The organism is Bradyrhizobium sp. 41S5 (assembly GCF_011516665.3).
Lineage (GTDB): Bacteria > Pseudomonadota > Alphaproteobacteria > Rhizobiales > Xanthobacteraceae > Bradyrhizobium > Bradyrhizobium quebecense.
Map to the genome: position 1 here is coordinate 7,420,794 of NZ_CP083721.1, position 115,343 is coordinate 7,536,136.

Here is a 115,343-nt window from a genome sequence, read left to right on the forward strand (position 1 = left end):
ATGAAATTCTAGGTTTTTTTTCAGGCGGAAGGCCTTCGGGAATGCTCATCCGATCCACAACGGTCTACATTTTGAGGAGAGTTCTCCATGTCGGAGTTTTTGTCTATCTGGGATCGGTAAGCGCGCTCGGCGCATCCCTCTCACTGCCGTCGGCTCCTTACAGCTACACGGTTCTGGATCAGGACCTTTCCGCCGCGCTGCAGGAGTTCGGCAACAATCACAATATCAGGGTCAATGTCAGCGCCGAGGTAAAGGGCCGGATTCGTGGGCGAATGCCGGACCAGCCACCGCGAGAGTTCCTCGAGCGCTTGACCAATCTGTACAATCTTCAATGGTATTACGACGGTCTCGTGCTTTACATATCCGCGGCTCAAGAGGCGCAAAGCCGTCTCATTGTGTTGAACCCGATCAGCTTCGATGCGTTCAGGACCGCGCTCGATGTGCTCAACATCTCCGATGAGCGCTATATCGTGAAGCCGGCTCCAGGAGATGGCCTCGTCCTGGCTTCGGGCCCGCCGCGCTTCATCGCGCTCGTGGACCAAACGCTCAAGGGCCTTGTGGCGGAGGCGCAGGCGCGGCGGAATCCAACCGCTGCCGAAAAGCCGCCACTGGGGTCGGTTTTGATGTTGTTTCGTGGCTCCTCGAGCACGGTCATTCGCGACGGACGACCTGAAAGCCACTATTCCTCAGAAGCGCAGCATCAGGACGGCATCGCGCGCGAAGCTGCAGGCCAGAAGTGACTTAACAATACGAGAGAGCTCGAGCCGAGGATCCGAACTGCATTCGCTTAAATCCATCTGATCGTCAGCTTTTCGAAAGCCGCCTTACCCAGGATGAGCCTGTCTGGATGGCGGCGCCTCGCATCGACCGCGCCAGACGTGTGCATCCAGGAGAGCTTGAAGATCAACGCGAACCTCCGAAACAGCTGCTTCGGTCTCGCAGGACAGGAGCCTTCGCATTGCTCGAGCTGCTCCATCATGCGGGAGTGACAGATGGATTTCAACGAATTCGGACCATCGAACACGAGCCCGGACACCAATTCACCGCTACCGCCCACGGACGCTACCGGCTTTGAGCAGCAGCTCAACGGCGCTCAGGGTGGTGCTGCGCCAAATCGTACCGCCTCGCCCGCGCTGCCGGGGGAGCCCTATTCGCCATATCTGGACGCAGGCCGTCACTATTCGCCGTACTTGGATGCTCGGCACCCTTATTCGCCGTACCCGGATATAGCGCACCCCTATTCGCCAGGCTTGCGTTGGGAGGATGATTCGCATGCGCCGGCTGCGCTCGGTGCAGATCCAGCACAGAACCGTCCCCGCATCACCTCTCGCAGCAGACGATCGAGGCTCATCCTGATTTCGACCAAGATTTGCTATGGCAGGATATGGATAAAAATCCCTCGCACGCCGGCCATCCTCCGCCGGCCCCTCTCACGCCCGGCCTTCGCACGCCGGACCATCTCAGGCTGGGCCTTCCGAAGTTGTACCGCCAGAACTTTCCGAGTTCCGTATGCGGGACGGACGTCTCGCCAGTCTGCAAATTGCAACGATTGTGATCGCCTTTTCGAAGTCTGCCGCACCGAAGCAACTCAGCACAAGATCAGACTTCACTTTCGTACATCAGCCCCGTGGGCGGGTGTTCCCCCATTATGATTTTCGAGCGGCGTGGATGATGCCGCTTGAGGTCCGCTGTGCCGCCGGAAGCCGCAGCAGAGGACTTCCGCGAACCTCCAAGATGTATGAACGGACGCATGCTGTTCCGGCTGCCTACATACGGCCGAAAGCCGCCCACACCCCGGCCTCGCCGTCCCAGCTGCCTCGGCTCGCCGCCTTGGAGTACTCCGTGGCGCGCTGCTCGAAGAAATTGGCGTGCTCGACGCCATTGAGAATCTCGACGAGCCAAGGCAGCGGATGCGGCTTGAGCTGCGTGAACCCATCCTCCTCGGCCTTGAAGAAGCCGAAAACCGGGGCAATCCGGAGTTGGGTCAGTCGCCAGTCGGCGACATAACGGACGTAGGCGTTGATCTGCTCAGGACGCATGCCCTCGATCTTGCCCAGGCCAAAGGCGAGATCGACGAAGTTCTCCTCCAGCTTTACCATCGTTCTGGCGACATCGACGATGTCGTCACGGACCGAGCGCGTCACGGCGCCGGTCTCGCGGTGCCATTCGTGAAACAGCTTGATGACGCCCTCGCAGTGGAGACTCTCGTCGCGCACCGACCAGCTTACGATCTGTCCCATGCCGTTCATCTTGTTGTGGCGCGGAAAATTGAGCAGCATAGCGAAGCTCGCGAACAACGCCATGCCTTCGGTAAAGGCGCCGAACATAGCCAGGGTGCGCGCGACATCGGCCACGGTGTCAATGCCGAACTCGTGCATGTAGTCCGCCTTGGCGCGCATTTGCGCATAGCTGCGAAATGCCTCGAACTCGGTCTTGGGCATGCCGAGCGTCTTGAGCAGCAGCGCATAGGCGTCGATGTGGACCGTCTCCATGTTCGTGAAGGCCGCCATCATCATCTGGACGGTGAGCGGCTGGAAAATCGGGATGTATCGCTTGAGATAATTGTCACCGACCTCGATGTCGGACTGAGTAAAGAAGCGAAAGATCTGGGTGAGCAGCGCGCGCTCGCTGGCGGTGACGCGGTCCGACGCCCAGTCCTTGAGGTCGTTGCCGAGCGGCACCTCCTCGGCCATCCAATGCGTCTGCTGCTGACGCTTCCAGAACTCGTAGGCCCAAGCGTAGCGATCAACGTCATAGCTGCCCATCGAGTCAAGGAGACCAACGCGTCCCTTGCCGATCAGCGTGCGCGGATCGACAGACGAGAGATCGATCATTGACATGCGAGGCACTCCTCATAATCGGTGCGCTGCGCAGGCGGCTGCCGCGGCGCGGCCTCGTCATCGTCGACGATCTTGCCGGCGAACGCCGCGCGCGAGATCGATTTTGAACGGCAGTAATAAAGGCTCTTCACCCCACGCTTCCACGCCGTCCAGTGCAGCATGTGGAGATCCCACTTATCGACCTCGGCCGGCAGATAGAGGTTGATTGACTGACTCTGGCAGATGAATGCGGCCCGGTCGCCTGCAAGCTCGACGATCCAGCGCTGGTCGACCTCGAAGGCGGTGCGAAACACCGCTTTCTCGTGTTCCGACAGAATGTCGAGATGGGCGACCGAACCCTCCTGCGCAATGATCGACTGCCAGGTCACCGGGGTGTCGGCGCCCTTGGCGATCAGTACCCTGGTCAGATGAGGATTACGTACCGAGATGGCACCAGACAACGTCTTGTGGGTGTAGATGTTGGCCGGGATCGGCTCGATGCATGCGCTGGTGCCGCCGCAGATGATGCTGATCGAAGCAGTCGGCGCGATCGCGATCTTCTGGCTGAAGCGCTCCATCACGCCACGTTCCAGGGCGTCCGGGCACGGGCCACGCTCGCGAGCAAGGGCGACGGATGCCGCGTCGGCATCACCCCGGATCTTCCGAAACATCTTTAGATTGAATGATTTCGCCAAGCCACTCTCCATTGGAATGCCATTCGCCTGGAGGAACGAGTGGAAGCCCATGACGCCAAGTCCGACGGAGCGCTCGCGCAGGGCGGCGTAGCGGGCCCGCTTCATACCCTCCGGCGCCGTCGTGATGAAGTGGGTGAGCACGTTGTCGAGGAAGCGCATGACGTCCTCGATGAAGCCGGGTTCCTCATTCCATTGGTCCCAAGTCTCGAGGTTGAGCGATGACAGACAGCACACCGCGGTGCGCTCCTCGCCGCGATGGTCGATGCCGGTCGGGAGCGTAATCTCGCTGCACAGGTTGGAGGTCGAGACCTTGAGACCGAGCTCGCGCTGGTGCTTGGGAAGCGCGCGATTCACAGTGTCGATGAACAAGAGATAAGGCTCGCCTGTCTGCAACCGGTTCTCAAGAATGCGTTGCCATAGCTGTCGCGCGTCGATCTCGCGGACGACCTCGTTCGTCTTCGGGCTGCGCAGAGCGAACGCGGTGCCGGCGCCCACGGCACGCATGAACTCGTCGGTGAGGTTGATGCCGTGATGCAGGTTGAGGCTCTTGCGGTTGAAGTCGCCGGACGCCTTGCGGATCTCGAGAAACTCCTCGATCTCGGGATGCTGGATATCGAGATAGACCGCCGCCGAGCCGCGCCGCAACGAGCCCTGGCTGATCGCCAGCGTCAGGCCGTCCATGACGTGGATGAACGGGATGACGCCTGAGCTGACGCCGCCCTTCACCTTCTCTCCGATCGAGCGAACATTGCCCCAGTACGTGCCGATACCGCCCCCGTTGGAGGCAAGCCACACGTTTTCGTCCCAGGTGCCAACGATGCCTTCGAGCGAGTCGGACACCGAGTTAAGGAAGCACGAGATTGGCAGGCCGCGCGTGGTGCCGCCATTGGACAGCACCGGCGTGGCTGGCATGAACCACAGCCGAGACATCGCGTCATAGAGACGTTGGGCGTGCGCAACATCGTCCGCGAAGGCACAGGACACCCGCGCGAACATGTCCTGGACGCTTTCGCCGACGAGCAGATAACGATCGGTCAGCGTTAGCTTGCCGAACGCGGTCAGCAGGCCGTCGCGCGATCGATCGAGCGTGAGATCGGACGGCTTTGGCAATGGCGCGAGAGGCCGCGGCAGCGGAGGCGATGACGGCGGCGGCACAACACACCGCTGAGGCGCGGCAGACTTTGGCCGCGCCGGCCACGGCCGCACACTCGGCCACTCAATTAGATGACCATGCTGATTGAAATCGTAAGACGACGACATCGGCAACCCCGCGATGTTAGGGGGGGAAGCCACGCGCACGACTTGCGAGGAGACGGGTCAAACGTCCCAGGCTGCAAGCGACGCACGGGGCACCCCGCCCGAGGACGTTCTATTCTGTCGCGGCAGGTCTCCTGGCTCGCGGGTCGCTGCGGCTGTCGGCCTTCCCGGTGCTGTCGCGGCCAGTGACCATTATGACAACCGCTCGCCGCTTACAGTTGCGGGGGCAGCCCCGGAATAGCCGTTACCGGCGCACCGGGTTCTCTCTTAGCTTCCACCCTACTAGATGCAGAATGGAAGACCGTGGCAGATCTACATACAGACGCCGCGCGTCGAGATTCGTCAAGGCTTGTGGCAGGGGAGTCGAGACGCAGGACGCCACGTCCGCTCCGGGTCTGGGCCCGCAACGCTGTGTTCGAGCAAATGCCCCCCTGCTTCGGCCCATTCCGTGAAAAGAGTGGCAGCATTTTGATTTCGATGCTCCGTCGCGATGACGGGTGCCTATGCGAGTCCGCGTTGGATAGGAATCCGTTCGGCGAAGGTTCCGGGCGATGCTGGCGAGGGATAATCTCATGACGCGCAACGTTTGGCTTGCAATTCAAAGCGGTCGAGAATGCGATGCGCCAGCAAGGTGTTGCTCTTCTTGTGGAACTGGCGTGAGGTGCGTCCCTGCCATGATCGTGCGATCTCGGTGGCTTGCCGCGCGCGCCAGATCGAGCGCGATAGCTCCACAAATGCTTATGGTACCACTGAGCCTTCAACGCGCAACAGTCGCCGTCGCGCTTGCTGACGTGGCCAAGTGTTTTGGCGCCATGATTTACCAGAGCTCCGATCGCAGTAATGACCGTGCCGGCATACGGTTGTCCTCACTTGCGTGGTCATGGATGAAGCCGCCAAGGAGGCTCGATCTTAGTCAGCTTTTCGCAAGCTGTCCCTGCTAGCATGAAGCGGATAGGTCATCTCGCGGCGACGCCGCTATCCGGGTGTTACGACATGAACGCAGCCGATATTAATGCAACAGCGCCGCAGGTTGGCGCCCCCTCCGACACCGCCGAGAGCGGCGGCGATGACACGCGTGCAGCGCTACTGCGCCGAGCATTCGAAAAGGCTCTCGTTTCCGTCGCCACGCAAGTCATAAGCGATTCCCAGTCGGATATGGATGAGGCCATGAGCGAGCTTGATGATGGGTGAGCCGATGCTCGGCGCCACATAGAGATACAGCCCGCTGAGCTGCTGCCGGTTTGATGGACACCGAGATTAGGTGTTTCATGAAGCCGGAGGTGGCGATGAAAAGACGGAAGTTCAGCCGCGAGTTCAAGGTCGAGGCGGTCAAGCTGGTGCGGGACCGTGGGGTGTCGGTGGCGCAAGCCGGCCGTGACCTGGATGTTCATGAGAATGTTCTCCGCAAATGGGTGAAGGAGTTGGGCTCCGACCCGGCGCAAGCCTTTCCCGGCTACGGGCAGATGAAGCCGGAGCAGCAGGAGATCGAGCGGCTGCGCCGTGAGGTCGCCAAGCTGAAGGCCGAGTGGGATATCCTAAAAAAGGCCGCAGCCTACTTCGCGAAGGAAGCGACATGAAGTTCGCCTTCGTCGCGAAGCACCGGACGATCTGGCCGGTGGCATGGCTATGCGATGCGCTGGGAGTGTCGCGGTCGGGCTTCCATGCCTGGCTGAATCGCTCTCCCAGCACCAGATCCCGCAGCGACGAGGAGCTCGGCGGCAAGGTCAAGGCCAGCTTCGCCGCCAGCGACCGCACCTATGACGCACGCCGGGTGTGGCGTGACCTGCTCGCCGACGGGGCGGATTGGGGCCTGCACCGGATTGAGCGGCTGATGCGCCTGCAAGGCTTGCGGGCGCGGCCGCGACGTCGGCGCTTGCCGAAGGACAGCGGCGATCGACAGCTCGAGACCGTACCGGCGAACCTCCTTGACCGGCAGTTCGCCGCCGAGCGGCCGAACCAGAAGTGGATCGCCGACTTCACCTATCTCTGGACGGCCGAAGGCTGGCTCTATGTCGCAGCGGTGATCGACCTGTTCTCACGCCGCGTGGTGGGCTGGTCGATGAGTGCCGCCATGACGGCACAGCTCGTGACGGACGCATTGTTGATGGCCGTCTGGCGGCGCGGCAAGCCGGATGCACTGTTGCATCACTCCGACCAGGGCAGCCAGTACACCAGCGAGCAGTTCCAGCGCCTGATGGCCGACCACGGCATCGTTTGCAGCATGAGCTGGAGAGCTTCTTCTCCTCGCTCAAGACCGAGCGTACGGCCAACAAGATTTATCGAACCAGAGATGAGGCACGCGCCGATGTGTTCGACTACATCGAACGATTTTACAACACGACCCGCAGGCACTCGACCATCGGCGATCTCAGCCCGCTTAAGTTCGAGCGCAAGGTGGGATTAGCTTAACCGGGTGTCCATCAAACCGGCAGCAGATCACGCGTAGTGATCGAATCGAAGACGTACCAAGTGAAACTTGGCACGTGCCACCAGTTAGATGCGCATTCAATGATCTCAGATCCGAGCTGCGAGCGGGTCCCGCGAATCCGAATGCACCGGGATCTTTTTGGCGGCGGGCTGCTGCGATTTCCTTTTAACGTCCCTAGCAGCTTACTTTGACGGGAATGGCGATGCTCAAAGCCCATAGCGCCTCCGGCTTCCTGAGAAGCTGATGGATGTTCGGGGGGCGCAAGGGTTCACGCCCGGCTTCGGAGGCTAAAGACAGGCAGAGCTCAACGCGAGGCAGGGCTTGTGCTTTTGAGCCGACGGTAGATCGCGCCGTCGAGGCAGCCCTCAATCCAATTTGCGATCTTGACGGGATTTTCACTGCGACGCTTGCGTCGGCATGACTTTGACATGCAGACAAACCTGAGAGCACCGTTCCTGTGCAGCGCCTCCATCGCCGACAACGGGCGGGAACGCGCCACAGCAATTCTGGCCGCGTAGCCGGGCCTGGAGGCCCTCCGCCCGTTTGTCGGGGCGAAGGCTGCGATTGCCGAGACAATCTGACTGTTACCGTCGATCCTGAATCGATAGATCGCCAAGCTGCCCTTCTCGCGGCCGTTTGGCGAAAATGAAAGGCGGGCGCTAGCGCCCGCTTCCACGAGTTTCCGACACGCCCCGGGATCGGGCCTCATGCCGGCTGTGCATGGCGATGGAAAATGCGCTGGAACATGCTCTCGCGCATCATCGTCTTGAAATCCGGTGGCGCATCCGGGTTCTCATTGTGGTTGATCACCGCCTGCGTCACCTTGCGTCCGGAGTTGTCAACCCACCCCTGAGTTGTCTCATGGATTGTCTGAGCGCCATCGGACGTCAGCTGATCAAGCGTCCGCCCAGCATTAGACTGCGTGACCTTCAGATTGTTCTTCCCATCCTTGTCGTCACCGAGCCCCTCCACAACCATGGCATTGTCGCCGTTGGTGATGGTGAGCTTCGAGGAGATGGTTTTTCCTTTGCCATAATCGACCGTGTCCACCGTGATCTTCGTGCCGTCGTCGAGCTGGAAGGTCATACCTTTCTTGAAGTCGAAATCGTCCTTGCCGTCGCCATTAGCATCGACGTGAGGATCGCCGTGGATCCTCGAGACATGGCCGGTCTGGTTGTTTCTAACGGTCCAGGTGCCGTCCTTCTCATCGGCTGTGATCGTATACTTATCACCAAGGTTGATCGTCGCCTTGCCGTCCTTGACCTCGTGCGACCACACTGGCGCTGGCTGAGATGACGGCGCTGGCGCCTGAGCGACGGCAAGCGGAACCATCGCAAGAGGTGGCGGTGGAGGAGGAACGAAGAACACGGGTGTTGCAGTGGCAGGCGCTGCGCTTGCAGACTGGTAGCTGCCCGGCGCGCGACCCTGTTCGCCGGCATCGATACTCGCCTGATTCACCACGCCGCCGGCGCCATCGACCCAGCCTTGGCCGCTCTCATGGATCGCCTGGGCACCATCGGGTGTCAGCTCATCAAGAGTCATGCCGGCATTGGACTGGGTCACCCTCAGATTGTTTTTGCCATCCTTGTCGTCGCCGAGCCCCTCCACAACCATCGCGTTGTGACCATTCGTAATGGTCAACTTTGAGGAGATGGTCTCACCATTACCGTAGTCGACATTATTGACGGTAATCTTGGTCCCATCGTCGAGCTGGAAGGTCATATCTTTCTTGAAGTCGAAGTCATCCTTGCCATCCCCGTCCGCGTCAACATGGGGATCTCCATGGATCTTCGTGACATGGCCTGTCTGGTTGTTGCGAACGGTCCAGGTGCCATCCTTCTCATCGGCCGTGATCGTATATTTGTCGCCGAGGTTGATCGTGGCCTTACCATCCTTGACCTCATGCGTCCATACCGGATCGACGGAAGGCTCTAAACCCGAACTTTGCTGGCTCAACAGCATGGAAGGAGGAGGCGGCGGCGCCATCATGTACATGGGAGCAGCCACAACTGGAGTGACGACCACCGGAGCGACAACGACGGCAGCACCTGCCGGCAGGTACTGGTAGGCACCTGTTGGGGCATACTGCCCCAACAGCGCGCCGAAAGCGGGGCTGGCAACCACCCCGTCAGACCCCACTCCATTCACCGTCGAATCGAGTGCGCCGACCACGGGGAGACCGGCCACGGGAAGATACGCCATTTAGTTCACTCCTGTTGCATCGAAGAAAGCGGTAAAATTGCGAGCGTTGCGCTCAATCAACTAGGAACCATTTTAGAACGCACTCCTGCCCGATGGGGAGCGAATGGATGCTTCTCGCTGCCGGCGCCGGCAACCCTGATGAGCCCCCCCCCTCCTCTCGTCGGTTTGGCACGAGCATGTCGCACGCATCCAAGTTCCAAGACTGTACCAGCAGTACCTGTCGAAAAGCTGACGACAACAAACCATCGACTGAACATCACAGCCCTCGTCAGCAGACACGGGCTGGGGATCGCATGATTGCTCGCAGCCGCCTTCCACGACAGACCACCTTTAGGGAATATCCACGCTCGCCGATCACCGGTAACATGCAGTCTCGCACCCGACGATCGACTGTCCGATGTCAGCTACACTGAGTAGGCCCTGCTCCTTGCGAGGCCTCAATAAGCGACGAGGTCTCACCGCGAAGCCGCCAGTCGCCCCGTCGGACCAGGACCCCCCCCCCCCCCCCCCCCCCCCCGTTGGGCGCTATCGATGCAATCTCTAAGTGCCGGCGATCACACCACCAGTCTCCGCAGCAGCTCTCACCGACAAACGCAACAACCCGGCCGTAGGCCCAGCGACCGGGCCTGATCGCCGGACCACGCACACCCGTCAGAGCTTCGCTGCAAGCTTCACCAGACCAACGAATTGCGCCTGACGCGCAGGGACGTTCGCCGCGCCGATATCGGCTCGGCGTCAGGCTGATCATACGCGCGGCCAGGGAGGCAAATGAAGCTTGCAAGCTGTCAGCAGGTGATGAGCTTCTGCAAAGTGCCGCCCCAATGTTCTGGAACGCGAGACTCGTCAGCTTCTCGAAAGGTAGCGCTCCTAGCATGAGGCCGCTGAACTGTAGGCGAGGAGTCGCCTATTGAGCGTAACAAGACGAGCATAGGAGAAGTCGATGATTGGAGAAATGATCGGAAGCGCTGCCGGCGGACGGTTGGGCGGACCTGCCGGAGCTGCGATTGGTTCCGCCGTGGGCGGGGCCCTTGATCACGCCTTTGGAAAGGTGATCCACAAGCTGGGGTCCGAAGATAGTCACCCCGACAAAGCTGCCGACAACAAGAACGCTGAAACGAGCAACGTACAGCCCAAGACCGATGGTCTCGGCAAGAACGCAGAGCTGGGCCTGAGCAGTCTGGGGGGCGAGCACGTCTTTCTTTCTATTCCTGCCATCGTATCGTCGGCCCGCCCGACGTAGCAGGCCACAACTACGACACACGACAAAGAAAGGTGAATAGACATGGCGGTTAATAGTGTTGGCGGTAACGGTGCCGCTCCTGCTACTCAGCAGACCCAGGATGCCGGTTTCCAGAACCAGATGGCTGAGTTCGAGCGTGTTAGCCAAAAAGTTCAGGCCCAGGCCGTGGCGATGCGCAGAATTACGACCGAGCTCTCTTCCGAGAAGAAGGTCGCCGACGAACGCGTCCAGTAAATCTGCAAGGCGGTTGGCTCACCGAGTCGCTACCGTGTCCGCGCAGTGAATGACGAACTCTGCAAGAGCCGTACGGCGAACTGCCGTACGGCTTGTCTCGTTATTCAGGAGATGATCCGTGAGCGAATCGATTTCTCTCGAGTTTGAGGTCTTATCGGGACTCTATGCCGGGCTTAGGGGCAAAACCGCTATTGGGGCCAGCCTCATCGGCAGCGGCCTCGATGCCGATCTGATCTTCTTTGAACAAGGGCTCGAACCGCGCCACCTTCGCATCACCCCGCATACCAATTCGATCGAGATCGAGGCCCTTGCAGCCAATATCAGACTGGACGGCCGCGAGAATATGCCCCCAGGCGAGCGCGTTAGTGTTCCTCTTCCTGCCGTCGTTCATGTCGGCGCCATGTCCATTCGCTGGTCGACGCAAGATTTGCCGCAAGGTGGCTCAAGCAGCCGCTCTTTTATCTGGATCGTAGTGCTCAGCCTCGTCTTGCTCAGCTCCATGGCGATCGGCGCCGTCTCGCCCATATTCGCCCCTGACGATAACGCAGTGCCGCCGAGCACAGACGCATCGCCTGTGGCCGACATTGCCGCCAAACCAGCCATCAATCGTCTGGATGCGAAGGCCGCTGATGCAACTGCCGAATTGCTGCGGCAGGAGGTTGAACGAGGAGGCCTTCTTAATATCAAGGTCGGTTCGGGGCACGGCGTCGTGACCGCGGAAGGAACCGTGACCCCAGCCCTTGGCGCAAAATGGCAGGAAATCCAGCAATGGTTTGATCATCAAACCAACGGAACTCCTGCCCTTGTGAACGCGGTCACCGTCAAGGACGAAAAGGCGCCGCCCTCAATCTCGGTCCAAGCGGTTTGGCGCGGAAGCGAACGTTATCTTCTTATCGGCGGCCAGAAGTATTTCGTGGGAGCGCTGCTGAGCAATGGATGGACCGTCGATCGAATCGAGGATGGACGAGTGCTGCTCAGTCGGAACGGCCGCTTCGCTGCACTTCCCTATTAATGTTTTCGCCCTGCAGGAAGAAAGGAGAAGCCTATGGCCCGACTGCCCCAGCACCCTGTAGGGTCCGGCCCCTTGTCGCAGGGGTATGACGCGGGGGAGCATGCATCGGTCAACGGCCCGCCCCCCCCGAAAGCCGACCACATCGAAGTCGAGGGCGCTCATGCAGATGGCGCCACGAAACAGGCGTCGTGGCGAGACGCATCCGCTCAGGATCTGACAATTGATCCTGCGAGCGAAGCCGCGCTCGAGGTCGGCCCGATCGATGCAATCTCGCGCGTCACTCTCTTCGAGAGGGCTGCTGGCGCAAATGAAATCGACCCCCGCGCTGTACTTGCGTCACTTTATGGCCACAATCTGTCACAAGGCCTGCTCTCCTTCGTCATTCCACGCCTGCGTCATCCGGACGTGCTGCGCGCAGACAGGCATGGTGCTCTTCTGGAGCGCTTAACGCAAACGCTGGAATCAACGCCAGACGACAAGACGGCCGGCGAATGCTTGGCGATCCTGCAGCAAGAACTGCGGCGGTTCCTTCTGCTCCGGCAAAATCAGAACAGCTTGATCAAGGGCTAGCCATGATCGAATCGGATCGAGTGCAGGATGCGCGCACCTCGGCCCCGGACGTTTCCAAGTCCGGCGATATCCTGCTGATCTCCGGGCCGGAGCGTGACCTGCTCTGCGCCCTCTCCTATGTCCACCTCGCGTGCGGGCAGAGCGCACAAAGTCTGGCCCTGCTACGAATCGCAGCCCGCGAACATTCCCAGGATGTCGATCTGCTCCGAATTCTGGCCTACACCCTCATCTCGGAGGGCCTTGGTGACGAAGCACTTGAGGTGCTCGATCAGCTGGACGCCGTTGATGCTCACCCGTCTTCACGCGTGCCTTTGACGCTCCTGCGCAGTCAAGCGCTGCGGGAGGCAGGCCGCATGACCGAGGCCCGCGATGTCTTCCGACGCTATGTGTCATTGCGCGGCAGCACCGCTCTCATCAAACAGAAATAGGGACCTTCATGGCCAACGCCTTGCGTAAATTCATCCTGCGCGCGCCGGCTCATCCGGATTTTATGGTCGCGTTGATGCTGCTCCTGGCGATCGGCATGATGATCATGCCGATCCCGATCATCGTGATTGACATGCTGATCGGCTTCAATCTTGGCTTTGCCATATTGCTGCTGATGGTTGCCCTCTATCTCAGCACAGCGCTTGATTTTTCCTCGTTGCCGGGCGTCATCCTTATCTCGACGGTATTTCGTCTCTCGCTGACCATCGCAACCACGCGGCTTATTCTTGCGGAGGGTGACGCAGGCAGCATTATCCACACCTTTGGCGACTTCGTAATATCAGGGAATATCGCTGTCGGAGTCGTCATATTCCTGATCGTGACCATGGTGCAGTTCATGGTTCTTGCGAAAGGCGCCGAGCGCGTCGCAGAGGTTTCTGCGCGCTTCACGCTCGACGCGCTGCCGGGCAAACAGATGGCGATAGACGCGGAGCTGCGCAATAACCATATCGATCAACACGAAGCGCGTCGCCGGCGCGCGGCACTGGAGCAAGAGAGCCAACTTCATGGCGCCATGGATGGTGCCATGAAGTTTGTCAAGGGCGACGCGATCGCTGGCCTGATCGTCATCTGCATCAACATGCTGGGTGGGATCAGTATCGGCCTGCTGTCCAAGGGTATGTCGCTCGATGAGGCGCTGCACCAATATACGCTGCTGACAATAGGGGATGCGCTCATCTCGCAGATCCCGGCGCTGCTGCTGTCGATCACGGCCGCAACCATCGTCACGCGTGTGAACGGGCCTTCCAAGCTCAGACTTGGTGCCGATATTGTCAACCAACTCACGGCAAGCACACAAGCCCTTCGCTTAGCCGCTTGCGTCTTGCTCTTGATGGGACTCGTTCCCGGCTTCCCTTTGCCGCCGTTCGTCATTCTAGCTGGGCTCTTCGCTGCAGCGAGCTATGTCAGGGTTGGGGCGAAAAGCGACAAGACGGCAGGTAAGACAAGTGCAGATGCCGCCGCTTCCGCTCGGGCTCTAGCACAGACCCAGGAACAAGCTGTTCATGCGGAGGCACTTCCGATCGCGCTATTCCTCGCGCCGGACCTGACGTATTTAATCGACAAGAACGAGCTGGAACAGTGCATCGCGCGCGTTTCGACGCTGGTATCGGCGGATCTTGGCATAACGGTCCCGCGTATCCCGGCTCAGGTCGATCAGCATCTGTCCAAGTCGCAGTTCAGGGTAGATGTCGACAGCGTGCCGGTGGAACGGGATGTAATCGATCCGACGCAACTCGCGCTCAACGACGATGTGGCGAACATCGAATTGAGCGGCATCCCCTTTCGACAAGAGCCGGAGACGAATCGGGTCTGGATCGAAGAAGGTCATGCGGCCGCCCTCAAAGCCGCGGGAATCGGATATCATCGTCCGAGCGAAATTCTTGCCTTGCGTCTCCACTTCACATTGACACGCTATGCACAGCGCTTGGTAGGCATTCAAGAAACCCGCCAATTGCTTGGCCGAATGGAGCAGGAATACGCTGATCTGGTCAAGGAAGTGCTGCGTACGACCACCGTTCCTCGGATCGCCGAGGTCCTGCGCCGCCTACTCGATGAGGGCATTCCAATTCGCAACACCCGCCTACTGCTGGAAGCCCTGGCAGAATGGAGTGAACGCGAGCAAAATGCGGTCCTGCTCACCGAATATGTTCGTGCCACCTTGAAACGGCAGATCTGTTTTCGCTATGCCAATGCCCATCGGGTTGTGGCCGCCTTTATCATCGAGCGCGAGACCGAGGATATTGTCCGCGGCGCGGTGCGCGAAACCGCTGTCGGTCCATACCTCGTTTTGGACGATTGGCAGAGCGAGAAGCTGCTTGCACAATTCCGTCAGATCCATTCGACCATCGCTCGAAGTCAGAGCCAACCCATTATTCTCGGTTCGATGGATATCCGTCGTTTTGTACGAGGCTTTCTCACCCGCAACGGAATCGATTTGCCCGTTCTGTCCTATCAGGACCTCGCTTCAGATTTCACCGTCCAGCCGATTGGGTCCGTCAAGCTTCCGGCTGCCAAGGATAAGGCCGCTTCCTCGGAGCGTGGCGGGCTTCTTACCGCGCCGACTTAACAGAACGCAGCCGCTTATCCCGAGATGGCCCATGACTCCATATGCGATCAGCGTCGGGCGGCGCTTGTGCTCCTTTGGTCCGGGCTCGTGCCCAGCTCTTCTCGCCATATTGCTGCTATCAGCTTGTGCCGGCTCGGAGCGGTCGGCGCTCTCCCCGCAGCAGACATCCACATCAGATCCAGCAGGCGCCGTGGAGATTGATCCTGCCATGCGTGAGCGCATTGTTCGCGCCATCGATCGGAATGCTGACGAGCAGACTTTACGCGACACGTTGAGGCAACAACCGGACAACGTCGATGCGGCGATTCCTCTTGCTCGGGCCCTGCTGGGACGCAGATCCCCAGATGATGCGCTTGAGGTGCTCGACGCGCTCTTACTGGTCGTACCTGGCGACCTGCGCGCGCTGAATGCCAAGGGTGTTGTGCTCGACCACGAGGGCCGCCATCGCGAGGCACAAGCGCTATACCGCCAAGCTCTTGAAACAGCTCCCGCAAATGCGATGTTGCGTAACAACCTCAAAATCTCGCTCGCACTTGAAAGCAAGACGGAGAGCGGGAACACAGACCCACGGCCGCTAACGGACGGCCGGCAGGCGTTGGCCCGCTCGAGATGAGTTGGCGAACAGCAGCGAAGCGCCGATGCTGCCTGGTCGCCATAAAACTCCTCTAACTAGCTCGTTCTCGAAGGTGGACTTTGAGATCTCAACCACCGGGGCTCGGAACCGAGAAAGTACGGGACGATATCGGGCATATCGCTACGCATCCGCAGCGGTACTCAGATCCAATCTCCCAAAAAGCCCAACGCACGGCGGATATCGCGTTTCGCTTCGGCAGGAAAGCCGGATCGGAACAGGCGCGATATTTCAGCTATCAGCTGGGCAACAAAAGCGTTGGACTTCTTCGAACCGAGCCCGGAGGCCTCATGAGCGAGCTCTTCAAAGGCGACAACGCGTGGTACTCTTTGATCACTGACACCAAGCATCCCGCGCGGGAATGGACCCGGTGGCGGCATGGAGTTCAAACCACACCAGGAACGGCATGCCATTTGACGCCGCGGCCTGACGCTTCACTGAAGGCACCTCCACACTGCTCAAGTTGCGAAGATCCGCAGCCTGACGTTGCACCCCGCCAGAACAAGGAGGCGACGCCCGCATTCTGCGTGTAGTAAGTAGGCTTTGCGGGTTTTCGGACTATAGACCATGCGTACGCCGGGACGCTCGCACCGCCCACGACAGGAGCACTCGGATGATCATGCCGGTTCGCCGAAACTGGAATCCAGACGAATTGTTCCATGGTCTACAATGCTCACCGCCGAACCATCGGTTGTACGCGCACGTTGGAACAAATTGTGGCCTGATCTGTACACAGAATATGACGCCACGCATCAGAGGCAAGAATTACAGGTCCGAAATCTGGACATTAGATGACGCTGAGGCGTTTTTTCAAGTTGGGCGCCGACGAAGAACGTCACACCGATGGGTTCATCCGCATCATTGAACTTGTCGCTAACGGATCCGAAAACGCGCTACGCGCGCTATCGAGACACTCGATCGCATGATTTTGATCCGATCGGTGCACACCTGAATGACGAATTCTCCTTGATGGTTATGATCGCATTTGATGAGATGTGCACTTGCCCCGCCTATGCTGCCGAAAAGTCGTTCTATGATGGACTTGGAAACGACACGTTCCATTATTGGCTCAGAGAAAGTGATTGCCGACGAGGCGGTTCACTCAATGAACGCCGTTGACGTTATTCGCGCTCATACAGCGACCGCATTGGCGAAGTCGCCGCAATTCTCGACAACCTCATCAGGCGCGTTACCGACAATCTGAATCATTCTAGAACCTTCGTCCTGGATTATTTCGGCGGAGTGTACGATAGAGCGATGTTTGCCAGCTCCCGTCTCGCTGTGATGAGCAACGTTGCCAAGCCAATCGCGGTGTAGAGAGAGGTGGATGGAGCCATCGGCCACGACCCATGGCACCGCGCAGCAATCGAGCAGCCGTGCACGACGGCCTGAGCCGGACAGCTTTATTGGACGGCGCAGCCTCATAGGCTCTTTGCACAGATCCGCATCCAAATCAATCTCACAGCGAGCCTGAAAAGCTAAACCGTCGCTCTCATTGCCCTGCGATCCGCCGTGCGCCGCAAGTCGCCATGCTTGCTCAGTTGCTGCCGAGTTCACGTCCATTTCACCTGCAATGTCGTGTTCGTGACGTTCTCACGGTTGAGCGCGCTGCCAAGAAGGCAAACTCCGCGTTTTGTTTTGCAGTCACTTGACCACGCAGTGCGCCCATCGAGAGCCGTCGAGCAATCGGTCCAGCTTTGCTCGGCTGCTTGCGAACGGTGTGCGGCTCCCGCTTTGTCGGCTTCCTTGGCGCGACGGAACTTGGCCCCGATGTAACGAAAGGCGATCGCCATTGAGTATGGAGCTCCGTGGCGACCGAGGTGCGAGGCGCCGCTCCTGGTGCCCTCCACTCGATGGCGCGCACCGCCTGAGCGGCTCTGCACACCATACAATCCAAAGTCAGCTTGATGCTGAGCTCCATGAAGCCTCTCACTGACAAATATTCATCTGGGTCGAGCTGCGCACATCGTGCCGGCGACGCCAGCTCTGCTAACGAACGGCAACTGGGCCGAGAAGCCCACAGGGGAATGGGCCGAGCCCCCAAGCAGCGGCTTGCGGACCAGCCCGGCTGAGGTGGCTCGGCCGATGCCCTCCTGTCCAGGCCCGCGAAGAAAGGCTGGCACCGACCGGATAACATCCGCCGAAACAGTCATCGCTGAAGCTGCGGCAGGCGGCGGCGCCGGCCTGTTCAGCGGATGCGTCTGACCTAGCCCTACTCTGCATCGCGACATGTTCCTGTCAACTTGGTGGATGAGGAAAAACCACAAGGCGCGTCTTAGGGAAGTCCTGCGAATTGCGGAACGGCACACCTTGCAACGACTGCCAATCTGCCGAGCTGCAGACAGAGGACGACTTTCATCAAAGTTTTCTGGGCAGCGTTCGGTCCTGCTCCGCAGCCTCGACGCAAGCCCACCTCATAGCACCGCCTCGATCAGTTCGATCAACGCTTGAATCTGACGCCACGTGCGATTCCCGTCATTTCATGCTGATCGAGAATCGGCAGCATCAAGTAGCTAATGGTAATCGCGATGATCACCACCCGCGCACAGTTGTTTCCTCGAGAACTTCCCTTCAGCTACTCGCAAACCTCTCGTGGAGTACGATCACGAGTGATTAGTTGCTGTTCTCGACCTACATTCTCACTGCAATCAAGTGGCCTCTGCCGCTCGCTGTTGCAGAATATTCATCAGTTGCGCGGCTCCCGCATCAAAGATGCCATTGCCCCTTCTTTCTGCCATGTTCGCGTCCAAAGCAGAGGCTCGCCGAGCGCGTACTTCGCGCGCGGCAACAGCGAGTGTCTCAGGAGATTTTCATGGTGAAGCCAGTTGTGATCGTGGTGGGTGCGGACAAGGGAGGAGTCGGAAAGACGACCGTATCACGAACGCTTCTGGACTACTTCAGCGTCAATAAGGTGCAAACACGCGCATTCGACACGGAGTCGCCGCGGGGAACGCTGAAGCGCTTCTATCCCGAGATCACCGAGATCGTCGATATGACGACCACCGCGGACCAGATGAAGATTTTCGATACCCTAAATGCAGGGCTATCCGTCACCGTCATCGATGCTCGCGCCGGCTTATTGTCCTCAGCACTGGCCTCCTTGCGCGACATCGGCTTTTTGGATTCGGCGCGGTCCGGCCAGATCACCTTTGCCGTATTCCATATCTTGGGATCATCCATCGCTTCTCTGGACGAGATCGCTGAGACCGCGACCTTCATGAGCGGCGCAAAGTACTATCTGGTCAAGAACTTCATCAACGACACTCAGTTCTTTCAGTGGGACCAATCGACCTACAACTCCTATTTTCACCGCATCAAGCATGCGACCGAGTTGACCATACCGAAACTCAACGAGATGGCCTATGAGCAGGTCGAAGTCGCTTCCGTCCCATTCGTGGACTTCGTCGCAAACAAGGGGCGGAACGATGAGCCAGCGAACAACTCCTTCGTGCTGCGCGGTTATGTCCGGCACTGGCTGGCAAATGTCTGGAGGGAATTTGACCGTATCAACTTGACGGAGCTGGCCGGCGCCAGGTCAGCCACCCAGGCTGGCGAGAAGTAATTCGATTCTCGGCGCGCTCCGGGTTGAGCCACGTACCAAACAACATTGATCTGCTGGCTATGTTAGCGACCCCACTCTACATCATCTGCTCTCCTAGCCCGCAGGTCGGCAAAACCCTCATCGCTCGCCTCGTAAGCGAGTTCTTGCTGCTGAAACATGGCACCGCGTTGTCGTTTGATGTCAATCTGAAGGAGCCGTCATTGCTCGATTACCTTCCCAACATCACGGAGACCGCAGATGTGATTGATACTTACGGCAAGATGCAGCTGATGGACCCACTGATCATCCACGATCGGGTAGCCAAGGTGATCGACCTCGGCTTTCATGCCTTCGACGAGTTCTTCAAGATGTGCGAGGAGATTGGCTTCATCAAAGAGACGGCGCGCTGCTATGTCGCCCCTATCATCTTGTTCGTCGCTGGCACTGACCGCATCTCCATGCGAAGTTATGAAATGCTGCGGCAAAGGATTCCGACGCCGGCGCTAGTCACTGTGCACAATGAATTTGTGCTCCGCGGAGAATTACCTGGAGCGATGGATGGCGAGCGGGTACTTCGGATTGCCGCGCTGCCGCCGTTTCTCAAGAGATATATCGACCGACTTAGCTTCTCATTCACCGGGTATCTGCGCAACGAGAAGGACTGGTCTACCGAACTACATCAGTGGATCCGCGGAAATTACACTATGTTTCGCGATCTGGAATCCAGTATGATCCTGCGGGGCCCCTATCGATCTCGGGCGACGAACATCGCGAGCCTAAGGAGCACAAGGGCCACGTGAGGTTCTGTCTCGCCGTCCATTTCGATTAGAGATGAACGTATGCAACTACCAGATTCATTGCCGGGATCGCCGAGTCGAGAGCACTCCGTTTTATCGTGATCGGCAGCGCTTACGCCGAACGGCCGATCCGGACACGCCGGCTCTCGGAAAGATCAGTGACCAGCTGACGTTGCGAGGAGCCAGACGTATCGACGGCTCTTCCATCAAGTGGTGCTTCACAGCTAGGCCGGACTTGATCCGGGCCGGCTCGTCTTCATCGATGAGACTTGGATCAAGACCAACATGGCCCCTTTGCGGGGCTAGGGCCCCAAGGGCGCACGCCTGCGCGGCTTCGCCCCGCACGGTCACTGGCGTACCCTCACATTCCTCGGCGCGCTCCGCCATGACCAACTCACGGCACCCTGCGTCTTCGACGGCCCGGTCAACGGCGAATGCTTCTGCGCCTATGTGAAGCACCTTCTCCTGCCAACCCTGCGCGAAGGCGACATCGTCATTCTCGACAAGCTCGGAAGCCACAAGTCGAAAGCTGTCAGGCAGATGATCCAGGCTGCTGGCGCCAGGCCCTGGTACCTGCCGCGATACTCGCCCGACCTCAACCCGATCGAACAGGCCTTCTCCAAGATCAAACACTGGATGCGGCAGGCTCAGAGGCGCACCGTCGAAGACACTTGGCGCCAAATCGGTCACCTCGTTCAGGACATCCAGCCTCGCGAATGCGCGAACTGCTTCGCAAACGCCGGTTATGCTTCAGTCAAAATGTGAAACGCTCTAGCGACAGGAACCGCATGCCGAAGCGACCTGCCGCAGCTCTTGAAAAACCCAAAGCTCATCCGCTGTAACGTTGCTGACCCCTACCACGAGGCGGCACCTGCCCTCGACGTAATCAACAAAAGCTATCCTATGTCTTCTTGGATGATGAACTGCCGTCTCGCTTGGCATCAGCCGCGAGGATCGATCTTCCAACATCGCTCATGGCGTCACAGATAGAGGCCGCCAAACGCCCATGACCCGAGTCATGATCGCACGCGTGTTCAGGTCAACAATTGAGCATCTGCAGCGATGCGATAGGTGCTTCTTAAGGTCCAGTCACTGCAGTCGATCCGCACCGCGACCGATGAACTCAAGCACCGACTGCGCGTTGCTGATCTCGCGTGAGACGCGCTTCAATATCCGGATTGCCGCCTCTTCGGTCGCGATCAGTCCCGCACTCTCGCAGGCGATCCCGAAATGATGCATGACCTGTTCGATGGAGGGTACGATACGGTTCTGCAACAAGCTGGTCGTCAATGATGAGAGCATGTGGTCGACGACATCCTTTTCAGCCTCGATCAACAATTGCGTCCCTTCTGATTGTTTACTCACTTCTGTGTGATGTGACGCTCCCGATCACATCATTAGGAGCTCGCCGCGTCGATTCGTTGTGTCGCGGAGTCGCTGCATGATACGCATTGAACAGCGCAACCGGGAGATTTCTTTGCTCGGTTACCTCGGCTGCTGGGACTACTTCTCCTCAGTACGGAGCTGCGCTGCTCCAGTTTGCGTAAGTTTCAGCTGCCTGATGATCTCCGCTATCGCCTCGTGGCGGGCAGCGTCTTGCGGCCATTTACTGAAGCCATCCAGCAGATTCTCCGAATCCGGCTTGGTAAAGTCAAAGAGCCGGATACCGCGGCCAAGGACCTCATTGATGACTGCGATCGTGGCTTGGCGAGCGGCGCTCTCTCGCGGCCATCTGTTGAAACCGATCACTATCCCCCTGAGGTCCTGGGCAGAGAAATCTGAGAGCCCGGTCCCGCGCTCGGTGCGGCGAAGCACCTCGCCCGCGAGCATAACGGTCACTTGAGCGCACGGCAGCTCCTCCGGCCAATTGCTGAAGCCGTTCACTAGATTCGCCAGCCCCTGCTGCGAAAAATCGTCTAACTGGCTAGCACGGCGCAAGACCTCACGAGCGAGTGCGACCGCGGCGCGGCGAACGGCCAGCTCCTCCGGCCACTTGCTAAAACCGTTCACCAGGTTTGCCAACCCCTGCTGCGTAAGATCGCGGAGTTGCGCAGCACGGCGAAGAACCTCCCCAGCGATCGCGACTGTAGCCTTACGACAGACCGCATCTTCCGGCCATTTGCAAAATCCGTTCACCAGGTTCGCCAGCCCTTGTTGGGTATAATGAGGAAGCTGGGTGGCACGGCGCAGGAGTTCACTTGCGATCGCGACTGTCGCCTGACCAGAGACCGCGTCATCTGGCCATTTACTGAAGCCATTCACCAAATTCGCCAGATCCTGCTCGCTAAACTCACGAAACCGGGCGGCACGTCCGAGGACTTCACCCGCGATCGCGACTGTAACTTGACCGTAGGGCCGCTCATCTGGCCACTTGCTGAAACCGTTCACCAGGATGGCCAATCCCTGCTGCGCAAAAGCGCGGAGCCGACCGGGACGGCGCACGATTTCAAGTGCCAGCGCGGCCGCAGCTTGGCGCGAGGTCACTTCTTCCGGCCATTTGCTGAAACCGTTGACCAGACTCACCAACCCTTGCTGTGTAAAGCCAGAGAGCTGGTGGTGGCGGTTCGCACGGCGAATAACCTCACCCGCGATTGCGACGGCGGCCTGGCGACAGTCGGCCTCTTCTGGCCATTTGCTGAAACCGTTTATCAGCGCTGCCAGGCTCAGATTGTTCAGCTCTTGAAGCGACCTGCTTTCCTCGCGACAAAGCCTAGCTATTCGGATCGCTCCATAGTGACATTCCGAGCTTCTGGAGTGCCGGCCGAATGACGCTGCAAAGATAGATAGCGCCCTGATTCCGATTTTCGCCATCAGAGCATGGTCAATCTGCGACACACGAGAAGCGATCTTTTCGCAAGCGTCCCGCCCCGGCTGACCTCCGGCTTTTCGACTCACCGCGTTGCACGTCGTGGCATAGCCCCACGATCTTTCGGCACGGATGCTGTCCTCGAAGCTTGGCAGGAATCTAGATTGAAACTCAACGGCCGCTTTCTGCAGAAACACCAGTTGGTCTTCCTTGCGGAGCTGCTTGTCGCGCGCGACCACTACGGTTGAGAATTCAACGATGTCACGAGCACGATCAATTTCGCTTAGCGCCGTCGTCAGGTTAGCTTCAGCGGACATACGACCTCCGAGCTTTCACCACGGCGCACCGTGCGGCCACGCGCTCAATGTGACCGATCATCGCCTCTGGCTGGCAATGCCACCTATGCAATTGGAGCATCTCCTTGCAAGCTCCCGGCTCTTCACTCAGCTCGCTGTCGCTGCGACGAGACACACGGTTGCAGCTGTTGTCACTCCTGTCCGTAGCATTCTATCGTCTCACGCAATATCGCGACTTCGTTCTTTCCACCCCGATCGACAATAACAGAACGGCGTCGTCCCGCCGAGGATGCAGCCGATTTTCCTGCCCGTCGCCCAAGCGAGAACATCGGCAAATAGTGAGCCATCCTGCCCGATCATTATCGCCAATAAATCGTAGACGCCTGCCAAGCGCGCCTTTGTCTTTACGCCTCTGCGAGGTTACAACCTGACGCAACGCTAGATTCAAGCTGCTAAATCGGCATTGCGACGCGGACGGCGTCAGCCGCCGATCTTCTCTCGTTCAACACTATTTTAAATGCCATTTTACGATCTGCTCGCAGCTCGAGCTCGGCGCGTGCCGCTTACTCGATCGAGTTGCGGGTGCTCATCTTATTCCCTTTGCGAGAAAACATCACCCCTATGCGAATCCCATGATGGGGTAAGCGCCGCCCCTCACTGTTAAATCTTCTATGGACACAGATGGAACGCAGAAATAATGCAACCTACACGATTCAACGCCGGAAAACGCAGCAATCTGCTGCAAATTCTAGTCCCACGCACGTCGTAAGATGATATGCGATTGATAAGAACCTTGCATACGTTGAATCGCTCACCACATTTTGCCGGGGAATGGCAGTAAGCCGCAAGTTCTCAGACGCAATCAATCGGCGTGAATGTGGGGCCATGGAGCGGCTGCGCACTGCAGACGGTGCACTTAATACTCCAATGCCAGGTGAACATCCGTGATGATTTCGATTGACGATCGATTAAGTGAGCTCAGGTGGATACGGAACGAGATCTGGCGCTGTCGTAGGTTGCTCGAAACGGAGCTGCCCGGTGCGGAGCGCGAAGTCGTTGAGAAGCGTCTGCTTGAACAACTTTCTGACTTTAAGCGGCTCTTGCAGGTCGCAATTCCCTTGACTTTATGCTCTGAAGTTAATTCGACCGAAATCGCCTCCACTGAAGCGCCCATCGAGAGCGCCGCAATGGCATCGACCGACCGCTTCGGAATGTCGATTGGTAGCTGATATGAACGGCTGCTCGTGCTCGAGAAGCCCCTTCAAAGCTGACGGGAAGGGCGAGCGCGGAGCGCTCTGAGTTGAAGACCGCCATGGGTTGAACCGCGCGACCCTAACCCAAACATGCAATCCGATAGATCCCCCGGACCAGTTGGTGCGAACCGATGGCTTATTTACTGCGGCCTCGCACGCCGCCGAATTGACTGCAGCGCTGATAACGAGCGCAACAGCACCGCAATTACCATCTTTAGATCACATTAAAACCTCGCACATGCTTGCGCTTTGATTGCCTAGCGACGCCTATGGCGTCGTAGCGCGCACGTACCCGCTGGAAGATCAGATGCAACCAGCTAGGCGACGCTTTTAGCCCGATTGACTTTCGAGAACCTGCGTGGCGAAAGCTCCGGCGCCCTATCAATTCTGGCACGTCACTGTGGTTGATATTGCAAAATTGCCGCGCCGGCGGCATCATTCCCGATGCGGGACGATCAGCTGGCTGTTGACGCCTGGTTTCGATCTTCCGCTTCTCTTCGCCGCGGTGGGCATCACTCGGCGACATTCGATACGCAAGCTTTTGAAATTGTCCTTCAGACAAAACATGGCCGCGTCTATATCTCCACGTCCTGTGAAGTGATCACAGAAGCGCATCACATCTGGTCTGCAAGACGTCAAGACCTCCTCTGACCTCAGATCCCGAGCGCGGGCGTTCCCTGTACACCACGTGGCCGCAATCGCAATCGCTGCAAGGCCGGCTAGATAGCGAAGCGCCCGGTAAGCCCAACTCGTTAGTGGCTCCCGATTCAACAAGAACTCCCTAAGCTGCATATCCTTCACTATCGTTCTTTGCGCCACGCGCAACATATGGAAAAGGCCACTGCAACGGTAGCAGCGCTCCTGCTATTGTGGACCCGGCTTGCAACACTTGCGAGTCATTGTTGCACCACGCGCAATAGAATTGTTGCGGGCCACAGAACAATAGAGATTGGCTGCATTTGCAGATCCCGCAGCCCATTCTGGATCTTGAGACATTCGCGATGTTATGTTCCTTACTAATGTTCCGTTCTGCAAAGGCGTCCGATCCTCCTTAGCAAGGCCCACACCTACAACCTGACGCTGCGGTCGATTCAAGCACTTTGATCGTCGAAGCCACTGTCACAACGTTCTTGGCTGGAATATTTATAGCTTGACGTGAGCGAGTAATGCGCACTCCACGCGGCAGCGCGCACGAAAACGCCATTTGATGTCGGCCGATGATCGCGGCCCACCGTTGATAGCGCAGCGTATTATTGAAGGCGTCGCAAGGGCACAGCGGATCCATCGAATCGATCGCCCGATTGCGTCAAAGCTGCTCGTTTTGTTCGGCGTCTGACCAATGTCTTGAAACCTGCACGGTCGAAGAAGGCCGGACCGACAGCGCACGACCTGAGCACACAGGCTCGAAGCGTAGACCAGAACTCCTTTGGTCGGGGCTAGTGGTTGTTGGTCTGTGACGGGCGCCCGATTCAGCAGATTCGAGCGGCCTTCTGCTATTGCTAGTCTGCAATTGCTTGGACCGATCAGCAGCTTAGACCTTAAGCTCCCCTGGCACGGCGGTTGCTACTCCGACGACGGCGGATGAGTCCTGGTATGCAGTCTAGCCGCAACACGAGCCGGGCGAGACGGGCAGGCACGCATGCCCCACCCCGATGTTCGAAATACCGGCAAAGGCGACGAGAGTGAGGCTTAGTATGAGGAAATCAGCGGTACGCGAGCTTTACATGGTGGGCACGCTATATGTCTTGGCCGCGGGGGTCCTGGCTTCGTCGGCGGCAGGCGCCGATAATGATTTGATGAGCGCCGCGAGGCGGATTTTCAGGCCGATCCCCTCAATCGTTCCCGCGGTCAAGGACAACCCCATCACCCACGAAAAGGTCACACTCGGCAAGACTCTGTTCTTCGATCCGAGGTTATCTGCGAGCGAGGTCATTAGCTGCAATACATGTCATAACCTTGGAACCGGCGGAGTGGATGCTGGCCCGACATCGGTTGGGCATCGCTGGCAGCTGGGATCACGTCGCGCACCAACAGTCTACAACGCCGTCTTCAATGTGGCGCAGTTCTGGGATGGTCGAGCGGCAGACCTCAAAGCGCAGGCCGAAGGTCCCGTCCAGGCTAGCGTCGAAATGAATGCGACGCCCGTTCACGTGGTCGACACATTGAATTCAATGGCCGAGTATATCGTTATGTTCAGTAAGGCGTTCCCCAGCGATGCAACGCCGGTTACCTTTGAAAATTTCGCCAAGGCCATCGAGGCTTTCGAGGCCACCTTGATCACGCCCGCCGCCCCTTTTGATCAGTACCTCGAGGGTGATGCGTATGCCCTTAGCGATCGGCAGAAAGCGGGATTAAAGTTGTTTATCGAAAAGGGATGCTCGTCTTGCCACAATGGTATCAACGTCGGTGGGCAGGATTACTTCGCTTTCGGTGCGGTGGAGCGGCCCGCCGCAAGCCTACTGCCGAGAAACGACAAGGGCCGCTTCGCCGTCACCAAGATGCCCAGCGACGAGTATGTTTTCCGCTCTGCGCCGTTGCGCAACGTCGCATTGCGGCCCCCCTACTTTCATTCCGGCCAGGTTTGGAGCCTCAAAGAAGCGGTTGGCGTAATGAGTGAGAGTCAACTCGGCGCGAAGCTTAGCGATACAGAAAAAGATGACATCGTGGCATTTCTGAATTCACTCACCGGGCAGCTGCCTAAGATCGATTATCCGATATTGCCCACGCGTACCGACACAACGCCTAAGCCCTCCGTGCACAAATAGAGCCATCACCGCAGCAGAACCAGGCGCTTGTCGCGCAGGAATGCGGTTCGCTGCGGCGAAGTGAAAAGGCACGGTCTCAAGCTGGAGCTCGCTCACACTCTGGACAGCAAAAAGCAATCCGGCTCCGAGTTCCTGCGGGTGCCATCGGCTTTGCCATAGAAGCAAACATTGCCCGAGCGTGCCGTGAGCTCTTATATCTCTCCTTCCATCAGCCCCCCTCGCCTGACCTGGCAAGCGCGAGTGACCAGATCGTCAAAGCGCTTCAGGCGATCGTTCCTACGATGGGTGAAACGTCATCGATCGCTGATCGTGACCGAACTTGCAGTTTGATACAAGGCCGACAAGACGGATTTTGCTCCGATTATGGTGCACACGATCCGGGTCGCGAACAGCTCGCCCGTCAGTTCCTTTCGACTGTTATTTGTCGCGAGGACCAAGCACGATGTCGCGCAGCTTCGCGATGCTCGCCGTCGCGCGAGCGGCCTTCGTGCTCCTGATTGGGGAGCGCAACTGATGCGGCCCTCGTCAATCCGTCCTCGATCGTCGGTGTCAGAAAGGTGCCGCGCGCCGATCCGGATTGAAGCAGGTATTGCCGGGTATAGCGCTGTTAGACGGACTCGCGATAGGTCTTCAGCCATCATGGCCTGACTTGCTCTTCGGCCGCTCGATTGAGCTGGCGTTCCAGTTCGGCGGTGCTTGCTCGAGAATGTTGCGGACGAAGAAAAGCAAGAGCTTGAGCTGCGCATAACGGCCGGGAACTCCATGATCTGCACCGGGCACATAAAGCATGTCGAAGTATTTTCCCGCCTTAATGAGCCGATCTGCAAGCTGGAAGGTGGCGGACGGATCAACATTGCGGTCCATTTCGCCGACAATGAGCAGCAGCTTGCCCTCTAACCTGTGGGCATTATCGATGGCGGAGGACTGCGAATATTCGATCCCGACCGGCCAGCCCATCCACTGTTCGTTCCACCAGATCTTGTCCAGCCGGTTGTCGCAGCAGCCACTGTTTGCGACCGCGACCTTGTAGAAATCGGGAGGGAAAAGCAACGCGCTAGCCGCGTTCTGCCCGCCAGCGGCCCCGCCAAAAATGCCGACGCTGGCGACATCGTACCAAGAATACTTCGCGCTCGCCGCCTTGTACCATAGGATCCGGTCGTGAAGGCCCGCGTCTTTCAGATTTTTCCAAGCAACATCATGGGACGCGCGCGAGCGATGATTCGTACCCATGCCATCGATCTGAACAACGATAAAGCCGAGCTGCGTGAGCGGCTCAAACGATGCCGAGAAGGATTTGGGAACAAAGGAACCTGTCGGACCTGCATAGATATGCTCCACCACGCGGTATCTTTTGTTTCGATCGAAATCAACGGGCAGATGAATGACGCCCCATATGTCCGTCTCGCCGTCGCGCCCCTTGGCGTTGAAACTGACGGGTGGCTGCCAGCCAGCGGCGATGAGCTCGGCAATCTCGGCGCTCTCAACCTGCATCAATTCGGTATTATCATTGCGCGGTACAGCACCATGCGGGGCGGAACATCAATGCGAGACCAAAGGTCGACATAGTAGCGACCGTTAGGCGAGAATTCGATGTGATGATTTGCCGGCTCAGGTGTGAGGCCGTGAGTCCCTTCCCATCAAACTCAATGCGATAGGCATGGACGAAATAGGGATCGCCGCCGGGGTGCATTCCGCTCGCGCTAAACTAGATCTGATGCTTGATCGGATCAATATGATACACCGCGCGGACCACCCAATCACCTCTGGTGATCTGGTTTTGGAGCTCGCCTGTCCTGCCATTGAATAAATCGAGATGCTCGTTACCATCGCGCTCCGAGGCCCAGATGATCTCCTTCCCATCATCGATGTCGTAGCGGAACGTTTTTCCAGTATTCACCTGGTCCATCACCAATGGCTGGAAGTCGACGAATGTCTTGCTCACCTCATCAATCAGCGAGCGCACTTGACCTGTGGCGGCGTCGACCTCTATCAGACGATAGAGCTGGTGCCCACGCTGATTAAACTCGAAGGTGAATCCCCGACCGTCTTTCCACCACTGGACCGCCGAAAGACTGTACGGATTTTGGAATGCGGCGTTATCGATTGCAATCGCGCGTCGGCTCGCGACGTCAAACAGCACGGGCTGGAGTAGTGTGATGGCATCGCCCGGCTTAGGATACGTCATCGTGGAATGCTTGGGTTCGAGCTGGTCCGCCGGCGAGGGTTCGAGGTAATGGACCTCCCGCTGGAGACCCGGACGGACTCGGTAGGCAGCCAGGTGCGTTGAGGCCGGAGACCAGCTTAGCGTGAAGAGAGCATAATAGTCGGCTTGGGACCCGTCCCAGGTCAACTGGATGTCCTGCAAGCCATCCTGGCTGCGCAGGTAGAGGTTATAGTTGCGAATGTAGGCCAGCCATTTTCCGTCAGGCGAGGCGCTTGTCCCGTCGGGATCGTTCTCTGCCAGTGGCGTGTCGTCATAGGGCTCCGCTGGCTGTCGCCCGGTTGCATTGCAGCACCTGTGCAGGCATCGCTGACAAGATCGCAGCTCCAACGCATATGCTCGATATTGAAGGTAATCTTGGCACCCTTGTCGGCCAGCTCGAAATGGTCGAAAGGAAGATTCTCTGGCCTATAGTGCTTGTGGCTCGCCCTGTTCAGTGCCGTCGCGAGGCGCTTGATCAAACGCCGGCTGCCTTACCCCAATGCCGGCATCAACGAGAGTGAACTGCTGCTTGCCTCGCGTTGTCCGGCGGTAGACGAGCGCGTCGCCCTCGCCGAACCAGAACGGCACGTCAGGCACATTGACAGTAAGACGAGCATAGCGGTCCTCCGTTCTGAGCGCCCGCTTGTAATCGGATTGTGCAAGCGGCGCATTCACGATGTCCTCTGGCAGGAGCTCTGCGCTGCCTTGCATTCTTGCTGGGAACAGCGCCACCGTCACGGCAAGAACTTTGTACATTCTTATTCACCGCTCCTAATTGTAGGCTGAAGTCAATCTGAGTGACTTCCCGATTGATATGCCATTTCCGGTGGACACAGCTGTCCTTTGTCGTGCCCTTGATTCTTTAGTGACGCCTGCACTAGCCTTTGGTAAGAACAGAACCGTTCGGCGTTCTGATGGACATTGGCGGCTCGCCAGAGCTGCAAGCGCCTCAAACAATCCACCACATCGCATATCGCCGCACGAACCGAGCTATCGCTGAAAGTTGGCGACGGCGGGAATCGGGAAGGCGGCATATCGTGGGGGTGCTTGACGCCTCCACTTCTCCACCGAAGGAGCGATATGCCGTGTCCAAAGATAACATCATCAAGTTGATTCAGCCAGGAAACGTCGACGATCAACTCACCGAAATCTTGCGCAATGGGGCGCGTGCTCTGTTGGCCCAGGCGGTCGAGGCCGAGGTCGCGGACTTTCTCGGCAAGCATGCCGATTTGAGGACTGCGGACGGCCACCAGCGCTCGTGCGCCACGGTCACCTGCCGGAACGCGAGGTGATGACCGGTATCGGTCCGGTCGGCGTCCGCCAGCCGCGTGTACGCGATCGCGAGGCGGAGGCTACCGATCCCGACCGCATCCGGTTCTCTCCGTCGATCCTGCCGCCCTACATGCGCCGCTCGAAATCGATCGAGACGCTGCTGCCGATCCTTTACCTGAAGGGTATCTCCACCGGCGACTTCTCCGAGGCTCTGGCGGCGCTGCTCGGCAAGGATGCTGCCGGGTTGTCGGCATCCGCCATCGGCCGTCTGAAGGACGGTTGGCTTGACGAACACACCGCGTGGCAGAGGCGCGATCTGTCGGCGAAGCGCTACGTCTACATCTGGGCCGATGGCATCCATCTCCAAGCACGCCTCGAAGACGAAAAGCAGTGCATCCTGGTGCTGATCGGCGCGACGCCGGAAGGCCGCAAGGAACTGGTCGGCTTCACCGATGGCGCCCGCGAGAGCGCGCAGGACTGGCGCGATCTGCTGCTCGACCTGAAGCGGCGCGGGCTCGGCGTGCCGCCGCGGCTCACCATCGCCGACGGCGCGCTCGGGTTCTGGAAGGCCGCCGGCGAGGTCTGGCCGAAAACGCACGAGCAGCGCTGCTGGGTACACAAGACCGCCAACGTGATCGCCAAGTTGCCGAAGAGCCAGCAGCCTAAAGCCAAACGCGCGTTGCAGGAGAGCTGGATGGCCGAAACCAAGGCCGCCGCCGAGCTGGCGTTCGACGCCTTCATCGAGAGCTATACGCCCAAATACGAGAAGGCGGCCGACTGCCTGAGCAAGGATCGGGACACGCTACTGGCGTTCTACGACTTCCCGGCCGAACACTGGAAACACCTGCGGACCACCAATCCCATTGAAAGCACCTTCGCTACCGTGCGCCACCGCACGATCCGATCGAAGGGCTGCCTGTCCAACAGAACGGCGCTCGCGATGGTCTTCAAACTGCTTGAGGCCGCGCAGAAAAGCCGGCGTCGTCTCGATGGCCGCAACCAGTTGCCAAAACTCGTTCTCGGTGTGACATTCAACGACGGGATCGAGCTCATCGCCAAACCGACTGACCGTCAGCCCATAACCGCCGCCGCCTGACCGGCCGCGCCGTCACCAAAATTTGGCGATAGCTCCAACACGCGATCCGCCTGTGATTGCTGCAGCACCGACGTTACGGTGTTCCCTCCACACCACTTATCGCGTGCAGACTCTATGCCAACGAGTAGTGTACCTCCGCGTTCTTTTGACTACGATATCGTCACCCGACAAGATCGGTCATTGTTGAAACAAGGCGCCAGTCTGAGGAGCACAAAACGCATGCAGTGTCGGCCAGCTGTAGCGACCAATGTCCGGAATGTCATTGCGAATGGGAGGTATTTGTCGCGCCCGTTGCCAAATCACTCAAACAAGTCGCCTTCGGATTTCGGGAAGCGCGGACTACGCTGACAGTAGGATCCGATAGATCAACCCGATGAGAACTTACCCGATCAGCTGTGGAGGCAACCGGGGATATCCATCATCATAGATCGTTAACCGGATCGGGCGACAAATTGGATAATCTAAGCTTTTGCATCAAGAGCGATCGTCACGACCGTGCGGTCACCAGCCCACTTCTCGACGCAAGCCCGCAGCATCTTCAGCTTTTGATTTCGTCTACCCTGCATGGCCGGTTGGCGACGCGAACGTCTGAAACCCAACGATACAATGCGGCCATTCCACACACTGTGCTCCGACCTATGCGAGTTCACGATGAGCCGAGCAGGCCGCGCACCCTATTTTTGAACGGCACGCGGATTGCTGGGCAAGGAGCAAGGGGCTGCCGCGTCGAAAGCTCCTCGCGGCGAACCACCCTCGGAGTTCCAATGAGGCTTATCCGATTGATCCTGGTCGATCTGAGTTTGATGCTGCTTGCTCCGCAAAAAGCGGAAGCCATCAATATCGGCGCCGGCGCACATTTTAATTTCGGCTATCAACACTGTGGCGCCATTGGATTGCCAGCCGCGAGGCCGTATTGAACTGGCGCGATAGCCCACGCCTCCACAGCGAAACGACGGAAGCCATGCCATTTCAACGATTGGATAATCTCCGTCCGGCCAACCCGGCTACGAATTGCGCGACACTGGAACCCCACCTTACCTGTGTCATCGGCAAACGCGCGCGGGAGCGTTCGATTGCCGCGATGTTCGATGGCGCGGAGACGCATAAGATGCCGGCTGTCGTAACACCGTCAATCTGCAATCCAGCGACCACCTAGTGGCCTCCCCTGGGGCGGAGACCGCGCGCTGGAACCAAACAGACTGGATTGTCGGCGGCATGGTGATCATCTCCCTTGCGGCCATTCCGCCCGCGACCGTGATTGATCGCTACAGCAGAGGTGCAGGCAAGTGAGATACGCAAAACCTGGCCATATCGAAGTCGCCTTCAACGGCTCTCTCGCAGCAGTCCCCCTAGATGCACAATTCAGCGTACCAGCTAAAGGTGTCACGGCCGTTTTCGGTCCCCCTGGGTGCGGCAAGACCACGCTCGCGCGCTGCATCGCCGGCTTTCAGCGTCTACCGAGCGGATTCTGCGCGATCGATGGCGAGATTTGGCAGGACGAGACCACGTTTCGGCCGCCCCATCTGCGTCCCGTCACGTATGTATTCCACCGAACGGTCCTTTTTTCCCATTTATCCGTCAAGCGTACCCTTTTGTATAACGCGAAACAATCCAAGCCAGCACTGATCGACTTTGATGGTGTTGTCGAATTGCTCGACTTGGCGTCACTGCTTGACAGTTCGCCATCACACCTTTCGGGCGCCGAGCGACAGCGGCTTGCCCTTGGCAGCGCGCTGTTGGCCCAACCCCGGCTACTTTTGCTGGATGACCCGCTCATTTTGCTCGACCGCCCCGCCAAGCGCGAGATTATGCCATTTCTCGAGCGCATACGTGAACAGCTCACGTTGCCGATGATCTATATCAGCCATGACATGGCTGACATCGAGCGCTTTGCTGATCATCTCGTCATGATGAAAAATGGCATTGTGACTGCGGTCGGTCCCCTGCATGCCATACAGAGCAATCCAGCGCTTGCCGTGCGCGGCGAAGCGGCGGTCTGCATCGACACCGTAGTCGGCGGCTATGACGGGCGCTACGGGCTGATCATCCTCCGCCTCCAAGGTGCGCGTCTGTTGATACCTGGACCGCCCTTGAGACCAGGCGCGCAGCTCCGGCTGCGCATCGCAGCCAGCGACGTCAGCATCGCGCGCGAGGCCCCGCGCGCAAGTTCCATGCTCAATATCTTTCCGGCACGCATCAAGGCCTCTCTGCCGTTCGACGAAGCTGAGGTCACGTTGGTTCTGGCTCTCGAAACTGGCCGTTCGGGCGCGCCACTTTTGGCCCGCATCACACGCCGCTCCTTTGATGAACTAGGCCTTAGCAATGGAACGGGCGTATTCGCCGAGGTCGCGCGAGCCTTGCCGGCCGTGCTCCCCGAGCGGTTGCTCATAACGCCTTCCACACCGGCAGGAGAAGCTCGACACGTAAGTGTCGACGCGAGAAACAAACAGAAATCGGACCACGGCCATGATCGGCAACCTTGAAGAAATCGATCCGAATGCTGTGGCTGCGATTTTCTACCGGCCGAAAGACGACGTCGATAGGTTGCTCGCCGATTTCGTTCAGGATCTTGCGCGGCAAGCCGTACGCGTCGACGGCATCGTCCAGCGTCGCTTCTGGGCAACAAAGGGTACGCACCTATGCTTGCAGTGGACGTTGCGACGGGGCAAGAGATCTCGATTTATCAGTCACTCGGCAGCGGAGCTACGTCCGGTAATCTCAATACGACTGGACTTGCCGAAGCCGCAGCTGTCGCTTCCCGGGCGCTTTGCGACAAGGTCGATCTCCTTGTGATCAGCACATTTTGCCAGACAAGAAGCCGTTGGCCACGGCCAGCGCGCCAAATTCACAGAGGCCATCACCCGCGGTGTGCCACTCTTGACGGCCGTTCCAAGAGCATGTCTTGCTGATTGGCAAACTTTCACTGGGGACATTGGTAGGTTGCTACTAGTGTCGAGGAATGGTGGCGCGATATCTCCATCCCGCCAGCGCGCCGCCCGGGCGTTAGTCGCGGCTGCGGCCATTTGGGCGCTATGATACCGGACAGCTTGATGACGTATGTGTGTAGTTCGGATATGTTGACCCCGAAATTACCCGTCGGGCTACTTCGCCGACAACGAAAGCAAGCTTAGCTCCGGCGTCCGCCCAACATTGTGAGCCACCGTGATGCTCTGTGAACGTGCTGATTGCGGACCCTGATCGGCAAGAAGCCGCACTTCGACAAGCTGCGCGCGTGCTTTACCCGGTCGACGCTAGCATCACCCCCTCAGTCGGTTTTGCAGTGCCTGTCGATCGAAGACGGATCGTCGATTCAGGTCCGATTGCCGTCTTTGCCGCAGTCCTCGAACCCGGACCGTGCACTGGCTGCGGATCTTCGGAACCGCGGCAACCCAATCGCCACATAGCATGGCCCTAACCGATACTCCAACGCGAACATCGCGCATCCGCAAAGCATGATTGAAAGCGAGTGTGAGATTCAATCGAAACATGGATCAAATGCACGCAGCCACGTCACTAGTTGGCGTCGTCTCAGCAATCGGGTCTTGAGAACGGATGGCATATAGCTTGCTTCACCGGTGAGGCACGATTACCATAAAACAAACTCGTGAGGACAGCATGCTTGGAATTGGAAACCAGTTGCCGCCGTTCGAAGTCACAGGCGTGAAGCCCGGCTTTCAAGCGCAAGAAGAAGAAGGACAGAGTGCGTTCGAGACGCTGACAGAAACAAGCTTTCCAGAAAAGTGGAAGATCATCTTCTTTTATCCCAAGGACTTTACGTTCGTCTGCCCAACCGAAATCGCCGAGTTTGGCCGGCTGTCCAAGGAATTCGCCGACCGCGATGCGATCGTACTGGGCGGTTCAACCGACAACGAGTTCTGCAAGCTCGCCTGGCGACGCTCACATGTCGACCTTCACAACCTACCGATCTGGCAGTTTGCCGACACAAAGGGGGCCCTGGTCGATGGCCTTGGCGTGCGTTCACCCGAGGGTGTCGCCTATCGCTACACCTTTATCGTTGACCCCGACAACACAATCCAACACGTCTATGCGACTAATCTCAATGTCGGGCGCAGCCCCAAGGACACACTCCGCGTTCTGGACGCGCTGCAAACCGACGAGCTCTGTCCCTGCAACCGCGAAGTCGGCGGCAAAACCCTGAAGGTTGCATGAGGCCCCGTGTCGTCGATCGAGCAATTGCACGAGAAGATTCCCGATTGTGCCAAGGACGTCAGGCTCAATCTGACGTCCTTGGTGGCCGATGAGACGCTCTCGCCGCAGCGACAATATGGCTTGATCCTCGCGACCGCGATTGCCACCCGCAATGCGGCCCTTATTTGCCGCGATGGAATCGGCTGCGGCCGCCGTGATGACGCCTGAGGCAATCGCCGCCGTGAAATCCGCCGCTTCTGTGATGGCAATGAACAACGTTTACTACCGCTTCGTTCACCTTGTCTCCAACACCATGCAACCACGGCTGCGCATGAACGTGATCGGCAATCCCGGAGCGGACAAGTCCGACTTCGAGCTCTGGTCGTTGGCGGTCTCAGCTATAAACGGCTGCGGTGCCTGTATTGACGCCCACGAGAAGACGCTGCGGGCCGCTGGCGTAAGTTCCGAAGCCATCCAGACCGCCGTGCGCTTTGCCGCGATCGTGCAGTCAGTGGCAGTTGCTATCGAGGCCGCAGGGTCTACTCCCCCTTAGGCGACCGGCTGATTCCTCCTTTTCCACCGGTTTGACACCGTTGTGGCGCAGTTCAGTGGCGCCACAACCATTCCTACGCGCATCCCGAGTGATCGTGATATCCTGATGCAATGTCTGTCTTGTGGGTGTCCTCTCGAGGTGCGCGCCTCGGTTCGAACTTGAACCCGTGCAGAGAGGCGGAATGCGCAACTGTGACGGCGAGATCCTCCTTTACATGGCGATCATACTGCTATGCTCGTTCACTTTCAGCCAAACTTGAACAACACCCCATATCCGCCGCGCGGATGGCTCCATTGGATGTCGCCGGTGGGCTCGGCGATCACGCGGCAGGTGCCGCACTCGATGCAACCGTCGACGGTTACCTCAACCTGTCCATTGTCGTTGAGTTCGTAGCATCGTGCGGGGCAGACTTTCAAGAGCGCAAGCAGTTCCGCCGACGGCGTTGTGTGCGCGCGTACCTTGACGTGGGGCTGACCGATGTCGACAAGATATCGGTTGTAATACAGCTTGTCTTCGACGCGCACCGAGGGCTCGACATTCATGCTTTGACCTTCCATTGCTGAACCTCACATTATTGGCGGTCAGCGCCAGGCCCGGGCAAAGCGAGACGCATCGCCGATCAGGCCCCTCCATGACCGCGCCTTGACAAAGGATTTCAGGGTCGCCTTCTCCTTCTCAAGCTTCGGCGTCCCATCGACGCGCACAAAGTTCTGCATCGCCTTGGAGATGAGCTGCGGATAGGTAAGAAAGAAGTTTTGCGAATGGGTGTGCATCAGCATGGGCAAGTCCTTGTACTTCTTGAGATCCTTGATCACGAAGGAATCGGCTAGCATCTTCCTGTAGAGCGACAGATTTTTCGCCGTCATGGGCTCGCGGCGCGACTTCATCTCGGCGATTGCTTCCGCCGCGATGCGGCCTGAGGTCATCGCAAGATTGGAACCCTCACGATGGATGGCGTTGTTGAGCTGCGCCGCGTCCCCCACCACTACCCACCCATCACCGTAGAGCTGCGGGATTGCCTTGTAGCCGCCTTCGGGAATGAGATGCGCCGCATACTCCTTGATTTCAGAACCTGCGATCAGCGGTGCCACGGACGGATGCTGCTTGAAATGATCGAGCATGCCGTAGGGTGTCTGGCCGGTGCGCTGGAAATCGGCGACGAGACAGCCGATGCCGACCGAAATGCATTCCTTGTTGGCATAGACGAAACCCATTCCAGTCATGCCGCGAGAAATGGTTCCGGCCGCCTCGATCACGACGCCCTCATCGCCCTTAAGATTGAAACGCGCCTCGATGGTTTCGCGAGGCAAAAAGTGCATTTCCTTCACCGCGAGCGCGACGTTATCGGGTGTCGGCCGCGCGCGCAGGCCAGCGCGCGTCCCGAGCAGTCCATTGACACCTTCGGCCAGCACGACAACGTCGGCATGTATTTCGCCGCCGCCGCGATCTGTACGAACTCCCACAACCCTCTCACGGTCGTCTCGCACGAGCTCGGTGACTGTCGTCTCGCACAACACGGTCGCCCCGGCCTCCCGCACCTTCGACGAGAACCACTTGTCAAACGGCGCGCGTATGATCGTGTAGCGGTTCGGCCGCTCCTCGTTGAAGTCATCCGAGCGGTAGTGCATGCCGACGTGGGAGCGATCGTCCAGTAGCCAGAACCGCTGTTCGACCAGATGACGTTCGAGCGGCGCTTCCTCGCGAAAGTCGGGGATCAGCCTCTCCATCATATCCGCATAGAGGATCGCGCCCTGCACATTCTTCGATCCGGGGTACTCGCCCCGCTCGAGCTGCAGCACCTGCAGGCCGCACTTGGCCATGGTCAAGGCCGCTGCATTGCCTGCCATACCCGCTCCGACCACGATCGCGTCGAACCTCTCCTCAATCATCATCGTCTCCTTTAGACTGCGATCCGAGCACGGGAATTCGGCAAAAGCCGCGCCCGAAACGCAGCTGTCAGCGCCGGTAGCAGATGCAGCGCGTCACTGACGATCGCGACATGGGCGAAGTCGAAGATCGGCGCGTTCTTGTCGGTATTGATGGCGACGATCAGATCCGCCCCCTCCACACCGACCCTGTGCTGGATCGCGCCGGAAATTCCGGCAGCAATATAGAGCTTTGGCCGGATGGTCTTGCCGGTTTGGCCGATCTGCCGGTCAGACGTAACCCATCCTTTTTGCACCAGAGGACGCGAGCAGCCATACTCGGCGCCAAGCAGAGTTGCGAGCTCGCGCACCAGCCGAAAATTGTCAGGCGCCCCCAGCCCCAAGCCGCCGGCAACCACGACATCGGCGTAGGCCAAATTGGACGTTTCCGAATCGCGATCGGGGATGAAGGAGAGCACTTTCGTGACGATATCGTCTTCAACGAGGCCAAGTGGGTGGATAATGATACGAGCGGCATCGCGTACCACACGCTCTGGCATCGGCATGACGCGTGGGCGAACGGTTGCCATCTGCGGACGATAATTCAAGGTATAGATCGTGCAGAGCAGCGAGCCGCCAAAGGTCGGACGCGTTGCTGCAAGCGAACCATCGGTGTCGACGTCGAGCGCGGTACAGTCGGCAGTGAGCCCTGTCGACAAGGTCGTCGCCACGGAACCTGCAAGATCGCGACCGAGTGTCGTCGCACCCAATAGCAGAATCTCCGGCTTGTAGGTGTTGACGAGTTCGGTTAGCGCTTTGGTATAGGACTCGTTGCGATAATCTGACAGGACATTGTCACTCACGAGATAAGCCAGATCTGCGCCATAGCAAAAGGATTCAAGCGCGGCGTTACGCGTGGGCTGTCCCTCCGGGCCGATAACGACCGCAGCTAGATTCACCTTCAGCCTGTCGGCGAGCCTGCGCCCCGCACCCATCAGCTCCCAGGAAACCGGGTGCACTTGGCCGCGCTCCTGCTCGACGAAGACCCAGACATGCCTATATGCTTTAAAGTGCTCGGGCAGTTCCTTTTTCGCTGCCGCTCGGCCGCCAGCCGCCAGCGTGCTCGTTTTTATGACATTGCTCATGCTCTAGATCCTCTCAAAATAACGCGCGCACGCACCACGGGATTGCTTTCTACTTCGCTCAACGGAAGATCACTTTTGGTCAGTGCCTGACCGGCCGCTCGCCCGTCTCGTCCGTTCGGCGCGCCCCACCACGCGGTGAGACGCGCCGCCGCGGTAGACGTAGCGGACGGGCCAGACTTCGTAGAGATGCTCGACCTTGGTTCCTTGCGCGCTCCCTTCGACGAGCGCCACCGCGGCGGCCAGGCCGCCGCGGTCAATCTGACCGGCGGCTGCCAGCCTTGGGTCAGTCAGTCCGGTGATCGCGCAATACCGGCGTCTCGCTTTCGGCCCCGCGCTCCGCGTTGACTGTGACGGCCAGAGGGATCTGGCCACCGCTCCTGACACGCAATCCCAGCCCTGCCTCCGGCGCCGACGACTCATAAGAGCCGACGTTGGCCCCGTTTCTTGACGCATCTTGCCATCGGCCATGGAGCGGATGGGGATCTGCGCATGACCGGAGGCCTGCGCGATGCGGACGACCATGTGCATACCCGCTCCGGGCGTAGCGTGGACGGGTGACTTACCCATTGACCACCATCTCGCGGTCCATGCCGGCTTCGGTCGCGTCAAAGGCTATTTCGAACGGCATTGGCGTGAGCCATAAGATCATGCCGCAGCGCTCGGCGGACAGTAGAAGCGATGTCATAGGTCCTCCTTCAAATCTCATCTCGGACGGCCACCATCTGTCGGCATCGAAGACGGGATCGGCAGGACAACAGCAAGTGTCGTACCAGTCGAAAGAACCATGGAATTTCGCGCGAAAGCAACGTCTTGGAAGACACTTAAAATGGCCCCTGACACCACGGGCACGAGCAGCAGCTCAGACATGGGTCGGGAATACGACAGCGCGGCTCGCGTCAGGCTGCAGAGGGGTTGATTTGAATGAAGACGAAGGCTGTACAAGACACCGTCACCCGGCCAGGTGGGACAAACCACGCCGCAGTGGAGCACGAAATCACTTCAGCGCGCTCAACGGGACAAACGCCACCGACTTGTTAGGGTCTGCGACGGCTTCCTTTAAGACCTTGAACACTCGCTGCTCGATCGGTGACGATGCCACGAAATCGGCATAGGCTTGCTCCAGCATCGCTTTGCACCGAGCTCTGATCTCCGGCTCTGCGGCACCGGCGAACTGCTCCTTGACAAAATATTGTCCCATGCGCTTTAGGATATGAAGGCGCGCAACATTGACGATTTTCGGCTCGTAATCGACGCCTAGCAGCGAAAAGAACTCTTCCGCCGACGAGGCCTTGCTGAGCCGATCCAGGATCCCGGCTGGCGAGCATGAGTTGCTCATTGCAAAAATCTCCCTTGGGTTAGTTCGTCGACGTTCGACGAGTTGTGGCAGCACCCACGATCCTGCTGCAGGCCTTAGCTCGCGCGGCTGCTCTCCACGGCCAAAGCCTGGCCCTGGAAAGCTGCGTCCACAATACCGCGGCCCACGGGCTCGCCGGTGACGACTCAGCACCGATGAAAAGACGCCTCACCTTGCTTGTTGCCATGCCCAATTCGAACTCGACTGCAGAGCGCCGGGATACACGACCTGTCGCGGAGCGCTTGGGCGCGGCATCGCCTTGGATACATGATGGGCTCGCGTTGTAGTGGCGCTAGCCAGCCCCCCCCCTCTCCGAACCGCCAAATCCGGACGAGGCGCTCGAAGATTCCTGTGGCAACTCAGATGGGCCAGTCGCCGCGGACAACCGGGCGAGCCGCCTGCAACAGAAAGTCGCGCCGGCGCTCGGCCAACCGGCTCTCGCCGCTTTCCTCGCCGAAGCAGAGGCTAAAGTCGTTACATTGCGTACAGACGGGCGTCGTGCACATTACGAGGCCTTCATCCTCGCACAGCGTGCGGTAGAAAAAGCGCTTCCAGCGCATATTGTTGATATTGCGCGCGGCGAGCGGCGCGAAGTGGCGGCTGAGCAGCCGAGAGAGTTCGGCACGATTGCGTAATCCCAAGCCTTCCCACAGGTGGTCCGGCTCAATGGCGCGGCGCGCGATCATCGCGGCCAGCCAGCGACCGATATGTCCTTCCGTCGAGCGCTGCTTGAGCAAAAGATCGCGCACCATTGCGATCTCGTCGCTCTCATCGCACTCGACCGACAGGAGCCGCTCCACGAGCTTGACCCCTACCGAGGGAAAGTACCGCTCCAGCAAGGCCGCTAGCTCGTGGCCGGACAGGCCCGCCTTCTCGGGAAGAGGGCCACCATCCATCGAGGCAACCGCCAGAATAGACGCCAGGACATGGCAATCGAAATTACTGTCAGTGGCAATGTCGGCATCTTCAGGAGGCACACCGGTGAGCAGACGGTAGGTTGCAATTGCTCTGTGCATCCGGCTGCTCGCATCAACGGCACAAGCAGCCACAAAAGGAAGAAAGTGCGCTTCGGACATGAATCGATGGATTCCACGATCTGGTTTGCCCTGCCCCATCCTCATCTTGGTCACGGTCGTTCGTCAGAATGCCGGTCTCCCGGATGGGTCGGTGAGGAGACCGGCATCCGTCGCGCGCCTTCACAAGGCCGCGACTCGCAACCTTTACGAGGCCGCGAGCTCGGCGGCGGTCTTGCCGACGATGGATTCGTCGACAGGCTTCATAATACCATGCTCCATCAGCATGTCCTCGAGCTCGTCCATGGAGATCGGGGTCGGAATGATGCCCTTGCCGCCATTGTTGTGAACCTTTTTCGCGAGATTGCGATAATGATCGGCCTGCTGCGACTCGGGCGCATACTCCAGCACCGTCATGCGGCGTAACTCGGCATGCTGCACCACATTGTCGCGCGGCACGAAGTAGATCAGCTGAGTGCCTAGCTTCTTGGCCAGAGCCTCCGCCAGTGCCAGCTCCTTATCGGTTTGCCGCTCGTTGCAGATCAGGCCGCCCAGCCGCACGCCGCCGGAATTGGCGTATTTCAGGATGCCCTTGGAGATGTTGTTTGCGGCATACATCGCCATCATTTCCCCGGACATGACGATGTAGATCTCCTGGGCCTTGTTCTCGCGGATTGGCATCGCAAAGCCTCCGCAAACGACGTCCCCGAGCACGTCGTAAGAGACGTAGTCAATGTTCTCATAGGCGCCGTTTTCCTCCAGGAAGTTGATCGAGGTGATGACGCCGCGGCCGGCGCAGCCGACCCCTGGCTCAGGACCGCCGGACTCCACGCAGCGGATGTCCTTGTAGCCGACCTTCATCACATCCTCGAGCTCGAGGTCCTCCACGCTGCCGGCGCTCGCTGCAAGGCTCAAAATCGTGTCCTGCGCCTTGGCATGCAGGATCAGGCGGGTCGAATCCGCCTTCGGGTCGCACCCTACGATCAAGATTTTCTGACCCATCTCGGCCAGCGCCGCCAGCGTGTTCTGTGAAGTGGTCGACTTGCCGATACCACCCTTTCCGTAGAACGCGATTTGTCTCAGTGAAGACATGTTGCTCTCCATCAACCGATTTGCCAAAGTTCCGCGCTTCGTACGCGCCAGCTTGTTCTCGTTCAGAAACGGGGCACACGGGTTCAAGGGAAGGAGCGCATCGCTCGTCTTAAGCGTCGGCGTGCACTCAGCCCTCACTCAGTGTTGCTACCGCTCATTAGCAACCACCATGCCAACGCCTGTCCGCGCACATTAAGCTTCTGATTACGTTTTGAAAAACGCCAGCGAGCCGATGCGTGATCCTGGCTGTTTTGGACCTGACAGGATCTGCGCAGCTGTCAGGAAGCCAACAAGTGGCCAGAACCAATCAATCGGAAAAGCCGGCCTGGCGCGCTTGTCCGATGCATCATGTGTGGAACGGATCTTGCTACTCTTCTTGCAAGCCCCTTGTCGGCGATCGGAGGAGAGTGAGGATACAGGTTGGCGGCGAAACCTTGCAGGTAGTGTTTCGCCGGTGGTGTTCGATCTGCCGCGCGACCTGTAATTCAATGCAGCATGAACCAGATCGGGGCGCACGAGCTTACCGCCCAAGACGCCTTTTAAGCGTCACCCATGGGTTGACGCCAAATGCACTCCTGCTCGGTGCCTTCTTTCCGAGACCGAAAGGAGCTCATCGATGAGTTAGCGGCTCAATTTCAGAATGTCCGGATCTTGGTCGTTTGCAAACGCTCGAGGAGGCCAAGTCGGTCGGCGGCATGAGCCGCGGCAGGTGGTAAAGCCGCTGACCTTGGAGATGGTTCTCAAAAAAGGTCGAATGCACTCTGGAACGCGGCGGTCGCCGGCCCGATCGTTCAGCGCAGCGTACCTACATAAGGAGCAGGCCATGGCGACAATTATCTTTTATCAAAAACCCGGCTGCGACACCAATGCGTGTCAGATGCAGGCGCTGAAGGCCGCTGGCCATGACGTGATAGCCAAGAACATCTTGAAGGAGCGATGGACCGCCGAGGATTTACGCCTCTTCTTCGGCAATAAGCCGATCGCATCCTGGTTCAACCGAGTCGCGCCTCGTATCAAGTCGGGCGATATCAATCCCGACGAAATCGACGCGGCGAGCGCGCTCGCGTTGATGCTGCGCGATCCGCTCCTGATCCGACGCCCGCTGATCAACGCCGACGGTGCAAGATACGCCGGATTCGATGACGAGCCCGTATTGTCGATGCTTGGCCAGAAGACGCAAGATGATCTCGAGAGATGTCCGCACGAAGGAAAGGCCCCAGGCTGTCTCCAGATGTAATGAGATGATGAATGCTATCGTGCGGAAACTGACGCGAAGAGCGAAGTTGTCGCCCTCCGACTCCTCAGGGACTGCCGACACGCTTTTCGCCGACAAGCAAGTGTGAGTGGCTCGTCTGTAACACAGCGGAGCCCATGTTGCGCTCCGTGTTAACACAACCCTTTCGCGCTCACGGAGTGTAAGAGGCCGCTGCAGCTAGACCGCCTCCATCGCCCCATGACTCATCTGGCTTGGATCAGATCGATAAGATGATAACCAGTTCCTAGTAGAGTTCGGCTCAGACAGAATATTGAGTCGAATATCGATGAACAGGCGCCACGACGCTTCACGGCCGTGGTGCTTACGCAACTTGGCTGCTTAATTGCGCTACGGCCGTAGCCATTTTGATCGGCATCAAATCCTTCTCCATCCGCGATGTGTGACAGAGGTTCTCGCGCGACTCTTCGCGCGGACTTGGAATGGAGAACTTGATGAAAGCAAGAACCCTTCTGACGACGGCATCGCTGCTCACGCTCGCGACCTCGTTCAGTTCCGTCAGCATCTCGGTACAGGCTGCAGATCTGGCGCCGGCACCGGTCTATTACAAATCGCCCCCGATCGCCCCCTTCAATCCGTGGATGATCCGCCTGCGCGTGCTCGGCGTCTTGCCGGACAGCGCAGGCAGCTCGGTCAGCGTCGCGGGAGCCCCGCCGCTGTCGTCACCAAGCTCCGGCCTGTCGATCAGCGATCGAGTGATACCGGAGCTCGACATCACCTATTTCTTCACAAAAACATTGCCGCCGAACTCATTCTCGGCGTGGCCAGCCATCACATCAGCGGTAGCGGCACGCTCAACGGGCTCGATGTTGGAAAGGCCTGGCTATTGCCTCCGACACTGACGCTGCAATATCACTTCACCGATTTCGGGCCGCTCAAGCCCTATATCGGCGCGGGCATCAACTACACCGCATTCTTCAACCAATCAGCAGCCAATACGCCGCTCGCGGGGCTTGCGGTGGCGGATGTACGCATCAGCAACCAGTTTGGCGCCGCGGTCCAATTCGGCTTCGATTACATGCTTGACCGTCACTGGGGCCTCAACTTCGACGTGAAGAAGTTGTGGCTGCGGCCGGATTACTCGGCGACCGTAAACAATGCGATAGCCGTCATCTGGCCGCGCCAATATCGACCCATGGCTCGTCAGCGGCGGAATCACGTACAAGTTATGACGATAGCACAAGCTCCAGGGAAGAGATCGGCTTGTTCAGATGCGAGCGCGACGGCGAGTTTAAGGTGCACCGTCTCGCCAGCGCCGGACTGCACGCGCAACAATGCTCGCTCTGTGAGCGACGAATTGATGGCATGAAGTGGCGGAACGCCTGCATCACTAATAGTGATCGACTAGATTCAGCTCCCTGCCTCCTTGCACGCTGCAGAGTGCCAGCCGCTTATCAAAGGCGGCAATTCAAATCGGTTGTCGCTCTGGGATAGACCGCGCTACAAAGGGGTGACGCTCGGGCCTCATCGGACTCGATCAAGCGCACTACTCTGACCGGTCCGTCTCTCACCGAACATTTTTGAATCCAAGGCCACAGCGACAAGGTCAATGGCCTCCTGTTGCGCACCTCCTTGAGGCGTGAGGGCACCCAGTCACCTTAAGAACGATCGTACAGCTCAACGACCCCAGTCTTTGAACAGAAAGCCGTGCATTCCCGATAGCCCGGACCAAGCGGCGCTAAGCGAAGCCTCTAGTGTCCTGAACCAGAAGTTCGCGACATCGGGTCGTGTTTTGCCGGGGGCATTGTACCGGCAGAAGCGTTCGATGGAAGCAAGGATGTCATCGACAGATTTGGTCCATCGGAAACGACGTTGTGTCGGCCGATGAACGAAGTGATGTCAGCCCTGAGAGCGGCGACGCTGCGATAGATGCTGCGCCTGATCTTCTTATCGGTGAGGAGCGCGAAGAAGCGCTCGACCTGGTTGAGCCATGACGAACTGGTCGGGGTCAGGTGCACGTGCCACCGCGGCCGTTTAGCCAGCCATTTTCGGATCAAGGGGGTCTTGTGCGTGGCGTAATTGTCCATGACGAGATGGACGTCCGGTTCACGCGGCACGGCAGCTTCGATCTCGTCGAGGAACTTGCGGAACTCAGCAGCACGGTGGCGTCCATAGCACTTGCCGATGACCCGTCCGCTAGCAATGTCGAGGGCGGCGAACAGCGATGTGGTGCCGTGCCTCGTGTAGTCATGGCTTCTTCGGGCCGGCTGGCCGGGACGCATCGGCAGCATCGGCTGACTGCAGTCCACCGCCTGGATTTGGGACTTCTCATGCACACATAGAACGTTGGCGTGCTCCGGTGGCGAGACGTAGAGGCCCACAACGTCGCGCACTTTGGCCACGAAGTTCGGATCGGTCGAGAGCTTGAACATCTCTATCCGGTGCGGCTGGAGCCCAAAGGCCCGCCAGATGCGTTGCACCGTCGACACTGATAGGCCGCTGGCCTTCGCCATGTCGCGAGAACTCCAATGGGTGGCGTTCTCGGGGCAACTCTCCAACGTCCTCACGATCACGGCTTCGATGCGGGCATCGTCAACCGTACTTGGCGCCCCGGAGCGCGGCTCGTCATGCAGCCCGTCCACGCGCCGCTCCACAAAACGCCGCCGCCACTTGCCTACCGTCGATCGGTCCAGGCACAGCTTGGCCGCGACGTCCTTGTTCTGACCGCCCTCCGCGCAGGTCAGCACGATCCGGGCTCTCAGAGCCAGCGCCTGCGCTGTCTTCCGCTGCATCGTCGGCGACTTCAGTTCGGCATGCTCTTCATCGCTCAATGCCAGGGGCGCAAGTTGCTGGACCGCCATCAGATCCTCCGTCGCTGCTACAGCTCCATCCTTGGGACGGCGACGCGAATCTATTGCGAATCTACGATTGCGAACTTTGTGAATCAGGACATTAGCTTCGCTTGAGCACCATCACAAGACGGTCCACACGTTTGCCTTGTACGAGATGAGAATTTACGATTTCGTCCACGTCCTCGGGCGTGGTCGCGCGGTACCAGACTCCGTCGGGATAGACGACCATCAAAGGGCCTGAGTTACAAAAGCCGAGGCAGCCCGCCACCGTGAAGCCGACATCGTTCAGACCTTGCGATTCGATCGCCTTGCCCATCCTATCGCACAGGGCTTGCGCGCCCGAGGCGCCGCAGCTGCCGTGCGGATGATTCGGCGGACGCTGCGTATGGCAGGCAAAGACATGATACCTGTAAAGTTGAGGAAGCTCGAATTCGGTTTCTGCGTTCATGCGCCTATCCTGAAATCAAGGGGTTCATCTGAAAAGCGGCAACGCCGGAGTACTTGCCGCACAATCTATTCTTCAGTTGAACGCCGGATCGATCAATTGAAGCAGCTGACTCGTGCTCGCGAAAGCAGCCGAAGCGAGCGGACATCATCGTGCTTGTTAATCGTGCTTGTTATCGGAAAATCCGCGAGCAGATACCTCCGCGTCTGACCGGCCTCCTTGATCAATTTCAACGCCTTCTCCCAAATCGCGACCGTTTCTGCTCACGCATCATTTGCTCAACCATCCAACATGTTCAAGCAACTTCCACGCCAATGCGCAACGCTCGTTTCCGCAACGATCCCTTGCCCGCCTCCGGCGCCACTGACACTCATTGCCGCGGTTACGACAATGTCGTTCTCTCCTGTTCCGGACATGACAAACGTCGCATCATGTTCAACGCTTCAGCTTCAGCTTTCCGCAGTCCGCTCCTGCGATTGGACGGAAGATACTCGCTCGGTCTGTTCAGACCTTGCACGGTCATTTCGCGGAATGAGCCGCGATCGTCGTGATCTGCGTCCCGTCTATCGAGGAGCGCGTATGGCGATCGGCCCAGTGAAGAGAGCGCTCTGCCCAGCGGAGTCGGCTAATTGCATCGTTCGACCGCGAACCAAAGAACTTCCTAAGCGCCGCGCACGTGCCGCTGCTCATCCCGCGTTTTCGTCAAAGATAGCGCCCAATTGCGACGGGGTTCGAGCGAGGCACAGGTGATCACCGAGCTTACGTTTGAGGCGACAGAACTGGCCTGCCGCAATCCTGATTGGCAGCAGCGGCAAAGCCGCCCACACAACGATGTCGGCTTGCCTCAACCGTTTCGAGCGCTTCAACTCGAGATTCGCTCGCCGCATCTTGCGGAACGATGAGAATGACCACGCGCACGTGCTCGTTAATGCATTTGACCTGGAGCGATGCCGTCAGTGGATTAAGGTGACGAAATTCGCCATGGGCGTCGGATGTACAGGGGGTTGGCATTGCAATTGCAGCGCAGACACGAACGCCGGCGGCGCCCGCGGACATCCGATCGTTCGGCGTGCGTTGCGCGCTGCGTGTCCCGCGAACATCGGATACAGGATCGTCATTTCTCTGCTCAAACGGTCCTGTCAGTCTAGGTCTCCCCATTCTTCCAGCCCAGACGGTGCCCTCGGTGGGCTTGCAGCCGCCGAGGGCATTTCTTTCTCGAACCTATTGTCATCCACCGGCAGCCAGAAGCGGTTCTTGCCAGGTCCATTTGGTGAGTTAGCGCCAGAGCCCTTCCTTCGTGCCACGGAGATCGCCGGGTGCATGACCGGGATCCGGATGCGTGCCACTGAACTTGCGGGTTCAAAACGTTCTGCTCTTACAAGTTCAAAAAGCGGCGACACGCACCTGCGCCAACGCTCACAAGGCTTTATCCGGCGCCAAACGCCTAAGGCAACTCGAGCAATAGCTAAGCGATGCAGCTGTTAATCGGGGTGGATCATAACATCAATGGTTTCGCCGCTGTCCTCGAGTAGGTCGGCACGCCGATCATCCGCCAGCAGCTTGACGCCGCACAGGCAGACGTCACCATCTATCACGGTGAGTGCGACCGGCTCTAGCGCTTGTCCGTTGCAGGGCCCATCGAATGCATACCCCAGTGTCGACCTCGAATCTCGCACCATGCCGTCCGCATCTGAGAATGGAGCGAACTGGAGAGAAAAACTCGCCGGAGCCGATGTTGAGCCAGGCACTGTCATGCGGACAACGGTTGACATACCCGAAATAATCGTTCCCGAAAGTGCGCACCACAATAATTAGAAGCGGCCGGCACTCGCCGCTAGCATCGATCCGCGCGCGACAGACTAAAGCCCTTGGCGCCAGTCCGCTCGATAGCATCAGCGGGACATACGGCGAATACCTCGATCTGATCGCTCAGCAGGTTGCCGATTATACCTTCGCTCATTCCCGCCTCGTGGTTTCCTGCTTGAAGGTTTCGATCGCGGTCCGCGTCAGTCGAAAAACACCACGACCACGAGCGATCGGGCGATAGCTTGAGCTGGCACGGGCGTTAAGGACCTCAAACCATTAGTTCGGCGTGAGCTTCGCCGGGCGCTCGCTGATTTGCACCACCCTCCCGTTCGGAGCGAAGCGGACGTGAACAATGACCTGTTGCGAGTTCACAGCAATTCCTTACTGGTCAACCTAAAGACCCGAACCGAAACTGAGGATCTGGATTTATGACGTGCTCGGTTCCGAGGCCCTGGCGCGGGCCTGGACCCTCTGGTCGGAGACGGCGCCTTCGCTACTTTGCCAGTGTTTTGCACGATCGCTGTCGGAGAGCATTTCTCTTCCGGGATTTCGGACGAAGATGTGGAATCCGGCCCTCCTCCATATTCGTCGGGGTGGCGATCTGCGCGCAAATGCCGCCACAGACGGCCCGCCATCGCGTTGCTGATCTAGCGCAATGGCAGCGGCTCATCGCAACTCAACCTATTGTTCCTTCAGTCGTGGATGACCAGCATCTTAGTAGATCGCTGCACCCGCGCCCACATTGATCGACGCCTCTTTCGTGGTTTCGGCGAAAAATTCGACCTTGTCGTTCGTGAGATGGGTGTGAAACGGCAGCGCCAGGGCGCGATCGGCGATCTTTTCCGCAACCGGGAAATCGCCCCGCCGATAGCGTTGGGCAATCGCACGCAATTCCGACCATGGCGCCCGATGACCGTTGGAATTGCTGGCGACAATCGCCCGCGTGTTTGCCGTGATGCGTTCCTCGGCCTTTTGCTGGGACCAATGTTGCCGACCAATGGTCGATGTCGGAAAATACCACCCCTACGCCTGCGAGACTGATGGCATGGACCGTCTCGCGAAAAGAATAGGGCGAGGCGATGACTTCCTGCCCTGATTCGATCCCGAGCGCCTTGAGCGCAAGCAGGAGCCCGATGGTGTCGCTTGATACGGCAACGGCATATTTGCGGCCAAGATACGCTACGAAAGCGTGCTCGAACGCCTCAGTGGTCCGCCCATTGGGGATTTGCGGTGAACATAGCAATGTTTCCACGGCAGAGAGCTCGGCTAAGGTGATATCGGGATCGGACAGTGGAATAAAGGATGGATTTGCCTCAACACCATCCGCGCAATCAAGGGGGTGCGCTGCGAGTTTAATGCTGCTCACCGCCCTCAATTCCTTTTCGCCAGTACAATGCCGGTCGCCCGTGTCGGATCGGCCGTAATCCGCACGCAGTGATCCGAGCCATCTAGCAAATGCAGGTCGAAATGAGGAAACTGCCGGAACGGCTGGTCCGCTACATCCGACGCATCGCAACGTACCCAGGCAAGCTGCGGGAAGCGGCGCGGCAGCTCGACAAAGGAGCCCGTATCGGCGCCATCGTCCGCAAGCAGCTGCTCGATTTCGATCAATTCCTCCGCACTGAGCGCCATCGTGGCTCCTTATGGCTCGTCAAGTTCGTTCGTCATTGCCAGAACAAACGTTCCGGATCGGTGTTCAATTCGTCGATTGCTGAAGTCAGACGGTGGTAAAGGCTGTAGAATTCCCAGATTCCCTTTGCGTGGTTCTTGCAAAACAGCTTCCAGATCCCACCCACGGCATCATAAAGAATCAAGGCAACATCAATCAGACCGCCATCCTTATCGATATTGCGCGAGCAACAGGCGCTCTCGATGAGATAGCCACCCCTCACCGGCGTCACGTTCGGTGAAACATACAGAAAACGCTTGCGCGAACTCAAGCCGCGCTCGATCCGCTTGCGATCGAGTTCGTTAGGGTGAGGAATCAGCCCCGTCTTTACCTTCCTCATCAGCGCGGCATTCATCGCGAACTCCTCCCTTCAAAGCACTGTGATCTCTTCTTCCAGACAGCCGATGAGCAGGCGTTCACCGAAATCGATATCGGCACGTTCGCTTGGTTATGGATGGCCACCCTGATGATCTCGCCAGTCGCTCCGGCGCTGAGCAAGCACTCCTCGGGCTCCGTATTGGGAAAAAGCCGTCGTTGATGAGGTCGACGACGGCTTTAACGCGCTGGCCCCAGCGACACTTCGAAAAGCGGAACTCACTCATGACACAGCCTCTTCCGGCAATGGCAGATCATCGGTCTCCTCGCACGTGTGCACCGACTCGAGCTCTTTGCGCTTCATGCCAACTCGGTAGCCCGTTTCCAGAAACTCGACCCCGTAAATGAAGAATTGCTGCAGGAACGTGCCGATCGAGACGACGTAACCCACCTCTCCCTTCGTGACCAGAATGTCGCCAACCTGCTTGCCGGGATAGGTGCCATCATTGCGGACGGTGCGATTGGCTCGTACCTTTTCGCCAAAGCTGAAGACAGGCGGCCCGCTGAGCTCGACGACGTCGCTGTCGCGAACGATGTTGCTCATGCGTCTCTCCCAAGCGGACATGCAGGCATGCCCGAGCCATCGCAGGCGAGGTCCCGCATCACTTCGCCCTCACCTCCGGCGCGATTTGTCAAATCAATATCTGAGATGCAGCTCGCCGCTTCTAGGTAAACCTGCCGAGGGCCGTGCCGTAGAGCAGTTGGCGCCTCTGGCAAGGGCGATCGCGCGATCTCGAACTCCACTGAGGCATCTGGGCCGTTCACTACGGCTGGCAACCACTGATAGGGAACATCGCGCGCCGCCATGTCGCAGAACTCGACGTCCGTATCACTCATCAGCTGACCGAGCAGCTGCGGCGCGATGCGGCGCGCCTCGATCATCAATGCGGCGGCGCGGTCCGAGGTGAGCGCACGCGCTTCGACTACATGTTGGTTTGCAACCTCGTCAAGATGATCGAACAGCCGTGCCTGCGACAGCCGAGCCTCGGTCGCGCCGGGGAGATCATCGCCGGTCGGCGTGGACAAGATCAGCGCTCTCTGGCTGCCGGACGGCGGGTTGGCTGTTAAGTTCATCGGCAGCTGTGCTCCTGGGTGTGCGCCGTCACGCTCCGCCGCGAAGCGCCTGGTCCAACCAATGATGGACTGGCGTGCGCAGCAGCAGCAGCCACATCGACGATGACAGCACCGCCTGGAAGGCGGCTGCCGGCGTCGAGAAACGTCGTTGGAGCGCTGCACGGGACGAATTGTCCACAGCGTTCTTTCTGCTCGCGGGCAGCGGCCAATTCAGAGCAGCCGCCGTTTCTGAGAAAGGCCCGAACCTCGGCGCCTACGGCGCCGCTAACGCGCAGTACGACGCTCTGGACGCTTTCAGCAGCAGCTCTTGGCATTTTGATCATGGGCTAATTCTTTAGGATGGCGCCTGGTAACGCGGCAAGGAGGTGTCAATGACGCAGGTGCCGTCGACGGGACAAGCCGCGACACATTGCGGCTCATCGAAATGACCGATGCATTCGGTGCATTTCGCCGGTTCAATGACGAAGCGCCCCGCGCTCTCCGAGATCGCAACATTCGGGCACAACGGTTCGCAGGCTGAGCAGCTCGTACACTGCGAGGCAATGATCTTGAATGGCACATACGCCCCCTTTACCCCGCAGAGATCAGGGACCCATACCGAATGTCGGCGTCACCTCGCTGGGCATGCTGGATTTCTCCGCGTTTTACCTTCTCGAGATAGGACCTGAACCAAGCGATCGCCGACTTCTCTATGAACTCATGCGCGTATCGATCGACCGGTTCGATTCCGGCCCTGATCAGATTGCTCTTCGGGCAACCGCCGATCTTGGCCACGAACACCGCATGGCAGTCATTTACGCTTCGGATGATGGTCGAAAGCCTACCCCCCTCGCCATAGCCGCCCTGGCAGTAGACATCCACGCGCCGGTGGCCGACGAATTTGGCGCCGGATGTGGAAATTTCGTACACCTGAAACTCTTTTGCATGTCCAAAGTGCTCGTTGATCAGCCCCGAGCCTTTGGTTGCAACCGCGACCAGAACGGTGATTTCGCTCATCTCGCCGGCGAACTCCGCTAGGCCCTCTCGGCTGGCCGCGACTTTGGCGGCACGCTCAGCCTCTACCTTTTCTTGATAAGCTTTGCGCATCTCGGGGTCATATTTGACATCCATTTTCATGACTCGGTCGATGTTGAACTCGCTTCCGCGATCCGCTCCGACCAGACCCACCGCATCGGCGCGGCACTGACGGCAATGCCGCATCATGTTTACCCCTCCCTCACAAGCATCCTGCAGTGCCTTCAGTGCCTGAGCCGTCGGACCTCGTTGACCGTTGAGGCCGAATACTGTGCCGTACTCGGGCGCCGAGATCAGCGGCATGATATTGTGAAGGAAGGCTCCGCGCGACTTCACCGCCTTGTTGACCTCGACAAGGTGATGGTCATTGATATGCGGGATCATTACCGAGTTGACCTTGCATAGGATACCCCGCTCGCTAAGCATCTCGAGACCCTGTAGCTGACGATCGGTGAGTATCCTTGCCGCGTCGATGCCAACGTAGCGCCTGTGGCTGAAGAAGATCCACGGATAGATCTTTGCGCCGATTTCGGGATCGATCGTGTTAATGGTGATGGTGACGTGCTCGATCTTGGACTTGGCGATGGTGTCAACATAGTCCGGCAGGGCCAATCCGTTGGTCGACAGACACAGCTTGATGTCGGGAGCCGCCTTGGCGACCAGGTCGAACGTCTTGAATGTTTTTTCTGGATTGGCCAACGGATCGCCGGGACCAGCGATGCCAAGCACAGTCGTCTGCGGAATGATGGTCGCGACCGCGAGCACTTTTTTCACCGCCTGCTCGGGGGTAAGCTTCTCGCTCACCACGCCCGGACGCGATTCATTGGCGCAATCATATTTGCGGTTGCAGTAGTTGCACTGGATGTTGCAGGCCGGAGCCACCGCGACATGCATACGGGCGTAGTGATGATGTGCCCCTTCGCTGTAGCAGGGATGCTTCTTCACCTTTTCCCAAATCTCGGCCGGCAGTTCGCCGTGGGCCGCCCGTGAGCGGCAGCTCGCCTGGCCTGTGTTGACCGACGTGCCGCAGCCCCTGTGCTCGGCGGTGGGCCGCATCATCTTGTCCAATGAACCTTCGACATATCTGCCGTGCCCAACGACCGCGTTCATTTTCATCTCCCCGTGCAGGCATCATCGGCCTTCCAAGACCAATCCTGAGAACGCCTCATGAGGGGAGTAGCAACTCACATGCCATAGCGGAAACGGTGACGTTGCAGCCCTACTTAAACAGTCAGCGGTAATGATCGATATTGATACTAGAATAGCAACGAAGCGCATGTTGGAAATGCGGCAGGCACGTCGTGATTCAGACACAGAGATCCGTGGATGGTGCATTCATACTCGCGCTAGGCGCCGGGATCCTTGCTCTATCTGCGTGGTTTTGCGCGCTGCTGCCGGCCACAAATGGGTCGATACTTCTGGCGATCCGACGGTCACAGCGCCGTTAATTGATGAGCATTATCCCCAACGCGCGAGCGAGCCAAATCGGTGTCAGGCCTTGCTTGAGCTGAACACGGCGCTCGTTGCATTGAGAAGACGCTCGGATCGACGATTGTATCGTGGTATCGGCAGGAGCGCCTGATGATCTTCGCCGCATTGCTTCGCAATAGCGATAGTTGAAGCGAGAGCAAGAAAGCTCCGTTCGGTCCGCCTTCCTTGATGGCGTCCGGCAACTGAACCACGATGCTGCCATAGCGAGCAGCCGCCAAGAGCTTCCTGATCTCTGGCTGCAATATGTCGAGGCACTGATCGGAATCGAGATCGAGACACCGAAGCCCGGCAACGATACTATCGACCTCCTGGCCAAGCAGGTCAGCGAAACGATATTAGCAATTCTCTCCAATGCCGATGTAGAAGATTGGGCTCATGTTCATGGATCTTTCCCGTTCTCGCCCCGTTTTTTGGCATTGATTGTGATCGGCAATGGTGTGTCGCTCGCCATCTCGGGTAAATCGAGCACCCAGCCATTAGCTATCTTGATCCAGCCGCCCCAGAGCGACTCGTACTCAGATTCCACGATCGGCTCTTCGAGATCCTTTTTTGGCACGTAGATCGACAGGCCCGCGTCTGACGAGCGGCGGATCATGATTTTCACAAGCTCAACTCCCTCGACTGTGACGCATAGCTGGGCGGAGCGCCAGACTCCCGCGAGGTGGCACGCAAGCGAGCAACAATTTCTGACAGAGCGCACACGACCTCGTCAACCTCCGCGACGGTGGTTTCACGCGAGAGAGAAAAGCGCACCGCGCCGCGCATCCTCCACGCCGGCACCTGCATGGCGCGCAGAACGTGCGACGGCACCATTGAGCCGGAGCTGCAGGCTGATCCGAGCGACACGGCAATGCCCGCACGATCGAGATGATGGACGACTGCTTCGCCTTCGAGATGATCGAAAGCGATATTGGCTGTGTTCGCTAACCGGTTGTTGACATCGCCGAGCGCAAAGCATTCGCCATTATGTAAGATCCCCTGCTCCAGACGGTCGCGCAATGCACCAATGCGAACGCGCTCCGGCTCGAGCCGCTCCACAGCAAGCTCCGCAGCCCTTCCAAGACCGACGATGCCGGGAATATTTTCCGTTCCGCCGCGGCGCCGCCTTTCCTGTGATCCGCCCCAGATCAGGGGTCGGAATTTTGTCCCTTTGCGCAGGTAGAGCGCGCCCATTCCTTTGGGACCGTGCAATTTGTGTGCGGACAGCGACAACATATCGATCGCACTGTCCCTTAGGTCGACGCGCAGCTTGCCTATGGCCTGGACCGCATCGGTATGGAACAGTGCGCCCGCCTCACGTGCCAAGCCGGCTAAAAACTCCACGGGAAAAATGGTGCCGGTCTCGTTGTTCGCCCACATAATCGAGGCGATCGCTGTGCGTGGCCCGAGCGCGCAGCGAAAGGCCTCGACGTCAAGCCAGCCGTGGGCATCTACGGGTATGATATGCGTCTTGACACCTCTTGTCGCCAGTTGCTCGACCAGCGCAAGCACGGCGGAATGCTCAACCGAGGTCGTGACAATCTCGTCGCGACCATCTTGGGTGGCAAGCGCAGAAAGAATGGCGGCATTATTGGCCTCGGTTCCACCGGAGGTAAAAACGATTTCATGATCGTAGGCATTCCCTAGCAAAGCCTGCAAGCTACGCCGCGCCTGCTTCAGCGCGGCCGCGGCCTCGCCGCCAAAGGCGTGGGCCGAGGAGGCATTTCCGAACTGCTCGGTAAAGAACGGCAACATGGCTTGCACGACGGATGGATCGGTCCGCGTCGTCGCATTGTTGTCTAGATAAACCGGCATTTGATCCCCATTCAATCCCGCGTCTTACCTGCAACAACAACCGTGATCAGGCGGACGAATTCGACGAGCCTGTCGGCCAGCTGCACTTGAACGCCTTCCAGCGTCATCCTCAAGAGCTTAAAGAGCGCGCAGGCACGGGTTGCGCCTACCATGATCTTGCTGCAATCAATTCCAATCAACTGATAGTCGGCGCCACTGCGTTGCAGATTCGCACGGATCTCCTCAATTACAGCGGGGATGCGTCCCGCTCGGCCGGCCGAGATCGCCGTCAATTGCCTCAGTTGTTCGGGTTCCGCCAGCATGTTTTGACGCCTTTTCTTATCAGCTGAACGATTTGCCGCAGGAGCAGCTCGAAGTGGCGTTTGGGTTATTAAAAGTGAAGCCTGGGCTCTCCAGCGCCATCACGAAATCGATGGTTGTGCCGACCAGATGGTCATGGCTCTTGTTGTGGACAAACACCTTCACACCGTCACACTCGATCACCGTGTCGTCAGGCTTCGGCTCCTCGGCCAGACCCATCATGTATTTGAGTCCGTTGCAGCCGCCTGCCTCGACCATAATGCGCAACCCGCTTGCTGGCTGCGCCGATGACGACATTGCGCCCCTGACCGCATTCACTGCGCTATCCGTTAGCTTGATCATGGCCTCTCTCAACTGCTTAGCTTTGCCTGCTGAAGGGCAAGTCATGTGCCAGCGAGAGGACGCTTGATGATGCTTACCTTTCCGGATCGCACCTGTTGGCTTTTGAACTCGTGTCGGGTTTCTTTCAAAGCTACTTGAGGCAATCGCAGCCCACTTACGCCTTTCTTATCTAAGATACGCCGAAGGCCGCCACGCATGCGACGGCAAGCATTTTGCATTGCATTCGCACCGGCCAAGTCGTCGGTGAGGAGCTTAGATCGAGGACGATTTTAATGACTGCAATCGAAAACACCGCACTCGGCAGACTTGAGAAGGAGGGGCGCCTGCTCAATGCCGTACTCAAAGGCGGGACCACCAAGCCGGGCCGGTTCGGCTTTCGCGGCGATGTCGCACTGAAATTCCAGACCCAGGTCGCCGACGAGAAGCGACCGCCGGACTATTCCATCGAGCAGGTTCTAACGATCGCGCAGGAAGGCACTATTCCGGTGCTGGCAGGGTATCTGCATTCCTTCGCGTATCTGGCTGACGTCGCAGCCGTCCTTGACGGCGCCTTAAGCCCGAATGGCAGCTATTTCATATTCTGCAACAACATAGATTTGCTGGCGAAATACCGAATCAAGCTCGGTGATATTACCTTCCACGTCTTACCGTGTGATGAATCCACCGTTTGGAAGGAGATGATGGACCTGGTCGGAGTCAGCAAGGACGACATCAAGAAGCTCGATGCGGGCGGCAAGCTTGATTACCTGCTCGATGCGGCAAACGACATCGAGCTGTCCGATCTTGAGCTATCCTATGACGAGATCTCGTACGAAGACGGGCTCAAGAGGATGGAACCCGTGAAAAACCGTAACGAAAACCGGCCGGTCTGAACGCAGCCTTCATTCGTTGGGAAGCGCATCGTCTTCGACAAGAGGCATACCGACGACACAGATATCACCATCCAGAACCGTCAACGCGATCGGCGTGAGCGCGCCCCCCTTACATGGACCTTCGACGCACCGTCCCGTGGCGAGCTCGAAGGTCGATCCGTGCTTGCCGCACATCAGCCGGATGCCGTATGGATCCAGGAATTCGTTCCAGTTCCAGTCCAGATTGACGCTGTTGTGCGGGCATTTATTGGCATAACCAAACACCTGCTTGCCCCACCGCACTACAACGATAGACCACGGCCGGTGACCGCCCTCGTCATCGACGACCATCAGATGGAAACCCATGGCCCGGCGGCTTGGAATGTCGTTAATGCCACAAATCGCATAGATTGCATCTGGCTGCATTCATTGCTCGTTTATTGCAGGACGCTCTTCATTTCGTGGGACGATCAAACATGCAAGAACCGTAGAAGAGCCAGAACCGCTCGGCTTTCTGACGATCCGACCTTAATGCTTCGTCAGTGCAGCGCAGCTGATTGGCGCAGGTGCACGATTGGGTCGGCTCCGCGCGAGCATCGAGGATTATTGCCTACTCCCTGCCCATTCGCAGCTGCAACTTTCGCGCGCCAACTTCTCCGACACCTTACTGAACTAAACGCAGTGGTTGCTCACTGATCGCCACAGCCTTTCCACTTGCGCCAACTAGACCAAATGACGCGGCGAATTGTGTCGCGATCGTCACCTTGGCATATAGTTTGATCCGAAGCTTCCTTGAGCATATACCGCCCTCAACCCGCTCATATCATGACGCGCCGTTGCATTGGCTACACGATTGGGGCGCGGATTCGTACTCGATCTTCGTTGCACCGATTCCAGCTGCACGGCCCGCAAGCGCGAGAATATCATTACTTTCTGAATAGGATAGGCAGGCGAATGGGGCCGCACGCTGCTAACGAACGCCCCCCCCCCCTCGTGTAACGCTAGGACCTTCGCGGCGGCGCGTCTATTCACGAAACAGCCGTCATTTCCTGCCCAGGTCTCTTTATTGCGGCGGTTCTACTCCATGCGCAATCCTTCGAGAGCTTGCTCCAAGTAGAATGACGGATCATCATCTGAAGAGGCCGCTTCGGCACTTTCGACACTTGCTTCAGAAGCGGTGTCACTATCCTCGACCTTAGTAAGATACTTCGTAGGTTTGTCTACTCGCTGCCACTCGTTGCTCTCGTTTTTCGTCCACACTTCGGGGTGCTGGTTAGGATCAAGCGCCCAATAATTACGCCCCATGTGAACAAAACCCATTTCGGCCAGACGAGGTTCCATGCCCTCCAAGCCAGGACGTGACAAGACCAAGGGATGGTCGCCGTCCTGTCGCAGTTGATGCTCCAGCAGAATATCGCCCGCGTTCTCGACCAACGGATGAGTAACCCGAAGGTCAACCACGGACGTGATATCATTGCGTCCAAACTGTTGCCGAAACTGCTCCCCCTTGATTCGAGCCGGCCCACCTGCTCTTAAAAGCCCGACAGTTTCGTCACCCAACTGATAGCTGTAGAATCGTGCTGGCTTGCTTGGATCATCGTAAGTGTGGAGGTAGCTTCCAGCAACCATTCCTGCGCGCCGAGCCTTCCCGGACACGAAATCCGAGTACTCTTCTGGGTTACTGGCGATGTGCCTGATGTCACCGCCCAAAAATCTCCTCACACCCTCCGTGAAGGAAGATCGATCGATCTCTATGATCGGCGGATCGGAAGCCAGAGAGTATGGCGTCGTTGTCACCGACGACGACGCACCGGGCTCCATGCCGGCAACTGTGTCCGCAAATCGCGGGCTCTCTCCCTCATCTCCAGACTCATCAACGTGGCTGGCGCTTCCAGACTGGCTGGACGATCCGACGATTCTGCCATACATCAGATTCGCTCTCCTCTCGGCACAATTGCACGCTGTATGAGCTCGTGCCGCACGAGCTCTGCGGAGGATGATATACAGGTTAGCTGACCATAACCTGACGCATAGGCGACCAATTTAGGCTCTTCCAATCCTCAAGGGAGCAGGCAAACAAATAAAGACGGTACCGTTCACCCGAGGAGCGTGCTCCCTCATCTGGATCAGCATTGCGCAATGCGTTATGACCTGAATCGCAATACACCTGCACGAAACGCTGACCCCACTGCTAAGAGACTGATCTTCGAGACGGTGTTGTCACCCAAGGGTATGCGCTTGCCTTGCCGATCAAACAGTCTTAGCTGCAACGTCTCCGCTGCTGTGTCTTAATAACCGAAGCCGTCAGAGCATGCGGGTCTGATCTCCATCGCAGATCAAGTGATCAACAATGGATCTATTCCATTGCAAATATAGCGCCTGCTGCAAGCGGGCTAGGCCACCGGTCAGGCAGCTTCGGCTGGGGCTGAAACATGGACCTGGCAATTGGCCGGACACACCCTGGCGCACGCGCCGCAGCCGATGCAGGCGCCCTGATCATTCAGAACCATGATCTTCTTTTCGATCTCATCGTCATCGTCAAGATCAACAAGTTCGCCGTCCTCGCTGATTCCCTTCAACGCCATGACACCTCGGCCACACACCTTGAAACAGCGGCCACAGCCGATGCATTTTTTGGCGTCAATCGACGTCAGGTAGTCTGGCGTCCAGTCGCGGCCATCGCGCGCTGTAAGTGACATGAGTCGGCCCCTCCTAAGTATTTTCCAACGCCTTCAAATCATGGTTTCTGCGCTCAAGTTCGGCATAGGCATCGTGCGCCTTCTGCGCAAACACCATGATCGAGGTCCAGTTGATGGGCAATTCCTCCGAAAGGTCGTGCAGATCCATTTTGGCTTGTAGCGCTTTGGCCGATAGCTTCTTTATTTCAGCCTTCAGTGTTCCACGTTCGCTCATCAGTATCCTCAATAGTTCGCCACGTCCGGACACTTCCGTATCAGGTCGATTCCCTCCCTGACATATTTGCCTCCCTCTTGCGCGAGCTTTGCGAGGCTATCGAACCCGAAGCGATGCACATCACGCAGCCGCTTGTTCACGGCGATCAGCCGGCCTCCGATCAGCACGATACGGCCAAATCCTTCATGATGTAGCTTCAAGATCGGCTGGATCATCACACTGGCCTCCCTCTCGACCGCGAGCGCGACCGCGTTGAAGAACAGCTCCAACCGCCACAGCGTATCGGGGCCAGGATCACCGACAATCGGCAACGCACGCCGCTTTTCCTTGTCCAAGACATAGGGCTCGAGAAGGTCGAGATCGCTCCTGGCCTTCCAGGCTCCCGTGGTGTCCTGAGCGCGCCAAATCTTTACTAGCTCCGTGATGAACAGCGCATCGGCGGAGCTGTCCTGCTGCCCTATTTCTGCTGTCATTTCATCTCATTCGTCGAACTCGAATGTGCTCCGCTGGTCCTTTGCCATTGCCTTGCGTAGCCAGGGAGGTGGTGTGCCTCTTAGGACGTCCTCGAGCTTTTCGAGCAACACCAGAATGTTTTCTGGCTTGTTTACCTTGATCGGATGGATCTTGTTGGCGACCACCCGGGCAGCACCGGCGCCGCCGATGGCAGCAACGTAAAGAATTGCGCAATCTTTAATCGCCTCGATCTTCGGCGCTAACTTGTCGTCGTTACCGTCTTCCTTGAGATCGCCCTCAAACTCAACCGCTTTGAGAAACACGTGTCCGCTTGGCGCGACCTCGTAGATAGCAATATTCTTTGCCCAACCAAAATGAGCATCGACGCGCCTTAGATCTTGAGTGGCGAATGCGACCTTCATGCAGTCGACCTCTCGGCTGCACCGATGGAACTGAGATGCCTGGACCTTGATGGCAGCGCGACCGGAGCCCGCCATCGATCGGGCGTAGGTTGATGGTTCTCCTCGCGGTCCGCGATCCCGAGATTGGCGATATCGAAGATCAGATCGCGGGTACCACGATAACCAATCGATAGTTGGTGCCCTGCGCCAAGTCGATCGAACATCGGAAAACCCGCACGATAGAACGGAATTTTCAGCCGGGCAGCCGCTTGCCTGCCATGCGAATGCGTGATCAGCAAGTCGCAATTCTCGGTTCTGGCAAGCTCTTCGAGATCCTCAAGATCACCAATTAGCACCTCGTTGGTCTTGATCCGCTCGATCACCGCCGATTGTGTGGTCGTTACGGCCGCACGCACCTGCGCCCCCATCTCGTGCAGCATACTGGAGAGATCATATAGGAGGTCTGGCTCAGCGGCGATCGCAAGTCTGCGACCACCAATATGGAAGTGCGCGTCCAGCATTGCATCCGTGAGCTGGCCGCGCTGCCGCCGATATTTCGGTGGCACGGGACGGCCGCTGATTTCACTCACAAACGTCATGAATTCGTCGCACGGACCGAGGCCGCACAGCCGCTCGAAGAGGCGAAATGGAACGCCGCTTTTGGCCTGCATGACCTCTGCCGCTCGGCGCATCTGCGCGCCGATTGCAATGGTCCACCCGGCGCGGCCCATGCTCGCGATCTCGTCGACGCCGATGCCGCCGATGGTCGTTGACGTAAACTCGTCGGGGATATGCCCATCGAGCGACGCTGCCAGGTCAGGCAGGAAGGATGGCCGCAACCCACAATCCTCCAGGATGGCACGGAGTTCGTCAAGATCACCCGGCGTGAGGTGACATCCTGGAAGAACGTTCACTCTCGAGGAATCGCGCAGGCCGTTGACGTTGGGCCCATCCACCAGCAACTCCACAATGCGCGTCACAGCCTTCTCCCAGCCGTCCTGGAACGCGCCCTTGAAATCGGGTGTCGAGACATAGACCAGCGGCAATTTCGCAAGTTGCCGATGCTTGTTTCGGATTAGCTTGAGGTAAGCTTCCACATCGTCCCCGTTAGTCTCGGTGATGCCGGTCGAGCAGATTCCGACGATCTTTGGCTTGGCTCGGTTGTAGATATTGAGTATCGCCTGCTCGAGGTTCTCATAGCCGCCGAGCACGGTCGCGACCTCGCTCATCGCGGTGGTCTGCAGCGGTACCACCTCCCTGAAATGCCGCACAAAGAGCGTGAGCCCGAAAGAAGTGCATCCTTGCGAGCCATGCAGAAGCGGCATCGCCCCGCGCAGCCCCATGAAGGCGAATGCGCCGCCAATCGGCTGGCTCATCTTCAGCGGGTTGACCGCGCAGGCTTTTGTTGGCACCGTGGTGAGGGCCATCATTCCCCCTATTCTGCGGCCTGCAGCATGGCAGATGGCGAGGACACCAAGATGTCCTCGATGCGTCTCTTGCAGCAACCACCGACCGCATCGGTGTGCTCTTTGACTTCCTCGACGCTTCTCAGACCATGCCCGTAGATCGCATCCTCGATCGTGCCGAGATCGACCGTGTTACAGTGGCAAATCTTCCTCGCGCGGCGCGCCGTTTCGGCGAGCGCCGGTTCGCAGGCGATCTCGGCCGCCGGCGACTGCATATGCAGCTTCGCCCTGGCCAAGGCCTCCCATGGTGCCGGTCGACGTACCTGCTCCCACATCGGATTTGAGAGCGACTTGTCGATCTCCTCCACTAACTTGATCATTCCGACATAGCCCATATAGGCATGGCATCGCTCCTGGTTGATATCGAGCCAAGGCGTCGCTGCTTTCAGCGCGACGAACTGCGATTTGCCGCCCGATAGCATGATGTCCGCTTTTGCGCCCTTCAACATCTCGTACATTTCACGCGGCGACATGTCCTCGATCATGTGCGCATCCTGTCCCATGAGCTCCTTGATGCGCTCTTTGTCCTCCCTTGTCGATTTCTTCACGCTGGTTCCGACCAATTCGAGCCCGGCCTCCTGTAGTGCCGCAACGACCGACCATGACTTGACCCCGCCGGTAATCAGCAAAGCCTTCTTTCCCTTGAAGCGTGACTTGTACGGTTTGATCGCGGCCCAGGCCCGTGCCTCCTCGCGCGCGATCACCGCGTCGGTGCGCCCGAGCAGATCTTGCGGTGCGCCGCGCTCAACCAATAAGCGGGCAATCTGGCGCAGCGAATCACTTGAATCCTGGACACCGTAGAACGAGCCTTCGAAGAACGGGATTCCGTAGCGTTCCTCCATCTTGCGCGCGACGTTGATCATGCCCTTTGAGCACACCAACATCGCCGCCCGCGCGCGATGGGATGACGCGACTTCACGATATTTGGCATCGCCCGAGATGCATGAGAGAATCCGAATTCCAAGCTCATCGAGCGAAGGCTTGACTTGCCAGAGCTCCCCCGAAAGATTGTATTCTCCGATCAGATTGATGTCGTAAGGTGTGGTGCGGTCTGGCTCCCGCGTTCCGATCACATGTTCCAGCAAAGCCTCGCCGGCGAGCTTGTTGCCGAGGTTCTTGGAGCCAACGAACCCCGGGGAATTGATCGGGATGACCGGTTTGCCGAACCTTTGCGAGGCGGCCTTACAGACCGCGCTGACGTCGTCGCCGATCATCGCGGGAACACAGGTCTGATAGACGAAAATGGCGGGCGGGTCATGCTTGTCGACGATCTCCTTGATCGCCTTCCAGAGCCGCCTCTCACCTCCAAATACGATATCGGTTTCGTTCATATCGGTTGTGAATGCGGTGCGCCATAGATTCGAACCGGAAGACGCCGCGCCGCGATTATCCCAGGAGTTGCCTTCGCAAGCGATCGGACCATGCACCAAATGAGCGACGTCGGTAAACGGCTGTAGCGCGATCTTAGCACCGTCGAAGGCGCAGCCGCCCGCCGCACTACCCGGCTGCAGTAGCTTGGTGCATCCCTTCTTGCGCTCAGCCTCCGACTTACTGCCGTTCTTGGCGCAGCCCGGCTCGTTGAAAATATTCTGGACCGTAGCTGACAGCGAACTCATCCGTTCTCCTCTTAGCCGAACTAATTGAAAGTTGAGCCATCGTGCGCTCGTGCTATCGCCAGTGTTTTCGGCGACGGCACGTGCATTGTCCGTCATCAACGAATGATGTCGAAGCTGTAGTCAGTTTTGCCAAGAACGTTGGTCTTCCGGTCGATTTCGTCGAATATCTTGTCGAGAATCTTCACCAGCACATTCAGGCCGCCCTGATAGCCCCACACAGGGGAGCGGTGATGATGATGCCGATCAAACACCGGAAAGCCCATGCGGATCAGTGGCGTTCCTGTGTCACGTTCCAGGTACTTGCCATAGGTGTTGCCAATCAGAAGATCGACCGGCTCGGTGAACAAGAGCGAGCGCATGTGCCAGAGGTCTCGGCCCGGATAGGACTGGCAGGCATGCCCAAACGGTGAGCTTGCAAACAGCGCCTGCATTTTGTCCTGCCACGCCTTATTGCCGTTGGTGGACAGCACATGGGTTGGTTCGGCGCCGAGTTCGAGCAGAAAGGCGGCCAACCCATAGCAGAGATCCGGATCGCCATAGATTGCGAACTTCTTGCCATGGATATGCGCGCTGGAGTCAGCGATGGCATCAACCAAGCGGCCCCGCTCTCGCGCGAGTTGCTCCGGGACCTGCTTGCCGCTGATGCGTGATAGCGCCAGGAGAAATTCATCTGTTGCGGAGACGCCCACCGGGTAATTGAAAGAGACGACGTCCTGGCCATGCTCAGAGACGAGCCGCAGCGTTTTTTCGGTACACCACTGCTGCATTGAGATTGTCGCCTTGGCGTGAACCGCGTTAGCTGCGTCTTCCAGCGTGGTGCCGCCGTCATACATCCGGAAATCGCCATCAGTCGGGGTATCGAAGACGTCGGAGTTATCGGCCAGTATGGTGTATTGGATACCCATCAGCGCCAAGATGCGCTTAATCTCACGAAGGTTTCCGACGGTGTAGCCATCGAACCCACCAATGATGTTGATCGACTCGTTTGGCTTGCGCTCCAGCTTCGGCGCTGTTCCGGCCTTGCCGTCCCAGAAATGCTCCAGAACACCCTTGAGTGCGTTGTCATATCCGGTGACGTGGCTACCGACGAACGCCGGCGTGTGTGCAAACGGCACGTCGAACTCCGCCGGAACAGAGCCCTTTTCCTTCGATGTCTTGATGAACGCATTGAGATCATCGCCAATCACCTCGGCCATGCAGGTCGTGGAAACCGCAATCATCTTGGGCTTGTACATGTTGTAGCTGTTGGCAAGTCCATCGATCATGTTGTTCAAGCCGCCGAACACCGCGGCGTCTTCCGTCATCGAGGAAGAGACGCAGGAACTCGGCTCCTTGAAGTGCCTCGACAGATGGCTGCGGTAGTAGGCCACGCAGCCTTGCGAGCCGTGGACGAAGGGCAGCGTGCCCTCAAAACCGACCGAGGCGAACACGGCGCCAAGCGGCTGGCAGGCTTTGGCCGGATTTACCGCCAGCGCCTGCCGCGCAAAATTCTTCTCGCGGTATTCAGGCGTTTTCGTCCATTCCTTGATGCGTTCAACCTCGGCTGGATCGCGGGAATTCTCGAACATCTTCTTGTTAGCCAGCATCTGCTGGTATTCTGGACCGCGAAACAGTTCGAGATGATCGAGCACGTGTTCTGCACTCTGCGCCATTTTTGAGATCCTTCACTATCGAAATTGGTATCGTCCCGACTCTCCACGAAGAGCCAGATACATTGCTTTATTCTGCCGCCAAGAGCTTCGCCTTCGAAGCTTCTTTCCAAGGCGCTTTCATCTTCTTCCAGATCGGCGAGTTGACAGCCATGTCCATGTCGCGCGCGAAGATCGCAAAGCCGTCATAGCCGTGATATGGACCTGAATAGTCCCAGGAATGCATCTGCCGGAACGGTATACCCATCTTTTGGAAAACGTATTTTTCCTTGATGCCCGATCCGACTAGGTCGGGCTGGAGCTTTTCGACAAAACTCTCGAACTCGTAGCCATTGACGTCGTCGTAGATGAGCGTGCTGTCCTTGACGTAGTGCTGGGCGGTGCGCTGATAGTCGTCGTTGTGGCCGAACTCGTATCCGGTACCCACGACTTCCATCCCGAGGTCCTCGTATGCGCCAATCACATGACGCGGGCGAAGACCGCCGACGTACAACATCACCGTCTTGCCCTCCAGGCGCGGGCGATATCTTGCTATTACGGCGTTCACCAGCGGCTGGTACTTTTCAATCACCCGCTCAGCGCCTTCTTTGATCTTATCGTCGAAGTAGCCCGCGATCTTGCGCAGCGACTCTGCGATCTTTGAAGGTCCAAAGAAGTTATACTCGCACCACGGAATACCGAACTTCTCTTCCATGTGGCGGGAGATGTAGTTCATGGAGCGGTAACAATGCAGAATGTTGAGCTTTGCCTTCGGCGTTGCCTCGAGCTCAGCGAGTGAACCGTCACCAGACCACTGCGCAATCACCCGCAGGCCCATTTCCTCCAGAAGAATTCGCGATGACCAGGCGTCGCCACCGATATTGTAGTCTCCGATGATCGCAACATCGTACGGCGTCGACTCAAACTTCGGTTTACCATCTGGCTCGAACTTGTCGAAAATCCAATCGCGCACGGCGTCGTTGGCAATGTGGTGGCCGAGCGACTGCGAGACGCCGCGAAAGCCCTCGCAGCGGACCGGCACGATGGTCTTGCCGCCATACTCCTTGGATTTCGCTCTTGACACAGCCTCGATGTCGTCTCCAATCAATCCGATCGGGCATTCCGACTGGATGGTGATGCCGTTGTTGAGTGGGAAAAGCTCCTGGATTTCGTCAAGAACTTTGACCAGTTTCTTGTCGCCACCGAATACGATATCCTTTTCCTGGAAGTCGGAGGTTAATTGCAGGGTCACGAAGCTATCGATCCCGGTCGTGCCAACGTAATAGTTACGACGCGAGCCCCACGAGTACTGACCGCAGCCCACCGGTCCATGGCTGATATGGACCATGTCCTTGATCGGCCCCCAGACCACGCCCTTGGACCCTGCGTAGGCGCAGCCTCTGATTGTCATCACACCAGGGATGGATTTGATGTTGGACTTGACCCCACAGTCCGATTTGCCGGCTTGGTGCACGTTGAGATGCTTGGCGCGCCGTTTTGCGGTCTTCTCCGGATAGACCTTCAGCACCTTCTCAATCAGCTCTTTGTTGCGAGCCCTGATTTCTGCGATGCTCTGGGTCGAGGCGAGGCTCATGCTGAGGTCCTTCGAGGGTTAGCTGTTGCGAGAGCGGCTTCGTGCCCTAGAGTTTTGCAATGAGCATGCCAGTGCGGCGCGAGCACAAAAAGCGGAACGATTGAAATCAGTTAGCGCGCTCGGTGGTGCAGCACGGGGTATTGTGGCTAACGCGACATCGCGCTTTGCCCGGAGAACCCTTTGTTTGGTCCTGTTCGAAATGGAACAGGGGCGGCGATATGTGAAGTAGCACCGCACGATTCCAGATGTGCGGCTGCCGATCGCGATGCTCCGCGCTCGAGAGAGCGCCCGAACAAGCGAACCGAGCGGCAAAGGCCGGCTGATCGAGCCCGGGTTTGCCTACGCCATCCATGCCTGTTGAGATCTACAGATACTTGCCTTCAGCGACGACGATGATGCCAACGGTTATGACGTCGTCATCGTCGCGAGTTCGATGCTCCACCGCCCAGACGCCGCAAGCTCGCGGGCTCACGAGAACAGCTGTCGCGCCTTGATAAGTGCCCGCACGAGCGTATCAATCTCTTCACTTGTGTTGTAAAGTGCGAAAGACGCACGGCACGTCGCCAGCACACCCAAGCGCTCGAGCAGCGGCATCGCGCAATGTCCACCCGCCCGCACTGCAACTCCGGCGCGGTCGACGACCGTGGCAATGTCATGTACATGCGCGCCTTTCATATCAAAGGAGATGATCGGCCCCTTTTCGGCCGGCGTCCCGATGATTCGTACGGCGTTGATGTCCCCTAGCTTCTCATTTGCGTAAGCGAGCAGCGCGTTCTCGTGCTTGCGGATCTGTTCTTTGCCTATCGAATTGATGTAATCTAAAGCCGCCCCCAAACCGATCGCCTCGACAATCGGCGGCGTCCCCGCCTCGAACCGGTGCGGCGGTTCACCATAGATGACGCCGGCACGCGAGACCTGACGGATCATCTCGCCGCCACCATTGAAGGGCGGCATTGACGAAAGATGCTCTGACTTGCCGTAAAGCACGCCGATCCCTGTCGGACCATAGAGTTTATGGCCTGTCATTACGTAGAAATCGCAATCGATGTCGCAGACGTCGACGGTCAAATGGACACATCCTTGCGAGCCGTCGACCAGTACGGGAATACCCCGTGCATGTGCGATCCTCACTACGTCTTTCACTGGCAAAACGGTACCCAGCACGTTCGACATCTGAGTGATCGCAACCATCTTGGTGCGCGGGGTCAAGAGCCGCTCAAATGCATCGAGCAGGAAATTGCCGTCATCATCAACCGGCGCCCACTTGATGACTGCGCCGAGCCGTTCTCTTAAAAAATGCCACGGCACAATGTTGGAGTGGTGTTCCATAATCGACAGAACGATCTCGTCACCGGCGCTGACCCGTTCACGGCCGAAGGTCTGGGCGACCAGATTGATGGCCTCCGTGGCGCTGCGGGTGAAGACGATCTCTTCGTTCAGATGTGCGTTCACAAACCGCGCCACCTTAGCACGGGCGCCCTCATACGCCTCCGTCGCCGCATTCGCCAGATAGTGCAGGCCGCGATGTACGTTGGCGTATTCATTGGAGTATACATGCATCATGCGGTCAAGAACCGCATTCGGCTTTTGCGCGGATGCGGCGTTATCAAGGTACACAAGCGGCTTGTCGTACACCGTCATGGACAGCGCAGGAAAGTCCGCGCGTAGACGGCTGACCTGGTAACTACCGTTGCCTATCGCGGGGTGCACACTCATCGCGCCCGCAGCCAGTGTTCAGCTCGCGCGGTCACAAATTCGCGCAGATTGCCGGCGGGGATCTCCTCGATCGGCTCGCCAATGAATGCTCTAATCAACAACGCCTGCGCATCCTTCTCTGATAAACCTCGAGCGCGCAGATAGAATATGAGACTGGTGTCCAGCGCACCTGAAGTCGATCCGTGCCCGCAAGTCACGTCGTCGGCAAGGATTTCGAGTTCGGGTTTATTGTCCGCCTCGGCCTGGTCGGACAGGAGCAGCGCTCGCGTCATCAGCGCGGCATCCGTCTTCTGCGATGCGGGACGTACGACGACTTGGCCCTGGAACACCGAGCGGCCGCAATCGTCAACGACCGCGTGGAACTTATTCCGACTCATGCAATGCGGCACGGCGTGGTCGACTACGATTGTTGTGTCGGCGTGCTGTTTTTCCCTGATGAGATTGACCCCGTTCGCCGAGAGCCTGGATCCCTCGCCGGCCAGTGTGACGAATACCTGATAGCGACCGATGGAGCCGCTGCAGGTCATGCTGAAGAGATTGAGGCTCGCTCTGGTACCGACTACGATGATTCCCGACGAAAGGTTCACGGCGTCAGCGGCATCAGCTGCCACCCGGATATACGAAAGGCTCGCCTCGTCACCAACCAGGACGATTATCGCATCGTTGGTTTGATATCGGCTCGCGCCATCAGCCGCGACGAATGTTTCCACCACAGCCGCGTGCGCTCCCTTACCTAGCTGCAGGTAGGAACGGGTAAAATCGGACACCGACAATGAGGTTGCAACGTGAACGATCTGAATGGAGCGCTTAATAGCGCGGCCCTCGGCGATCGTAATCACCAGGCCGTCGGTCGCCATCGCGGCATTGAGCGAGATCATCGCATCAGTTGTGGTCGAAAGCACCAGGCCGGCCATTGCACTGTTGGCCGGATTCTCCAGAATCTCTCGCAACGACCGCACATCGACCCCATTTTCGAGGCTACCGACGTCGGATAGCTCGGGTGCGAATATTCCATCCACCAAAACCAGTTTGACTGCTTGATCGGCAGCCGCTTGCATGACCGACGACTTCGCGCGCACCAGCGCAGCTGCATCTGGTCGCGGAGCGAGTGGCAGTACCTCGCCGATCAAGGCGCATAGATCTGTATATTTCCAAGCCTCGATGCGCCGATGCGGGAGGCCGGCACGCTCGTAGGCCTCGAATGCCCTCGCACGGATATGGGCGACAGGCCCACAGCCAGGCAGCCGTCCGTGCGCCGCGGTGAAGAGATTGCTCTTTGCACGTCCGGCGTCGGCTTCTCTTGCCAAAACTTGCTTCATCAGGAAATCTCTTGAGATGTCAGGCCGCACCTTCGAATTGAGCGTAGCCACAAGCCTCGAGCTCCAGCGCGAGTTCTCTGCCGCCGCGCTTCCTTACCCGCCCTTTGGACATCACATGCACAAAATCCGGCGTTATATAGTCGAGAAGCCGCCGATAGTGGGTGATCACGATCATCGCCCGTTCCGGCGAACGCAGAGCGTTGATACTGTTGGAGACGATGCGCAGCGCGTCGATATCGAGGCCGGAATCTATCTCATCCAAGATGCACAGGCTCGACTCGAATAGCGCCATCTGCAAAATCTCGTTGCGCTTTTTCTCGCCGCCGGAAAATCCGACATTGAAGCCGCGCTTCAGCATGCCTTGTGGGATGTTGAGCGACTTGGCTATCTCGCCGGCCCTTTTCAGAAAATCGGGCGTGGAGAATTCCTTTTGCCCGCGCGCTTTACGCTGAGCGTTCAACGCCGTACGCAGGAAGTTCATGGTGGTCACGCCGGGAATTTCCACCGGATACTGAAATGCAAGAAATATTCCCTTGCCAGCGCGCTCCTCCGGTTCCATCGCGAGAAGATCTTCATCCTTGAACAAGATTTGGCCTGCACTGACTTGATACCCGGGCTTGCCGGAAATAACGTGGCTGAGCGTAGTCTTTCCGGAGCCGTTCGGCCCCATGATCGCGTGTACCTCACCCGCGTTGACCGCAAGATCGAATCCGCGAAGAATTTCGCGCTCGTCCGTGCCGGCATGCAAATCTCGAACTTCGAGTAGCGCCATTCTGATCTATCTCCTGAAATGCATCATCCCGGGTGAGCCGCACTCGGGAGGTCCCGCGGGACGGTTGGCTATCCGACGGCCCCTTCGAGCGAGATCGAGATCAGCTTCTGCGCTTCCACCGCGAACTCCATCGGCAGTTGCTGCAGCACGTCCTTCACGAAGCCGTTGACGACGAGGCCGACGGCTTCTTCCTGCGAGAGCCCGCGCTGGATGCAGTAGAACAGCACGTCCTCGGAAATCTTCGACGTCGTCGCCTCATGCTCGAACGTCGCCGACGAGTTCTTGGCCTCGACATAGGGCACGGTGTGCGCACCGCATTTGTCGCCGATCAGGAGCGAGTCGCAGGCGGTGTAATTGCGCGCGCTGGTGGCCTTGCGATGCGCGCTGACGAGGCCGCGATAGGTGTTCTGCGACCTGCCGGCGGCGATGCCCTTGGAGATGATCCGGCTCGACGTGTTCTTGCCGAGGTGGATCATCTTGGTGCCGCTATCGACCTGCTGGTAGCCGTTCGAGATCGCGATCGAGTAGAACTCGCCGCTCGAATTGTCGCCGCGCAGGATGCAGCTCGGATACTTCCAGGTGATCGCAGATCCCGTCTCGACCTGGGTCCAGGAGATCTTGGAGTTCTTGCCGCGGCAGTCGCCACGCTTGGTGACGAAATTGTAGATGCCGCCCTTGCCCTCGGAATTGCCGGGGTACCAGTTCTGCACCGTCGAATACTTGATCTCGGCGTCATCGAGCGTGACGAGCTCGACCACGGCGGCGTGCAACTGGTTCTCGTCGCGCTGCGGCGCGGTGCAGCCTTCGAGATAGGAAACGTAGGAGCCCTTGTCGGCGATGATCAGCGTGCGCTCGAACTGGCCGGTGTTACGCTCGTTGATGCGGAAATAGGTCGACAGCTCCATCGGGCAGCGCACGCCCGGCGGCACGTAGACGAACGAGCCGTCGGAGAATACAGCCGAGTTCAACGTTGCGAAGTAGTTGTCCGAGGTCGGCACCACGGTGCCGAGATATTTCTGCACCAGCTCGGGATGCTCGCGGATCGCCTCCGAGATCGGCATGAAGATCACGCCGGCAGCCTTCAGCTCCTTCTGGAAGGTGGTCGCGACCGACACCGAGTCGAACACGGCATCGACCGCGATCTTGCGGCTCGGCGACGGCGGTCCACCGGGCGGCGGCTCGACGCCTTCGAGGATTGCGACCTCACGCAGCGGAATGCCCAGCTTCTCGTAGGTCTTGAGGATTTCCGGATCGATCTCGTCGATCGAGGACAGCGTCTTCTTCGGCTTCGGCGCCGAGTAATAATAGATGTCCTGGTAGTCGATCTTCGAATAGTCGACGCGCGCCCAGGTCGGCTCGGTCATGGTCAGCCAGCGGCGATACGCCTCGAGGCGCCATTCCAGCATCCAGGCCGGTTCATTCTTCTTTGCGGAGATGAAGCGGACGGTATCTTCCGACAGCCCCTTCGGGGCCTTGTCGGACTCGATCTGAGTCTCAAACCCATATCGATACTGGTCGACGTCGATGCGCCGGACGCGCTCGACCGTCTCTTCTGCAGCTACCATTGCCTGCTCCGCTCGCGCAAAGACAACTCCAACCAGTTCCGGCGCACCCTCTCCGAACTGATCCCACAAGTTAGGACCAACTCGGGGCCAGCGCGTAAGAGAATCGGTCGACGAAGCCGGTAGGCTGCCGCTCTCAGTGGTGTCTTCATTCTGTTTCGCGTCGGGGCCCCACTCATCAGCTAATTCCCTATGCCGGCACACAGGTCTCGGGCACCGGGCAAACGACGGCGCACTGCGGCGCGTCAGAATTTCCTTCGCATTGGGAGCACTTGGTCGGATCGATCACATATATGTCGTTCTTCAGGCTAATCGCAGCGTTGGGACATTCGAACTCACACGCACCGCAGACGGTGCACTGGGACGCGATTATCTTGTAGGCCATCACTGCGGTTCCATAAGCAGAAGGTGCGGGACCGCGTCTTGCCTTCAAGTCTCGTGCCAATCAGTCTGGGCTGATTTGTCTCGGCTATCTTTCAGAGCGCATGTCGCCGCCTCGACGGCGTGTCGCAAACTCTACATTCGGAATCATAGTGGCTTGATCTCGGTGCCGTGGCGCACGATCAATGACGGCGGTCAGCCAACCACGTGAACTGCGTCCGCCAGCCCTATGGCGCGATCCTTCCCATGGCCGCGGTCACGCGGCTGCGATCGGGTCGCCTCTTCCCGAGTGCTCCGCCGCCAGGTCGGCCGGGCCCCATGTTATTGGTTCTGCTCACCGGAATGGCGGCGGATTCGACTAAAGCGCCACGATGAACACCCGGCGGGGGTCACACCGGAACGACGCACATCTCCACCGCAGAGCCAGAAACTGTCGCGGCGATCGCGCCAGACAAAGTCACGCCGATGATCGCGGCGTTTAGGTGCCGCGGCACCCGCTTTCAAGCCCCGAAGATGACCGGTAACCTGCATCCATATGCCTGTACGAGCAAAGGCACATTGCCTCGCTTCATGGGGCAACTGAAAGCCAAGCGCGATCATCTGGTGTTCCCCGGCTTCGCTTCGCGTTTCAAAACATCCGCCCGCGCTGGTTAGCAAATTGATCGAGCCGAAAAAAGCCACCCCGAAGGGTGGCCCAAGTCAGGGAGGAAACGCCCGTAAGGGTCTCCGGGATCAGGCCGCAGCCTGTTCGATCGATGAGAAAGGCAACCCTAGGCTCTCGGCCACGGCCTTGTAAGTTAGCCGGCCCCGATGGACATTGAGGCCCGCGCGCAGGTGCGGATTTTCGAGCGCGGCGGCAAACGCCTTGTTGGCCAGTGCCAAACCAAACGGCAGCGTGGCGTTAGTCAGTGCCTGGCTTGAGGTCAGCGGCGCCGCGCCGGGCATATTGGCCACGCAATAATGAATGACGCCATCCACTTCGCAGGTTGGATCAGCCTGAGTGGTTGGGTGCGATGTCTCAAAGCAGCCGCCCTGATCGATAGCGACGTCCACGATCACCGCCCTCTTACGCATCGAACTCAGCATACCCCGCCGAACGAGCTTCGGCGCGCTCGCACCTGGAACAAGTACCGCACCAATCACAACATCGGCCGCAAATACCTCTTCCTCCACCGCGTCGATGGTCGAGATTCTGGCCCGAACGCGCAAGCTCGTCCAGTTCGAGCCGGGGTATCGAGCGGTCGATGATGGTGACCTCTGCACCCAAATCGATCGCCATGTGCGCCGCGTGCGTACCAACGAGGCGACCTCCAATCACCACGATCCGGGCCGGCTGAACACCGGGCGCTCCACCGATCAACAGCCCTCGTCCGCCAGCAGTACGCCTCAGGGCGCTACCCGCCCCTTCAATCGCAAGCCTATCCGCGACCTCGCTCATGGGCGCCAGCAACGGAAGGCCACCTTGCTCATCAGTTACGGTCTCATAGGCGATCTCGGTCCACCCAGATTTTAGGAGCCCCTTGGCCTGCTCCGGGTCCGGGGCCAGATGCAGATAAGTGAAGAGGATCTGGCTCTCCCGCAGCTGGCTCCATTCGGACGGCTGAGGCTCCTTAACCTTTACAATCATCTCGCTCGACGCGAATACCTCGACTGCGGACGCCAGAATCGTTGTGCCGGCGTTGCGATAATCTTCATCCGCCGCCCCAATGCCCGCGCCAGCATCGGTCTCGATCATCACGCGGTGGCGCGCCGCCACGTATTCGCGGACAGCTCCAGGGGTAAGGCCCACGCGATATTCGTGCGCCTTGATTTCCTTGAGGACTCCGACCTTCATTTGAAAACTCCCTGCCTGGAGGGGCTTTCTAATCCGAAATGCGTAACGATATTGCGACGCGAGTGCCACAATAGCGCAGCAATTCAGCGATCTTTGACCAGCTGCGCAGGATTTCAAACAAGATGCGGCAAGATGCTGAGTGGCTAAGATAACCATACTCGCTGAGCTCAACGATCGAGCCCTCCGCAGCCGACGCGAACAGGCTCTCGACCGCAATGGCACCCGCGCTGAAGAAAAATCATATAACGGATCCGTGGGCGTCTTGAAAACGTCTACAGAACTGCCTTCGCCGCGATGACAGGGTCCTTCCGCTCTGGACCAAACCTATTCTCATCTCATTACCTGCGAATCACGCGTTGGCTATGCACGAGGTCGGCGAATGCACGGACCTCGGTGTCAGTGCCTTCTCCTAAGCCGCCGAGATTCAGGGGAGCAGATCGAGGATCTCTTATTTCTAAGCTGCTCTTGTGCCACACTAGTCTACAAACTAAGCGGCGCGACTTGAGCCAAGGCGCTGTAAAGAGCCTCGTAAGAGCGCCTTTCGCCTCACCTTAACCTCGAAGTGTCAAGTGGGGGCAACGACCTTGGGTGAGCGACGAATGGCGCATGAATAAAACGCTTGGGACCGGGTTCGCGGCTTGGGAATGCCACAAATGAAAATCCAGCCTTGCCGAATTTCTGGAAGAGCGAGCATCACAGTCCGCCAGCAGGGCAGGTCGTAGACTTTAGCTCATTTTTTGAATGACTAATAACCGCTGATGCGTGCCCCCTCATGCCCGCCGCAGTTGGGCGTGACATGTTCAACACATCCGAGGCAATTGTTCGCCCGACAGCCAATCGACAACTCGTCCGCCACCAAAACTGGTCGCCATCTGCACAAACTTGTGATCGTCAGCTACCGCCTCTCCAATATCAGCTGCATCGCACCCGAGCGGATGCGCCTTCATGGCTGCAAGCACAGCATCGGCAGAATCAGGCGCGACGATCGCAACGAGCTTGCCCTCGTTAGCGACATGGATCGGATCAAGCCCAAGGAGTTCGCAGGTCGCCGCAACCGCAGGCTTCACAGGAATGGCGGCTTCCTGCAGACGGAAGCCGAGGCCCGATTGATGCGCAATCTCGTTGAGCGAGGCGGCAAGGCCGCCACGCGTGGGGTCACGCATCACCCGGATACCGCGGCCACCGGCCGCAACCATGGCGGCTACGAGGTCGTGCAGCGCGGCTGAATCCGAGCGCGATCTCTATTTGAAAGGCGACGTTCTGGCGCCTTGACATGATCGCCACCCCATGATCGCCGAGGCTACCGGAAATCAGGACACGGTCGCCAACCCTTGCCTTGTCGGCCGAGAGATCGAGCGCATCGGCCAGGACCCCAATGCCCGGTCGTGGAGATGAACAGACCGTCCGCCTTGCCGCGCTCGACGACCTTGGTGTCCCCAGTGATGATGTAAACGCCGGCGTCGCGCGCCGCTAAGCCCATCGAATCCGCAATCGTTTGCAGATCCGAAAATCGGAACCCCTCCTCGATGATAAAGCTAGCCGATAGATAGAGCGGACGCGCGCCGGCCATAGCGACATTATTGATCGTGCCGTTCACAGCGAGTGACCCGATATTGCCGCCAGGAAAGAACAGCGGTGAAACCACATAGCCGTCCGTCGTCATCACTATTCTGCCTGTTGCAACATCAAACGCCGATTGATCATTGCAGCGGGCGAGCCATTCGTTACCGAAGGCTCGGTGAAAAATGTCCGAGATTAGGTGCGCCATGGCACGGCCCCCGGACCCGTGAGAAAGATCAATGCGTCCGTTCTCGACATCAAGTCTGCGTTGATGGGCCTTTACGCTCATGAACCGTCCCAGCTGATCATCGCGAACTCGGCCATACGTCCAATACGCGGCGCAAGCGCCTTCCGATGAGACCATGCAGGCTCGTATGGGATTTTCCGGCGTGCAAGCAGTTCCAAACAGCTTGCAGTCGACCGGCCGGTGGCTCCGCGCAGAATTGCGCAGCACTCGCACGCTGGATTGTCAGCGACAAGCAGTTCGTGCACCGCAAAACGCGCCTCGGCGTCAAATCTCGCGCATGCCCGCTTCAGCTTCAGTCCGCTTTTGGGTACGAGTCCACGTCCATGCCATTCGAACCGCTCACGCAGTCCGAATATCTGCGAGAGACCTCGTCCTTGGCGCGCGGATTGCCTTCGCGCGTAACCGCACGGCTGTATTGATTTTCCACGCCGCAGCGGCCTTCGTTCACTTGCCGCACCAGCATCAGGATCACCTGCATGACGTCGAGCGGTTCAAATCCCGCGATCACGATCGGCTTACCGAATTGTTCTGCCAGAGGTTCGTAAGGTCGCGTACCGATGATGGTGCTGACATGTGCAGGCCCGACGAAGCCATCAATTGCGCCCCCGCCGATATTGCGGATCTTCGGATTCTCGAGAATGCTGTGCATGGCGGACGGTGTAAGCACGTGGTTGCAGAACACGCTGAGGCTCTTCAGCCGCTTCTTCTCGGCAATCCGGATCATCACCGCCGTCGGTGGCGTCGTAGTCTCAAATCCAGTGGCAAAGAAGACCACGTCCCGGCTCGGTGCCTGTTCGGCGAGCCGAATAGCGTCGATCGTCGAGTAAAACCATCCGAATGTCAGCGCCTAGCGCCTTGGCTCGCAGCAATGACTTCACCCGCGCGTAATTTGGTCAGCCAGCACCGCGTTCAAAAAGCAGCCGCCGCTTAGGACGACGGCATTGACACCGGTTGTTCACGCAAAGCGCGTGACCCAGTCAATGCAAGCGGCGGCGAGAGTGCCATGAAACAGCCCGGCTCCGTCCGTGGCGCCTACGTTGTCTGTAATCAAGTGCTCAAAAAGCGGACGAAGCGACAGCACGCCGCCATCCATCGTCCAGCCGGCATCGAGAATCTCAGTCCGCCGCACCAGCGCCTCGAGCTTCATTGCGGCCTCGCCCTCATAGCTCTGCAAACTCGCAATGCCCAGCAGCGCCGCCGCCGCATCAAACAACCGGCCCGCGCGGGTTGTGATGGTCCCGCCCTGCTGATCCAGCAATGCGCGCACGCGCTCAGCCTGGCGTTGCGCTGCAAAGCGATGGCCGATTTCGGTTCCCTTGCCAAGCAACTGCAACATTGCGTAGGTCCCACATGACCGTGCTCAGCGATGACGGCGGCAGCATGCGTGTGGTGATGCTGGACAGCGACCAGCGCGCGGCCGCTTGCCTCCGCAAAGCGCGTGGACGCCATATTGGGATGCAGATCATGGGCGATGACGGCAGGATCGACGTCAAGAATCAATGTGAGATGACGAATCGTCTCTTCAAACACACGAATGCTTTCGGCCGTATCGAGATCGCCATATGCTGGGAGACGAACGCTTCGTTGTTCCGCGTGACGGTGATGGTCGACTTCAACGCAGCGCCAACAGCAGGACGGACGGCACAGATCTTGCCAGCCGGATCGGTTCTGGAACATAGCCACGGGCGCGACGAATGCGTTGGGCGCGGCCCGCCACAACCGACACGACGGAGTCATCCGCACGCGTTAGGATCTCGCGATCATGGGTCACGACAAGGTCGGCGATTCCCTCAAGCCGCCGCAGCGCCTGTGCGTTGTCGATCAGCAGCGGTTCGCCACAAAAATTGGCACTGGTGGCAACGATGACGGGGCCAGTCCCCATAAGCGATACTCCGGTCGAACGAAGCACCTGAAAGATGAAGTGATGCAGCGGGGCTGCGGGCAGCATGGCACCTACCCGCGATAAGCCGGGAGCTATCGCGGGTGCTAAATTATGGCGCGAACGTAGAAGGACGACGGGACGAGCTACGGATTCGAGTAGCGCGAACTCGGGCTCATTCGCTTCCGCGATCTCATTGACCCGCTCTATGGAACCGACCATGACGGCGACTCGCGTCTCAAGACGCCGCTTTCTGCCGCGCAAACGCTGCACCGCGCCCTGGTTGCGCGCGTCGCAAAGCAGCTGGTATCCGCCCAGCCCCCTTATCGCCACGGTTTGGCCGTCGACGATTGCCGCGACAATAGCGTTGTTTCCATGGCTGAGCCGCGGGCCGCATGTCGGACATGCGATCGCCTCCGCATGGAACCTGCGAATCGCCGGATCGAGATATTCGCTGACGCAGGCGGCACACAGCCTAAAGGCCTTCATGACCGTGTTTCGGCGATCGTAGGGAAGCTGTTCGGAGAGGGACGGGCCGCAATGCGAGCAATTGATGAAGGGATAACGGTAATGGCGACTTTTCGGATCGAACTACTCACTGATGCACTGCTGGCAGGTCGCGGCATCGGCGACGATCCGCGTTGGACTTGCCACCTTCGCTGGTGCCGATCGAAAAGTCTTTCGCCGCGAGCGCTCCTGTCTCCTGAACGCAGATGTGGTCGATGCATGCCAGTGGTGGTGCTTCAAGCGGCAAAGCGGCGACAAACTCCGACGCACGGTTGCCCTCCACCTCGATCGTAACGCCCTCTGGATCATTGACGACAAACCCCGCCAATCCGTACCGCGTGGCCAGGCCATAGACGTAAGGACGAAATCCGCCCCCTTGCACAGCTCCGCTCACGCGCACGCGTAGCCGAGTTTGGCCGCAGGTGGGCGGCGCTCATCGCCTTGTGTCCCTCTCGGCGAGTCTCTGATGCGCCTGATTGTCGATCCAAGCATAGAGCGCGCCGAACCCCTCGCCAGTACGCGCCGAGACCGTGAGCACTTCGATCCTTGAATTGACGCGCCTTGCATACTCGATGATCTTGCTCACATCGAACTCAAGGAATGATGTCAAATCAATCTTGTAATCAGCACGAGCGACGAAGCGGCAAACATATCCGGATAGTTGAGCGGCTTGTCTTCACCTTCGGGGGTCGATAGCATCACGATCTTGCAGGCTTCGCCTAGGTCGAAGGCTGCGGGACAGACCAGATTACCGACGTTCTCGATGAAGAGAATACCGCGCGTGAGCCGCGGCGGTCGGCCTCGCCGATCATTGAAGCATCGAGGTGGCCCCCTGCCGGTATTGACTTGAACAACCGGCGCGCCAGCCGCGCGAACGCGTTCGGCATCATTCGAGGTCTGTTGGTCGCCTTCGATGACGCCGATCGGGCGAGTGCGCTTGAGCTCGGACACGGCGCGGACGAGCAGCGACGTTTTGCCTGCACCGGGACTGGACACAAGATTAAACGCCAGCAGGTCATCGGCCACGAAGAGTGCGCGATTATCCGCCGCGATCGTATCGTTCTTGCCAAGTATGTCACGTCCGACCTGAATGACCCGCTCGCGGTTCGTGTCCGCTGCCTTCAAGGTAGCCGCACCGGCCCCGCAGGTCTGAATGGCCTGCCCATCATGAGCCTGCGGATGGCCGGGATGATGATGGCGAGCATGGTCTTGGCGAGCATGGTAGGAATGCAGCAAGCTTTGATCACCATGCACATACGCTCCGTGGCGATCACCGTCCTGCACACGAGCATGATAGCGCCGGTGGTCTTGCGCATCATGAACTTCGACGCGTCCGGTCGAATACATTCCTTCACTGCAACCGCATACGGTCACACCAATTGACCTCCAGCTCTTTCGCGCGCATCTGTTCGCCTGTCGTTATCTGCAACTGATAACTGCCGCAGTAAGGACAACGCTCAGCGCGCAGAGCAATTTCGACACTCTTCGAACAGGCCATGCACCAGGACATGCCAGGCACTTCGATGATTTTAAGAACCGCGCCGTCGGCGACGGTCCGTGTTGCGACAGCTGTGAAGCAGAACTTAATAGCTTCGGGCGCGACATCGCTGAGGGCCCCGATCTCCAGACAGATGCTCTGCACCTGCGAAATCGATCGGCGACGCGCCTCCTCCTCGACAATTTCGACGATGCCAGACAAAGCGCCATTTCATGCATCGCCAACCTCGCGAAAATTGAGCGTGAACCCGGCGCAAGGATTGAGCGATGCAATCACCGCACGAACCGCTTCCTGATGTGGTCTCGCCGTCAGCACCGCGCCCTGAAGGCGCCGGACAAGTGGTCCGCACCGAAGGAAATTCCATTCCGTCGGCGCTAGGAATTCGACGCGGGATATCCGGCCCCGAGGATCAAGCTCAACCGCGTGATAGAGGCGCCCCCTGGCGCATTCGACTGCTGCCGCTGCACGGCCAGGACCTAGCCTGTAGCCTTCGATGATCCCATGTTCCGCCGACTCGATATGAGCACGAGCCTCGAGCCAAGCGCACAGCCGAACCATCTCCGTAATTCGGGCCATCAGCCGCGCAACCGCACCCGGCCGGCCCGGCGGAAGCCGATTACGCGTCATGTGGCGCGCCAACGGCCCCGTTTCGGGCGCATGCCCCTCGAGATCCGGACAACAGCAGAACGTATCGTCGTCCGCGAGTAACCGTTCAACGATATTGCGGTCGTCGGCAACGGACAGGAACGAGTGCTCGATCGAGATTGACTTCAAGTCGACCTCATCAAGCTCTGCAATGCGAAGCGCGAACGGGCTGCCGGACTTCAGCGCACAAGCCTCTCTCGTTATGCCGAACGCGGCCATCGCGGCCCCAATTCGCGCTATTGCTTCGCGTCGAGCAGGGCCGCGGATTGGCTGTTCGCTGCCGATAGACACTGATGTTCCGTGCATCACGGATCGAACCGCTGCCGCACTGCCGATGTTCGGCGTAAGATGACCGACAAAGAGGCCACGCAGCAATTCCGCGATACGCTCGGCAACGACCAAGGTAATACGATGCTGCTTTGTCGCGAGGATGATCTCTTCCTTGCGCGCCGCCTCGATCGCGGCCAGTAAGGCAGCCTGCTGCGCAGCGGCACATAGCGCGAAGAGCCGCGGCAGCCCCTCAATCACCGACGATGCCTGTTTGCCGGCGAACAGCCATGCCAGCGGCGGCCGGGCTCGGGGCACGATCTCGACTGCGCCGATTACGTCGGCAGCAATCGATACGGTGACATCAATCTTGTTGCGGGAGGCGAGGCTCATGGGCGGCGCTCCTCCATCATCTCACGCAACAAAAGCCGGCGACCAGACGCACTGAGATCCAACGCGTGGCTCCAATGTGACGCTGAGCGGTTGTCCGACTAGACGCCGGCAAGGACCGCTGCTTTGGCGCGGGCGGATCGCATAGCTTTGCATGCAAAGATCGCTGAGAGGGGAGCAACAGGCAATTACGGCGAATGGCGCTAGCTCGCCGACAATAAGTTCGATGAAACCAGATCCGGCCCGCGGGGGTAGATACCATTTGTGGCCAGCACGCGGTTGGCAAGTGGCCTTACGCAAGATGCAACCGCCTTCATGACCCGACGCGCAATCATGCCGACGGGCGAGCGCTCATGCGTGCGAAATTTGCTCGCCTCGACCCTGGGCGGTTCGCTCGAGGTCCGTCGCTTGCGATTGGCGATATGCCGATTGGCTACCACAAGCATCGCCACCGATGTGAACATATCGTTTTGCATGCTCCCGCGAGGGCTTATTTCACGGTCAAGCATCGTACTCAATCGACACGCGATCCAGCCAATGTCGCGTTGCCGGCGCGCCGTCTGCGACGAACGCGCCGGATGCCGATTGATTTCCAAGTACTTCATGTGAAGTATGCCTCGATAATTTCCTGCAGGCGTTCGGCGGATTCCTCGAGATCTTCGTCGGCGGCCGACGCAACAATCGGCACGCCGCCGACCTTCCAGCGTATCCAGAGTGATGTTGTCCATAAAATTGAAGTATTGCACCGACCAGACGTTCCGGATCCGGGTCGCCTGCACTCGGCATGCGCCGTAGCCGCAGAAGATCAGTCGGACCGGACCATTGCCCACGCTTCACCGCTGAAACGCCAGCTCGACAGCGCTCATCGGCAGCAGCGTGGGATTGATGACATGCGCGTGCATGCCAGACAGCCAGGCACGAGCCCGTCCGCGTATTTCGGCGAGCACCGGCAGCACGTTCATCGTACCGTCCGGCGCCGGGCCTATCACAAGATCGGTGGACGTCAGTTCAGTCGCGGCGCGCTGCACAATCTGTGGGATCGCCCCGACCTGAATATATTCATGTGCCGGCTCCATCCCGATGCGCAGGCGCCAGATTCCCGCATGCACGGTCTCCCCGATTTGCGCCAGAGAGCCGTCCGGCAGTGCAACGACGCCGGCCACCTCACCCTCCCCGAGCACCTCGGCAATCAGCTTGCGTTCGAGATCGTCGAGTTTAGCGAGTCTGTAGAGTTGCGTCTCGGCGCCGCTCGTCTGACCGCCAGCAGCAGCGGCAGCGCTTTGGATCACCATGGTTCGATCGGCAACACCTCGCTGAGATCGCCATCAAGAATGACGCCGCGCGGCAGCTTGAGACTTTTCGCGGAACAGTCGTTGGCATTTTCGGGGATGTCGCCATAGGACATCACACCTTTGCCCGAAAGCCCGCTGCCATGCAGCCAGTCCTTGTAGAACGAGCCGATCGCTGCAATGTCCGGCAGATAGACCTGCTCGACAAACTCGATCGAACGATCGATGATCGAGGATACTAAGCTAAGCCGCTCCATATTGATCGCACCCACCGCGCCAGTTCCGTCGATATTGATCGCGCAGGGCACGCCGCCGACCAGCCAGTTCGGATGCGGGTTCTTGCCCCCATAGACCGCTTGGACCTTGACGATTTCTTTCTGGAAATCGAGCGCCTCCAGATAATGCGCCACGGCCATCAGATTCGCTTCCGGTGGAAGCTTGTAGGCCGGATGCCCCCAATAGCCATTCTTGAACGGACCGGGTTGCCCGGATCCGAAGAACTTAGTGAGCCTGATCTGCAGATCGTTAAAGTAGCCAGGGCACGACAGCGGCCAGGGCGAGATAGACTGCGCCAGCGCCGACGTCGACTTGGGATTGGCCTTGAGCGCGGACATCACGTCAACCCAATCGAGCGCGTGCACGTGGTAGAAATGCACCAGGTGATCAGGCACAAGCAGACACAGTTGCATGATATTGCGTATCGAGTTGGCATTCTCCGGAATGGCGATCCCTAGCGCACTTTCAACGGCGCGCACGGAGGTGAGCGCATGGGTGCCGGTGCAGACACCGCAAATCCGCTCGGTGAAGGCCCAGGCGTCCCGCGGATCGCGCCCGCGCAGGATGACTTCGATGCCACGCCACATCGTCCCGCTCGAGACCGCATTGCGGATCACATTATCAGAATCGACATTGGCCTCGACGCGCAGGTGGCCTTCGATGCGGGTCAGCGGATCGATGACAATTCGCTTGCCGGAAGGATCGAGATTGAACCCATTTGGTGTCTGAACAGCCACCGTCACCTTCCCCTCAACTCGGCTTACTTTTGTCAGTTGCGCGATCCGGCTTGTGGGTCAACCGCTTCACAGCCGTGACCGCCGCATGCGCAGCGACGGTCAGCCCAACAACGCCGGCAGCGGCCATGCCAATCTGATCGGCGTTCTTCTCAATGCCGAGTGGCCAGATTGAATCGGGAATGACACGCCGCCGTTCCCGAACGGCCGAACAGGCATTGTAAGTGGTCGGCCCCTTGCAGCCCATGTTGTATAAGCAATAGCCCTTGCGTGCGCCCTCATCGTCCCACTCCTCGACAAACTGGCCAGCGTCGAAATGGGAACGCCGATAGCACTTGTCGTGAATGCGCTCGGAATAAAACATCTTGGGGCGTCCCAGGCGATCGAGCTGCGGCAGCTTTCCGAACGCGGTCACGAAGGTCACCAGGCCGGTCATGACCTCTGCGATGTGCGGGCACCCGGGCACCTTGATGATCGGCCTGTTGGTGATCACCTTATCGATTGGCACCGCCCCAGTCGGATTGGGCTCGGCCGCTTGCACGCAGCCCGAGGACGCACACGTGCCCCAAGCGACGATCGCCATGGACTCTTCCACCATCGACCTGAGCTTTTCAACGAACGGCTTGCCGCCGTCTATGCAGAACATGCCCCCTTCGTTCAGCGGCGGATTGCCTTCCACGACAAGCACATACCTGCCCTTGTACTTGGCACGGGTTTCCTCCAGGATGGCTTCGGCTTGGTGTCCTGCCGCCGCCATGATAGTGTCGTCATAGTCAGCGAAATCATCGATAGCAGCGGTCTTCAATCAACGGATGAGACGATCGGATAAAGCTTTCCGAGCAGCAGGTGCACTCGAGCCCGTGCATCCAGATGACCGGCACACGCGGCTTGATCTCCAAGGCGGAAGCAATACCGCTTGCGGCGAGCGAACCGAGTCCGAAGCTCCCGGTTATCAAACTGCAGAATTTGTGAAAACTACGACGCGTGATACCCTGACGTCTGATCACGCTGTAGAAAGTTTCCGATGCCCCGCCCATGGCCCCTTCCAAGTGACTTGTCGGCCGTAACAATTGCTGACCTCAACAGCAAGAAACAGGCCACCGCATGGGAGCACACTCGGCAGATACGCGACCGCCGCTTCGCGATTATCGGTAGGGATGAGCGAGCCGAGCTCGCGAGGCACAAGCTACGCGTTGTCCGCCATTCGTGCTAATGATCCGTCGGGGCGGATCGATCCGATGCATCTTTCATTCAGTGGGTGCTTGCTGCGCGAGCACTTTCACAGGATCTATAATCGGAGTCTGGACCTTCAAAGCTCACATCCAGCGGCGCCAGTCCAGGTCAACTCACCTGAATTGCCTGGAAGCGCCGAGGAGCCCTTTCATGCGCGCACAGCCGCTCCGAGTCCCAATCCCGCAAAGTCGTTGGAGATTATGTGATGCGCCGTCTTGAGATCTCGATAGCGTTGCCATCGAGATCCTGCCGTTTAGCAGCATTTGTCCAAACCGCACAGCGTCATGGACTGTCACAAATACGCAAGCTCCCCCGCAGTCAAACTTCGTCGGACTTTCGAGGAGCTCGAGTTCTGTGGCTTTCATGTCAGAGGGGCGTCTAGAAATTGACGCGCGGGGCGCTCGCGTTGCGATCCCGACAAATGGAACGTGGCATCTTGCGTTTCGATCAGCCTCCACGTGCTGTTCGCAGGATACTGTCACAATCGCTATTCGCTGACTTTTCGACAACAATCCCGAGCACATCGGTCGAGAAGATGGGGCAGCGGCAGCTTAGTATGGCTTCGATGAAAGCCTGTTCATCGCTCTTGACCGGCGGAGCTACGAAATTCGGATGAAGACGCGCTGCTTGATCCGAGCTATCCGGGCGCGCCATAAGTGAGGCTAATCTATGGCGCCCTCGGCGATCGAATTTTTGATCAACCGTCAGGCTGCACCCCCTCTATTGTTTTTGCGAAGTCCAGGTAGTGCCCGGTAATCTGGGCCTGCAGAGGTAAGCAACTTGCCTCAGCGTAATAGGCAATCGCCATTATCGGTTTGGCGACGGACGCGACTGCGAATATCGCTTCGAAGCGCATCGATGTTGCTTTCGCAGGGATCGAATTGCTCGTATGCCTTTAGTGGATGAGCTTGCCGCCTCAGGCGATGCAACCCGCGCCGGCACGCACTTGCCAGCGATCGAGCGCAGAGCTCCTCCAGTTTGGCAAGGCGGCTCTTGGAACTCCGACGTCAAGCCCCAGCCTCCCGCAGAGGCGCGACGTGCGGCGAATTAAAGCCGATTCCAGCGCCAGCCGCGGCCATAACGGATGGCCGGATCCGGCTTGCAATGCTGCTGCTCGCTCACGATCGGACATGTCTGGCCGTCATACCGAAGCGGATTTAATCAGGGCTGGTGCCCTCATGTGCCTCTTCTGGCACAGCGTTTGTCGATGAAGGTTAGAATAAAAATGACGGCAAAGGCAAACATCACCATACCGCCGGCAATCCAACTTGCCTCGCTCCAGCGCGATTCTTGCACATAGTCAATGACATAAGCTGACAACACCTTGGTGCGCCCAGGAATGTTGCCGCCGATCATCATCACTACGCCGAAGGTGCCGATCGAATGAGCAAAGCCAACCAAGGCAGCCTTGAGAAACTCCAGTCGCACCAACGGCAGACCGATAGTAATGAAGGCATACAATGGAGAAGCACGCTGATTGACGAGCGGTCCCCCGCCTATCGCAATAAAGGCATTATGGATCGGCTGCACCACCAAAGGGAGCGCTGAGAGGACCGATCCGACTACAATTCCTGCAAAGGTAAAGGCGAGCGTGTGCTCGCCCCAGAAAGAGGCGAGAAAGCCACCCGGTCTGTTCGGGCCGAGCAGGACGAGTACGCAGAAACCAAGCGCCGTCGGAGGCAGCACCAGCGGCAGCGCGATGATCGTCGCCACCGCCTTGCTCAAAACCGTCTTTGAACGTGCCAGCCACCATGCGAGTGGCGCGCCAACAACCAAAAGGATCATCGTCGTCAGGCTGGCGAGCTCGATCGTGAGCGCAACGGATCGCCAGATCTCGGCCGAAAAGGTATCCATGTGCGTCAGCTCCACGGTGAGAGCACGTTGCCATATCGGCAGAGCGATCGCCTGCACGTCCGGCTTGCTGAAGGATTTGGCATGCAGCGCCTTTTGGCCGGATCCAACCTCCAAGAGCGAGCATCCTGCCAGGTCGGTTCACAAGGTCCTTTGCTAACCGCCGGCGCATTCTCACATCGTTGCCTTTTAGCGGCGATTCAGAATCTCCGGTTGAATCAATCGATAAATCTGTGGGATCGACGCACACTGTACTAGCTTCGGCCGCGCCGCCTTCCCCATTGCGAATGCATCTGCGGCGTCCGGCCCACTCGTCCCTTTTGCGGCGACGACGCGCCTGCGGATCGACGGCACGGAGAACGACGACGGCTTGCGCGCACGATTCACAACGTTCGAAGCCGAACTCGCCAGAGAGGCGAAGTGGCTTTCCAGCGGCGCAAGGCCGCCCTCAAGCAGCCGAGCCGGGCGACCGCGGTCGCCCGAGCGAAACGCCAGAAATGTTGGAGCTTGCGTGGCCTGGCTGTATAGCTCAGTGCCCGCTATGACATTCAACATGGCTTCGGACCACCTCGCCCGCTTTGACAATCCGGCAAGCCTATCCGTCGGCATGCGGAACTTGATGAGGGATACCATATTGACGCGCGTCGTTTCTGCGAGAGCGGGCAAGAGGGCGGAAATCGCAGTACTCATCGGAGACTCCTGTGACAGGGCCGCTTCAACAGCAGCTCCTGTCTTGTCGTCCAGCAATGTCTGTGCCGCTTGCCAAATGTGATGCACTCCGTGCTCAACGTGAGGAAAAACGCGCATAGATGCGGGCATTGCTGTGGAGTGGACCTAACGCTCTGTCAGCTTTCTGGCATCATTGTCCTCGAGCGGACAGCGCCGCACACTGAAACCGCAGAGTTGACGTGCGCGAAATGCCCTTGGGGTCTCATAACGTTCCTCGACGGAAATCCTCGCGTGCATCTCCTGCTTCGAAGAATTGGTTAGCCGTTCCTTAAACGCTAGCAGGTATGACGGCCGGCAACCGCGCGACAGTCCCATGCGTGGTCATGCGCCAGTTGTTCCGAGCGCTGGACTAAGACCCACTGCCGAAACAAGCGCTGCAACGAGCCTATATCGTGTCCAGGCGATGTAGTATATCGAGGGTTATCGTGTCGTGAGCGCGCGAATCGCATGCACAGATCTTTGCGTTCGCGCGCTTTTGCTGCTCGCTGAAGAAGACGTCGCGGTGGTCGAGCTCACCGTCGATGTTGACGAGATCGATCGCACAGACGCCGCACTCCCCGCGCCGGCAATCCGCAATCAGCTCGTAACCCGCTGCATTGAGTACATCGAGCAACGAGCGATCGCGCGGAATCGTTGGCTCGATGGCACGATCTGCAAGGCACACCCGGAAACCTTCAGTCGGCAGCGAGCCACTCGAACCGAAGGTCTCGTAGCGTAGGTCCGCTAGTGTGCGCCCTGCGCCGGTCCAAGCCCGGCGGGCCGTATCGAGCATCCGCGTCGGACCACACAAGAGTGTCAAGGCGTTAGGCGGCAGCGAGGCGAACAAGTCATCGAAATCGAGCCGACGCCCTTCGTTGCTTGCATGGATATTAAGTCTCTCGTTCAGCAAGGGGGCGAGGACATCCAGATAGACGGCTTGATCACAAGAAGGCACGGCATAATGTAAAGTGAATTGGCTATCGCGGCGGGCTATCGCTTGAGCCCCTATTCGTGGTGTAATATCGATGCCCCGGCGATTAGGCAGCAGTGCCGGCGCGCCCAGTCTATCGACAGCAGTGAGACCGGCAATGTAATGGTCAGCCGCGTGCCCGGCGCGAGCGACCACATGTACTGCGAGCCGCCGCGCGAGTCCTCCACGCGCCGCACCGCAATGCCATAGCCCGCCCAGTCGACTTCGCCGACCAAGGAGTAGGACCGCGTCTCCGGCCGTGTCCATCGACAGTGACGGCGACATTGATATGGCTGCCCACCGGATAGGCCGCGCCATCAAAGTTGTCCGGCTTGATCAGCAGCTCGCGGATCGAAGGCGTCAGATCGCATGTCGCAACGAGGGTTGCGGGTATCCAGCTTTCAATGAACCGCATGCAGCTCCCTTCAATCGCCTGCCATCCTAATGAGCGCCAGTCCCGGCAGCTGGTCGGAATGGAGCTATCGCCAAATTTTGGTGACGGCGCGGCCGGTCAGGCGGCGGCGGTTATGGGCTGACGGTCAGTCGGTTTGGCGATGAGCTCGATCCCGTCGTTGAATGTCACACCGAGAACGAGTTTTGGCAACTGGTTGCGGCCATCGAGACGACGCCGGCTTTTCTGCGCGGCCTCAAGCAGTTTGAAGACCATCGCGAGCGCCGTTCTGTTGGACAGGCAGCCCTTCGATCGGATCGTGCGGTGGCGCACGGTAGCGAAGGTGCTTTCAATGGGATTGGTGGTCCGCAGGTGTTTCCAGTGTTCGGCCGGGAAGTCGTAGAACGCCAGTAGCGTGTCCCGATCCTTGCTCAGGCAGTCGGCCGCCTTCTCGTATTTGGGCGTATAGCTCTCGATGAAGGCGTCGAACGCCAGCTCGGCGGCGGCCTTGGTTTCGGCCATCCAGCTCTCCTGCAACGCGCGTTTGGCTTTAGGCTGCTGGCTCTTCGGCAACTTGGCGATCACGTTGGCGGTCTTGTGTACCCAGCAGCGCTGCTCGTGCGTTTTCGGCCAGACCTCGCCGGCGGCCTTCCAGAACCCGAGCGCGCCGTCGGCGATGGTGAGCCGCGGCGGCACGCCGAGCCCGCGCCGCTTCAGGTCGAGCAGCAGATCGCGCCAGTCCTGCGCGCTCTCGCGGGCGCCATCGGTGAAGCCGACCAGTTCCTTGCGGCCTTCCGGCGTCGCGCCGATCAGCACCAGGATGCACTGCTTTTCGTCTTCGAGGCGTGCTTGGAGATGGATGCCATCGGCCCAGATGTAGACGTAGCGCTTCGCCGACAGATCGCGCCTCTGCCACGCGGTGTGTTCGTCAAGCCAACCGTCCTTCAGACGGCCGATGGCGGATGCCGACAACCCGGCAGCATCCTTGCCGAGCAGCGCCGCCAGAGCCTCGGAGAAGTCGCCGGTGGAGATACCCTTCAGGTAAAGGATCGGCAGCAGCGTCTCGATCGATTTCGAGCGGCGCATGTAGGGCGGCAGGATCGACGGAGAGAACCGGATGCGGTCGGGATCGGTAGCCTCCGCCTCGCGATCGCGTACACGCGGCTGGCGGACGCCGACCGGACCGATACCGGTCATCACCTCGCGTTCCGGCAGGTGACCGTGGCGCACGAGCGCTGGTGGCCGTCCGCAGTCCTCAAATCGGCATGCTTGCCGAGAAAGTCCGCGACCTCGGCCTCGACCGCCTGGGCCAACAGAGCACGCGCCCCATTGCGCAAGATTTCGGTGAGTTGATCGTCGACGTTTCCTGGCTGAATCAACTTGATGATGTTATCTTTGGACACGGCATATCGCTCCTTCGGTGGAGAAGTGGAGGCGTCAAGCACCCCCACGATATGCCGCCTTCCCGATTCCCGCCGTCGCCAACTTTCAGCGATAGCTCGTCGGAATGCGTCTTGTTCTTGAGCACCAAGCGCAAATTGCGCGCCGCCACTTGCGGGTGCCCTCGCAAGATTGCTTCGGCGCGCGCGCCTTCTCGATTATCGATTGCGTCGATTACGACGCGGTGTTGATCCTGCGCAATTAGGAGTGTGTGGTGCACATCCGGCAGTGTCGATTGTGTCATCACAAAGCCGCTAGGCGAGGCGAACGGTAATGCGGACGCGCGATCGACCTGCCTGATCAAGGGCGGATGCGCGACAATTCCGTCAGCAGCGCGTGAAAGCGCGCGTTGAGCGCGACGTAGGAGGAGAAAGTCTGGACGGAGATTGGATCCTGCCGCACAAGACCGTCAGTCTCGTCAAGACAACCTTTCAAGGGTTCGAGATCGCGCAATGAAACACCCCGCTCGGCGGCAACGCGTGCGGCCAGCTTCTGGAGCGTGCCGTGTAGTTCGATCGAGTCCACGACATCACACTCGGAGAATGCCTTTACCATGAAACCACCGGAAGAGATCGCTTCCAAAAGCCCTTCCTCCTGCAGTCGAACCAGCGCCATTCGCACCGGAGTGCGCGAGGCGCCGGTCGCCTCCACAGCCTGCAATTCGGAGATCCGTTCGCCAGGCAGCAAATCACCCGACAGAATCAGATCGCGCAAACTGAGCTGGGCACGCACCGTCTGTGAGACAGAGCGCCTCGAAACGAATGATTTGCCAGCGGTCCACCCGACCAGGCTTTTGCAACTGTTTCGACCAGAACGGCGGCGGGGGTATTCCCCTTCATCCAGCGCGTTACCGTGGCAGTCTTCTCGCCGTGCGTGACGTCAAGCGGCGCTTCCGCGATGGCGTCGTTGCCAATACTGGCCCCGTGCACAAAGGTCTCGTGCGTCACGTCCATGAGATTGTCGACGACCAAACGATAGTCGCATTTGGGGTGAACGGTCTCACCATCAGCGACCCAAGCAGGATCGTCGTTCCAGTGCATGTCCGGCACCAAATCTGGGTCAGCCAGCGCCAGATCGGCCATCCACAGCCAGATGAAGCGATTGCGATCGGCATGTTCGTCGATGGCGCGCTGTTGCGCCTCGAGAATAACCTCATCCTCCCGGAAGATGCCGGAAACGCCTTGGCGGGGTTCGGTGGTCAGACACTGTTCGCTTAAGCGGTAACTACGTACGAATGCCCAGAAATAATGGCAGCTCTCTGTATAGTCAATGTATACAGCAATTCGAGATTTCGCGCGAAATATGCTCATTATGGTGAAATCTTTGCGGTCAGACCGTCGTCGTAATGGCTGCATGTATACAAAATTCGATTTTATCAACCCTATATGTCCCGGCCGGCGATGGAGAGGCATCAGCTAGTCAAACTCCCGGGACATCGCCAGACGGCACATCCTGCTGCATCACAGTCCTGCATCGTCGCTATTCTCGTGCGGCGATCACCGTGACTCCTGGCGTGCATAGGGCGCAGCCTTGGGCGATTCTTGGCCGGCAGTAACGATGCCTTCACCGGGATCGGAGTTTGACGCCCTGACAGCGAGATCGGCCCGCGCTTTCAGCTCTTTCAGCTCATCCAGTGCGTAGATGACGCGACCGCCAAATTCTTCGATACGTTGGCCCTGCGCCATATGTCCGGCGCTTCTTGAGCGTGCGGCCCGCCAGACGGAGATAACGCGCCCAAAAGAATCTAGATCTGACGCTCAGATGTCGCCAAGCTTCCATCGCGCGGATACCTGCGATCCAAACAATCGATTTTACCAATGCGACGCACTGTTGCATCAACTCGGCACTCGACACATTCCGATCACACCAAGCTTCAACGCCGAGACGCGACTCGGCTTACGTGCCCTGCCAGAGCAAGAGATACGTCACCCAGCGCAACGCCTTCCATTCGAACATGCGAACGCAGGTCCGAGCATTCAGATAACTCATCAAGAGATAGACGGCTTATGCCTGGTTTGATCGGCCGCAGATTAGCGTCTGGTGCAAATCTTGCTTGCCGAAAAAGATAACGTGACTGAATGCCTGCCTTTGGAATGACGCGCCGGCTCCCGGAACCGTCTTCAATCGGACAAGGCTACGGCCAAAAGGACAGCCTCGTATGATGCCGTCGGCTCTCACGACGCGGCGGCTCACATTCGAGGGAATTCGGGAAGGAAGCGTCATGACCACCATGGCAACTGCGGCGCCTGCGCGCGCGTCACAAACCTGGTATAAAATTCTCTACGTCCAAGTGTTGATCGCTATCGTGATTGGCGCCATCGTCGGATGGCAGTGGCCATCGGTCGCGACCAACGACTGGGTCAAGGCGCTCGGTGACGGCTTCATCAAGCTGATCAAGATGGTGATCGCGCCGATCATCTTCTGCACCGTTGCATCCGGCATCGCGCATATTCAGGACGCAAAGAAAGTTGGGCGCGTCGGCGTCAAGGCGCTGGTATACTTCGAAATCGTCTCCAGCTTTGCCTTGGTGTTGGGCCTTGTCATGGGCAATCTGGTTCAAGTCGGCCGTGGCGTTGCCGTCAAACCCGACGCTGCGGCAGTCGCCAATTTCGTCAAGCAGGCGGAAGCCTCGAAAACCGTCGATTTCTTTCTCAATATCATTCCCGATACCGTGGTCGGCGCCCTGGCTCGCGGCGATGTTCTGCAGGTGCTCCTGTTCGCGATCCTGTTTGGCTTTTCGCTGATGGCGCTGGGAGAGCGTGGAGCGCGGCTGCGCGGCATGATTGACGACGTTGCGCACGCGGTGTTCGGCGTGATCGCTATCATCATGAAAGCGGCTCCGATCGGCGCGTTCGGCGCAATGGCCTTCACGATCGGCAAGTTCGGGCCGGCGGTGCTCGGTAATCTGATCGGTCTGATCGCGCTATTTTATGCGACGGCCGCGATATTTGTAGTGGTCGTTCTCGGCCTAATCGCGCGCCTTGTCGGCTTTTCGATCTTCAAGTTCATTGCCTATATCAAGGATGAGCTTCTAATCGTGCTCGGCACCTCGTCTTCGGAAAGCGCGCTGCCGCAATTGATGGAGAAGCTCGAGCGGCTGGGCTGCTCCAAGCCCGTGGTCGGCCTCGTGGTGCCAACCGGCTACTCCTTCAACCTCGACGGCACCAACATCTATATGACGCTTGCGACCTTGTTCATTGCCCAGGCGCTCGGGGTCGATCTCACTCTTGGCCAGCAGCTCACGATCTTGCTCGTGGCAATGCTGGCCTCGAAGGGGGCAAGCGGCGTCACCGGCGCGGGCTTCATCACGCTCGCTGCTACGTTGTCGGTGGTCAACCCAACGCTAGTGCCGGGCATGGCAATCGTGTTCTCGATCGACAAGTTCATGAGCGAGGTACGCGCCCTTACCAATATCACCGGCAACGGCATCGCAGCTGTGTTCGTCTCCTGGTGGGAAGGCGAACTCAAGCACGGGACGCTGCACGCCCGCCTCAACCAGCCCGCCGATTCCACCAGCATCGACGTTAGAAGCACAAGGAGGTAGGCCCCGGACTTTATCCGTGATTACAAGACGCGTCGAACGCGAGTGTTGCCCAAACTTGTGATTCTTCGCAGTTCAGATCGGCTCAGCCGACCTGAACAGCAAACCGGAGCGTTTTCTCACGCGATCTCGGACCGCCTGCTTTGCGCTGCGGTCCAGGCAACTGCTCTGAGAAAGATCCTCACATATAAAGGGAAAAGAGAGCATTGTTTTCGGCAGCCATCTCCAGGCGCGCCTTTTGAGGTACAGCTCCTGGCCATCCAAATGCCGGGGCAAGGTTGGCCGAGCCAGACCATACGGTTAATGACAGAATCTGTGCGGCGTGACGGTCCACGGTACCCGGTCCGCCCATGAAACGGTTGGTACGTGGCTGCTGAACCCGCCATGTCCGACCGACAATGTGGCGGCGACCTCGCTGGCGCAACTCGATCATCTGGCTTGTTCCGGTGCGCATTGCGGAAGAGACCGCGATGGACGTGATCACGGTGGACCAGATCGCCCCCTTCACCAGCATGAGATGGATCACAGAGGGTAACGTCACGGCGCTTCACAGCTTTTCGCTGCTCTCTCCGCATAGGCAGAAGGCCTGCCGCATTGTTCAGCGTCAGCGCTTAGCTGAATTGATGTGGCCGGTGACCCTGACCTTGATGTGCCTTGGCGCCACGCAGCTGTACTCGGCCGCAGCCTCACGCGCCCGCGACCGTTTCAATAGCGAAGGAAAACAGATAGCCCGGGCTCGGTTGTACGCATGTCAGCGCGCGATATTGGATGGTTTAGGACAACTATACGTACGTTTGTAATGCGCCTTCCTTCGGTACGTGCTCAGTTCAACCGTAAGCAATCGATCCCGGAAATGCTCGTGAGCGTCTCTGGGGCAGAAAGGATTGCCTTACTTTTGCCTAGAATGTTATAGCTCTCCTGCCGCATAACGGCCGGATGGTCGAAGAATGCATAATCAGATCAGCAATTTCAAACGTTCGGCCACGCAGTTTGCCTTCGGCAGCATAACGCTGGCGGTGGTGACGCTAGCTTCCTTTTACCTTCAGGCGCATTTCGCCGCGATGGCGCTCGTCTATCTGCTGGTGATATTGCTGTTTTCGCTGATCGGCAGCTTTGTCGCTTCATGCGCGCTTTCCGTCTTAGCCATCGCTGCTTTGGCCTACTGCTTTGTGCCGCCGGCGTTCAGTCTACGGATTGACGACCCCCAAGCTCTTCCGGTGGTCGTCGCATTTCTTACGGTCTCGATCGTTGGAACACACCTGATCGGAAGAATCCGCCAGGAAAGAGAGGCTGCGCATGAGGCTGCGGCCCAGCTGCGGCGCGGCGCGGCCGATTTGAAGGATCGCGAAAAACGGTGGCACGCGATCTTTGAGCACAACCCGGCCATGTACTTCATGCTCGATGAAGCCGGTACGGTCCTCAACGTCAATACCTTCGGCGCAACACAACTCGGGTATGCTCGCGACGAACTGATCGGCCAATCCGTGCTGGGAATCTTTCTCGAGGAAGATCGCGCGTTCGTTCACGAATGCGTTCGCACCTGCCTTGAAAATATCGGCCAATCGCACACCTGGGATGTCCAGAAAATCAGGAAAGACGGCTCGGTACTGTGGGTACGTGAAAACGCTAAAGCCATGCTCTGGGCCGATGACCAGCCCATTGTCCTAATAGCGTGCGAAGATGTCACGGAGCGAAAGCGAACCGAACTTGCCCTGCAGCGGAGCGAAGCCCATTTGGCTCAGGCGCAGGAGTTGAGCCACACAGGCAGCTTCGGCTGGAACGTTGCTACCGGCGAGGTCTTTTGGTCAAAGGAGAGCTTTCGAATTTTCCAATTGGACCCGCAGACGGCTCCTGGGCCGGAACTGGTTGTCGAGCGTACCCATCCAGACGATAAAGCTTCGGTCCAAGAGATCATCGATCGAGCGATGCGAGACCCAAGGGACTTCGAGCACGAATACCGGTTGCTGCTGCCGGACGGCTCGGTGAAGCACATCCACGCGAGGGCGCGAGCAACAAGAACTGCCACCGGTGACATCGAGTTTGTCGGCGCAGCGACGGATATCACGGCAGCAAGGCAAGTAGAACAGCAGCTACGCCGTAGCGAAGCCTATTTGGCCGAGGCCCAGCGTCTCAGTCACACGGGCAGCTGGTCTTGGGACCTCTACAGTCTCGACTTTGTGTATCGCTCCGCTGAGGTCGACCGTCTATTTGGCTTTGAACCGCAAGAGACTGTATCGATCGAGACCATTCGGTCGCGCGTTCATCCAGATGACCTGCCGCCGCTTCAGGAAGTGCAGCGCCAGGCTATCGAAGGCAAGGAAGAGCGCTTCGAGTATGATTTTCGAATCCTTCTAGCAGATGGCGGGATAAGACGCATACACTCCGTCGCGCATGTGGTGGTCGGCAGCGATGGCAATGTGCGCGAACTGATCGGAACACACATGGATGTCACCGACCAATACGCCGCTAGGGAACGCTTGGAAAACACACTTGCCGCGCTGCGCGAAAGCGAGCAGCGCTTTCGCGATTACGCCGAAACAGCTTCCGACTGGCTCTGGGAGACGGGACCAGATCATCAGGTCACCCACTTATCCGAGCACACCAGCGCTGCGGGAATATTGGCGACGGGATTGATAGGCCTGCCTCGCTGGGACATCGCGTGCGACGTCGAGGAAGAACCTGAGAAGTGGCGGCAACATCGGGCGACGCTGGAGGCGCATCTTCCGTTTCGGGATCTGGTCTACCGCACTGTCAACCGTATGAGATCTCCGATCTACGTCCGGACGAGCGGCAAGCCTTTTTTTGATTTAAACGGCAATTTCCTCGGCTACCGCGGAGTCAGCACCGACATCACCGCTTTGATTCGCGGAGATCAAACCGAACAAGAGCTCCGAAAGGCGCAGGCGGAGCTTGCGCATGTGACGCGTGTGACGACGCTAGGAGAGCTGACAACCTCCATCGCCCACGAAATCAACCAGCCACTCGCCGCGATTATCAGCAACGCCGACGCGTGCCTCGGTTGGATGGGCCGCCAGACACCTGACCTTTCCGCCGCTCGCTGTTCGGTTGAGTGGATAATCGAAGACGCAATCCGGGCAAGCGAGGTGATCCGTCGGATTCGCGCACTTGCGAAGAAAGGCGAGATCGAGATGGTACCGCTCGATATCAATGATGTCGTTAAGGATGTTATTGCTCTGGTGGCACGTGAGCTGGTTAACCACCGAGTGAAGCTAAAGACCAAGTTGACGGAAGCGCTGCCCGCGATCCTCGGTGATCGGATTCAGCTGCAACAGGTGATTATCAATCTGGTGATGAATGGGATCGAAGCCATGGACGCAGTTACGGACCGGACGCGCGAACTGGTGATTCAGTCGTCGGAGGACGACACGGGATATGTGCAGGTTACCGTGACTGATTGCGGCGTCGGGATCGCTGAAGATGATACCGACCGAGTATTAGACCCCTTCTTCACGACAAAGTCGAGTGGCCTTGGCATGGGCCTTTCGATCTGCCGCTCGATTGTGGAAGCTCATGCAGGCCGCCTCTCAGTCGTTCGCAAGCAGGGGCCGGGAGCGAGCTTTCGGTTTGACCTGCCGTTGCACAAGGAGCTCGTGCCGTGAGCGAACGCCCTTCCCCCCCGCGCGAAGGCAGCAAAGCTGAAGCGTCGGCAAATGCGACAGTCTTCGTTGTCGAAGATGACGTCTCGATGCGTCGGTCGCTAACGAACCTTTTTCAATCGGTCGGCCTGGACGTCGTTGCATTCGGATCGGCCCGCGAAATGCCACAGAGCGGGCTTCCCGATGTTGTTAGCTGCCTGGTTCTTGATATCCGGCTGCCAGGTCTGAGTGGACTTGAGTTCCAGGCTGACCTAGCGCGGTTGAACATTCATATTCCGATCATCTTCATCACCGCCCATGGCGACATTCCCATGAGCGTCAGGGCCATGAAAGGCGGAGCCGTCGATTTTCTGACCAAACCGTTTCGCGATCAGGAGCTGCTTGACGCCGTGGTCGCCGCGACCGAACGTGATCGCAAAAGACGGAAGGCTGAGCAGACCGTCGCGGAACTGCAGGCTCTATTTAACACCTTAAGCCCGCGCGAGCAGGCGGTGATGAGGCTGGTCGCTACCGGCCTGATGAACAAGCAGATAGCCGCCGAGCTGGGGCTCGCCGAGATTACGGTCAAGATCTACCGTGGACACGTAATGAAAAAGATGCGCGCCCGGTCGCTCGCGGATTTGATCAGAATGACTGAGACGCTGAGCATCCGCGCAAATCGGCCCGAACAAACCTAAGTATGATTTTACAATTTCAACACTCAAGCCCACTTTTCGCCGAGGGTGGCTAATGCTGCGGCAGCCGCCATTCCCGCGTCCGGAGGGCACGTCTTGTGCACGCCTTTAATATCTGTGGTTGACGACGACGCGTCGGTCCGCGCGGCGACAGAGAACCTTCTGAAATCGCGTGGCTACATCGTCCAAACGTTTGCGTCGGCCGAGGACTTCTTGAGGTCACCGCGATTGAACGAAACCTCCTGCGTAATTTCGGATCTGCAGATGCCGGTTATGAGCGGCTTGGACCTGTTGGCAGAAATGCGGGCGAGGGGTCACGGTGTGCCGTTCATTTTCATTACTGCGTTCCCGAACGACCGCGTGAGCGCCTCAGCCCTGGACGCGGGAGCGATTGGCTTTCTGGCCAAGCCCTTCGCCGGGCATACGCTGATCGAGTGCCTCGATGCTGCACTGCAGGAGAATCGCGACGGGGGGCACACCTAATCCAGAAGACCGCCAACCTCATGTCCAATCTGCGCACTTCTCACGCTACACGACATCGATCAGCTTCTTGGCGCCGAGCACGCTGCGCCTGTAATTAGAACTCCCAGAGGCCGAGTCCGCGCGCTCCAGTCTAATTGGTTGGTCCGCTTTTTTAGGCTCGTCACCCGCGAGTTCGCTCAAGCACGGTTCAAGACCTGCATGTTGAAATCCTATCTCGAGCTCGTACGATCTACTGGAATGAACTCCCCGAAATCGGCCGGCATCACCAGCGGTCGATTTCTTACTTTGGCTTATTGATCCTTTGACGTGCTCCGCTCGCTAGCCGCGTTGATCAAGACCAACGTTGCCGCCGCGAGGCTCGCGGTACTCGGCACTCCCGGCTCCGTTCAATCTCCGTAGGCTGGTGCTCAGGGTGATCCTCCTCCCGGACAGGATTCGACAGGTTCGCGCGCTTGCTTAGCTCGGTCTCGTTGCAGCAAGCATACTATTTTCAACAACGAAAGAGCTCTGCTCAGCCCAGGAGCTCTCCGGAAAGCATTTTCGAACCAATTGCTTGCGTCTTGTTCATCATCGATGTTGGTCGTCGGGCGAAAAGCTCTGTGGGACGAGCTCCTGTTCACCGCGCCTCCTTGTCTATTGGGGGGGCCGCAATCGCTCCGTAGCTCCTTCACGCCCTATCTCAGGCTGCTCCTTTGCTCCTCATGAACTCTTGGGCCTCATCAGATCGCCCGGAAGACCTTTGCCCTCCAGATACCCCACATAATCTGCGTGCAAAATGCCCGGCCTCCTTTCGACGGCCGGGCGGATCTTGGCCGCGCCTCGTAAAGTTATTACGACGCCGCCAATTCGATCTATCGGCTTGTGCAATGCTGTCACAGAGCGCACCAGGCACTAGCAGCTCGGCGAAGACTACGCCGGCCGGCTCAGTCTGCGTACCATCTTCTCCGCGCAGGAGCTCTTCTGAATGTGAGCCTTCCCCAAGGCCGCCTAGCGCAGCAAAGACGGCGCGAAGAGCACGACGAGATACGTTCCACGCAACTATACTCTAGTCACATAAAATCATCCTCGCAATCGTAGGTCGCTGAGCCTTCTGCGATCTCGGTATCACCGTTCTCACAGTTGCCAATTTCGGAAAGATATCGCGCGGCAGCGCCATTTCGCTGCCATTCACCATCACTGTTCCTTATCCAATTTTCTGACGTCTCTGGGTCGAGGACCATTTGTCGGCGTCAACCTCGACAAACCCCAACTTCTCCGCACCGGCTCCTGCTTCTGGATTAGCGGGACGCAAATTGAGCAACGGCCTTACCGTCCATTCGAAGTCGATGCTCGAGCAGAATATCGCCAGCGTTCTCGACAAGCGGATGAACGACCTGAAGATCTACACTCGAGGTAGTCCCCGTTCGCCCAGGAAACAGCTCCCGCCATCGCTTGACGTCGAACTCTGTCATGCTGTCGCCGCCTTCCATTCTTAGAAGCCCGACACTCTTGTTTCCTAATTGGCAGCTGAAATATCGCGCATTATCGGAATCTCGAGTTGTTCCATAGTCCTCAGCAATTTCCGCAGTTCGCCTTGCTCTTGCGGACACGAAATCTGAGTACTCTTGCGGGTTGTCGGCGATGTACTTGATCTCTTCGCCGTGATAGGTCTGAGCCTATTGCACCACAGGAGGGTTTTGAACGAGCGAATACGGTCTTGTTGCCGACGATGAGCAGCCACTGGGGCCTGGCGCGGCCAAGCGCATATTGGCGAACGCATCCGCGAAGCTGTTTGCATCCCATTGCTCGTCAACTTCGACAAAGCGTGAGGATTGGAAGTCGGACAAGCCATTGATCCGATTATACATGGCGATTGGTGCTCCCAACGGGCATACACTTCCGCATTTGGTTCAGGCTTGTTAGACTCGGCGGAGTTGATAGGCTGACTGCCTTACCAGAACCTGACGCGAGACCGTGAATGCCCTCTCATCCTTTCGGCAAGCTTTCCTAAAGCGGCACCAATGCACGTCGCATTGGCGTTGCCGGGATTGGTGAGGCTACGAGCATGGCTCGCAATGTCAGCCTATCAGGAGCGGGTTCGATCGATAGTTCTTTTAATTGAATCAGCCGTCGAATGCTCTCCTTCTGATGCCGCGCGCCATGCTAGACGTATGCCCAGATTGCAGTCTCGATAAGTCCGGGGGAGCTCACGGCCTGCTAACAGTTACCAGAATTCGCGACAACCAAGTATCCGCCAACCATGACCAACCATGGATAAGCGCGAGACTACAGCCTTTCCGGATTTTGAATCCACCAGATGGGGCAGCCACCGCAGCCTGATGGCTAGACAACGGAGAAGCACCTCGACATTGCCGCGGCCGGCTATTCGACGGTGACCGATTTTGCTAAATTGCGCGGCTGATCCACATCCGTCCCCATAACGACGGCAGTATGATAGGCTAAAAGCTGAACCGGGATGGCATAAACCATGGGCGTAAAGCTTCCACCCATGTCCGGCATCACAATGGTCATGAGCGTATCCACCGTCGCTTCCGAAGCGCCCTTCGCATCAGTGATCAAGATGATGTTGCCGCCGCGAGCCGCGACTTCTTGCATGTTCGAGACAGTTTTTCCGAAGACCGCGTCGTATGGCGCGATCACCACCACGGGCACCGTCTCATCAATCAATGCAATCGGTCCGTGCTTGAGCTCGCCAGCGGCGTAGCCTTCTGAATGGATATACGAGATTTCCTTCAGCTTGAGCGCACCCTCCAGTGCCAGGGGGGCCGATGTGCCGCGGCCGAGATAGAGCACATCGCTCGACTTGGCGACATGACGCGCGAGTTTCTCGATCTGCGGCTCGATCAACAGCGCCGCAGCAATCAGCCGCGGCACTTCGATAAGCTCGCGGACAAGCTTCGATTCATCGATCTCGTGCAGTTTACCGCGCTCTTTGCCTGCTGCCAGGGCAAGCGCCGCCATTACCACTAGCTGGCAGATGAACGCCTTGGTGGAGGCGACGCCGATTTCCGGTCCCGCCAGCGTGGGCAACACGGATTCGCTCTCACGCGCAATCGTCGAGGTCTGGACGTTGACTACAGATATCGTGTGCAGACCCTGGCTCTTGGCGTAACGCAGCGCAGCCAGTGTGTCGGCAGTCTCCCCCGACTGCGAGATGACGATCGCGAGATCGCCCTTACGCAAAGGCGCCTCCCTGTAACGGAACTCGGATGCTACATCGATTTCGACCGGCAGACGTGCTAACCGCTCGAACCAGTATTTGGCGATGTGACCGGCATAGCTTGCCGTGCCGCAGGCCGTAATCGAGATTCGCTGAATCGAATTGAAGTTGAACGGTAGAGTCAGCGGCAGGGCTACGCGCTCGGCGCCGATATCGACATAATGAGCCAATGTCTGCCCGGCCACCATCGGCTGCTCGTGGATTTCCTTGGCCATGAAGTGTCGGTAATTCGCTTTATCTACCAGGAGTGACGACGCGCCTGACTTTGATGTTTCCCGGTGGACGATAGTGCCGTCCGCGTCGTGGATCACACAAGTCGTGCGGGTAAGTACGGCCCAGTCGCCATCTTCAAGATAGGCAATGGAATCGGTCAAGGGTGCGAGCGCGATCGCGTCTGATCCTAGATACGTTTCGCCATTGCCATGCCCAATCGCAAGGGGTGATCCCTTGCGCGCACCGATCAAAAGATCGTCGTGGCCTTTGAACAGGAATACCAGCGCGAAGGCTCCGTGCAGCCGCAGCAGCGACGCCTGCACCGCATGCTGTGGCGAGTAGCCATTCATGAGATAGGATTCAACGAGATGCGCCACCACCTCGGTGTCGGTCTCTGAACTGAAATGAGCTCCATTCTGTTCCAGTTCGGCTCTCAACTCGCGGAAATTCTCGATGATCCCATTATGAACGACCGCGACATTTTCCGTCGCATGCGGATGGGCATTTCTTTCGGTAGGCCTTCCATGAGTCGCCCATCGGGTGTGACCAATACCGATATGACCCGATAGCGGATGCTGGTGCAGCCGCTCGTCAAGGTTTCTCAATTTGCCTTCAGCGCGGCGGCGCTCGATACGGAGACCTTCGAGCGTCGCAACGCCTGCGGAGTCGTAGCCACGATACTCCAACCGCTCGAGCGAAGCGACCAACTGTCTAACGACCGGACCACGCCCCAGGATGCCGACAATTCCACACATGCTGATCAATGCACCCCAAGTTCACGAAGCCGCGGCTTCCAAATGGTCTGCTGTCGACGTAGTTGCGGGGCTGCTCTAGCGTGTGTTGCCATTTGTTACTGGAAATGTTTGTCGCGCTCGTTCAGGCGAACATGCGATACTCGGACAGATGCATGCTCCGCTTGTCGAGATCAGACTAAGCGATCAATATCGATAGCTCGATTGTACGAAGGTAAACTTTCGATGTCGAAACGTTCGAAGAACTATACAAGTGTTTGCAAACTCCCCGTATTTCCTGCACCAGCAGAAGCGATTGTCATCGATACGGTCGATGAGCTTGCTGCGCCTTAGGCTGAGTGTTCTGTTGGAAGTTGAGTGAGCGGCACGCATTGTGGGCTGCGATATCTAGTCGTCCGTGAAGAGCGGCTAAGCGATTGAGCTGGAATCGCATTTGTCGTTTTGGATTGTTAGGATTGCAGGGTTTTGATGCTTCGGACATCGGAACCTTGCAGTTTCATTTTCGGGATTCCGTCGAATCGCCAGTCATGATTCCGTCGTTGCATCGGAGGTGGCGATGCGACCGAAGAAGCACATGACGACGGGATCGGGCGATCTGTTCCGGGCCAGGCTGGACCAGATCATCAATATGAAGCACGAGCTGGTTCAGCTCGCCGGCAAGGTCGATTGGGACTGGATCGACGGCGAGATCGCGCCGCTCTATAGCGAGAACGGCCGGCCGGGCATCGCGACCCGCTTCATGATCGGGCTGCTGCTGCTCAAGCACATTTACGGCCTGTCCGACGAGGGGGAGCGTTGGGTCCACGACCCGTATTTCCAGTACTTCACCGGCGAAGAGTTCTTTCAGCACGCGTTCCCGCACGAGCGCTCGGACCTGAGCCACTGGCGCAAGCGGCTCGGCGACAAGCTGGAGCTGTTGCTGGCCGAGAGCTTGCGGGTGGCGCACGAGGCCGGCGCGTTACGCAGCCAAGACCTCAAGCGGGTCACGGTCGATACCACCGTGCAGCCGAAGGCGATCACCTTCCCGACCGACGCCAAGCTGCTGCACGCGGCGATCAAGGGGCTCAACCGCCTGGCGAGGAAGCACGGGGTCAAGCTGCGGCAGTCCTATCTTCGCATTGCCAAGAACCGCGGCAATGATGGCGGGACGCTACGCCCATGCCAAGCAATTCAAGCGGCATCATCGGCAGCTGCGCAGCCGGCTGGGCCGGATCATCCGCGATATCCGCTGCAAGATCGAAGGTCAGGCTGTGCTCGAGAACGCGTTCGCCCTCTCGCTCAGCCGGGCCACGCAGATTCGCGCGCAGCAGCAGCGCCAGCGCGGCTGGAAGCTCTATTCCTTCCACGCCCCGGAGGTGGAATGCATCGGCAAGGGCAAAGCAGCCGCGCCTTACGAGTTCGGTGTCAAAGCCTCTATCGTCACCAACAACCGGCGGGCTCCCGGTGGCCTGTTCGTGCTGCACGCCAGGGCGCTACCCGATAACCCGTACGACGGTCACACCTTGCGGGACGTCATCGACCGCACCGAGACACTCACCGGCTGCGCGATCGAGCGGGCCTATGTCGACAAGGGATATCGCGGCCACGACGCACAAAATCCCCGTCGCGTCTTCATCTCTGGCCAGAAGCGCGGCGTCTTCGGTGTCATCAAGCGCGAGCTGCGCCGCCGCTCCGCCATCGAACCCATCATCGGACACCTGAAAGTCGATGGTTACCTCGGCCGCTGCTACCTCAAAGGCCGTGCCGGCGATGCGGCCAACGTCATCCTCTCCGCCGTCGGCTATAACTTCCGCCGTATCCTCGCCTGGCTCAGGAAGCTCTTGCGCTTCATCCTGACCGTCCTTTGGCGCGCCTTCGCAACCCCAGTCGCCCTCAATCCCGCTTGTTAACGGACGACTTTTTATGCACAGGCTGTGGCTGGGTGTCGGCCTGCATGCTGCGATTCTATCAATGCAATGCCGATCTCCTAACTTTCAACTGGCTAACCTCAGCACGTCGCTTTATCCGGCCACGATAAGCCAGGTCCGAATGATTTTAATGTTGGGAGCAACTGCCGGATCGGTATAAATCAATGTATGTAGTGTACATGTATATATGATGTGTATGATCGGAGCTGACGATCGCTTTCCTCTAGTTGCGGGTGGAGCGCGCTTGAGCATCTAGATCTCTCGCAGCCGCTTCGCAACTGGCGTTCTTAAGGGGGGCTCTTTACGGCGCAACCAATAGAGACCATGGCGGCTCAGAATTCAAAGCGGCGCGTTGCGCTGATCACCGGCATCACCGGGCAGGACGGCGCGTACCTCGCCGAATATCTGCTCGGCCTCGGCTATACCGTGCACGGGATCAAGCGTCGATCGTCCTCGTTCAACACCGCGCGCGTCGACCATCTCTACCAGGATCCGCACGCCGGCAACGTGCCGTTCCTGATGCACTACGGCGACATGACCGATTCGACCAATCTGATCCGGCTGGTGCAGCAGATCCGGCCGACCGAGATCTACAACCTCGCCGCCCAGAGCCACGTCCAGGTCAGTTTCGAGAGCCCGGAATACACCGCCAACGCCGACGCTATCGGCGTGCTGCGCCTGCTGGAGGCGATCCGCATCCTCGGCATGGAAAAGGAGACCCGGTTCTACCAGGCCTCGACCTCAGAGCTCTACGGCCTCGTGCAGGAGGTGCCGCAGAAGGAGACCACGCCGTTCTATCCGCGCTCGCCCTACGGCGTCGCCAAGCTCTACGGCTACTGGATCACGGTGAACTACCGTGAGGCCTACGGCATGTTCGCCAGCAACGGCATCCTGTTCAACCATGAGAGCCCGATCCGCGGCGAGACCTTCGTGACGCGCAAGATCACCCGCGCCGTCGCCCGCATCGAGGTCGGCCTGGAGAACAAGCTCTTTCTCGGCAATCTCGATGCCAAGCGCGACTGGGGCCACGCCCGCGACTATGTCGAGGGCATGCACAAGATCCTGCAGGTGGACGAGCCCGGCGACTTCGTGCTCGCGACCGGCGAGACGCGCTCGGTTCGCGAATTCGTCGAGCTGGCATTTGCGGAAGTCGGCCGCAGCGTCGAATGGCGCGGCAAGGGCGTCGAGGAGATCGGCGTCGACAAGGCGACCGGCAACACCCTGGTGCAGATCGACCCGGTCTATTTCCGTCCGACCGAGGTCGATCTTCTGATCGGCGACGCCAGCAAGGCGCGCGCCAAGCTCGGCTGGACGCCGAAGACGCCGTTCGCGCAACTGGTGAATGAAATGGTCGCCAGCGATCTCGTCGAGGCCAGGCAGGATGCGGCCAATGGCAAGCACGGCGTTTGAACTGAAGGGCAAGACGGTCTTCGTCGCCGGCCATCGCGGCATGGTCGGCTCGGCGCTGATGCGCCGGCTGGCGCGCGAAGGGGCCGAGCTGCTGACGGTGTCGCGCGGCGAGGTTGATCTGCGCGACCAGGCCGCGGTGAATGCCTGGTTTGCCGCGAAGCGGCCGCAGGCCGTGTTCCTCGCCGCCGCCAAGGTCGGCGGCATCGTCGCCAACAACACGCTCCGGGCCGAATTCCTGTACGACAATCTGGCGATCTCGAGCAATTTGATCCAGGCGGCTCATGCTAATGGGTGCGAGAAGCTGATGTTCTTCGGCTCGTCCTGCATCTATCCGCGGCTGGCGCCGCAGCCGTTGCGCGAGGATTCGATGCTGACCGGCCCGCTGGAGCCGACCAACGAGCCCTATGCCATCGCCAAGATCGCGGGCATCAAAATGGCCGAGGCCTATCGCAGCCAATACGGCGCTGATTTCATCAGCGTGATGCCGACCAATCTCTACGGTCCCGGCGACAATTATCATCCCGAATACAGTCACGTCGTCGCCGCGCTGATCCGCCGTTTCCACGAGGCCAAGGTCTCCGGTGCCGGCAGTGTCGTGGTGTGGGGCACCGGCACGCCGCGCCGCGAATTCCTCTATGTCGACGACCTCGCCGACGCCTGCATCCATCTGATGAAGACCTATTCCTCACCGGAGCTGGTCAATATCGGCACCGGCGAGGACATCACCATTGCCGAGTTCGCACTCTTGGTGGCGGCGGCCGTCGGCTATCGCGGTGAGATCAGCTTCGACACGTCGCGCCCGGACGGCACCCCGCGCAAGCTGCTCGACGTCAGCCATTTGGCCAGGCTCGGCTGGCGTGCCCAGACCTCACTGGAGGAAGGCATTAAGTTGGCGTACCGGGCGTATCTCGGCCAGAGCAATAAAGGCCACCAGAGTGATCCAGCTCATCCCCGGCAAGTGGGCTTAAGGGAAGGCAATCCTGCACGACGAGTCCGCGGCGACTATCCCGGCCGTCCGTCAGCCCAGGCCATTCGGTAATAATGTACTCTGTGAACGGCCTTCTTCTCACACGGCGACCGGTTGGATCCTCAACATGTAAGTCCCGGTACATGCTGGCCAGCATGCGGATCAACCGGCTTGCATCACGACGCAAAATGATCATGATCGCGGATGTGTTGTTCTACTCCGCCGAAGTCGACAGTTGATAAGCGCGATCTGAAGTCGATGCTGAGCCGCGATCGATCATTGAGTTGGAACGCGCCAATATTCCTCTTCAGCCATGCCCAGCGATAGTCCGTCATCAGCACCCACGGCGATAGCGTGACGATGCAGAACTACGAGAGACGAAAAGCCTTTGAGGATTTTTTGTTTTCCAAGCCAGTTTAGCCTGAAGGCGCCAAAAATCGAGCGCCACGGTGTCAGCCGCCGCCGCGAGCCTGATTAGCACGAACGCAGGAATCGTATGCGAGCCTCTTCTACGCGAATTGCGCGACGGAACCGGCCGCGGCCGGCTCGACTCTTGGGCATATTCGCGAGCGGACAACGACAACCCAAGTTGGCCGCATTGAACTTGCTGTCAGAGCGCTACCGCTCGCCTCCATTCGCACGCTGACGCGCGCGCCGAGCTTTGCGAAAGCTCCTGTCCGCCGCCATGAACCTCGCCAGCATAGGTGCGATCAGCTTGGCTGGATCCTGAACGGGTTGTCCCGTTTCCTGGGGCAGGATTTCAGCGTAGGCAGCGAGGTCCCGGTGGACGATTGCCGGCAGTTCGTGCGCCACTTTGATCGGTTTGTCGTCTTCGATCGCTCCAAGCTTGAGCTTGGCCATCGCGTTATCCCCTATATGGTTCGAGCACCAGGTCGCGGTTGACGATCACCCTCACCGAAAATGCCTGGCGGATCGTCAACGTTGGCTGGATGTTGAGATTGCGGCAAACCAGCTGCTGTCCTGTCTGATTTGCGGAATCCTCCGCTCCACGCCGGAGCGCAGCAATGAGGTCGCTGTTGGTGTTGCCTGCGTCCGCGCCCGAATTGACCTCCGTGCCAACAGCGAGCAGTCTCGAAAGCGCTGCTGCGCCCAAGAGCTCTTTCCAGTGATTGTCGACCTCGTCCTCGAGGCCGGCGTATCTAGATGCATCTGCGCCAGGCTGCCGTTCCAGGACGATCGAACGCCCGTTCGGCATAATCAGCCGCGTCCAAACCAACAGTACGCGCGACTGGCCAAATGCCGCCTGGCTGTCGTAGGTGCCGATCAGCCTTCGAGCTCGCCGCGTTGGATTGTCATAGACAGCTTCCGTCACCTGCGCCGTGATTTGCCCCGGTAGATCGGATCGAATGCCCGTGATGAGAGCGGCCGGAATGACTGTGCCGGCCTGCACCACAAACGGCGAAGCTGGCCTCACGAGGCGATCCGGACTGGTCGTCCGGCGGTCGACGGATGCGCTGACGAAGGCGAGCTTCCGTTCCTGGCCATTCTGGGCGAACGTTTCATCAGATGATGTCGTGGCATTCGAAGGCGTTTCATTGGCCGATGTCACAGCAGTTGAGGGACAGACATTGGTGCTGGCAACGACCTTGCTGGTACGACTCGTGCTTGTCGTGAGGATCGATCACACGCAACCCCGCTGACGCAGCATGTACCACATCAAGAAGGTGCTTCATTCTCATATGACATTCGCCGGTGCCACGGCCGAACGCAGCTTCTAAGACCGCGCCCTTTGCTTCTCAGTCAACCTGAATAGCGTTGGCTACATCGTCTCGCATTTTCCGGTACATGAGGATGATGCGCGAGCCACCGAGAAACTGCTCTATGAGAATCCGGTCGTGTCCCAGTGATGGTGTAGCTCGGTAGAGCAAAGCCGCCCGTACGCGCGCCTCAAATAGCGCCGTAGCGGGCGGGCGGCTTTGCGGTGGTCACCGGCGATTCGCCGGTAGGATCGGGTTGCGACACGCCAACGCAACCGAGGAACCACCGATGACCGACGATATGTGAACCTGCGCACGCTCGTGGAGAAGACCCCTGATGCCGATCTGTTGCGCGAGATGATCGGCTTTTCCGCCCAGCGGCTGATGGAGCTGGAAGTCGAGGGCCACACCGGGCGGCCTACGGCGAGAAGAACCCCGAACGGCTGGCCCAGCGCAACAGCTACCGCGACCGGACCTGGGAGACCCGGGCCGGCACGGTCGAGCTTCGCATCCCCAAGCTGCGCAAGGGCTCCTACTACCCGGGTTTCCTGGAGCCGCGCCGGATGGCCGAGAAGGCGCTCACCGCCGTAGTTCAGGAAGCCTATGTGCAGGGCGTCTCGACCCGCTCATCGACGATCTCGTCCAGGCGATGGGGATGAGCGGCATCACCAAGAGCCAGGTGAGCCGGCTCTGCGCGGAAATCGACGACAAAGTGAAGGCGTTCCTCGCCCGGCCGATCGAGGGCGACTGGCCGTATCTGTGGATCGACGCCACCTACGTGAAGGTGCGCCAGCAGGGGCGTATCGTGTCGGTCGCAGTGATCGTCGCTGTTGGCGTCAACAGCGACGGCCGGCGCGAAGTTCTCGGCATGGATATTGGCCCTTCCGAGGCCGAGACGTTCTGGACGGCGTTCCTGCGCAAGCTCGCTCGCCGGGGCTTGCGTGGCGTCAAGTTGGTCGTCTCCGACGCCCATGAGGCATCAAGGCCACCGTCGCCAAGGTGCTCAACGCCGGCTGGCAACGGTGCCGCGTCCACTTCATGCGCAACGCGCTGGCGCGCGCCGGCAAGAGCGGGCGGCGCGTCGTCTCCGCCTTCATTGCCACCGCCTTCGCCCAGGACGATGCCGAAGCCGCAACGGCGCAGTGGCGCAAGGTCGCCGATCAACTCCGCCCCAAGCTGCCCAAGCTTGCCGACTTCCTCGACGAAGCGGAGACCGATGTGCTGGCCTACATGAATTCCCGCCGCAACATCGCACCAAGCTGCACTCCACGAACCCAATCGAGCGCCTCAACGGCAAGATCAAGCGGCGCACCGAGGTGGTTGGCATCTTCCCCAACGAGGATGCCATCTCCGCCTCATCGGCTCGATCCTGCTCGAGCCGAACGATGAATGGGCCGTCCAGCGTGCCCGTTACATGACACTGGAAACCATCGCGCCGTTGAGTAAGGCGTCGGGTTCGCTCGCGACCTTTGCTTCCTTCAGGATTTTACCCTGGGCATCACAACGCACACGCTCGACAGTTCCAATGACACGTCGATTCCGGCCTAGTTCTCCACGGCAACCCTCCGTCTCAGGATGCTTGGGCCGACTCAAGTCGTGACCCCGTTTGATCAGGGGACAGCCACCATCATGCCCCCTTGCTCGGAGCAGGGCCCCTTACCGCATCTAGCCTGACCAGGCCGCGCTCTGCGGCTGATCAATCGTCTTGAGCGATGCATCGAGTTCTGCGATTAGCGCGCTGTGCCTGTTCTTGTCCGCTATTGGCGGGCAGCTATCGCCGATCGCAATTGGCTTTCGAAGATGAGCGATATCGGCAGCGACAAATTCGTCGAGTGTCATGGCAGTCACCTCCTTTCTGCCTGACATCCGCAGCATGAGTGGTTAAGAGAGCGCAAAGACCTAGCGTCTCGCCCATAGGGCTGAGAAGACCTTCGCCTTTCCGCGCGGCATATGCCTAGCGCCTATCAGCCCCAACAGAATGACTTTGGCATGCAGAGACGACCGTGCGGTGCTGCGCGGCGTTGATAAGTCCGGCGGCTCCGGATTTGCAAGATTATCGGTGCGAGCCGGCCTCACATAGCCAGGACTCTTTCCAAGGTGCAGCAAGATGGATGGTTGGATAGTGACGGTCACCATCCTCAAGGAAGACAGCGACGACGACGAACAGGCATGTAACTTTGCGGTCAGCCGTGAAGCTGCCCCTGAAAGACTGCGGGGGCAAAGGCCGCAATGCTAAACTGCCCGATCGAAGAGAAGCAATTGCAAAGGCCCGGCGTGGAGCCTGGCGAGCTGATCGCTATACTCGATGACTAGATCGATCCAATCATCTCGCGACCCCAAAGTCACTAAAAGCGCCGCACGTCTGGTCTCGCTCACCCGTGTCCGATTGATGACATGTGTCCGGAAGCCGCCATTTGAATTGCGAGAAATTGCTCGGGCCAAAGCTGGAAGCCTCGGGCCAAAGCTGGAAGCGATGCGTTCTGCCTCTCCTTCAAGCAGAGTTGCATTTCGACTATTTGGCACGCCGGTTGCTACCCCCTTATGGCTTGGTTGCTTACTGATGAACCTCGTGAGACGGCCAAGTCTCCACCAGCAACTCGTGCGGGCGGCTCCTTCCGCCGTCCGCACCCCTTTCACGGTGCTGGCCTTAGCGCCGCGCTTCGTGTGGATCGTGACCTGTGGAAAGGCTGCGCAGCTTTTCGCCTCTTTTGCGTCGCGACGGTCTGGCATGAGAGTTGCTGAGAGACGTTTGGACTCGGCTTCTCATACTTTCGCGCAACCCCCATGAGATGGCGAAGTCCGCGCAGCCTTGCGCTAGCGCGAGCGGCTCCTCCAGCCGCTCGCGCTTCTTTCGGTAGCATCGGCCTAGCACTACTTTGGCAGAAAGTATTTTCGCCGCTGTTTTTCAAGGATTTGCTTTCGGCAATATGGGCACTGCTGGGGCGGCGGCCGAAGGATGAGATCGACGATAGCGTGACGTACGGCGGGCATAGTTGGTTGAGGGGGAAGCCCGTTGATTCTTTTTTTTCCGCCCCGCGTTTGCGAGGCGACGATGTTGCAGGAAGGCGTAGGCAATCATTGTCATAAGGGCGTGGCGATGAAGACCTTGCCATGATCGCCCTTCGAAGTGATCAAGTCCAAGCTCCTCCTTCAACTGTTGATGCGCCTGCTCACAAATCCACCGTGCCTTGATGGTGGCGGCCAGCGTGCGCAGATCCGTCGTCGCCGGAAGATTGGCAAGATAGTATTTCTTCTCCCCGGAGGCACGTTGCTCGCCAATGAGCCAGGCTTCGTCGCCTGGGAGATGCTGCTGACCTTTATCCCATATCCGCTGCGGAGGGCCGTCGGCGGTGCGGACACGAAGAGCAGCAAATCGGGCTTTGAGCCGACCTTTCGTCCCGCTACGCCAACTCACGGTTTTCCATTTGGCGCTGGCCAGCATTTGTTCTGCCGCAATAGATAAGATATCGGGCACGTGGTGCTTTCGTGGTTTGCCACGGGCTTTGGTGATCGGCCAAATGAGCTTTACATCGACCGGATACACTTTCTGGTGCCGAGGGATACCGACCGCCCAGGCCAGCCCGCGCTCTGTTAGCCCTTGTCGAAACGGTGCGCTGAGGCCGTATCCTGCATCCGCCAGCACACATCCAAAGCGTATGTTGGCTGCCATCGCGCGGTCAATCTCGGCCAAAGCGATCTCCGGCTTGGACCGTGGCGTTCGGTATTCGACTGGCACGCGAGCGCGCTTCAAACGAGATATGTCGCTTGTCCAGCTGTCAGGCAGAAAGAGACGTAACGCGACCATCACTGGCACTTCGCCGCGCGCAAGCGTTAAAGACACCAGTGTTTGGCAATTTGCAGTTTTACCGAGAGCCGACGCGTATTGAGCCGCAACACCGACAGATCGCCCCCCCTTTTTTGGCAGTGAGGTGTCATCAATAACCAGCACCGCATCCCTACCGCCGACAAGTCGGTCCGCCTGGTTGAGCAGCTCTGTCTCCAGCGGCGTCGCGTTCCAGACACCGTCCGCAATGAAATGGTGCAACTGGTCGTAGTTGCTCGTGGCAAGGCGTTCCGCCATCGGCTGAACGCTCTTGCGATCGCCGGGACCGATCAATCCCGCAACATACAGAGGACACATCCGCTGTCGGGTCTTATGACCCAGCCGGTCCAAGAACGGCATCAGCCAGCGTTCGAGCTCGTCTTCCCATTCCGGCATGGTCAGCCCTCCAAGAGCCGACCACCCATGAATCATTGAAAAATTGATTCGGGAATCTGGAGGGTTCTGTGAGGTCGCGCTCACGCGAGGGCGCGGCAGGCGCTTATGACGCGACCTCATTGAAGCCGGATTGAACGAAGGCGCGGGAGGCTATTCGCGGTTTTGCAGCTATGGGGATTGTTCGAGATCGCCATGCCCGATCTGCTGGCTCGGCGCGTGAGGCAGAGACACAGGAGTGCGCATCCTGGAAGAGTTGAGATCAGACGCGCTTCGCCTGAGATCGCGATAGGCCTTTTGCTGCATCGGACGGTTGTTGTCGCGCAGTGTGACAGCACGGATTCGACATCGTCCGCGATGATCGAGACGCTGGGAGCGAAATGACGAATGATGATCGTCGTGCACGACATGACTTGGCTCACGATGTGTCGCATCGGAACGGTGATGTTCGAGGGCTGGAGCGTCTGAAGCTATGTCGAAAGCGCTCAATGATGCGCATGACGCCACCACAATCGGGACAGGCAGGAACCTCGGCCCAGGTTTGAGCCTCCGAATCCACAGGCGACGGCTGGCCATCGTTTGGGGCTGTTCGCTCATGATCGAGAAGTTCGCGGCAAAGGGCGAGCTTGGCAGCGCGATGGCGGTTGGCCATGAAGCCGAAGTGGCGGATGCGGTGGAAGCCGTCAGGCAGCGTATGAAGCAGGAAACGGCGAATGAACTCATCGGGCTTGAGATTCATGATCTTTGTCGCGCTGTTTTGGCGATAGTCCTTCCATGAGAAGGCGACATGATCGTCGTCGAGTGCGACGAGCCGGCTGTTGGCGATCGCGACGCGATGGGTGTAGCGGCCGAGATAGGCCAGGACCTGTGCGGGTCCGCCGAAGGGCCGCTTGGCGTAAACAACCCAGTTGATGCGTCGCATGGCGTCGAGGTGGGCCGCAAAGGCAGCCGGCTCGGCCAGAGCTCCGAGATCGCCGAAGAAACGCAAGGCACCGGAGTTGAAGGCTGCCGACAGAC

Annotated in this window: 85 protein-coding genes, 24 pseudogenes and 1 riboswitch (1 of these 110 only partly in view); of the genes and pseudogenes, 35 read left to right on the forward strand and 74 right to left on the reverse strand. The window is 58.7% G+C overall.

Annotated features, from left to right (window positions below; genetic code table 11):
* The first annotated feature begins 41 nt into the window (after nucleotides 1-41).
* Nucleotides 42-740 (forward strand): nodulation protein NolW, encoded by a 699-nt coding sequence (locus HAP47_RS35645; RefSeq protein WP_173643971.1) that lies wholly within the window; start codon nucleotides 42-44, stop codon nucleotides 738-740.
* 1,026 nt (nucleotides 741-1,766) lie between these two features.
* On the opposite strand, the gene HAP47_RS35650 is transcribed toward HAP47_RS35645, so the two are convergent.
* Together HAP47_RS35650 and HAP47_RS35655 are read right to left on the reverse strand one after the other, a co-directional pair.
* Complete coding sequence (locus tag HAP47_RS35650) at nucleotides 1,767-2,840, reverse strand: ribonucleotide-diphosphate reductase subunit beta (protein WP_173643923.1); 1,074 nt, start codon at nucleotides 2,838-2,840, stop codon at nucleotides 1,767-1,769.
* Complete coding sequence (locus HAP47_RS35655; RefSeq protein ID WP_224924206.1) at nucleotides 2,831-4,624, reverse strand: ribonucleoside-diphosphate reductase subunit alpha; 1,794 nt, start codon at nucleotides 4,622-4,624, stop codon at nucleotides 2,831-2,833. The genes HAP47_RS35650 and HAP47_RS35655 overlap by 10 nt, the downstream gene beginning before the upstream one ends.
* Nucleotides 4,625-4,878: 254 nt before the next feature.
* A riboswitch (cobalamin riboswitch) is annotated at nucleotides 4,879-5,092 on the reverse strand.
* A gap of 672 nt (nucleotides 5,093-5,764) precedes the next feature.
* Here HAP47_RS35655 and HAP47_RS35660 point away from each other — a divergent pair.
* Entirely contained in the window at nucleotides 5,765-5,962 is a 198-nt protein-coding gene (locus tag HAP47_RS35660) for a hypothetical protein (protein ID WP_166071913.1), read from the forward strand.
* A gap of 95 nt (nucleotides 5,963-6,057) precedes the next feature.
* A pseudogene (locus HAP47_RS35665) lies at nucleotides 6,058-7,180 on the forward strand (IS3 family transposase).
* Nucleotides 7,181-7,904: 724 nt separating this feature from the next.
* On the opposite strand, the gene HAP47_RS35670 reads toward HAP47_RS35665, so the two are convergent.
* Nucleotides 7,905-9,401, reverse strand: coding sequence for a DUF1521 domain-containing protein (locus tag HAP47_RS35670; RefSeq protein ID WP_173643920.1), 1,497 nt, complete (start codon nucleotides 9,399-9,401; stop codon nucleotides 7,905-7,907).
* A 940-nt stretch (nucleotides 9,402-10,341) separates the two neighbouring features.
* On the opposite strand from HAP47_RS35670, the gene HAP47_RS35675 reads away from it, so the two are divergent.
* From HAP47_RS35675 to HAP47_RS35705, 7 genes are all read left to right on the forward strand, one after another.
* Entirely contained in the window at nucleotides 10,342-10,641 is a 300-nt protein-coding gene (locus tag HAP47_RS35675) for a hypothetical protein (RefSeq protein ID WP_173643919.1), read from the forward strand.
* A gap of 42 nt (nucleotides 10,642-10,683) precedes the next feature.
* Nucleotides 10,684-10,875 (forward strand): hypothetical protein, encoded by a 192-nt coding sequence (locus HAP47_RS35680; RefSeq protein WP_014498042.1) that lies wholly within the window; start codon nucleotides 10,684-10,686, stop codon nucleotides 10,873-10,875.
* Between the two features lie 118 nt (nucleotides 10,876-10,993).
* Nucleotides 10,994-11,887, forward strand: a complete 894-nt coding sequence (locus HAP47_RS35685) for a SctD/MshK family protein (RefSeq protein WP_166104769.1) — start codon at nucleotides 10,994-10,996, stop codon at nucleotides 11,885-11,887.
* A 33-nt stretch (nucleotides 11,888-11,920) separates the two neighbouring features.
* Nucleotides 11,921-12,457 (forward strand): hypothetical protein, encoded by a 537-nt coding sequence (locus tag HAP47_RS35690; RefSeq protein WP_176396263.1) that lies wholly within the window; start codon nucleotides 11,921-11,923, stop codon nucleotides 12,455-12,457.
* Nucleotides 12,458-12,459: 2 nt separating this feature from the next.
* Nucleotides 12,460-12,885, forward strand: a complete 426-nt coding sequence (locus tag HAP47_RS35695; protein ID WP_173643918.1) for a tetratricopeptide repeat protein — start codon at nucleotides 12,460-12,462, stop codon at nucleotides 12,883-12,885.
* 8 nt (nucleotides 12,886-12,893) lie between these two features.
* Entirely contained in the window at nucleotides 12,894-15,011 is a 2,118-nt protein-coding gene (gene sctV, locus HAP47_RS35700) for a type III secretion system export apparatus subunit SctV (RefSeq protein ID WP_166104774.1), read from the forward strand.
* Between the two features lie 208 nt (nucleotides 15,012-15,219).
* A complete protein-coding gene (locus HAP47_RS35705) occupies nucleotides 15,220-15,624 on the forward strand; it encodes a tetratricopeptide repeat protein (RefSeq protein ID WP_231168601.1) in 405 nt (134 codons plus the stop codon).
* A gap of 1,149 nt (nucleotides 15,625-16,773) precedes the next feature.
* Here the strand turns inward: HAP47_RS35705 and HAP47_RS35710 are convergent.
* Both HAP47_RS35710 and HAP47_RS35715 read right to left on the reverse strand, forming a co-directional pair.
* Nucleotides 16,774-17,205, reverse strand: coding sequence for a hypothetical protein (locus tag HAP47_RS35710; RefSeq protein WP_231168602.1), 432 nt, complete (start codon nucleotides 17,203-17,205; stop codon nucleotides 16,774-16,776).
* Complete coding sequence (locus tag HAP47_RS35715; RefSeq protein ID WP_173643915.1) at nucleotides 17,196-17,435, reverse strand: hypothetical protein; 240 nt, start codon at nucleotides 17,433-17,435, stop codon at nucleotides 17,196-17,198. Before HAP47_RS35715 ends, HAP47_RS35710 begins: the two co-directional genes overlap by 10 nt.
* Before the next feature lie 1,019 nt (nucleotides 17,436-18,454).
* On the opposite strand from HAP47_RS35715, the gene HAP47_RS35720 reads away from it, so the two are divergent.
* From HAP47_RS35720 to HAP47_RS35730, 3 genes and pseudogenes are all read left to right on the forward strand, one after another.
* Nucleotides 18,455-19,204 (forward strand): hypothetical protein, encoded by a 750-nt coding sequence (locus HAP47_RS35720; protein ID WP_166104787.1) that lies wholly within the window; start codon nucleotides 18,455-18,457, stop codon nucleotides 19,202-19,204.
* A 59-nt stretch (nucleotides 19,205-19,263) separates the two neighbouring features.
* Entirely contained in the window at nucleotides 19,264-19,983 is a 720-nt protein-coding gene (locus HAP47_RS35725; protein ID WP_166106206.1) for a hypothetical protein, read from the forward strand.
* Between the two features lie 234 nt (nucleotides 19,984-20,217).
* A pseudogene (locus HAP47_RS35730) lies at nucleotides 20,218-20,745 on the forward strand (IS630 family transposase); the annotation flags it as partial.
* Nucleotides 20,746-21,069: 324 nt separating this feature from the next.
* Here the strand turns inward: HAP47_RS35730 and HAP47_RS35735 are convergent.
* Complete coding sequence (locus HAP47_RS35735; RefSeq protein WP_224924204.1) at nucleotides 21,070-21,315, reverse strand: hypothetical protein; 246 nt, start codon at nucleotides 21,313-21,315, stop codon at nucleotides 21,070-21,072.
* Nucleotides 21,316-21,483: 168 nt separating this feature from the next.
* Nucleotides 21,484-23,103: a hypothetical protein gene (locus tag HAP47_RS35740; protein WP_173643913.1), complete on the reverse strand. Its 1,620-nt coding sequence runs from the start codon at nucleotides 23,101-23,103 to the stop codon at nucleotides 21,484-21,486.
* A 926-nt stretch (nucleotides 23,104-24,029) separates the two neighbouring features.
* On the opposite strand from HAP47_RS35740, the gene HAP47_RS35745 reads away from it, so the two are divergent.
* Both HAP47_RS35745 and HAP47_RS35750 read left to right on the forward strand, forming a co-directional pair.
* Nucleotides 24,030-24,311: a hypothetical protein gene (locus HAP47_RS35745; RefSeq protein WP_210285308.1), complete on the forward strand. Its 282-nt coding sequence runs from the start codon at nucleotides 24,030-24,032 to the stop codon at nucleotides 24,309-24,311.
* Between the two features lie 1,718 nt (nucleotides 24,312-26,029).
* Entirely contained in the window at nucleotides 26,030-27,100 is a 1,071-nt protein-coding gene (locus HAP47_RS35750; protein WP_166103738.1) for a cytochrome-c peroxidase, read from the forward strand.
* Between the two features lie 630 nt (nucleotides 27,101-27,730).
* On the opposite strand, the gene HAP47_RS35755 is transcribed toward HAP47_RS35750, so the two are convergent.
* From HAP47_RS35755 to HAP47_RS35765, 3 genes are all read right to left on the reverse strand, one after another.
* Nucleotides 27,731-28,591, reverse strand: a complete 861-nt coding sequence (locus tag HAP47_RS35755) for a prolyl oligopeptidase family serine peptidase (protein WP_231168603.1) — start codon at nucleotides 28,589-28,591, stop codon at nucleotides 27,731-27,733.
* A gap of 214 nt (nucleotides 28,592-28,805) precedes the next feature.
* Nucleotides 28,806-29,651: a DPP IV N-terminal domain-containing protein gene (locus tag HAP47_RS35760; protein ID WP_231168604.1), complete on the reverse strand. Its 846-nt coding sequence runs from the start codon at nucleotides 29,649-29,651 to the stop codon at nucleotides 28,806-28,808.
* Nucleotides 29,652-29,729: 78 nt separating this feature from the next.
* On the reverse strand, nucleotides 29,730-30,059 hold the full coding sequence (locus tag HAP47_RS35765; protein ID WP_231168605.1) for a hypothetical protein: 330 nt from the start codon (nucleotides 30,057-30,059) through the stop codon (nucleotides 29,730-29,732).
* A 329-nt stretch (nucleotides 30,060-30,388) separates the two neighbouring features.
* Here HAP47_RS35765 and HAP47_RS35770 point away from each other — a divergent pair.
* From HAP47_RS35770 to HAP47_RS35795, 7 genes and pseudogenes are all read left to right on the forward strand, one after another.
* Nucleotides 30,389-31,671 (forward strand): annotated as a pseudogene (locus HAP47_RS35770) (IS256 family transposase).
* Between the two features lie 779 nt (nucleotides 31,672-32,450).
* A complete protein-coding gene (locus HAP47_RS35775; RefSeq protein WP_166103741.1) occupies nucleotides 32,451-32,588 on the forward strand; it encodes a hypothetical protein in 138 nt (45 codons plus the stop codon).
* 369 nt (nucleotides 32,589-32,957) lie between these two features.
* Complete coding sequence (modC, locus tag HAP47_RS35780; RefSeq protein ID WP_173643911.1) at nucleotides 32,958-34,154, forward strand: molybdenum ABC transporter ATP-binding protein; 1,197 nt, start codon at nucleotides 32,958-32,960, stop codon at nucleotides 34,152-34,154.
* Nucleotides 34,138-34,580: pseudogene (locus HAP47_RS35785) on the forward strand (DUF2478 domain-containing protein). Before modC ends, HAP47_RS35785 begins: the two are co-directional and overlap by 17 nt.
* Nucleotides 34,528-34,707: a DUF2478 domain-containing protein gene (locus HAP47_RS41415; protein WP_256460455.1), complete on the forward strand. Its 180-nt coding sequence runs from the start codon at nucleotides 34,528-34,530 to the stop codon at nucleotides 34,705-34,707. The pseudogene HAP47_RS35785 and the gene HAP47_RS41415 overlap by 53 nt, the downstream one beginning before the upstream one ends.
* Nucleotides 34,708-35,286: 579 nt before the next feature.
* Complete coding sequence (locus HAP47_RS35790) at nucleotides 35,287-35,841, forward strand: peroxiredoxin (RefSeq protein WP_173643910.1); 555 nt, start codon at nucleotides 35,287-35,289, stop codon at nucleotides 35,839-35,841.
* 6 nt (nucleotides 35,842-35,847) lie between these two features.
* Nucleotides 35,848-36,373: pseudogene (locus tag HAP47_RS35795) on the forward strand (carboxymuconolactone decarboxylase family protein).
* Nucleotides 36,374-36,618: 245 nt separating this feature from the next.
* On the opposite strand, the gene HAP47_RS35800 reads toward HAP47_RS35795, so the two are convergent.
* The 7 genes from HAP47_RS35800 to nifH form a co-directional block, all read right to left on the reverse strand.
* Nucleotides 36,619-36,915, reverse strand: coding sequence for a ferredoxin family protein (locus HAP47_RS35800; protein ID WP_166103753.1), 297 nt, complete (start codon nucleotides 36,913-36,915; stop codon nucleotides 36,619-36,621).
* Nucleotides 36,916-36,954: 39 nt separating this feature from the next.
* Complete coding sequence (locus HAP47_RS35805; RefSeq protein ID WP_166103756.1) at nucleotides 36,955-38,262, reverse strand: FAD-dependent oxidoreductase; 1,308 nt, start codon at nucleotides 38,260-38,262, stop codon at nucleotides 36,955-36,957.
* Between the two features lie 11 nt (nucleotides 38,263-38,273).
* The gene (locus HAP47_RS35810) at nucleotides 38,274-39,383 is read right to left on the reverse strand and encodes an electron transfer flavoprotein subunit alpha/FixB family protein (protein ID WP_166103759.1); all 1,110 of its coding nucleotides are present in this window, start codon (nucleotides 39,381-39,383) and stop codon (nucleotides 38,274-38,276) included.
* A 559-nt stretch (nucleotides 39,384-39,942) separates the two neighbouring features.
* Nucleotides 39,943-40,068, reverse strand: a complete 126-nt coding sequence (locus HAP47_RS41420) for a hypothetical protein (RefSeq protein ID WP_256375202.1) — start codon at nucleotides 40,066-40,068, stop codon at nucleotides 39,943-39,945.
* A gap of 309 nt (nucleotides 40,069-40,377) precedes the next feature.
* Nucleotides 40,378-40,719: a nitrogenase stabilizing/protective protein NifW gene (gene nifW / locus HAP47_RS35815; protein WP_173643909.1), complete on the reverse strand. Its 342-nt coding sequence runs from the start codon at nucleotides 40,717-40,719 to the stop codon at nucleotides 40,378-40,380.
* A gap of 377 nt (nucleotides 40,720-41,096) precedes the next feature.
* Entirely contained in the window at nucleotides 41,097-41,813 is a 717-nt protein-coding gene (locus HAP47_RS35820) for a nitrogen fixation protein NifQ (protein WP_173643908.1), read from the reverse strand.
* A gap of 144 nt (nucleotides 41,814-41,957) precedes the next feature.
* The gene (gene nifH, locus HAP47_RS35825) at nucleotides 41,958-42,842 is read right to left on the reverse strand and encodes a nitrogenase iron protein (RefSeq protein ID WP_173643907.1); all 885 of its coding nucleotides are present in this window, start codon (nucleotides 42,840-42,842) and stop codon (nucleotides 41,958-41,960) included.
* Nucleotides 42,843-43,665: 823 nt separating this feature from the next.
* Here nifH and HAP47_RS35830 point away from each other — a divergent pair.
* Together HAP47_RS35830 and HAP47_RS35835 are read left to right on the forward strand one after the other, a co-directional pair.
* On the forward strand, nucleotides 43,666-44,079 hold the full coding sequence (locus HAP47_RS35830) for an ArsC/Spx/MgsR family protein (RefSeq protein WP_173643906.1): 414 nt from the start codon (nucleotides 43,666-43,668) through the stop codon (nucleotides 44,077-44,079).
* Nucleotides 44,080-44,537: 458 nt separating this feature from the next.
* Nucleotides 44,538-45,287 (forward strand): annotated as a pseudogene (locus HAP47_RS35835) (OmpW/AlkL family protein).
* Between the two features lie 580 nt (nucleotides 45,288-45,867).
* Here the strand turns inward: HAP47_RS35835 and HAP47_RS35840 are convergent.
* The 9 genes and pseudogenes from HAP47_RS35840 to HAP47_RS35885 form a co-directional block, all read right to left on the reverse strand.
* Nucleotides 45,868-46,916 (reverse strand): annotated as a pseudogene (locus HAP47_RS35840) (IS630 family transposase); the annotation flags it as partial.
* 91 nt (nucleotides 46,917-47,007) lie between these two features.
* Complete coding sequence (locus HAP47_RS35845; protein WP_173643905.1) at nucleotides 47,008-47,355, reverse strand: (2Fe-2S) ferredoxin domain-containing protein; 348 nt, start codon at nucleotides 47,353-47,355, stop codon at nucleotides 47,008-47,010.
* Between the two features lie 1,478 nt (nucleotides 47,356-48,833).
* A pseudogene (locus HAP47_RS35850) lies at nucleotides 48,834-49,312 on the reverse strand (Rieske (2Fe-2S) protein).
* 560 nt (nucleotides 49,313-49,872) lie between these two features.
* Nucleotides 49,873-50,049, reverse strand: a complete 177-nt coding sequence (locus HAP47_RS41825) for a hypothetical protein (RefSeq protein WP_371821853.1) — start codon at nucleotides 50,047-50,049, stop codon at nucleotides 49,873-49,875.
* A gap of 142 nt (nucleotides 50,050-50,191) precedes the next feature.
* Nucleotides 50,192-50,524: pseudogene (locus HAP47_RS41830) on the reverse strand (DegT/DnrJ/EryC1/StrS family aminotransferase); the annotation flags it as partial.
* A gap of 5 nt (nucleotides 50,525-50,529) precedes the next feature.
* Nucleotides 50,530-50,790, reverse strand: coding sequence for a hypothetical protein (locus HAP47_RS35865; protein ID WP_173643904.1), 261 nt, complete (start codon nucleotides 50,788-50,790; stop codon nucleotides 50,530-50,532).
* 32 nt (nucleotides 50,791-50,822) lie between these two features.
* A complete protein-coding gene (locus HAP47_RS35870; RefSeq protein WP_166073539.1) occupies nucleotides 50,823-51,182 on the reverse strand; it encodes a DUF3024 domain-containing protein in 360 nt (119 codons plus the stop codon).
* A gap of 243 nt (nucleotides 51,183-51,425) precedes the next feature.
* Nucleotides 51,426-51,746 (reverse strand): nitrogen fixation protein NifZ, encoded by a 321-nt coding sequence (locus HAP47_RS35880; protein WP_173643903.1) that lies wholly within the window; start codon nucleotides 51,744-51,746, stop codon nucleotides 51,426-51,428.
* Nucleotides 51,743-52,276: a hypothetical protein gene (locus HAP47_RS35885; RefSeq protein WP_173643902.1), complete on the reverse strand. Its 534-nt coding sequence runs from the start codon at nucleotides 52,274-52,276 to the stop codon at nucleotides 51,743-51,745. Before HAP47_RS35885 ends, HAP47_RS35880 begins: the two co-directional genes overlap by 4 nt.
* Before the next feature lie 74 nt (nucleotides 52,277-52,350).
* On the opposite strand from HAP47_RS35885, the gene HAP47_RS35890 reads away from it, so the two are divergent.
* Nucleotides 52,351-52,614, forward strand: coding sequence for a hypothetical protein (locus HAP47_RS35890; protein WP_173643901.1), 264 nt, complete (start codon nucleotides 52,351-52,353; stop codon nucleotides 52,612-52,614).
* Here HAP47_RS35890 and HAP47_RS35895 read toward each other — a convergent pair.
* From HAP47_RS35895 to HAP47_RS35920, 6 genes are all read right to left on the reverse strand, one after another.
* Nucleotides 52,611-52,835 carry a 4Fe-4S binding protein gene (locus HAP47_RS35895; RefSeq protein WP_029084666.1) on the reverse strand — a complete coding sequence of 75 codons (225 nt, stop codon included), beginning with the start codon at nucleotides 52,833-52,835 and terminating at the stop codon, nucleotides 52,611-52,613. The two genes, HAP47_RS35890 and HAP47_RS35895, sit on opposite strands and share 4 nt — an antisense overlap.
* A gap of 11 nt (nucleotides 52,836-52,846) precedes the next feature.
* Nucleotides 52,847-54,400 carry a nitrogenase cofactor biosynthesis protein NifB gene (gene nifB / locus HAP47_RS35900; protein WP_176396262.1) on the reverse strand — a complete coding sequence of 518 codons (1,554 nt, stop codon included), beginning with the start codon at nucleotides 54,398-54,400 and terminating at the stop codon, nucleotides 52,847-52,849.
* A 760-nt stretch (nucleotides 54,401-55,160) separates the two neighbouring features.
* The gene (gene nifT / locus HAP47_RS35905) at nucleotides 55,161-55,385 is read right to left on the reverse strand and encodes a putative nitrogen fixation protein NifT (protein WP_166073478.1); all 225 of its coding nucleotides are present in this window, start codon (nucleotides 55,383-55,385) and stop codon (nucleotides 55,161-55,163) included.
* Nucleotides 55,382-56,575, reverse strand: a complete 1,194-nt coding sequence (gene nifS, locus HAP47_RS35910; RefSeq protein ID WP_371821710.1) for a cysteine desulfurase NifS — start codon at nucleotides 56,573-56,575, stop codon at nucleotides 55,382-55,384. The genes nifT and nifS overlap by 4 nt, the downstream gene beginning before the upstream one ends.
* Nucleotides 56,576-56,586: 11 nt before the next feature.
* Entirely contained in the window at nucleotides 56,587-56,877 is a 291-nt protein-coding gene (locus HAP47_RS35915; protein ID WP_173643899.1) for a NifU family protein, read from the reverse strand.
* Between the two features lie 19 nt (nucleotides 56,878-56,896).
* Nucleotides 56,897-57,217, reverse strand: a complete 321-nt coding sequence (locus HAP47_RS35920) for a HesB/IscA family protein (protein ID WP_173643898.1) — start codon at nucleotides 57,215-57,217, stop codon at nucleotides 56,897-56,899.
* A 272-nt stretch (nucleotides 57,218-57,489) separates the two neighbouring features.
* Between HAP47_RS35920 and HAP47_RS35925 the strand changes: the two genes are divergently transcribed.
* On the forward strand, nucleotides 57,490-58,089 hold the full coding sequence (locus tag HAP47_RS35925) for a hypothetical protein (RefSeq protein ID WP_166073391.1): 600 nt from the start codon (nucleotides 57,490-57,492) through the stop codon (nucleotides 58,087-58,089).
* Nucleotides 58,090-58,098: 9 nt separating this feature from the next.
* Here HAP47_RS35925 and HAP47_RS35930 read toward each other — a convergent pair whose 3' ends face one another.
* The 36 genes and pseudogenes from HAP47_RS35930 to HAP47_RS36095 all read right to left on the reverse strand — a co-directional run bounded on the left by HAP47_RS35930 (nucleotide 58,099) and on the right by HAP47_RS36095 (nucleotide 93,293).
* Nucleotides 58,099-58,494 carry a Rieske (2Fe-2S) protein gene (locus HAP47_RS35930; RefSeq protein WP_029084673.1) on the reverse strand — a complete coding sequence of 132 codons (396 nt, stop codon included), beginning with the start codon at nucleotides 58,492-58,494 and terminating at the stop codon, nucleotides 58,099-58,101.
* Nucleotides 58,495-59,145: 651 nt separating this feature from the next.
* Nucleotides 59,146-59,997 carry a host specificity protein gene (locus HAP47_RS35935; RefSeq protein ID WP_224496567.1) on the reverse strand — a complete coding sequence of 284 codons (852 nt, stop codon included), beginning with the start codon at nucleotides 59,995-59,997 and terminating at the stop codon, nucleotides 59,146-59,148.
* A gap of 476 nt (nucleotides 59,998-60,473) precedes the next feature.
* Complete coding sequence (fdxB, locus tag HAP47_RS35940) at nucleotides 60,474-60,767, reverse strand: ferredoxin III, nif-specific (protein WP_166073371.1); 294 nt, start codon at nucleotides 60,765-60,767, stop codon at nucleotides 60,474-60,476.
* A 13-nt stretch (nucleotides 60,768-60,780) separates the two neighbouring features.
* On the reverse strand, nucleotides 60,781-60,981 hold the full coding sequence (locus HAP47_RS35945) for a CCE_0567 family metalloprotein (RefSeq protein WP_173643897.1): 201 nt from the start codon (nucleotides 60,979-60,981) through the stop codon (nucleotides 60,781-60,783).
* A gap of 8 nt (nucleotides 60,982-60,989) precedes the next feature.
* Entirely contained in the window at nucleotides 60,990-61,454 is a 465-nt protein-coding gene (locus tag HAP47_RS35950) for a NifX-associated nitrogen fixation protein (RefSeq protein ID WP_173643896.1), read from the reverse strand.
* Between the two features lie 6 nt (nucleotides 61,455-61,460).
* The gene (nifX, locus tag HAP47_RS35955) at nucleotides 61,461-61,856 is read right to left on the reverse strand and encodes a nitrogen fixation protein NifX (RefSeq protein ID WP_166073337.1); all 396 of its coding nucleotides are present in this window, start codon (nucleotides 61,854-61,856) and stop codon (nucleotides 61,461-61,463) included.
* Nucleotides 61,853-63,262: a nitrogenase iron-molybdenum cofactor biosynthesis protein NifN gene (nifN, locus tag HAP47_RS35960; RefSeq protein WP_173643970.1), complete on the reverse strand. Its 1,410-nt coding sequence runs from the start codon at nucleotides 63,260-63,262 to the stop codon at nucleotides 61,853-61,855. Before nifN ends, nifX begins: the two co-directional genes overlap by 4 nt.
* Nucleotides 63,263-63,270: 8 nt before the next feature.
* Nucleotides 63,271-64,917, reverse strand: coding sequence for a nitrogenase iron-molybdenum cofactor biosynthesis protein NifE (nifE, locus tag HAP47_RS35965; RefSeq protein WP_173643895.1), 1,647 nt, complete (start codon nucleotides 64,915-64,917; stop codon nucleotides 63,271-63,273).
* A 95-nt stretch (nucleotides 64,918-65,012) separates the two neighbouring features.
* Nucleotides 65,013-66,569 carry a nitrogenase molybdenum-iron protein subunit beta gene (gene nifK / locus HAP47_RS35970; protein WP_173643894.1) on the reverse strand — a complete coding sequence of 519 codons (1,557 nt, stop codon included), beginning with the start codon at nucleotides 66,567-66,569 and terminating at the stop codon, nucleotides 65,013-65,015.
* Between the two features lie 67 nt (nucleotides 66,570-66,636).
* Nucleotides 66,637-68,139, reverse strand: a complete 1,503-nt coding sequence (gene nifD / locus HAP47_RS35975; RefSeq protein ID WP_173643893.1) for a nitrogenase molybdenum-iron protein alpha chain — start codon at nucleotides 68,137-68,139, stop codon at nucleotides 66,637-66,639.
* Nucleotides 68,140-68,607: 468 nt separating this feature from the next.
* Nucleotides 68,608-69,855, reverse strand: coding sequence for a cysteine desulfurase (locus HAP47_RS35980; RefSeq protein WP_173643892.1), 1,248 nt, complete (start codon nucleotides 69,853-69,855; stop codon nucleotides 68,608-68,610).
* Nucleotides 69,852-71,174: a Fe-S cluster assembly protein SufD gene (gene sufD / locus HAP47_RS35985; RefSeq protein ID WP_173643891.1), complete on the reverse strand. Its 1,323-nt coding sequence runs from the start codon at nucleotides 71,172-71,174 to the stop codon at nucleotides 69,852-69,854. The genes HAP47_RS35980 and sufD overlap by 4 nt, the downstream gene beginning before the upstream one ends.
* Nucleotides 71,175-71,193: 19 nt before the next feature.
* Nucleotides 71,194-71,946, reverse strand: a complete 753-nt coding sequence (gene sufC, locus HAP47_RS35990; RefSeq protein WP_166073234.1) for a Fe-S cluster assembly ATPase SufC — start codon at nucleotides 71,944-71,946, stop codon at nucleotides 71,194-71,196.
* A 68-nt stretch (nucleotides 71,947-72,014) separates the two neighbouring features.
* Entirely contained in the window at nucleotides 72,015-73,511 is a 1,497-nt protein-coding gene (gene sufB / locus HAP47_RS35995) for a Fe-S cluster assembly protein SufB (protein WP_173643890.1), read from the reverse strand.
* Between the two features lie 187 nt (nucleotides 73,512-73,698).
* On the reverse strand, nucleotides 73,699-73,893 hold the full coding sequence (locus tag HAP47_RS36000; RefSeq protein WP_166073220.1) for a 4Fe-4S binding protein: 195 nt from the start codon (nucleotides 73,891-73,893) through the stop codon (nucleotides 73,699-73,701).
* A gap of 728 nt (nucleotides 73,894-74,621) precedes the next feature.
* A pseudogene (ald, locus tag HAP47_RS36005) lies at nucleotides 74,622-75,723 on the reverse strand (alanine dehydrogenase).
* Between the two features lie 800 nt (nucleotides 75,724-76,523).
* A pseudogene (gene hypE, locus HAP47_RS36010) lies at nucleotides 76,524-77,572 on the reverse strand (hydrogenase expression/formation protein HypE).
* A 12-nt stretch (nucleotides 77,573-77,584) separates the two neighbouring features.
* Nucleotides 77,585-78,405: pseudogene (hypD, locus tag HAP47_RS36015) on the reverse strand (hydrogenase formation protein HypD); the annotation flags it as partial.
* A gap of 2 nt (nucleotides 78,406-78,407) precedes the next feature.
* Nucleotides 78,408-80,316, reverse strand: a pseudogene (gene hypF / locus HAP47_RS36020) (carbamoyltransferase HypF); the annotation flags it as partial.
* 206 nt (nucleotides 80,317-80,522) lie between these two features.
* Nucleotides 80,523-81,263 (reverse strand): hydrogenase nickel incorporation protein HypB, encoded by a 741-nt coding sequence (hypB, locus tag HAP47_RS36025; protein WP_224580576.1) that lies wholly within the window; start codon nucleotides 81,261-81,263, stop codon nucleotides 80,523-80,525.
* 4 nt (nucleotides 81,264-81,267) lie between these two features.
* The gene (locus HAP47_RS36030) at nucleotides 81,268-81,615 is read right to left on the reverse strand and encodes a hydrogenase maturation nickel metallochaperone HypA/HybF (protein WP_173643889.1); all 348 of its coding nucleotides are present in this window, start codon (nucleotides 81,613-81,615) and stop codon (nucleotides 81,268-81,270) included.
* Nucleotides 81,616-81,624: 9 nt separating this feature from the next.
* Nucleotides 81,625-82,719, reverse strand: a complete 1,095-nt coding sequence (locus tag HAP47_RS36035) for a hypothetical protein (RefSeq protein ID WP_173643888.1) — start codon at nucleotides 82,717-82,719, stop codon at nucleotides 81,625-81,627.
* 200 nt (nucleotides 82,720-82,919) lie between these two features.
* The gene (locus tag HAP47_RS36040; protein ID WP_173643887.1) at nucleotides 82,920-83,321 is read right to left on the reverse strand and encodes a hypothetical protein; all 402 of its coding nucleotides are present in this window, start codon (nucleotides 83,319-83,321) and stop codon (nucleotides 82,920-82,922) included.
* Nucleotides 83,318-83,404: a hydrogenase expression/formation C-terminal domain-containing protein gene (locus HAP47_RS41835; RefSeq protein WP_371821834.1), complete on the reverse strand. Its 87-nt coding sequence runs from the start codon at nucleotides 83,402-83,404 to the stop codon at nucleotides 83,318-83,320. Before HAP47_RS41835 ends, HAP47_RS36040 begins: the two co-directional genes overlap by 4 nt.
* 70 nt (nucleotides 83,405-83,474) lie before the next feature.
* Nucleotides 83,475-83,546, reverse strand: a pseudogene (locus tag HAP47_RS41840) (hypothetical protein); the annotation flags it as partial.
* Between the two features lie 3 nt (nucleotides 83,547-83,549).
* Nucleotides 83,550-84,008, reverse strand: coding sequence for a hypothetical protein (locus tag HAP47_RS41845; protein WP_371821711.1), 459 nt, complete (start codon nucleotides 84,006-84,008; stop codon nucleotides 83,550-83,552).
* Nucleotides 83,992-85,018: pseudogene (locus tag HAP47_RS36050) on the reverse strand (nickel-dependent hydrogenase large subunit); the annotation flags it as partial. The pseudogene HAP47_RS36050 and the gene HAP47_RS41845, both read right to left, overlap by 17 nt.
* 13 nt (nucleotides 85,019-85,031) lie before the next feature.
* Nucleotides 85,032-86,052: pseudogene (locus HAP47_RS36055) on the reverse strand (hydrogenase small subunit).
* A 1,372-nt stretch (nucleotides 86,053-87,424) separates the two neighbouring features.
* Nucleotides 87,425-88,102, reverse strand: a complete 678-nt coding sequence (locus HAP47_RS36060; RefSeq protein WP_173643969.1) for a molybdate ABC transporter permease subunit — start codon at nucleotides 88,100-88,102, stop codon at nucleotides 87,425-87,427.
* A 186-nt stretch (nucleotides 88,103-88,288) separates the two neighbouring features.
* Nucleotides 88,289-88,789, reverse strand: coding sequence for a hypothetical protein (locus tag HAP47_RS36065; RefSeq protein WP_173643886.1), 501 nt, complete (start codon nucleotides 88,787-88,789; stop codon nucleotides 88,289-88,291).
* Nucleotides 88,790-89,213: 424 nt separating this feature from the next.
* A pseudogene (locus HAP47_RS36070) lies at nucleotides 89,214-90,192 on the reverse strand (PDR/VanB family oxidoreductase).
* Nucleotides 90,193-90,288: 96 nt separating this feature from the next.
* Nucleotides 90,289-91,571 (reverse strand): annotated as a pseudogene (locus tag HAP47_RS36075) (IS256 family transposase).
* A gap of 92 nt (nucleotides 91,572-91,663) precedes the next feature.
* Nucleotides 91,664-92,397, reverse strand: a pseudogene (locus HAP47_RS36080) (GntR family transcriptional regulator); the annotation flags it as partial.
* Nucleotides 92,351-92,717: pseudogene (locus tag HAP47_RS36085) on the reverse strand (aromatic ring-hydroxylating dioxygenase subunit alpha); the annotation flags it as partial. The pseudogenes HAP47_RS36080 and HAP47_RS36085, both read right to left, overlap by 47 nt.
* Before the next feature lie 54 nt (nucleotides 92,718-92,771).
* Nucleotides 92,772-93,020 (reverse strand): annotated as a pseudogene (locus tag HAP47_RS41850) (hypothetical protein); the annotation flags it as partial.
* 84 nt (nucleotides 93,021-93,104) lie between these two features.
* Nucleotides 93,105-93,293, reverse strand: a complete 189-nt coding sequence (locus HAP47_RS36095; protein WP_371821712.1) for a hypothetical protein — start codon at nucleotides 93,291-93,293, stop codon at nucleotides 93,105-93,107.
* A 536-nt stretch (nucleotides 93,294-93,829) separates the two neighbouring features.
* Here HAP47_RS36095 and dctA point away from each other — a divergent pair.
* The 5 genes from dctA to HAP47_RS36120 all read left to right on the forward strand — a co-directional run bounded on the left by dctA (nucleotide 93,830) and on the right by HAP47_RS36120 (nucleotide 99,923).
* Nucleotides 93,830-95,152 (forward strand): C4-dicarboxylate transporter DctA, encoded by a 1,323-nt coding sequence (gene dctA / locus HAP47_RS36100; protein ID WP_166073047.1) that lies wholly within the window; start codon nucleotides 93,830-93,832, stop codon nucleotides 95,150-95,152.
* Between the two features lie 467 nt (nucleotides 95,153-95,619).
* Nucleotides 95,620-95,949, forward strand: coding sequence for a hypothetical protein (locus tag HAP47_RS36105; RefSeq protein WP_173643885.1), 330 nt, complete (start codon nucleotides 95,620-95,622; stop codon nucleotides 95,947-95,949).
* A 147-nt stretch (nucleotides 95,950-96,096) separates the two neighbouring features.
* Complete coding sequence (locus HAP47_RS36110; protein ID WP_173643884.1) at nucleotides 96,097-98,769, forward strand: PAS domain S-box protein; 2,673 nt, start codon at nucleotides 96,097-96,099, stop codon at nucleotides 98,767-98,769.
* Nucleotides 98,766-99,443: a response regulator transcription factor gene (locus tag HAP47_RS36115; protein WP_166072984.1), complete on the forward strand. Its 678-nt coding sequence runs from the start codon at nucleotides 98,766-98,768 to the stop codon at nucleotides 99,441-99,443. The genes HAP47_RS36110 and HAP47_RS36115 overlap by 4 nt, the downstream gene beginning before the upstream one ends.
* A 93-nt stretch (nucleotides 99,444-99,536) precedes the next feature.
* Nucleotides 99,537-99,923, forward strand: coding sequence for a response regulator transcription factor (locus HAP47_RS36120; RefSeq protein ID WP_166072973.1), 387 nt, complete (start codon nucleotides 99,537-99,539; stop codon nucleotides 99,921-99,923).
* 2,361 nt (nucleotides 99,924-102,284) lie between these two features.
* Here the strand turns inward: HAP47_RS36120 and glmS are convergent.
* A complete protein-coding gene (gene glmS, locus HAP47_RS36125) occupies nucleotides 102,285-104,111 on the reverse strand; it encodes a glutamine--fructose-6-phosphate transaminase (isomerizing) (protein WP_173643883.1) in 1,827 nt (608 codons plus the stop codon).
* 553 nt (nucleotides 104,112-104,664) lie between these two features.
* On the opposite strand from glmS, the pseudogene HAP47_RS36130 reads away from it, so the two are divergent.
* The 3 genes and pseudogenes from HAP47_RS36130 to fcl all read left to right on the forward strand — a co-directional run bounded on the left by HAP47_RS36130 (nucleotide 104,665) and on the right by fcl (nucleotide 108,464).
* A pseudogene (locus HAP47_RS36130) lies at nucleotides 104,665-105,997 on the forward strand (IS5 family transposase).
* Between the two features lie 342 nt (nucleotides 105,998-106,339).
* Nucleotides 106,340-107,425: a GDP-mannose 4,6-dehydratase gene (gene gmd / locus HAP47_RS36135; RefSeq protein ID WP_166072935.1), complete on the forward strand. Its 1,086-nt coding sequence runs from the start codon at nucleotides 106,340-106,342 to the stop codon at nucleotides 107,423-107,425.
* A complete protein-coding gene (gene fcl, locus HAP47_RS36140; RefSeq protein WP_305879365.1) occupies nucleotides 107,406-108,464 on the forward strand; it encodes a GDP-L-fucose synthase in 1,059 nt (352 codons plus the stop codon). The genes gmd and fcl overlap by 20 nt, the downstream gene beginning before the upstream one ends.
* Before the next feature lie 546 nt (nucleotides 108,465-109,010).
* Here fcl and HAP47_RS36145 read toward each other — a convergent pair.
* Entirely contained in the window at nucleotides 109,011-109,253 is a 243-nt protein-coding gene (locus HAP47_RS36145; protein ID WP_173643882.1) for a DUF2274 domain-containing protein, read from the reverse strand.
* A 4-nt stretch (nucleotides 109,254-109,257) separates the two neighbouring features.
* Nucleotides 109,258-110,022: pseudogene (locus HAP47_RS36150) on the reverse strand (TrbI/VirB10 family protein); the annotation flags it as partial.
* A 391-nt stretch (nucleotides 110,023-110,413) separates the two neighbouring features.
* Between HAP47_RS36150 and HAP47_RS36155 the strand changes: the two are divergent.
* Nucleotides 110,414-111,551 (forward strand): annotated as a pseudogene (locus tag HAP47_RS36155) (IS256 family transposase); the annotation flags it as partial.
* A gap of 224 nt (nucleotides 111,552-111,775) precedes the next feature.
* Here the strand turns inward: HAP47_RS36155 and HAP47_RS36160 are convergent.
* The 3 genes from HAP47_RS36160 to HAP47_RS36170 all read right to left on the reverse strand — a co-directional run.
* Entirely contained in the window at nucleotides 111,776-111,949 is a 174-nt protein-coding gene (locus HAP47_RS36160; protein ID WP_166072911.1) for a hypothetical protein, read from the reverse strand.
* Nucleotides 111,950-113,015: 1,066 nt separating this feature from the next.
* Nucleotides 113,016-114,365: an IS701 family transposase gene (locus HAP47_RS36165; RefSeq protein ID WP_173643968.1), complete on the reverse strand. Its 1,350-nt coding sequence runs from the start codon at nucleotides 114,363-114,365 to the stop codon at nucleotides 113,016-113,018.
* A gap of 379 nt (nucleotides 114,366-114,744) precedes the next feature.
* Nucleotides 114,745-115,343, reverse strand: the end of a protein-coding gene (locus HAP47_RS36170) for an IS91 family transposase (RefSeq protein WP_173643881.1). Its footprint extends 628 nt past the window's final position; 599 of the gene's 1,227 nt are visible here — the last part of the coding sequence; its start codon lies beyond the right edge, outside the window; its stop codon occupies nucleotides 114,745-114,747.

Bases quoted from the DNA above. Each gene is read 5' to 3' on its own strand.
- HAP47_RS35645 (WP_173643971.1), top strand. From the start codon at position 42: ATGCTCATCCGATCCACAACGGTCTACATTTTGAGGAGAGTTCTCCAT.
- HAP47_RS35650 (WP_173643923.1), bottom strand. From the start codon at position 2,840: ATGTCAATGATCGATCTCTCGTCTGTCGATCCGCGCACGCTGATCGGC.
- HAP47_RS35660 (WP_166071913.1), top strand. From the start codon at position 5,765: ATGAACGCAGCCGATATTAATGCAACAGCGCCGCAGGTTGGCGCCCCC.
- HAP47_RS35670 (WP_173643920.1), bottom strand. From the start codon at position 9,401: ATGGCGTATCTTCCCGTGGCCGGTCTCCCCGTGGTCGGCGCACTCGAT.
- HAP47_RS35675 (WP_173643919.1), top strand. From the start codon at position 10,342: ATGATTGGAGAAATGATCGGAAGCGCTGCCGGCGGACGGTTGGGCGGA.
- HAP47_RS35680 (WP_014498042.1), top strand. From the start codon at position 10,684: ATGGCGGTTAATAGTGTTGGCGGTAACGGTGCCGCTCCTGCTACTCAG.
- HAP47_RS35690 (WP_176396263.1), top strand. From the start codon at position 11,921: ATGGCCCGACTGCCCCAGCACCCTGTAGGGTCCGGCCCCTTGTCGCAG.
- HAP47_RS35695 (WP_173643918.1), top strand. From the start codon at position 12,460: ATGATCGAATCGGATCGAGTGCAGGATGCGCGCACCTCGGCCCCGGAC.
- sctV (WP_166104774.1), top strand. From the start codon at position 12,894: ATGGCCAACGCCTTGCGTAAATTCATCCTGCGCGCGCCGGCTCATCCG.
- HAP47_RS35705 (WP_231168601.1), top strand. From the start codon at position 15,220: ATGCGTGAGCGCATTGTTCGCGCCATCGATCGGAATGCTGACGAGCAG.
- HAP47_RS35710 (WP_231168602.1), bottom strand. From the start codon at position 17,205: ATGGACGTGAACTCGGCAGCAACTGAGCAAGCATGGCGACTTGCGGCG.
- HAP47_RS35715 (WP_173643915.1), bottom strand. From the start codon at position 17,435: ATGGCGATCGCCTTTCGTTACATCGGGGCCAAGTTCCGTCGCGCCAAG.
- HAP47_RS35720 (WP_166104787.1), top strand. From the start codon at position 18,455: ATGGTGAAGCCAGTTGTGATCGTGGTGGGTGCGGACAAGGGAGGAGTC.
- HAP47_RS35725 (WP_166106206.1), top strand. From the start codon at position 19,264: ATGTTAGCGACCCCACTCTACATCATCTGCTCTCCTAGCCCGCAGGTC.
- HAP47_RS35740 (WP_173643913.1), bottom strand. From the start codon at position 23,103: ATGTCCGCTGAAGCTAACCTGACGACGGCGCTAAGCGAAATTGATCGT.
- HAP47_RS35745 (WP_210285308.1), top strand. From the start codon at position 24,030: ATGATTTCGATTGACGATCGATTAAGTGAGCTCAGGTGGATACGGAAC.
- HAP47_RS35750 (WP_166103738.1), top strand. From the start codon at position 26,030: ATGAGGAAATCAGCGGTACGCGAGCTTTACATGGTGGGCACGCTATAT.
- HAP47_RS35755 (WP_231168603.1), bottom strand. From the start codon at position 28,591: ATGCAGGTTGAGAGCGCCGAGATTGCCGAGCTCATCGCCGCTGGCTGG.
- HAP47_RS35765 (WP_231168605.1), bottom strand. From the start codon at position 30,059: ATGTACAAAGTTCTTGCCGTGACGGTGGCGCTGTTCCCAGCAAGAATG.
- HAP47_RS35790 (WP_173643910.1), top strand. From the start codon at position 35,287: ATGCTTGGAATTGGAAACCAGTTGCCGCCGTTCGAAGTCACAGGCGTG.
- HAP47_RS35800 (WP_166103753.1), bottom strand. From the start codon at position 36,915: ATGAATGTCGAGCCCTCGGTGCGCGTCGAAGACAAGCTGTATTACAAC.
- HAP47_RS35805 (WP_166103756.1), bottom strand. From the start codon at position 38,262: ATGATTGAGGAGAGGTTCGACGCGATCGTGGTCGGAGCGGGTATGGCA.
- HAP47_RS35810 (WP_166103759.1), bottom strand. From the start codon at position 39,383: ATGAGCAATGTCATAAAAACGAGCACGCTGGCGGCTGGCGGCCGAGCG.
- HAP47_RS41420 (WP_256375202.1), bottom strand. From the start codon at position 40,068: ATGACATCGCTTCTACTGTCCGCCGAGCGCTGCGGCATGATCTTATGG.
- nifW (WP_173643909.1), bottom strand. From the start codon at position 40,719: ATGAGCAACTCATGCTCGCCAGCCGGGATCCTGGATCGGCTCAGCAAG.
- HAP47_RS35820 (WP_173643908.1), bottom strand. From the start codon at position 41,813: ATGTCCGAAGCGCACTTTCTTCCTTTTGTGGCTGCTTGTGCCGTTGAT.
- nifH (WP_173643907.1), bottom strand. From the start codon at position 42,842: ATGTCTTCACTGAGACAAATCGCGTTCTACGGAAAGGGTGGTATCGGC.
- HAP47_RS35830 (WP_173643906.1), top strand. From the start codon at position 43,666: ATGGCGACAATTATCTTTTATCAAAAACCCGGCTGCGACACCAATGCG.
- HAP47_RS35845 (WP_173643905.1), bottom strand. From the start codon at position 47,355: ATGAACGCAGAAACCGAATTCGAGCTTCCTCAACTTTACAGGTATCAT.
- HAP47_RS35865 (WP_173643904.1), bottom strand. From the start codon at position 50,790: ATGGCGCTCAGTGCGGAGGAATTGATCGAAATCGAGCAGCTGCTTGCG.
- HAP47_RS35870 (WP_166073539.1), bottom strand. From the start codon at position 51,182: ATGAATGCCGCGCTGATGAGGAAGGTAAAGACGGGGCTGATTCCTCAC.
- HAP47_RS35880 (WP_173643903.1), bottom strand. From the start codon at position 51,746: ATGAGCAACATCGTTCGCGACAGCGACGTCGTCGAGCTCAGCGGGCCG.
- HAP47_RS35885 (WP_173643902.1), bottom strand. From the start codon at position 52,276: ATGAACTTAACAGCCAACCCGCCGTCCGGCAGCCAGAGAGCGCTGATC.
- nifB (WP_176396262.1), bottom strand. From the start codon at position 54,400: ATGAACGCGGTCGTTGGGCACGGCAGATATGTCGAAGGTTCATTGGAC.
- nifS (WP_371821710.1), bottom strand. From the start codon at position 56,575: ATGCCGGTTTATCTAGACAACAATGCGACGACGCGGACCGATCCATCC.
- HAP47_RS35915 (WP_173643899.1), bottom strand. From the start codon at position 56,877: ATGCTGGCGGAACCCGAACAACTGAGGCAATTGACGGCGATCTCGGCC.
- HAP47_RS35920 (WP_173643898.1), bottom strand. From the start codon at position 57,217: ATGATCAAGCTAACGGATAGCGCAGTGAATGCGGTCAGGGGCGCAATG.
- HAP47_RS35925 (WP_166073391.1), top strand. From the start codon at position 57,490: ATGACTGCAATCGAAAACACCGCACTCGGCAGACTTGAGAAGGAGGGG.
- HAP47_RS35930 (WP_029084673.1), bottom strand. From the start codon at position 58,494: ATGCAGCCAGATGCAATCTATGCGATTTGTGGCATTAACGACATTCCA.
- HAP47_RS35935 (WP_224496567.1), bottom strand. From the start codon at position 59,997: ATGTATGGCAGAATCGTCGGATCGTCCAGCCAGTCTGGAAGCGCCAGC.
- fdxB (WP_166073371.1), bottom strand. From the start codon at position 60,767: ATGTCACTTACAGCGCGCGATGGCCGCGACTGGACGCCAGACTACCTG.
- HAP47_RS35945 (WP_173643897.1), bottom strand. From the start codon at position 60,981: ATGAGCGAACGTGGAACACTGAAGGCTGAAATAAAGAAGCTATCGGCC.
- HAP47_RS35950 (WP_173643896.1), bottom strand. From the start codon at position 61,454: ATGACAGCAGAAATAGGGCAGCAGGACAGCTCCGCCGATGCGCTGTTC.
- nifX (WP_166073337.1), bottom strand. From the start codon at position 61,856: ATGAAGGTCGCATTCGCCACTCAAGATCTAAGGCGCGTCGATGCTCAT.
- nifN (WP_173643970.1), bottom strand. From the start codon at position 63,262: ATGGCCCTCACCACGGTGCCAACAAAAGCCTGCGCGGTCAACCCGCTG.
- nifE (WP_173643895.1), bottom strand. From the start codon at position 64,917: ATGAGTTCGCTGTCAGCTACGGTCCAGAATATTTTCAACGAGCCGGGC.
- nifK (WP_173643894.1), bottom strand. From the start codon at position 66,569: ATGGCGCAGAGTGCAGAACACGTGCTCGATCATCTCGAACTGTTTCGC.
- nifD (WP_173643893.1), bottom strand. From the start codon at position 68,139: ATGAGCCTCGCCTCGACCCAGAGCATCGCAGAAATCAGGGCTCGCAAC.
- HAP47_RS35980 (WP_173643892.1), bottom strand. From the start codon at position 69,855: ATGAGTGTGCACCCCGCGATAGGCAACGGTAGTTACCAGGTCAGCCGT.
- sufD (WP_173643891.1), bottom strand. From the start codon at position 71,174: ATGAAGCAAGTTTTGGCAAGAGAAGCCGACGCCGGACGTGCAAAGAGC.
- sufC (WP_166073234.1), bottom strand. From the start codon at position 71,946: ATGGCGCTACTCGAAGTTCGAGATTTGCATGCCGGCACGGACGAGCGC.
- sufB (WP_173643890.1), bottom strand. From the start codon at position 73,511: ATGGTAGCTGCAGAAGAGACGGTCGAGCGCGTCCGGCGCATCGACGTC.
- HAP47_RS36000 (WP_166073220.1), bottom strand. From the start codon at position 73,893: ATGGCCTACAAGATAATCGCGTCCCAGTGCACCGTCTGCGGTGCGTGT.
- hypB (WP_224580576.1), bottom strand. From the start codon at position 81,263: ATGTATTCGACCGGACGCGTCGAAGTTCATGATGCGCAAGACCACCGG.
- HAP47_RS36035 (WP_173643888.1), bottom strand. From the start codon at position 82,719: ATGAGCCTCGCCTCCCGCAACAAGATTGATGTCACCGTATCGATTGCT.
- HAP47_RS36040 (WP_173643887.1), bottom strand. From the start codon at position 83,321: ATGAAGTACTTGGAAATCAATCGGCATCCGGCGCGTTCGTCGCAGACG.
- HAP47_RS41845 (WP_371821711.1), bottom strand. From the start codon at position 84,008: ATGGTGATCCAAAGCGCTGCCGCTGCTGCTGGCGGTCAGACGAGCGGC.
- HAP47_RS36060 (WP_173643969.1), bottom strand. From the start codon at position 88,102: ATGGATACCTTTTCGGCCGAGATCTGGCGATCCGTTGCGCTCACGATC.
- HAP47_RS36065 (WP_173643886.1), bottom strand. From the start codon at position 88,789: ATGAGTACTGCGATTTCCGCCCTCTTGCCCGCTCTCGCAGAAACGACG.
- HAP47_RS36095 (WP_371821712.1), bottom strand. From the start codon at position 93,293: ATGGCGCAGGGCCAACGTATCGAAGAATTTGGCGGTCGCGTCATCTAC.
- dctA (WP_166073047.1), top strand. From the start codon at position 93,830: ATGACCACCATGGCAACTGCGGCGCCTGCGCGCGCGTCACAAACCTGG.
- HAP47_RS36105 (WP_173643885.1), top strand. From the start codon at position 95,620: ATGGACGTGATCACGGTGGACCAGATCGCCCCCTTCACCAGCATGAGA.
- HAP47_RS36110 (WP_173643884.1), top strand. From the start codon at position 96,097: ATGCATAATCAGATCAGCAATTTCAAACGTTCGGCCACGCAGTTTGCC.
- glmS (WP_173643883.1), bottom strand. From the start codon at position 104,111: ATGTGTGGAATTGTCGGCATCCTGGGGCGTGGTCCGGTCGTTAGACAG.
- gmd (WP_166072935.1), top strand. From the start codon at position 106,340: ATGGCGGCTCAGAATTCAAAGCGGCGCGTTGCGCTGATCACCGGCATC.
- fcl (WP_305879365.1), top strand. From the start codon at position 107,406: ATGGCAAGCACGGCGTTTGAACTGAAGGGCAAGACGGTCTTCGTCGCC.
- HAP47_RS36145 (WP_173643882.1), bottom strand. From the start codon at position 109,253: ATGGCCAAGCTCAAGCTTGGAGCGATCGAAGACGACAAACCGATCAAA.
- HAP47_RS36160 (WP_166072911.1), bottom strand. From the start codon at position 111,949: ATGACACTCGACGAATTTGTCGCTGCCGATATCGCTCATCTTCGAAAG.
- HAP47_RS36165 (WP_173643968.1), bottom strand. From the start codon at position 114,365: ATGATTCATGGGTGGTCGGCTCTTGGAGGGCTGACCATGCCGGAATGG.